Origin of the sequence: Arthrobacter sp. Soil761, assembly GCF_001428325.1 — a bacterium.
Classification (GTDB): Bacteria; Actinomycetota; Actinomycetes; order Actinomycetales; family Micrococcaceae; genus Arthrobacter.
Map to the genome: position 1 here is coordinate 223,834 of NZ_LMSF01000001.1, position 114,736 is coordinate 338,569.

Genomic DNA, 114,736 nt, shown 5'->3' on the forward strand with positions numbered 1-114,736 from the left:
GCCGTCGGGACCCAGGCCGATGTGGCAGTGGGCGTCGACGAACCCCGGCAGCACCCAGCCGTCGAGTTCCCGCGCCGGAGGGGCAGCGGGCCGGCTGAACGTGAGCTTGCCGTCCACCGACCAGAGTCCATGGTGTACCCGGTCCGGTGCGGCCAGGACGGGTCCGCGAAAGTAGATGATGTCTGCCATCGGGCTTCCTTTCGATGCCCGGTCAGGCTAGCACCCGCAAATGTGACACCGCCCTTCCGGGGGCCTGTGGTAGCTTCTTCTCTGACCACACGGGAGCCCTTGCAGGGGCTGAGATCGGGCTGACGCAGCCTGCGACCGTTGAACCTGTCCGGGTAATGCCGGCGAAGGAAGTGAGTATTCCCTTGAGTACGCAAAACACCCAGTTGAACCCTGCCCACATGCCGTCCACCGGGGGTTCCGGAGCCGGCTCCACGCCCCAGGTGAACCAGTCCGAAGTGACCCGGTCCCTGGCGTCGCATTCGCTGGCCTATATCGACGACGCCGGGTCCGGCATCCGGGTACCCGTCACGGAAATTGCCCTGGAGCCATCGCCCAACGGCCAGCCGAACGCACCGTTCCGGACCTACCGGACGGCGGGGCCGGGAAGCGACCCCGTCCGCGGCCTGGAGCCCTTCCGCGCGGAGTGGATCGTGGCGCGCGGAGACACCGAGGCCTACAGCGGCAGGGAACGCAACCTGCTCGACGATGGCCGCTCGGCCGTCCGCCGCGGCGCCGCCTCCGCGGAGTGGAAGGGCGCGCAGCCGGTGCCCCGCCGCGCCGTCGACGGCCGGACGGTGACCCAGATGCACTATGCCCGGCAGGGCGTCATCACGCAGGAGATGCGCTTCGTGGCGCTGCGCGAGAACTGCGATGTGGAACTGGTCCGGAGCGAACTGGCCGCCGGCCGCGCCATCATTCCGAACAACATCAACCATCCGGAGTCCGAGCCGATGATCATCGGCAAGGCCTTCCTGGTGAAGATCAACGCCAACATCGGAAACTCGGCCGTGACGAGTTCCATCGCGGAGGAGGTGGACAAGCTCCAGTGGGCCACGCAATGGGGCGCCGACACCGTTATGGACCTGTCCACCGGCGACGACATCCACACCACGCGGGAATGGATCATCCGCAACTCCCCCGTCCCGATCGGCACCGTGCCGATCTACCAGGCCCTGGAGAAAGTCAACGGCGAGGCCAACGCGCTGACCTGGGAAATCTTCCGGGACACCGTCATTGAACAATGCGAGCAGGGCGTGGACTACATGACCATCCACGCCGGCGTGCTGCTTCGCTATGTCCCGCTGACCGCCAACCGGGTGACGGGCATTGTGTCCCGCGGCGGCTCCATCATGGCCGGCTGGTGCCTGGCCCACCACCAGGAGAACTTCCTCTACACGCACTTCGATGAGCTGTGCGGGATCTTCGCGAAGTACGACGTTGCCTTCTCCCTGGGCGACGGTTTGCGCCCCGGTTCGACGGCGGACGCCAACGACGCCGCCCAGTTCGCGGAACTGGACACGCTCGCCGAGCTCACCCAGCGCGCGTGGGAGTACGACGTGCAGGTCATGGTGGAGGGGCCCGGCCACGTTCCCTTCCACCTGGTCCGGGAAAACGTCGAGCGGCAGCAGGAACTCTGCAAGGGGGCCCCGTTTTACACCCTGGGCCCGCTGGTGACAGATGTTGCTCCGGGCTATGACCACATCACCTCAGCGATTGGTGCCACCGAGATTGCCCGTTACGGCACCGCGATGCTGTGCTACGTCACCCCGAAGGAACACCTGGGCCTGCCCAACAAGGACGACGTGAAGACCGGCGTGATCACCTACAAGATCGCCGCGCACGCGGCGGACCTGGCCAAGGGGCACCCGGGGGCGCATGAGCGGGACGACGCCTTGTCCAAGGCGCGGTTCGAATTCCGCTGGCGGGACCAGTTCGCACTGTCCCTGGACCCGGTGACGGCTGAGGCGTTCCACGACGAGACGCTGCCGGCTGAGCCTGCCAAGACGGCGCACTTCTGTTCGATGTGCGGGCCCAAGTTTTGCTCCATGCGGATCAGCCAGGACATCCGCGACGAATTTGGTTCCGCGGAGGCGCAGGCGGCACTGGCCGATGCTGCGGCCGGGATGCGCGGGAAGAGCGAGGAATTCCTGGCGGCCGGCGGCAAGGTCTACCTGCCGGAACTGCGGGTGCCTGCTGACAGCTAGGACGCGCGGGCCGGCTGGCTCCGGCTGACCTGGCTGATGAACTGCCGGATGGCCCGGTCCCCGTCCGGGGAGTCATGGGGCCGGTGTCCTCCCGCGGCAACGCGGTGCAGGGCCCCGGTCTCCCGGAGGTACCCGGCGATTTCCTCGTAGAGCGGTTCCCACCCACCGGTCAGCACCAGCGTGGGCACCCCGGGAACAATGTGCAGCGGCGCCTCCCATGACGGGGCCTGGAGCCGCAGCCTGCGGGCGGACCTTTTTTCTTCCGTGGTGGCGGGCTGCTGGAGGTCGGTGGCGAAGACCCGCCGGACGAATTCGCGCTGGAAGTCTTCGTCGCTGAGCTGGTGGCGCACGTCGAAGAGGGGCTGCATGAGGCTGATGTGGGCGGCAGTGGCCGGGAGTTCCGCTGTCAGGGAGAGGCAGGCCGGTTCCACCAGCGTCAATGAGAAGACCAGGTCCGGACGTTCGACGGCGGCCATCATGGCCGCGATCGCCCCCTGGGAGTGCGCCACCACATGCCCGCCGGCGGCGCCGCGGCCGTCATCGGCAAGGGAGCGCAGGATGATGGCGGTGTCCTCCGCGAAGGACGACTCCAGTGGCTCCGCGAGGACGTCAAAGCCATGGCGGCGGAGGAACAGGGCGTCATAGGACAGTGCCATGCCGTGCTGGCGCGGCCACGCGGCGGCACCGAAGGTTCCGGCGCCGTGCACGAACACTACCCTCTGCTTGAACATGTCCCAACCCTATTCCACGGCACTGACATCCCAAGCAAGCAGCGCCAGGTGTCGTTCTGAGAGGTCAAAACGACACCTGGCGCTGCGTTGCCGGGGAACTGCTACTTGCCCAGGAACTTGTCGAAGCCCTTGGGGAGGTTCAGCTGGGACGGGTCGAAGTCCCCGCCCTGCTGGCCGAAGGCGGCGCCCGTAGGCAGCGCCTTGGCGGCGTTGGCACGGCGGGCTTCCGCTTCTTTGCGCTCCTGGGCAGCCTTGGCCGGGTTGCCGGACTTTGCCTTCTTCTTGGGCGCGTTCTTGGCGTTCTTCCGGGCACCGCCGCCGGCGCCGGGCAGGCCAGGCATCCCCGGCATTCCCGGCATGCCGCCCTGGGCCATCTTCTTCATCATCTTCTGGGCCTGGGCGAAGCGCTCAAGCAGGCCGTTGACCTCGGAGACGTGGACGCCGGAACCACGGGCGATGCGTGCCCGCCGTGAACCGTTGATGATCTTCGGCGCCAGCCGCTCGTGCGGTGTCATGGAGCGGACGATTGCCTCGACGCGGTCGATCTCGCGTTCGTCGAACTGCTCCAGCTGCTGCCGGATGTTCTGTGCACCCGGCATCATCATGAGCATCTTCTTCATGGAGCCCATGTTGCGGATCTGCTGCATCTGGGCCAGGAAGTCCTCAAGGGTGAAGTCTTCCTGGTCGGCGAACTTCTTCGCCATCCGGGCGGCCTCATCCTTGTCCCAGGCCTTTTCGGCCTGTTCGATGAGGGTGAGGATGTCGCCCATATCCAGGATGCGCGAGGCCATCCGGTCCGGGTGGAAGAGTTCGAAATCGTCCAGGCCTTCGCCGGTGGAGGCGAACATGACCGGCTTGCCGGTGACCGACGCGACTGAAAGAGCGGCACCGCCTCGGGCGTCGCCGTCGAGCTTGGACAGCACGATGCCCGTGAAGTTCACGCCTTCGTCGAAGGCGAGGGCCGTGTTCACGGCGTCCTGGCCGATCATGGAGTCGATCACGAACAGGACTTCGTTGGGCACGATGGCACGGCGGATCTGGCGCGCCTGTTCCATCATGTCGGCGTCCACGCCCAAGCGGCCGGCCGTGTCAACGATGACGACGTCGTGCAGCTTCTGGCGTGCTTCCTCGACGCCGGCGCGGGCGACGGCGACGGGGTCGCCGGCGGGCTGGTCCAGCTCGGTGGAGGTGGCACCCGGGTGCGGGGCGAAGACGGGGACCTTTGCCCGCTGGCCCACCACCTGGAGCTGGGTGACGGCGTTAGGGCGCTGCAGGTCGCAGGCCACCAGCATGGGGCTGTGCCCCTGGGCCTTCAGCCACTTGGACAGCTTGCCCGCAAGGGTGGTCTTGCCGGCACCCTGGAGGCCGGCGAGCATGATGACGGTGGGGCCGTTCTTGGCCAGCCGGATCCGCCGGGTTTCGCCGCCCAGGATCTCGACGAGTTCCTCATTGACGATCTTGACGATCTGCTGGCCGGGGTTCAGTGCCGCAGAGACCTCGGCACCCAGGGCGCGTTCACGGACCCGGCCAGTGAACTCACGCACAACGGGAACGGCAACATCGGCGTCCAGAAGCGCGCGGCGGATCTCCCGGACGGTGGCATCGACGTCGGCCTCGGTGAGCCTGCCTTTACCGCGGAGATTCTTGAAGGTTGCTGTCAACCGGTCAGAGAGTGAATTGAACACGCGACGTGCACTTCTTTCAGTGGATGATCGGGACTCGACTATCTAGGGTATCAAGTCAGGCCCGGTAGGTGGCATGCTGGCAAAATGACGAGCCAAACGACTGTGAAGACCCTGCTCATCCTCGGCGCCTCGGGCGACCTCACCGGCCGGCTCCTCCTGCCCGGCCTGGCGCGGCTCGTTGCCGCAGGCCGCGCGGAGGGCCTCACCCTGGTGGGGGCAGGCTCGGATCCGTGGACGCCGGAACAATGGCGGGAGCGGGTCCAGGCATCGTTCGCTGCTGCAGCCGGCGCGGCAGACAGTTCCGGAAAGGACGCCCTCGAGCTGCTGCAGAAGGAGACGGCGTACCACCAGGTGGACGTCACGGCCAAGGGTGCCCTGGCCGCCCTGCTCGCGGGGCTGGAAGGCCCGGTGGCCGTTTACTTTGCGTTGCCGCCCCGGATCAGCCAGCAGGCATGCGAGACGCTCCAGCCGGAAGAGGTTCCGGAAGGCACCCGCCTGGTAATGGAGAAGCCCTTCGGCTTCAGCGAGGAATCGGCCCGGTCGCTGAACCGGACCCTGGCACGGCTGGTCCCCGAAGACCATATCCACCGGGTTGACCATTTCCTGGGCAAGGCCACCGTCCTGAACATCCTGGGCCTTCGGTTCGCCAACAACTTCCTTGAGCCGGTATGGAACAGGCAGCACGTGGAAAAGGTGGAGATCTTTTTCGATGAGGACCTGGCCCTGGAAGGCCGAGCGCGCTACTACGACGGCGCCGGCGCCCTCCGGGATATGATCCAGAGCCACCTCCTGCAGGTCATGGCGATCATGGCCATCGAACCTCCGGCCACCATCGGCGAGCGCGACCTCCGCGACGCCGTCTCCACCGTCCTGCGGGCCAGCAGCGTCAGTGCCCCCTTCACTGGCTCAACGCGCAGGGCCCGCTACACCGCCGGTTCCGTGGCAGGCAAGGACGTCCCGGACTACGCCAAGGAGGAAGGCGTGGATCCCGGAAAGGGAACCGAAACCCTTGCCGAAATCCAGGTGGGCATCGACAACTGGCGCTGGCGGGGGGTTCCCTTCATCCTGCGTTCCGGCAAGGCCCTGGGCGACAAGCGCAAGGAAGCGGTGGTCACCTTCCTTCCGGTGCCACACCTGCCCCAGGGCTTTACCGGGGTGGACTCCCCCAACCAGCTCCGGATCGGTTTCGGCCCGGACACACTGGAGTTCGACGTCGACGTCAACGGTCCGGGAAACATCTTCAGCCTGGGCCGGGTCACCCTGGAAGCCGAACTGAGCGCCTCCGATCTCCTGCCCTACGGCGAAGTGCTGGAAGGCGTGCTGACCGGCGATCCGTTGCTGTCCGTCCGGGGAGACACTGCAGAGGACTGCTGGCGGATTGTTGAGCCGGTCCTCAAGGCGTGGGAGCGCGGGGACGTCCCGCTTGAAGAGTACGACGCCGGTTCGGCCGGCCCGGCATCCTGGCCCACCAACCGCTCAAAGGACTGAGCAGTCCGCGGCAGCACCGGCAGCGTTAACAAGAGGCAGGGCGGGAACCTTTCGGTTCCCGCCCTGCCTGTCTTTATGGTTCCGTGCCGGTGCCTAGATGGCGGCCACTCCGCGTTCCCCGGTCCGGACCCTAACTGCTTCATGGACATCGATGGTCCAGACCTTGCCGTCCCCGGCCCTGCCGGTATTGGAACTGGCAATGATCACATCCAGGATGTCGTCTGCCTGCTCGTCCGTGGCCAGGACTTCCACCCGGATCTTGGGCAGGAGGTCCACGTTGTATTCGGCTCCGCGGTAGACCTCGGTGTAGCCGCGCTGCCGGCCGTATCCGCTGGCTGCGCTGACGGTCAGGCCCTGAACACCATAGGATTCCAGTCCCTCCCTGATGGCTTCGAGCTTTTCCGGCCGGACGATTGCAGTAATCAGTTTCATGCCCCCACGCTTTCCTTACCTGTTGCTGACTGTGACTTCTGCGTGCCCGGCGTCCCCTGGACTGGCGCGTGGGACTCGCCCTGGCCCTTGCCGGTGATCATGTCGTGCAGCGGCTGGAAGCTTCCGCCGTGTCCGCTCAGTCCGAACTCGTAGGCAGTCTCGGCGTGCAGGCTGAGGTCCACACCCACCGTTTCCTGTTCCTGCGAGACCCGGAAGCCCATGGTCTTGTGGATGGCCAGCGCAATGATGGCCGTCAGGACTGCGGAGTAGGCGATGGCGACGCCGGCTGCCGCGAGCTGCGCCCAGAGCTGGGTCAGTCCGCCGCCGTAGAAGAGGCCGCCGCCAACACCGTCGGTGGGCAGTGCGATGAAGCCGAGCGCCACGGTGCCGATGATGCCGGACACCAGGTGCACGCCGACGACGTCCAGCGAGTCATCGAAGCCCCAGCGGAACTTCAGGCCGACTGCCAGGGCGGAGGCTACGCCGGCCACGACGCCCAGGCCGAGTGCACCGACGGGGCTGACGTTGGCGCAGGCCGGGGTGATGGCGACGAGGCCGGCCACCACGCCGGATGCGGCGCCGAGGGAAGTGGGGTGTCCGTCGCGGATCCGTTCGGTGACCAGCCAGCCGAGCATGGCTGCTGCCGGGGCTGCGAGGGTGTTGATCCAGATCAGACCCCCCTGTTCGGCAGTGGTGGCTGCACCGCCGTTGAAACCGAACCAGCCGAACCACAGGATGGCTGCGCCGAGCATGACGAACGGGATGTTGTGCGGGCGGTGGTTGGGGTCCTTGCCGAAGCCCTTGCGGTTGCCGATGATGAGGACGAGGATGAGCGCCGCCACACCTGCGTTGATGTGGACCACGGTGCCGCCGGCGAAGTCGATGGCGGGGCCGAGGGCCTTGCCGATGGCGCCTTCGGGGCCGAAGAGTCCGCCGCCCCACACCATGTACGCCAGCGGGCAGTAGACGAGCGTGACCCACACGGGAACGAAGACGGACCAGGCGCCGAACTTGGCGCGGTCGGCGATGGCGCCGCTGATCAGTGCCACGGTGATGATGGCGAAGGTGGCGGCGTAGCCAACCTTGATCAGACCGTCAGGGGTGGTGATGCCCTCAAGGCCGAATGTGGCGAACGGGTTGCCCACGATCTCCAGGAAGCCTTCACCGGAGCTCATGGACGCGCCCCACAGCACCCAGACAACACCCACCATGCCGATGGAGATGAAGCTCATCATCATCATGTTCAGTGCTGCCTTGGCGCGGGTCATGCCGCCGTAGAAAAATGCCAGACCGGGTGTCATGAACAGCACAAGGGCTGCCGCCACCATGACCCAAACGTGACCTGCGGTAAGTTCCATGGTGCACGTCCTCTCTCATCGAATCTTGCGGAGTACTCCGCCTGCCAACGCCTTTTTGCGTCCTGTAATGAGTTTGTGGGCGGCGTGTTTCGCCCGCGGAGGATTTAGATTGCGGGCCTGTTACAACAACCTCTAGGAAGTAAATGGTGCATATCCGCCTTGTTACGGTTATGTTTCCGCACCCGCGCAGCCACCCGGCTCCCTTTCCTGCAAGGACTCCTTCACAATGACGGCAACACCCCGCGAAAGCGGCGCCACTTCGAGGTTTTTGGCCCGGCTAAGGCCTCGGCGGGAGAAACTTCCCCGCGACATTAAGGTGATGCTGGCCGCGGCGTTCCTGATTGCGCTTGGATTCGGGCTCGTTGCGCCTGTATTGCCGCAGTTCGCAACAACCTTCGGCGTAGGGAACACCGAGGCAGCCGTCATCGTGGCGATCTTTGCCTTCATGCGCCTTGCCTTTGCACCCGCCGGCGGAGCACTGATCGGCAAGCGCGGTGAACGGCCCGTCTATGTCGCTGGGCTGTTGATCGTGGCCTTGTCCACGGCGGCCTGCGCCTTTGCGCAGGACTATTGGCAGTTGCTGCTGTTCCGCGGCCTTGGCGGAGCCGGGTCCGTGATGTTCACGGTGGCATCGATGGCCCTGGTGGTCCGCCTGGCCCCACCCCAGAGCAGGGGCAGGGTCTCAGGTGCCTATGCGTCCGCTTTCCTGATCGGGAATGTGTGCGGGCCGATTGTGGGCGGTCTGCTGGCGGGGCTGGGCCTGCGGGTCCCGTTCCTTGCCTACGCCGGGGCCCTGCTCGTTGCCGCGTTTGTGGTGCAGACCCAGCTCAGCCACCAGCGCCGGGGCGGCGGTGAAACCCAGCACCGTCCGCCGGACATGCGCTTTGGCGAAGCCGTGGCTGCCGGAACCTACCGGTCGGCCCTGCTGTCCAGCTTTGCCAACGGGTGGGCCACGTTTGGCGTCCGCATGGCAACGGTGCCGCTGTTCGCCGCGGCAGCCTTCGGGGCAGGACCGCAGGCGGCCGGACTGGCGCTGGCAGTCTTCGCTGCCGGGAACGCCGCCGCGCTGACCTTCTCGGGGCGGCTGGCGGACTCCCTGGGGCGCAAGCCGATGATGATCTCCGGCCTGCTGGTGGCAGCCTTCGCGACTGCGGCGATCGGCTTGACCTCCGACCTGCCCTGGTTCCTTGCCGCATCGACGCTTGCCGGCGTCGGGTCCGGCCTTTTCGGCCCGGCGCAGCAGGCCGCCGTCGCCGATGTCATTGGGAACGCACGCTCCGGCGGCAAGGTCCTGGCCGTCTACCAAATGACGTCCGACGTCGGAGCGATCGTCGGACCGGTGGCGGCCGGGCTGCTCGCGGACCGGCTGGGTTTCGGCTGGGCTTTCGGCGTGACCGGCGGCGTCATGCTCCTGGCCGCCGTCGGTTGGCTGCCCACCCGCGAAACACTCCGGGTTAAACCCAACTAGCCCGCAGTTGTTGTCGTTTTGAGGGCTCAAAACGACAACTAATGCGAGCTGGTTGGGCTGGCTTAGCTAGTTCAGCAGGGCGTCGACAAAGCCTTCGGTGTCGAACGGGGCCAGGTCGTCGGCGCCTTCGCCGAGTCCGATGAGTTTGACGGGCACGCCGAGCGTCTTCTGGATGGCGACGACGATGCCGCCCTTCGCGGTTCCGTCCAGTTTGGTCAGGACGATGCCCGTGATGTTGACAACCTCCGAAAAGACCCGCGCCTGGTTCAGGCCGTTCTGGCCGGTGGTGGCATCCAGAACCAGCAGGACCTCGTCCACCTCGGCCAGCTTCTCCACCACGCGCTTGACCTTGCCCAGTTCGTCCATCAGGCCCACCTTGTTCTGGAGGCGGCCGGCGGTGTCGATCATGACAACGTCCACTTCCTGCTCAATGCCTGCCTTCACGGCCTCGTAGGCAACGGAGGCGGGATCGGCGCCGTCGATGTCCGACTTCACGGTGGGGACGCCGACGCGCTGCCCCCACGTGGCCAGCTGTTCCGCCGCGGCGGCGCGGAACGTGTCCGCGGCACCCAGCAGGACGTCCTTGTCCTCTGCCACCAGCACGCGCGCCAGCTTGCCGACGGTGGTGGTCTTGCCGACGCCGTTCACGCCCACCACCATCATCACGGCAGGCCTGTCCGCATGGCGCTGGACGTTCAGGCTGCGGTCCATGGAGGGGTCGACAAGCTTGATGAGCTCTTCACGGAGCATGGCCTTGACGTGTTCGGGGGTCCGGGTGCCCAGCACCTTGACCCGTTCGCGCAGGGCATCCACCAGCTGCATGGTGGGTTCGGTTCCCAGGTCCGCGAGGAGGAGTGTCTCCTCCACCTCGTCCCAGACGCTCTCATCGATCCGGTCGCTGGACAGCAGCGCCAGCAGGCCCTTGCCCATGATGTTGTTGGAGCGGACCAGCCGCTCACGGAGGCGGGTGAGGCGGCCCGCGACAGGCAGCGGTGTTTCGACGGGAATGGTTTCCAGCCCGGCAGCGTCGTCCGGAACCGTAGTGGTGTCAAGCCCTTCGAGGTCCACGCCCGCGGGCGCCGTGCGTTCGATTGGTCCGGCGCTGTCCGCTACGGCGGTGCTGCCGCCGGAGCGGACCTCAGGATCGTTGGCATCCCGCGTGCCGGGGTACCGGGTGATGTTCCTCCGCGTCTTGAGCAGGACCGGAATCAGGCCGCCGATGACCACCAGCGCAACAAGAATGGACAGGACAATGGGAAGGATGTCATTCACTCCCCTAGCTTCTCACAAACGGCCTGCCCGGTTCGGGCGCGCAGCCCGCCCCTGACCTGCCCCAATGCGGCGCCCCCGCGGCCGCCGGACGCCGGCGGTGCTGCTACACCTCGGAAACGAGCCGCTGGCTGATCACCGTGGAAACGCCGTCGCCCCTCATGGTGACGCCGTACAGTGCGTCCGCCACCTCCATGGTCCGCTTCTGGTGGGTGATGACGATGAGCTGGCTGGACTCCCGCAGTTCCTCGAAGATGGTGATCAACCGGCCGAGGTTGGTGTCGTCCAGCGCCGCCTCCACCTCGTCCATGACGTAGAACGGCGAGGGCCGCGCCTTGAAGATGGCCACCAGCAGCGCCACCGCGGTAAGGGACCGCTCGCCTCCGGAGAGCAGGGACAGCCGTTTAATTTTCTTGCCCGCAGGACGGGCCTCCACTTCGATGCCTGTGGTGAGCATGTCCCCCGGGTCCGTGAGGACCAGGCGGCCCTCGCCGCCGGGAAAGAGCCGCTCAAAAACCCGGACAAACTGGACCTGGGTGTCCTCGAACGCCTCGGCGAAGACGCGCTGGACCCGGTCGTCCACTTCCTTGATGATGTCCAGCAGGTCCCGGCGGCTGGCCTTAAGGTCCTCAAGCTGGGTGCTGAGGAACTGGTGCCGCTCCTCCAGTGCCGCGAATTCCTCCAGGGCCAGGGGGTTGACCTTGCCCAGGCTGGCGAGGTCGCGTTCAGCTTTGCGCAGCCGTTTCTCCTGCTCCTGCCGGACGTAGGGCTTCCCTTCCCGGATTTCTTCCCCGCCGGCGTCAACGGGAGCCCGCAGCGCGGCCCACTTGTCGCCGGTCTCCTCCGCAGGCACGGGAACCGGGACGTGCGGCCCGAACTCTGCCACCAGCGCTTCGGGGGTGATGCCCAACTCGTCCACGGACCGGGATTCCACTGCCTCGATCCTGGCCCGCTGCTGCGCACGGGCCAGCTCGTCCCGGTGCACGTTGTCGGTGAGGTCGGCCAGTTCGCGGGCCAGGGCGTCGTTGGCTTCCCGGATGTCCCGAAGCCCACGGTCACGCTGTTCGCGGTTTTCCTCGGCCAGGTCCCGTTCGTGCCGGGCGAGGTCCACCGATACGTCCACGTAACGCAGTGCCAGTTCCGCCGCGGCGGAAACGGCGGCCGCACGCCTGGCCTGGATGCGGCGGCGCCGGGCACGCTGGGCTGCTTCCTCCCGGGCACGGCGTTCGGTGGCGGCGGCGCGCTCCAGGGACGCCACCCTGTTGCGGGTTGCCGCCAGCTGCTCTTCGGCGCTGCGCAGGGATAACCGCGCCTCCACTTCCGCTGCACGGGCGGCGGATGCGGCACGGGCCAACGCGTCCCGCTGTTCGGTGGAGGGCTCCTCTTCAATCGGAGCCTCCTGGGCGGCGGCCAGCCGGGCCGTGATGGCAGCGAGCGCCTCCTCCTCCGCGGCAACGTTCTCCGCAGCGCGTGCCAGGGAGGCAGCCAGGCGGTCGCTCTCACCGACGGCGCTGCGCAGGACTGAATTCAGGTGGCCCAGGCGTTCGGCCACGGCGGCCAGGCGGGCATCGGATTCGTGCAGTTTGTCCAGGGCAGCGTCCGCCTCCTCCTGCACTCCGGCGCGGCGCGCCTCGGCGGCGGCCAGGGCGAACCTGTTCCGCTCCAGGTCTGCCGTGACCGCCGAAAGGCGGGGGTCGGCGTCGTCCACCGCCGCCTGCACCTCAAGGAGGGAGGGCGCCTTGGCAGAACCGCCGGCAACGGATACGGCGGTGAACACGTCCCCCTCGCGGGTGACCGCCGTGAGTCCGGGCAGCCCGGCCACCAGCGCAGCCGCGGCGTCGATGCTTGCGACGACGGCGGTTCCGGACAGCAGGTGCCGGACCAGCGGGATGTGCTCCGCAGGTCCGTCCACCAGGTCGGCGGCCCATTGCGCACCATCGGGCAGCGGCACTGCTTTGGGGGCGGCCGCTCCTCCCGGCGTGGACTCCGTGGCGGGGTCACCCAGGTGGCCTGCCACCGCTGATGCGAGGAGCAGCGACGCCCGCCCGGCGTCGTCGTCCTTGAGCACCTTCAGGACGGCGGCCGCCGTGTCCTGATCCTGGACGAGGACTGCCTCGGAGGCCTCTCCCAGCGCGGCAGCGACCGCCGCCTCGTAACCACCCTGCACGCTGATCCCGGCCGCCAGGCTGCCCAGCACCCCGGACAGCCCTGACTCCAGTACGTGCCTGGCACCGTCCTTGCGGTCCAGGCCGAGCTTAAGAGCGTCGAGCCGGGCGGCAAGGGCGTCCCGCTTGCGGACGCCTTCGTTGACGGCGGCCTTGAGCTGGGCAATCTCCTGAAGGACCGCATCAAGTGCTTTACTGGCGGCCTCGTAATCGGCGTCGAGGGATTCCTCCCCTTCCTCCACGCCGGCCACCTGGTTTTCCAAGGCCGTGAACTCGGCCTGGGCGCGCGCCCGCCGTTCCGTGCCGGCGGCAAGGGACTCCCGCAGCCGGCCCAGTTCTGCCTGCGCGGATTCCACCCGGGACCGGGCCGCCGCCACTTGTCCGGCCAGGCGGGCCAGGCCTTCCCGCCGGTCCGCCGCGGCCCGGAGCTGGGCCGTGAGCCGCCGGTCCTCGGCCACGGCTGCCTGCTCTGCCTCGGCCTTCGCGGCGCTGGCCGTGTCCAGGGTGGTGCGCCTGGCGTCGATGTCCCGTTCGAGCTCGGCCAGCTCCTGCCGCACCCTGGCGGCTTGGCGTTCGAGCTGTTCGGGGTCCCGCGCGGATGCCGGTGCGGCATCGTCGGAGCCGAGCAGGCGGCTGCGCTCGGTGGCCAGCGAACCGAGCGACCGGAGGCGCTCCCGTGCAGTGGACAGCTGGTACCAGGTGTCCCGCGCGGCGTTGAGCCGGGGTGTGGCTTCGGCAGCCAGCTGCTCCAGCGCCGCCTGCTGCCGGCGCCCGGCTTCGAGTTCATGTTCGACGGCGGTCCGGCGGGCTTTGAGCGCTGCCTCGTCCGCCACGTCCTGCTGCAGCGCCTGCTGCAGCTGGACGAGGTCATCGGCGAGCAGCCGGGCACGGGCGTCCCGGACGTCGAACTGGACGCGCTGGGCGCGGCGGGCCACTTCGGCCTGTTTGCCAAGGGGCGTCAGCTGGCGGCGGATCTCCCCGGTGAGGTCTGTGAGGCGCTGCAGGTTGGCCTGCATCGCCTCCAGCTTCCGGACGGTCCGTTCCTTGCGCCGGCGGTGTTTGAGGATCCCCGCCGCCTCCTCGATGAAGCCGCGGCGGTCCTCGGGGGTGGCGTGCAGGACGCGGTCCAGCTGCCCCTGGCCCACGATGACGTGCATCTCCCGGCCCAGCCCGGAGTCGGAGAGCAGCTCCTGGATGTCCAGCAAACGGCAGGCGGCACCGTTAATGGCGTATTCGGAGCCGCCTGTCCGGAAAAGCGTCCGTGAGATGGTGACTTCGCTGTATTCGATGGGGAGCGCGCCGTCGGCGTTGTCGATGGTCAGCGAAACGTGGGCGCGTCCCAGGGGCGGCCGCCCGGACGTCCCGGCAAAAATGACATCCTCCATCTTGCCGCCGCGGAGAGTCTTGGCCCCCTGCTCCCCCATGACCCAGGCCAGGGCGTCCACCACGTTGGACTTGCCGGATCCGTTGGGACCCACGACGGCGGTGACGCCGGGTTCGAAGTCGAAGGTGGTGGCAGAGGCAAAGGACTTGAACCCCCGGACGGTGAGGCTTTTGAGGTGCAAGGCTTTTCAGGTCTCCTGGAGCGGATAGGACAGTTTTGCTGGAACCGGCTCACTACAATCTACTGCGCAGGACCGACAATTCCCGGCAGCAGCACCCGGAAGCCGGGGCCGGCGCCACGGCCGGATATGCCGGTTCCGGCCCGGCAAAGGCATAGTTAAGCTCTTGAGCCTGCGTTTATGTGGGTACAGTCACCGCATGAATGCGCGACGGAAACGAAGAGGGGCTTGAATTGGCAGGTAATGCAACCTTCCGCCACAGCAACACCGCGCTGCTCTCGGTGAGCAGCGTCGAGGCTCCAAGGATCGTAAGCTCCACGGACTTCGACCGCCACCTGGCGCACACCCTGAAGCGGCTGAAGTTTCCACCCCGGCTGCTTGAGCGCGTTGCGGGCATTACGCACCGCCGCTGGTGGGCCCCCGGAACATCGTTCGACGACGCCGCGGTGGAAGCCGGAGCCAAGGCCCTGGCCGAGGCAGGCATCGAAGCCTCCGACGTCGGACTGCTGATCAACACCTCGGTCACGCGCCGCAACCTCGAACCGTCCGTGGCGGTGAAGATCCACCACGGCCTGAGCCTGCCGTCGTCGGCCATGAACTTCGACCTCGCCAACGCATGCCTCGGGTTCGTGAACGCCCTGACCCTGGCAGCGAACATGATCGATTCGGGGCAGATCAGGTACGCCGTCATCGTCAATGGCGAGGACGCCCAGCTGACGCAGGAGGCCACCCTCGCCCGGCTCCAGCGGCCGGAAACCACCCGCGACGACTTCAACCGCGAGTTCGCCACGCTGACGTTGGGATCCGGGGCCGCAGCGGCTGTCCTGGGACCGGCCGATGAGCACCCCGGGGCCCACCGCGTGGTGGGCGGCGTGATGCGTGCCGGCACCGAGCACCATGAATTGTGCGTGGGCGGCATCGACGGCATGAGCACGGACACGAAAGGACTGCTCGACGGCGGCCTCCAGCTGGTCGTGGACGCGTGGCATGAAGCGCAGCCCGAGTGGGACTGGGCGGCCATGGACCGCTACGTCACGCACCAGGTCAGCAACGCCTATACACAGGCCATCATTGACGCCATTGACCTCGACCCCGACAAGGTGCCCATCACGTTCCCGCACTGGGGCAATGTTGGGCCCGCCTCGCTGCCCATGACGCTTGCGGCCGAGTCGCAGTCCCTGGATACCGGGGACCGCGTCCTGTGCATGGGCGTGGGTTCCGGCCTGAACACCGCAATGCTGGAAATCGTTTGGTGATCGCGGACTGGCCGGGCGTGGCCGCCGGGTGGTCGCGCCAGATTGATGTCCCTTCCACAGCCGGCGTCGACGCGCCGGGCACGGTGCGCCGCTGGCACCTGCTGGACAACGGCGCAGAACTCGCCGGCCGTGGCCTGGTTCCCGCCGGGACCCTGCTGTGCGTGCACGGCAACCCCACCTGGTCCTACCTGTGGCGGAGCCTGCTGGCCGCCGGATGCGACCCCGCGCATCCGTGGCGGGTGGTGGCGGTTGACCAGCTGGACATGGGATTCTCCGAACGCACGGGCACCTTCCGCCGGCTGGCAGACAGGATCCAGGACCTGAACGACCTGACGGACGCGGTGGCCTTGGAGGGACCGGTCGTCTCGGTGGGGCATGACTGGGGCGGAGTGGTCAGCCTGGGCTGGGCGCTGGCCCACCAGCACCAGTTGGCCGGCGTGGTACTGACCAACACGGCCGTTCACCAGCCTGCAGGCTCGTCCATTCCCCCGGCCTTGCGCCTTGCCCTGCACCCTGCCGTGCACACATGGGGAACCACCACATCCGACTCCTTCCTGCGGGTGACGCATTCGCTGGCGCACCCGCCGCTGCCCGCGGATGTCCGGAAGGCGTATATGGCCCCCTACCGCGGAGCCGAGCGGCGGGCCGGGGTGGGAAACTTTGTTGCCGACATTCCCGTGGACGCCTGGCATCCCAGCTTTTCTGCGCTCAGCGGCGTGGCGGAAGGCCTCCGGAACCTGAAGGTCCCTGCCCTGATGCTGTGGGGTCCGCGCGACCCGATCTTTTCCGACCGCTACCTCAAGGACCTCATCACCCGCCTCCCGCATGCTGACGTGCACCGCTACGAGGGCGCAGGACACCTGCTCGTGGAGGACCGCGACATCGCCCCGGCGGTTTTCGACTGGCTGGCCGGGCGCGTCAGCGGCGGCGGCAACGGTTCGCCCGCGGTGGGGAACGCCGCTTCCCAGCCACCGGCCCGCGCAGGTTTCCAGCCACTGTGGACGCTCCTCGCCGAACAGGCGGCAGGACCCGCCGGAGGTAAGCCGGCCGTCGTCGAAATGGCTGCGGACGGCACCGTGGCCCGTTCCCTCACGTGGCAGCAGCTGGACTCTGACGTCCACCGCCTGGCCACCGGCCTGCACCTGGCAGGCGTAAGGCCGGGCAGCCGGGTGAGCCTCATGGTCCCGCCCGGGGTGGACCTGACCGTGGCCCTGTATGCCTGCCTGCGGCTGGGAGCCGTAGTGGTGGTGGCCGATGCCGGACTCGGAACGAAGGGACTGAACCGGGCGGTCAAGGGGGCTACTCCCGACTTCCTGATCGGCATCGACAGGGCGCTGGCAGCTGCCCGCGCCCTGGGATGGGCGGCCAGGCGCATCAGCGTACGCGACCTCCCGGCCGCCCGCCGCCGGATTCTCGGAGTGGAAACCTCCCTGGCCGCACTAACAACGGCGGGTAGGGTGCGCTCCGCCGGGCCTGGCGACGGCAACGGCAACGGCAACGGCACATACTGGCCGGACCCGGACTCCCCCGCCGCCGTGCTCTTCACCTCCGGCTCCACCGGTCCGGCCAAGGGCGTGCTGTACACGCACCGGCAACTCGCCGCGATGCGGGACACCGTGGCCGAAACCTTCGGGATCCATCCGGGCCAGCGGCTGGTGGCGGGTTTCGCGCCCTTCGCCCTGCTCGGACCGGCACTGGGAACCGTGTCCGTGACGCCGGCGATGGATGTCACCGCGCCACGAACCCTGACCGCGCGGGCCCTCGCGGACGCCGCAGCGGCCATCGACGCCACCGTGGTCTTCGCCTCGCCGGCTGCCCTGCGCAACGTCGTCGCCACCAGCGGCAGACTCAGTGCGGAGGGCACCGCAGCGCTGAAACGGGTTGAACTGCTGCTCTCCGCAGGCGCCCCCGTTCCCGAACCGCTCCTTGCGGAGATGCAGCGGCTCCTGCCGGGTGCCTCCCTGCACACGCCCTACGGAATGACGGAAGCGCTCCCCGTCACCGACATCAGCCTCGAACAAATCAGGGCCGCGGCTTTCGACGCCGGATCCGGAACAAAGCCCGGCGCCGGCAACGGTGTCTGCGTGGGCCGGCCCGTCCACGGCGCCCGGGTGGCCGTCATCCCCCTGGCGGCAGACGGCACAGCCCCCGGTTCAACTCCTGTCACGGACGCGGGAATCACAGGAGAAATCCTGGTCAGTGCGCCGCACGTCAAGGATATGTACGACCGGCTCTGGCTGACCCAGGAAGCCAGCACCGGCGTGGCCGGATGGCACCGCACCGGCGACGTCGGCCACTTCGACTCCGACGGCCGGTTGTGGGTGGAAGGCCGGCTTGCGCACGTCGTCACCGCGCCCGGTTCGGTGGTGACACCGGTCGGCGCCGAACAGGCCATCGAACGCGTGGCCGGCATCCGGATGGCCGCGATTGTTGGCGTGGGGCCGGCGGGGACGCAGGCCGTCACCGCCGTGGTCGAGACGGTCCCGCCCGTCCGGAAAGCCGGGCCTGCCGGTCCGGAACTGGCTGGAAAGGTCCGGGAAGCCGCGCGCACGGCGGGCATTTCCGTGGCCGCCGTGCTGGTGGTCCCCGCGCAGCCTACCGATATCCGCCACAACGCAAAGATCGACCGGACGCGCCTGTCCCGGTGGGCTGCCTCCGTCCTGGCCGGCGGACGCGCGGGGACGCCATGAAAGTCCTCGTTACCGGTGCAAGCGGACTCCTGGGCCGCGGAGTCGCCGGACAACTGGTGCACCGGGGCCATGACGTCACCACCTTCCAGCGGCGTCCCTCAGGGGTCGACGGCGCCACGGACCACCGCGGATCCCTCACCGATGACGCCGCGGTCAGCGATGCCGTCCGGGGTGCCGAGGCAGTCATCCACCTGGCGGCCAAGGTCTCCTTCACCGGCCGTGCCGCACAGTTCGACGAAGTAAACGTCCACGGCACCCGGCGGCTGCTCCTCGCCGCCCGCGCGGCCGGCGTGCGGAACCTAATCTTCGTGTCCTCGCCGTCAGTGGCCAATTCCGGCGCCGCCATTGCGGGCCTGGGGGCAGAGCCCGCGGACCCGGAGCATGCCCACGGGGACTACTCCCGCACCAAGGCCCAGGCGGAACTGCTGGCCCTTGCCGCGGACGCCCCGGACTTCCGCGTTGCTGCCGTTCGGCCGCACGTGGTCTGGGGACCCGGGGACACGCAGCTGGTGGAACGGGTGCTGGCGCGGGCTGCCCGGCACCGGCTGCCGCTGCTGGATGCGGGCGCCGCCCTGATCGATACCACGTACGTGGACAACGCCGCGTCGGCGATTGTTGCCGCGCTGGAGCGCATCAGCCACATCCATGGCAGGGCGCTGGTTGTCAGCAACGGGGAGCCACGGCCGGTGGGCGAACTGATTGCCGGCATCTGCGCCGCCGGTGGCGTGCCTGCCCCGTCGTGGTCCGTCCCGGGGCGGTTTGCCAGGGCGGCGGGGTCCGTAGTGGAAAAACTGTGGCTGAGGCTTGGAATGCAGGACGAACCGCCCATGACGAAATTCCTCGCTGAGCAGCTGTCCACCGCCCACTGGTTCGACCAGCGCGAAACCCGGGAACTCCTCGACTGGACTCCGGCCGTCCCGATCGACGAAGGCCTGGCGCGGCTGGCAGCACACTATGGCACCCGCTGAGCCCATCGCCTGGGCGGCCCGGTGCTACCAGCGGCCGTTGCGTGGCCGCGGCTGGCACACGGGGCAGGTGTGGGACGAACGGTTCATGAACTGCTCGCGGCGGATGACCGCCTGGATTCCTGCGGCCGCGCACCTTTTGCACGGCTCACCCTGGCGGCCGTACGCGTTGAGGGACCGGTCGAAGTAGCCTGAGGCGCCGTTGACGTTGACGTACAGGGAATCGAAGCTGGTTCCTCCTGCGGCCAGGGCATCGAGCATGACCTCGCGGGCGCTGTCGAGGACACGCCGGGCGTCCCCCCGGCGCAGGGTATCGGTGGGCCGGGCGTAATGCAGCCGGGCCCGCCACAGCGCTTCGTCGGCATAGATGTTCCCGATACCGGAGATCAGGCCCTGGTCCAGCAGTGCCCGCTTCAGGCCGGTCCGGCGCTTCCGAAGCCGCTGGTAGAAGAGGTCGAAGGAGAACGAAGGGTCCAGTGGATCGCGCGCAATGTGCGCGGCTTCGGCGGCGATCAGGGGAAGGGGGGATTCCGCGAGGCCGCCCGGGCCGCCGTCGTCCGTGGGTACCAGTGCGGTGACAAAAAGGCCTCCGAAGATCCGCTGGTCCACGAACCGCAGCTGGTCCGGCATGCCGTCGCGGGGACTGAGCCGGAAACGGACCTTGAGGTGCCTTTCATCGGGAACGCCGGGGCCCTGCATCAGCAGCTGCCCGCTCATGCCCAGATGCGCCATGAGTGCCACCGCGGGAACGCGGGTGTCCTCCCCGGCGTTCGGCAGCGCAGCGGTGCCGTCCAGCAGCGGCATCCAGAGGAACTTGCCGCGCCGCACGACGTCGGCCACCGTGGCGCCTTCGAGGTTGCCGATGAAGTCCCCTGCCCCGAGGGCGTGGCGCCGGATGGAGCGGGGATCGATGACGTCCACGGCGCGGATGGTCCTGCCGCGGACCCAGTTCACCAGGCCGCGGCGCACCACTTCGACCTCTGGCAATTCAGGCACGGAGCGCTACTTGGCGGCTATGGAGCCTGCGGAGGTGCTGGGGTCAGCCTGGGCCCCGGCTCCGGAGAGCACCCGCCAGGCGTCTTCCGCTGCCTCCTGTTCGGCTTCCTTCTTGGAATGGCCGGAGCCCTTGCCGTAGGCCTTGCCGCCAATGTTCAGCACCGCCGTGAAGGTGCGGGCGTGGTCCGGGCCGGAGCCGTCCACTGCATAGTGGATGCTGCCCAGCTGCCGGCTGGCGGCGAGTTCCTGGATGCTGGTCTTCCAGTCGGTGCCGGCGCCCAGGACTGCGGCGTCCTTCAGCAGCGGACCGACCAGCCGCATGACCAGCTGGCGCGCGGTCTCGATGTCGTTGGAAACGTACGTTGCCCCGATCAGGGCCTCCATGGTGTCCGCGAGGATGGAGGCCTTGTTCTTGCCGTGGGTGAGCTTTTCGCCCTGCCCGAGGTAGATATACTCACCGATGCCAAGGCTGCGGCCGATCCCGGCGAGGGCCCGGGTACTGACGACGGCGGACCGGCGCTTGGCGAGTTCGCCTTCGGGCAGGTCCGGGTTGTCCCGGTAGAGGGCATCGGTGACGGAGAATCCCAAAATGGAGTCGCCCAGGAACTCGAGCCGCTCGTTGGTGGGTATGCCGCCGTTCTCGTATGCGTACGAACGGTGGGTAAGCGCAAGACGAAGCGTCCCGGCGTCAATAGTGACACCGAGACGCTTCAGAAGCTCTTCAGTTGAAGACATCAGTCAGCCTGTTGGGCCGATTAGACGTCAGCGACCTTGCGGCCCTTGTACTCAAGGAACAGCGCGGTGCCGGCAGAGTCGGTAACGACCTTTGCCTGGTGCGGCAGGCTGTAGGTGACCTGGCCGTTCTCAACGGTCTTCACCAGGTGGGGGGCGGTCGCCTTCCACTGCGAGCGGCGGGCGCGGGTATTCGAGCGAGACATTTTCCGCTTGGGAACAGCCACGGCTAACTCATTTCTCTCTAGACAAACACGTACAAATCAATTTTGCCGGTCAGGCTTAGCCATATCAGCTAGGGCAGCCCAGCGAGGATCCAGGACCTCGTGGTGGTGCCCCGGCTCGTCTTCCAGGCGAGCTCCGCATTCGGAGCAAAGGCCCTGGCAGTCTTCCCGGCACACCGGCTGGAACGGCAGATTGGTGACAACCGCGTCCCGCAACACCGGTTCAAGATCGATTACATCGTGCTCGACTCGACGTTGCTCTTCATCATCTTCTCCATCCGAAAGCTGAATGCCCTCGTAGAAGAAAAGTTCTTGCACATTGACCTCAAGGTCATACGCAAGGGGATCCAGGCATCGGCCGCACTCGCCAGTAACTTCGGCAACCACGGTTCCTGATACCAGAATTCCTTCGTGTACGGCCTCCAGCCTCAGATCCAGCTCGACATCCGAGCCTTCCTGAACACCAATGAGCGCCACACCAAGATCACCCGGTGCGGGTACATGTTCCTTCAGTGTCCGCATGCTTCCCGGGCTGCGCCCGAGGTCCTTGACGTCGAACGCCAAGGGCGAACCAGCATCTCTGTTAATGAGAACTCCTGTTGAACATATGACCGACGTACCATCTTAGCCTGAAGAGCCGCAGCGACTCAAACCGGCACGAGGAAGCGCCGAAGTACCGATCCAGCCTACCGCTTTGGCTGCTGATCCGCCGAAGGCTCGCCGGAAACCATGCGGCGGTGCACCGAGCGGGGCACGTAGTCGGACACGCTGCCGCCCAGGGACGACACCTCTTTGATCAGGGTGGAGGACAAATGGACGTAGCTGGCCTCTGCCGGGAGGAACACTGTCTCCACCCCGCTCAGCTGCCGGTTCATGGTGGCCATGGGCAGCTCGTAGTCAAAGTCCGACGAGGACCGGAGCCCCTTGACGATGGCCGACACGCCCCGCTGGCGGCAGTACTCCGCCAGGAGCCCCTCGCCCACCGGTTCCACCACGATGCCCCTGAGCAGTGCCAGCGTTTCGCGCGCCATTTCCAGCCGCTCTTCCAGGCTGAACATGTACTTCTTGGCGTAGTTGGTGGAAATGGCCACGATGACCTCGTCGAAAAGACCGGCAGCCCGTGCGATGACTTCGAGATGGCCGTTGTGGATGGGGTCGAAGGATCCGGGGCACACAGCGCGTCTCATGCTCCGAACCTACCCCATGGAAAGGCCGGGATACCATGACTGGATGCATCCACCACGGGAACTTTCCACCCCCTTGGCACCTGCGCCCTGGCAGCGTACGGCGCTCGGTGCCAACCTCCTGGCGCCCGACGGCGGGCTGGGTGTCACCATCTTTGAAGAGATGACCACCCTGGCCGTCCAGACCGGGGCCATCAACCTGGGCCAGGGCTTCCCCGATGAGGACGGGCCTGCCGAAATCCGGGAGGCAGCCCGGGCAGCCATCGCAGCGGGGGCCAACCAGTACGCGCCCGGCAAGGGCCTGCCCGAACTCCGCCAGGCGGTGGCCGCACACCAGGAACGGTTCTACGGGCTTGCGCCGGACCCGGCAACCGAAGTCATCATCACCACCGGAGCCACCGAAGGCATCGCCGCGGCCCTCCTGGCCTTTGCCGGACCCGGCGACGAGGTCCTGACGTTCGAGCCTTTCTATGACTCCTACGGCGCGGTCATTGGGCTTTCCGGCGCCTCCCACGTCACGGTGCCGCTCGCTGCCCCGGACTTCATGCCGGACATGGCGGCCCTGGAGGCAGCGTTCAACGGGCGGACCCGCGTGGTACTGCTGAACAACCCGCACAATCCCACCGGCGCCGTTTTTCCGCCGGCCGTCCTGCAGCGCGTGGTGGAGCTCGCGGAGAAGCACGGCAGCATTGTCATCACGGATGAGGTGTATGAGCACCTCACCTTCGGCGTGGCCCATACCCCCGTTGCCACCCTTCCAGGGGCCGCCGCCCGCACCATCACCATTTCCTCTGCCGGAAAGACCTTTTCCCTGACCGGCTGGAAGATCGGCTGGCTGAGCGGGCCCGAAGAGTTGGTCTCCGCCGTCCGCACGGTCAAGCAATTCCTTACCTACAGCTCAGGCACTCCCTTCCAGGCCGCGATCGCCAAGGGGCTGGCCCTGCCGGACAGTTTCTACACGGGCATCGCCGCCGCCCTTGAGACGAAACGTGACATCCTCAGCGCCGGACTTCGGGCGGCGGGCTTTGACGTTTTCACACCACAGGGAACCTACTTCGTCAATGTGGATACGGCTCCGCTGGGCATCACCGATGCCCTGGACCTCGCCCGCCGCCTGCCGGCACTGGTGGGCGTCGCAGCCATTCCCGTTCCGGTCTTCTGCCATGCGGAAGGCGCGAAGCGGATGCGAAGCCTGCTCCGGTTCGCGTTCTGCAAAAAGACAGAAGTCCTGGAGGAGGCTGCGGCGCGGCTGTCCACCCTGCGCGGAAGGCTCTGATGTCCGGCGGCAGCGGCGTGCACGCCAGCCGCTTCCTGCGGACCACCGGCCGGCATGCCACCATCGAACCCGATGCGTTCACTGACGGGGGCTATGTACTGAGCATCGGCGGCTCCGAACAATCCCACGTCAACCTCGACCGGCCGGAGGACATCTTCTACGAATACCTCCGCAGGATCGGGCACCTGGTGGATCTGGCCGCCCCTCCCGGCGAGCCGATCAGCGCCCTCCACCTGGGGGCAGGGGCGCTGACGCTTGCGCGCTACATCCAGGCCACCCGCGCCGGTTCGCTCCAGTACGCGGTCGAGCTGGAACGTGAGCTGCTCGACTTTGTCCTTCGGCACCTTCCCATGCCCGACGGGACAGACCTGACCACCGTCATCGGCGACGCCCGCGAGGCGCTCGGTGCCCTCGATCCGGGACTCACGTTCGACGTCGTAATCCTGGACATCTTTTCCGGCCCGGAAGCGCCGGCCCACATCGCCACCAGCGGTTTCTACCGCGAAGCCAGGGAGCGTCTGCGCCCGGACGGCCTGCTGATCGTCAACGTGGGCGACGAGGCGGCCCTCACACTGGTCCGGAGCCAGGTGGCGGCGATGCGCGCGGCAATGGCGGATGTGGGTGCCTTTGCGGAAGCGGGCATGTTCGAGGGCAGGTACCCGGGCAACATCATCCTGGCAGGCACACAGGGCCCCTGGCCGGAATCGTGGACAGCTGAGCTGACCGCCCGGGGGCCCCACCCTGCCCGTGTCCTGGCGGGAGTGGATCTGGACCCCTTCTCGGGCTGAGCGCCTTGGCGGGCTAGGTGCCCTGGGTGTCAGGTCCGGCAACATCGGCCAGGTCATCCGGAGCGATGGCGTCGGGCACGAACGGCTCGGCGAACCACAGCCGGGTTTCCCCGTACTTCTTTTCGGCGAACCTCGTCATCCCGTCCGGCCACTGCGGTTCCGGGGAGCGGGACGAGCGTTCCACCACCACAACGGCACCCGGGACCAGGTGCGCGGCGAGCTTCTGCAGCACCGCCGACAGTGCGGCTTCCTCCAACGGATACGGCGGATCCAGGAACACCAGGTCCCAGGCCGCAGATTCCGCGGCCCGGTCCAGGAAAGGTTCCACCCTGGAGCGGTGCACCGTGACGGCCTTTCGGCCCAGGACTCCGTTAATGAGGTCCGCGTTGCGCTGGCACACACCGCTGGCCTTGGCGTCGGATTCCACCAGGTCCACTGTCGCGGCTCCCCTGCTGGCGCTTTCCACCCCCAGGGAACCCGAACCCGCGTATAGATCAAGCACCCGCGCCCCGGAAATCACCTCGAAGGCGTCCAGGCGGGAGAACAGAGCTTCCTTCACCCGGTCTGTCGTAGGCCTGGTCAAGGACCCGGGAACCGCCGCCAACGGCGTTCCGCCACCAACGCCGGAGATAATCCTGGTCACCGTGCCCACCGCGATCCGCCGGCGCCCGCTCCGCTTTCTTTGCTAACCGCGTTCAAGGAACGCCTCCTTCTCAGGGTTGAGGTATTTCTCGATGGCGTCCGCGAGTTCCGGGTAGCCGGACAGCAACGGGTCGCCGCCTACGATCGCCTGGGCGTCCTCCCTGGCCCGGGCGATGACGTCTTCGTGTTCGAGCACCCGCAGCAGTTTCAATGTGGACCGTCCGCCGGACTGGGAAGCGCCCAGGATGTCGCCCTCGCGCCGCAGTTTGAGGTCTTCCTGGGAGAGCACAAACCCGTCGGTGGTGGCCGCCACGGCATCCAGCCGCCGCCGGCTTGGGTGGCCCGGTTCCAGGGCGGTGACCAGCAGGCAGGTTCCCGGCAGTCCGCCGCGGCCCACACGGCCGCGAAGCTGGTGCAACTGGGAGATGCCGAACCTGTCGGCGTCCAGGATGACCATCAGGGTGGCGTTGTGGACGTCCACCCCCACTTCGATCACGGTGGTGGAGACGAGCAGCTTGATGCGGTTGGCGGTGAACCCGGCCATGGTCTCCGTCTTCAGGTCGGGGTCCTGGCGTCCGTGTAGGGGAGCCAGCGGCACCCCTGCCAGCGAGGGCTCGCCCTGAAGATGGTCCACGACGGCGGTGACCGACGCGAGCTCCCGCGTCTCCTCTGTGTCCATGCCGGGAGGTGCCGCCTCCCCCGGGCTGAAGTCGCCGTCGTCGTCTGTTCCGATCTTGGGACAGACCACGTACACCTGGTGGCCGGCGTCGATCTCTTCCCGGGCACGTGCCCAGATCCGTGCCACCCAGCCGGGATTTTCCGCAAGGCCCACGAGGTAGGTGGTGATCGGGGCCCGGCCCTTTGGCAGTTCGTCGAGGGTGGAGGTCTCAAGGTCGCCAAACACGGTCATCGCTACGGTGCGGGGAATGGGCGTGGCGGTCATGACGAGCAGGTGCGGCGGTTTCCGGGCCTTCGCCCGCAGGGCATCGCGCTGTTCCACACCGAAGCGGTGCTGCTCGTCCACCACGATCAGGCCGAGGTCGTAGAAGGACACGTTGTCACTGAGGAGGGCGTGGGTGCCGATGATGATTCCTGCGGTCCCCGAGGCGGCGTCCAGCATGGCTTGTTTCCGTGCCGCAGTGGGCATGGACCCGGTCAGAAGCGTGACCTGCACGGACGGCCCGTTGCCCCCGGACGGCCCGCCGAGGAGTCCGTCGCTGGAGAGCACGCCCAGGGTGCGGCGGATGGAGTCGTAATGCTGGGCGGCGAGCACTTCGGTGGGCGCCAGGAGTGCGGCCTGGCCGCCGGCGTCGATCACCTGCAACATGGCCCGCAGCGCCACCACGGTTTTCCCTGAGCCCACTTCACCCTGCAGCAGCCGGTTCATGGGGGCTGCCTGCGCCAGTTCCGCGGCGAGGGTCTTGCCGACGGCGGCCTGGCCGGCTGTGAGCGTGAAGGGCAGGTCCTGGTCGAAGGCAGCCAGGAGACCGTCTGTGACAGGGCGCCGTGCGGTGGCTTCCTCGGCGGCGAGCTGGGCCCGGCGCCTGGCAAGCGCTGATTGCAGCACCAGGGCTTCCTGGTACCGGAACCGGTCCCGGGCGCGTTTCCAGTCGGCGGCGATTTCCGGCGCGTGGATGAGCCGGTACGCCTCCGCCACGGGCAGGAAGCCTTCCCTCGCGGCGACCGTAGGTGGAAGCGGATCCGGCAGCGCACCCAGGTCCACGGTTTCGAGCAGGGTGCCGATCACCTTCTGGATCCTCCAGCTGGGAAGCTTGGCTGTGGCGGGATACACGGGGATGGGCATCGCGGCGAGTTTCGCGGGGTCACCGGTGCCCTGCACGAAGGGGTCATCGTCCAGGAGCTGGAAGTCCGGGTTGGTGAGGCCCAGCTGGCCTTTGAAGCTGGTGACTTTTCCCGAGAACAGCGCCCGCCGTCCCTGCAGGAGCTCGGCTTTTGCCTTGTAGCCGTTGAAGAAGCTGATCTTGAGGGTCCCGGGCACTTTGCCGTGGTAGTCCCTGCCGCCCACCAGCCGGAGGCCCTGCTGCCCGTCGTCGTCGGAAACGATGACGTCCGTGATGGTCCCCCGCCGTGCCTGCATTGCCCGCGTGCTGCTGGACAGCACCCGGGCGATGAGGGTGACGTCCTCATTGAGCGGGAGCTCGCTGATGGGAGTCAGCTCACCGCGCATGAGGTAGCGGCGGGGAAAGTAATTGAGGAGGCCTTCGACAGTGGTGATGCCAAGGTGTTTTTCAATGACGGCCGCGGAGCGCTTTCCGATTCGGCGTTCCAGGGCGAGGTCCAGCTCAGCGTTCATGCCCGCCGGTGTTCACCTTTTCCGCATCCGGGTCCCGGGGAAGCGCCAACTCGCTGATGCTGACCTGGGACGGCTCCCCCAGCGACCTGATGATGTCCACGGCCGCGTCAGGTTCCGGAACGTGGACGTGGACCCGCCACCGGTAGTTGCCCTCGGGATCCGAGCCGTTGCCCACCTGGCTCATGATGACGGACTCGCCGATCTCGTCCAGCCGCTGCCGGAGGGTGGCGGCATTCAGGGGCGAAAGGTTGATGGTGCACATGACTTCCACGCCGTCGTCGTCCGGCATGGAAGTGTGGATGTGGGGGTCGGAGACGTCGTAGCCGTGCAGGCCATCGAGGAGTTCGCTCTGCAGTTCCTCGCCCAGGACGGCGGAGCGGAGGCAGTCGAGGATCAGCAGCATGCCCACGCCGCCCGCGTCCACCACATGGGCGGACTGCAGGGCATCGAGCTGCTCCTCGGTGTGGATCACGGCGGCCAGCGCACCCTCCACCGCCGCGTCCAGGGCCAGGCCCAGCGCATGGTTGCTGTCATCGCCGTCCTGGGCGGCGTCGACGGCGGCTGCCGCACGGGCTGCCGCTTCCATGACCGACAACATGGTTCCCGGAACTGGATCACTCAGTGCGGACCATGCGCGGATCTGGGCACGGTTCAGCGCTGCCGACAGGAGCGTGGAGGTCAACCGGGTATGGCCGGCAAGGGGTTCCGCGGCGGCGCAAAGAAACACGGAAAAAAGAGTTCCCGAGTTTCCCCTGGCTTCCTCCATGGCGGCCTGCCCGGCCGTGGCAAGGACTTCCCCGACGTCGACCGGGGCCGGCTGATCCTCGGCGAGCACCAGGGAGCGGGCGGCAGCGCGCACGGTGAGATAGAGGTTGGTGCCCGTGTCGCCGTCGGCCACCGGGAAGATGTTGATGGCGTTGAGCCGGTCGCTGTGGTTTCCCAGGGCAGTTTCAGCCTTGCCCAGCCACCTCTTCATCGCCAGCGCGTTGGCGGCAACCTTAGTGTGCAAAGTGATCCCATCCCCCGGTGTCCGCGGCCCGGCCCGCAATCAGGACGCCCGGGCCTTCGTCGGTACCGAGTGCATGTATCGAGCCTATCGCAGTGAATCCGGGTGGCAGCTGAACGCCCGCCGGGAATGTGGCCAGGAGCCCGTGGTCCTCTCCGCCGCCCAGCACCCATGCCGTGCCGTCCCCGCCCAGGCGGGCGGAGGCGGGGGCCAGGAGGCCCGCCAGTTGCGCCAGGCCGGCCGGATCGAGCGCGACGGCGACGTTGCTGGCGGCGGCCAGCCGCTTGCCGTCCCGCAGGAGTCCGTCCGAGATGTCCAGCATTGCCGTGGCACCCGCCGCCCGGGCTGCAGGCCCGGCATGCAGCGGCGGACGCGGCCGGCACTGCAGGTCCACGAAGGCGCGCTCGGCCGGGGTGAGGGTGTCCACGGCGATGTCCGATTCAAGCAGCGCCAGGCCTGCGGCGGCATGGCCTGCTGTTCCTGCCAGCGCCAGGATGTCCCCCGCCCGGGCGCCGGACCGCAGGACCGGCTGTCCGCCGTCGAGCGTCCCCAGCACCGCCACGGTTACCGAGATTTCGCGGCCCCGGCCCAGGTCCCCGCCGGCCACGGAGCAACGCGCGGCGCCAAGTTCACGGATTCCGGCTGTCAACCCGTCCGCCAGGTCCTCCACCCACCTCACGGGCGTGTCCACGGGGAGGGTGAGGCTGACCACCATGGATATTGCCTGTGCGCCCATGGCGTTGATGTCGCTGAGGTTTTGTGCCGCAGCCTTCCATCCGACGTCGAACCCGGTGGTGCGGTAGCCGTTGGGCCACAGGAGGCGGAAGTCCTGGTCCTGGACCTGGGTGTCGATGCTGATGACGGTTCTGCCGTCCGGGGCTGCGACGACGGCGGCGTCATCGCCGGGACCCAGCAACGTGCTGGCGGTGTGGCCCCCGGCCATCCGGAGGCGCGGAAAAATCCGGTCCAGCAGCTCGGCTTCGGAAAGGCCGGCGACGGTGGGCTGGCAGGCGACGCGGTTACGGAGGTCTTCAGGCACGCCACTACGCTACCGCGCCCGGCCGACATCGTGTCCGGGCGGGGACGACGGCGGCGATAGGCTGGGATCATGCACCATCCCCAGCTGCCCCTGTCCGCCCGTGCCGCCAGGATGGCGATGGTTGGGGGAATTGCCGCCCTTTCCTTGACCGCCTGCTCCCCCGCGGTGGACGTCACGCCCGCCAGGGACGCCGCCAATCCGCTGTGCGCACCGATGATGGTGGCCCTGCCGGACGCCATCGGCGATTCAAAGCTGCGGAAGACCAACAGCCAGGCCACCGCAGCCTGGGGCGACCCGTCGCTTGTCATCCTCCGCTGCGGCGTCAATGTGCCGGGCCCTACGACGGACCGCTGCGTGACCGTCAACGGCGTCGACTGGGTCATCAAGGAGGGCGACCCCGTGTGGACGCTGACCACCTACGGGCGGGAACCGGCCACGGAAATCCTGATGGACCCGGACAAAATCAGCTCCGCAACCGTACTCGCGGACCTGGCAGCAGCTGCCGAAAAGGTGCCGTCAGCACGGAACTGCGTGGGCCAGGAAGACCTGCAGAACCTGCCGAAGAGCCGGTAGGTCCAGGCGGGTGGGCCCACGCCGGGAGGGTTCCGGCGTGGATCAGCGAAGGCCGGTTTTGCGGTTCAGGGCCAGGTGGATGAGTTCGTCGATCAGGTCCGCGTAGCCCAGTCCGGACGCTGCCCACATCTGCGGGTACATGCTCTTGGGCGTGAAGCCGGGCATGGTGTTGATCTCGTTGATGATCAGTTCGCCCTCGGGGGTGTAGAAGAAATCCACGCGGCTCAGGCCCTCGGCGCCGACGGCGTCGAATGCGGCGGCCGCCAGCTCCCGGACCCGGGAGATCGCTTCCGCGGGGATGTCTGCGGGACAGCTCAGGGCTGCGGCATCATCCTCCACATACTTGGCGTTGAAGTCGTAGAACTCGTGCGTCCCCCCGGACACCGAGATTTCGCCCGGCATCGAGGTCCGGGGCGCATCGGTGCCCCTGCCTTCCAGGACAGCGCATTCGATTTCGCGGCCGACAATTCCGGCTTCAATGACCAGCTTGAGGTCGTGGCGGCGGGCCTCTTCGATCGCGGCGTCCAGGTCCTCAAGGGAATCAACCTTGGAGATGCCCATCGACGAGCCGGCACGGGCCGGCTTGACGAAGACGGGGAAACCGAGGCGGTCCACCTGCTTCCTGACGGATTCGGGATCCCGCTGCCACTGCCGGTCGGTCACAGCCACGTAGGGTCCCACGCGGAGTCCGGCGGCCTCGAAGACCACCTTCATGTAGTGCTTGTCCATGCCGACGGCCGATGCCAGGACTCCGGCGCCGACGTAGCGGGTGTCGGAAAGTTCAAGGAGCCCCTGGATGGTCCCGTCCTCGCCGAAGGGGCCGTGCAACAGCGGAAAGACCACGTCGACGGCGCCCAGTTCCTGCGGAACCTCGTTGGGGGACGCCACGATCAGCTGGTGTTCCCCGCCGATCTCAGCAAGCGTGACGGTCTGCGGGGAAGGTACTACCTCGGGGAGTGATGATGCGGCAAGCGACCACTGGGTGGTTTCGGCCGGGGCAAGAACCCACTGGCCGGTTTTGGCAATCCCGATGGGGATGACGTCGTACTTGTCCTTGTTGATCGCGCCCAGCACGCCTGCTGCGGTGACGCAGCTCACGGCGTGCTCGCTGGAGCGGCCGCCGAAAAGCACGGCGACCCGCGGCTTGCGGCTGGTGGCAGTTTCCCCTGTGTTGGGTGTGTCTTGGGACATGGTCAGTAATCGCCTTCAGGTTTCAATTCCCGGGACAGCAGAACCGGCCCCAGTTGGTCAACGGACAGCTTGCCCGCCAGCACCGCGACGACGGCGGCAGTGATGGGCATGTCGACGCCGAGCTTGCCGGCGAGTTCATGGACGGCCTGGCCGGATTTGATGCCTTCGGCGGTCTGGGTCATCTTTCGGCCCACCTCCTCCAGGGTCAGGCCCTGGCCCAGCAGCCTCCCGGCCGTGTGGTTCCGGGACAGCGCGGACGAACAGGTTGCCACAAGGTCGCCCAGCCCGGCGAGCCCGGCCATGGTCTTGGCCTCGCCGCCCAGCGCCAAGGCGAGGCGGGACGTTTCCGCGAGTCCCCGGGTAATCACCGAGGCCTTGGTGTTGTCCCCCATCTGCTTGCCCTCACAGATGCCTACTGCCAGCGCAATCACGTTCTTGACGATGCCGCCGATTTCGACGCCGACCACATCGGCCGTGGTGTAGGGCCGGAAGTAGGGGGCGGTGCAGGTCCGGGCGAGCCAGCCTGCAGTGGCGGAGTCAGCGCATGCCACGACTGATGCCGTAGGCTCTTCCCGCGCAATTTCCATGGCGAGGTTGGGTCCCGAGACAACTGCGATGCGTTCCAGCGGCAGGCCCAGTTCCTGTGCGATGACCTCGCTCATCCGCGCGTCCGTGCCCAGCTCCAGCCCCTTCATCAGGGAGACCACAACAGCTCCGGGAGCGATCATGTCCTTCCATTCGCGCAGCTGCGGGCGCAGCGACTGGGCCGGAACCGCCAGCACCACCAGGTCGGCTCCCGCCAGGACTCCGCGGACGTCTGTGGACGCCGTGATGCTCTCCGGCAGGACGATGTCCTTGAGGTACTCACTGTTGCGGTGGCAGTTGTTGATCTCTTCGACCACCCCGGCGCGCCTGCCCCAAAGCCTGATGACGCGCGGCGTTCCGGCGGCAATCGCAGCGTCCGCGAGGATCTTCGCGAAGGTTGTCCCCCACGATCCCGCACCCAGGACGGCTACCGTGCCCGCCGCCCCCGGCTTCCCGTCAGCGGTCACGGAGCTTCCGTTCCTGATTCGGGCTCGCCGCGGTCAACGAACCGTCCGTGCTTGGCCTGCGGCCGCTTGGCCGGGTCCCAGCGTTCGGCGGGAGGCTGCTCGCCGCGCAGGCCTGCCAGCAAAGCCGTGATCGCGTCCATGATCACTTCCGTCGCCTCCGTCAGGGTGGCCTTGTCCAGCGGGCGGCCGCGGAACGCACTCAGGTCCACCGGTTCGCCCACGACGACGCGTGAGTGCTTCCGGGGGAACACGTGGAACCGCTTGCCGTACCTGGGGAACACCTCGTGCGCGCCCCAGTGGGCAATGGGCACCACCGGAATATCGCCTTCGAGGGCCAGCCTTGCCGCGCCGGTATGCCCCTTCATCGGCCAAAGCCCGGGATCGCGTGTCAGCGTTCCCTCCGGGTAAATGATGATCGCCCCGCCCTCAGCCACAATCTCCTGGGCCACTTGCAGCGATCGGTTCGCTCCCGCCGTCGAGCGCTCCACCGGCACCTGCTTGGTGGCGCGCAGGAGCGCACCCAGGCCGGGAACCTTGAACAGCGCGGCCTTGGCCAGGAAGTGCGGGGCACGCTTCTGGTTGTAGAGCATGTGCCCCACAACAAGGGGGTCGATCTCCGTGCAGTGGTTGGGGGCTGCGATGAAGCCGCCGGCGGGAAGCTTTTCGGTGCCTTCCCACGTCTTGGACATCATCAGGTTCAGCAGCGGCCGGGCGATGCTGGCAATGAAAACAAATGTGGCCTTGCTTTTGGCCGATTCCTTCACGGTGCCGCGCTACTTCGTGGTGGTGATGTCGAAGTCGGCCCCAAGGCCGGCGAGCTTTTCCGTGAACCGCTCGTAGCCCCGGTTGATGATGTCGATGCCGGTGACCCGGGACGTTCCGGTGGCGGCCAGGGCGGCAATCAGGTGGCTGAACCCGCCGCGCAGGTCGGGGACATCAATGTCGGTTCCCTTGAGCTGGGTGGGTCCGGAAATCACCGCGGAGTGCAGGAAGTTGCGCTGGCCGAACCGGCACGGGACACTGCCCAGGCATTCCCGGTGCACCTGGATGCTGGCGCCCATGCGGATCAGGGCGTCGGTGAAGCCAAAACGGTTCTCATACACCGTCTCGTGCACGATCGATACGCCCTCGGCCTGGGTCAGCGCAACCACCAGGGGCTGCTGCCAGTCCGTCATGAAGCCGGGGTGGACATCCGTTTCAAGGACCAGCGGGTTCAGCTTTCCGCCCTTGTGGTAGAACCGGATGCCGTCCTCGCCGATGTCCATTCCGCCGCCCACCTTGCGGTAGGTGTTCAGGAACGTCATCATGTCGCGCTGGGATGCGCCTTCAACGAAGATGTCGCCGCGGGTCACCAGTGCGGCCGAAGCCCAGGACGCCGATTCGTTGCGGTCCGAGAGGGCACGGTGGTTGTAGCCGCCGAGGTCACGGACACCCTCGATGCGGATGGTCCGGTCCGTCTGCACGCTGATGATGGCGCCCATCTTCTGCAGCACGGCGATAAGGTCGATGATTTCCGGCTCGGTGGCGGCGCCGGACAGCTCCGTGATGCCTTCCGCGCGGGTGGCGCTCAGCAGGACCTGCTCGGTGGCGCCCACGGACGGGTACGGCAGCGAGATCTTGGCGCCGTGCAGGCCCTTGGGTGCAGAGATGTGGATGCCACCGGGGCGCTTCTCCACGACGGCACCGAACTGGCGCAGGACATCCAGGTGGTAGTCGATGGGACGGTCGCCGATCTTGCAGCCGCCCAGGTCGGGAATGAAGGCTTCGCCAATGGCATGGATCAGCGGTCCGCACAGCAGGATGGGGATGCGGGAGTCACCGGCATGGGCATCGATCGCGGTGCTCGGCGCCGTCTTTGCGGCCTTGGGATCGAGGGTGAGGTCACCGTTGACCGGGTCCTTCTCCACGGTCACCCCATGCAGCTGCAGCAGGGAGGTGACCACCTCCACGTCCTTGATCTCCGGCACGTTCCGCAACACCGAGGGTTCGTTGCCCAGCAACGCCGCCACCATTGCCTTGGGGACAAGATTCTTTGCCCCACGGACGCTGACGCGGCCTGTAAGCGGGACACCGCCGCGGATTGTCAGAACACTACTCATATACCGGTTTCCTCACGATCACTAGCCCCCAAAACCTTGCAAAGGCTCCAACCAAGCATAGGAGGTCGCGTTACCGAACCGAAATAAGGGGGTACCGGCGGCGGGGCGTGGCGCGGCCTTCGCCCGCTGCGCCACGCCGCCGGGATGGTGGCCCCGGGGCTAGGAAAGCTTCGCCGGCAGGGTCTTGGGCTTGAACGCCTGGCGGGTCGCCTCGTAGGCGGTGATGTCGGCTTCGTGCTGGAGGGTCAGCCCGATGTCGTCGAGGCCTTCCAGGAGCCGCCAGCGGGTGTAGTCGTCGATGTCGAACGGCGCCACGATGTTGCCGCAGACGACGGTCTTGGACTCGAGGTCCACGGTGACCTGGGTTCCCGGGGCGTTTTCGAGTTCCTTCCAGATGAGCTCGATGTCGTCCTGCGCAACCTGCGCGGCCAGAAGTCCCTGCTTGCCCGAGTTGCCGCGGAAGATGTCGGCGAACCGGGAGGACAGGACGGCTTTGAAACCGTAGTCCTTCAGCGCCCAGACCGCGTGTTCACGGGAGGAACCGGTGCCGAAATCGGGGCCTGCCACCAGGACCGATCCCGCGTTGTAGGGCTCCTGGTTCAGGATGAAGGAGGGGTCCTTGCGCCAGGCGGAGAAGAGCGCGTCCTCGAAGCCGGTCCGGGTGATCCGCTTGAGGTAGACCGCGGGGATGATCTGGTCGGTGTCGACGTTGCTCTGGCGCAGCGGGACGCCGATACCGGTGTGCTTGGTGAACTTTTCCATTTGTGCTGTCCTAGGCTGCGTCGATGCGGATGGCGGCGGGTTCGGGAGCCGGGTCAAGGTCCGATGGAGAGCTGAGCGTGCCCCGTACTGCCGTGGCTGCGGCCACCACCGGGGAGACCAGGTGGGTGCGGCCACCCTTGCCCTGCCGGCCTTCGAAGTTTCGGTTGGAGGTTGAGGCGCAACGCTCCCCCACCTCCAGCTGGTCCGGGTTCATGCCCAGGCACATGGAGCAGCCGGCAAAGCGCCACTCGGCACCGAAGTCCTTGAAGACCTTGTCCAGGCCCTCGGCCTCGGCTTCCAGCCGGACGCGGGCAGAGCCGGGGACCACCAGCATCCGGATGTTCGGATCCTTTTGCCGGCCGCGGATGATGTCGGCAGCGGCACGCAGGTCCTCCATCCGGGAGTTGGTGCAGGAGCCCAGGAAGACGGTGTCCACGCGGATGTCCTTCATGGGCGTGCCGGCTTCGAGTCCCATGTACTGCAGGGCGCGCTCGGCAGCGGCCTTGGCGTTTTCGTCACCGAAGTCCCCGGGTGACGGAACGGACTCGGACAGGGACACGCCCTGGCCGGGGTTGGTGCCCCAGGTGACGAACGGCTCCAGGGTGTTGGCGTCCAGGTCAACCTGCACGTCGAAGGTGGCGTCGTCGTCGGTACGCAGCGTATTCCAGTACTCCACGGCGGCGTCCCAGTCCTCGCCTTCCGGCGCGTGGGGGCGGCCCTTCATGTACTCGTAGGTGGTTTCGTCCGGGGCCACCATGCCGGCGCGGGCGCCGGCTTCGATGGACATGTTGCAGATGGTCATGCGCGCTTCCATGGACAGGGCGCGGATCGCCGACCCGCGGTATTCCAGGACGTAGCCCTGGCCGCCGCCGGTGCCGATCTTGGCGATCACGGCGAGGATGATGTCCTTGGCGGTGACGCCGGGACGCAGTGTGCCCTCGACGTTGATGGCCATGGTCTTGAACGGCTTCAGGGACAGGGTCTGGGTGGCCATGACGTGCTCCACCTCGGAGGTGCCGATGCCCATGGCCAGCGCACCGAAAGCGCCGTGGGTGGATGTATGCGAGTCGCCGCAGACCACCGTCATGCCGGGCTGGGTGAGGCCCAGCTGCGGGCCCACCACGTGCACGATGCCCTGCTCGGCATCGCCCAGGCTGTGCAGCCGGACGCCGAACTCCGCGCAGTTGTTGCGCAGGGTCTGGATCTGGGTGCGGCTGGTCAGGTCGGCAATCGGTTTGTCGATGTCCAGCGTGGGGGTGTTGTGGTCCTCGGTGGCAATGGTCAGGTCCGGCCGGCGCAGCTTGCGGCCGGCCAGCCGCAGGCCTTCGAACGCCTGCGGGGACGTGACTTCGTGGACCAGGTGAAGGTCGATGTACAGAAGGTCCGGCTGGGCGTTGGCACCATCGCCGTCACCTTTGCGCACCACATGTGCGTCCCAGACTTTCTCGGCCAATGTCTTTGCCATGGCCATCTCCCTTCACTGCTGTTTGGCTGATTGATCCAACTGAATCAGGACGGCTCCGCGCTGCGCCAGCCGAAAGATTTGCATCTCAGATATTGAGACGGCAATATCATTACATGGACAATTCTAGTGGAGTCGGTGTCATTGATAAAGCGGCCCAGGTGCTCGATGCCCTTGAGGCCGGCCCCACCACGCTGGCGCAGCTGGTAGCCGCCACCGGCCTGGCCCGGCCCACTGTCCACCGCCTCGCTTTGGCGCTGGTGCACCACCGGCTGGTCAGCCGAGACATCCAGGGCCGGTTCGTGCTCGGCAGCAGGCTTGTGGAGCTTGCCTCCGCCGCCGGGGAAGACCGCCTGATCGCCTCGGCCGGGCCCGTACTCATGCAACTGCGCGATGCCACCGGCGAAAGCGCCCAGATCTTCCGCAGGCAGGGTGACTGGCGCGTATGCGTCGCCTCCGCGGAGCGCCCCATCGGCCTGCGCGACACCATTCCCGTGGGCACGCAGTTGTCCATGAAGGCCGGCTCTGCCGCGCAGGTCCTGCTCGCCTGGGAGGATCACGACAGGCTCCTCGAGGGCCTGCAGTCGGCCCGTTTCACGCCGACCGTCCTGGCAGGAGTACGACGCCGGGGCTGGGGACAGAGCCTTGGCGAGCGTGAGCCGGGGGTCGCCTCCGTTTCGGCACCGGTGAGGGGTCCGTCCGGCAGGGTGATTGCCGCCGTCTCCATTTCCGGTCCAATTGAGCGGCTGACCCGCCAGCCCGGCCGCCTGCACGCCGAAGTTGTCTGCAATGCCGGGCGCATCCTCACCGAGGCCCTCCGCAAGAACAACGACTAGGCTCCTGCCGGCCCCACCGGGGCTCCGGCCGCTAGGCTGTGCCCATGGGCAGCTATGCGGTGTTCCTCCGCGGCATCAACGTGGGCGGGATCAATATCAAGATGGCGGACCTGCGGGACGCGCTGAAATCCTGCGGCTTCACGGACGCAAAGACCCTGCTGGCCAGCGGAAACGTGGTGCTCAGCAGCACCCTGGACGCGGCAGCGGTCAAACAGGAATGCGAAAAGTGCCTCCGGGCCGCCTTTGGCTATGAAGCGTGGGTTGTGGTCCTGGACGCCGGGCGGGTGGCCCAACTGGTGGATGGCTGCCCCTACCCGGACGACGACAGGTCCACCCACACCTATATCACCCTGTCCTCGGACACCGCCGTCCTTGACGAACTGGAGGCGGCCGGGTCAGCCCTTGAAAGCCAGGACCAGCAGCGGCTGGGGCCCGAAGCGCTTGCCTGGCTGGCCCCGGCGGGAGGGACACTGGACAGCCCCTTCAGCAAGATCAGCGCGAAAACGAAGTTCAAGGCCGCAACCACCACCCGCAACCTGCGCACCCTCATCAAGGTCCGGGACGCCGCGGCCGCCCTGGCGGGCGGCTAGGTCATTATGGGCCGGTAGCAGCCCTACGGCCCCATGGCCTTCTTCAGCGCCTTGTTGAAGGCTGCCAGCCTGGCAATCTCCTCCTCCACGGGCGCCACCACCAGCTCCTGCGCCGCCGCTGCCACGGCGCTGTTCAGCCGCCGTCGTGCCCTTGCAGCCCGCGCCCGGGCAGCACCGGACGCAATGAAACGGCCGGTGACCGCCAAAAATATCCCCAGCACCAGGCCGAAGGCGATCATCAGGGTGGGTACCGGCCAGCCTTCCGCGCGTGGAACTTCGGGCACCGGCAGCTGCAGGTAGGCCAGTCCGGCCAGGACGCCAAGCCAGCCCAGGCCGCCCAGCACCGTCAGCAGCGCCAGCCACTGAACCACGTTGAAGGCACCCCACCACCACGCCTTGCGGTTGGCCCCGATGTCGGTCCCGGCGATGGCCTGGTCCAGGGCGTCGGGCAGCCGGTCCCGGCCGGCCCTGGCCCTCCCCCTAATCGCTGCCCGCCAGGGTCCCGGAGCCCCCTCGCTGGCCGCGTCCGCAAATTCCCTGACGGCAGCGTCCGTCCGGGCCCGCTCCGGCGCGCCGGCGGCCGGCAGGGAGGTCCGGTTCAGCCCGGCAGGTGAATCCCTGCGGAGATTGAGGCGGCGCAGCGGGTCCGGGCGGAACCTGGAGAGCCAGCGGGTGACGGGCCAGCCGGTGCGCCGGACGGACTCCAGCCGGTAGGACTGGCCGACGGCCCGCACCACGGCAGGCACGTTCGCTGCCACAGCCAGTTCGCCCGCGAGCCGGGACCTGGCGGCCGGCCGGACCCCTGCGGCGTCGCCGTCCCCGGAAGCCTGCCGCAGGTCCTGCCCGGCCTTAGTGATATCCGCCTCCAGCCGCCGGGACTGGGCCTGGCGCTGGACGGCCACCTTCCGGATCGCCGCCCGCACTTCCCCGATCCCCGCCCCCGTCACCGCCGATGAAGGGAGGACCCGCACCTGTCCCAGCCCTTCACCTGCAAGGATTGCGTGCAGCGAGTCGAGCACGGGCTGCACATCGTGTTCCGGGAGCCGGTCCACCTGGTTCAGGACCACAAGCGTGACGGCCCCGTGCGAAGCGTGCGGCGCCAGGAACCCATGGTGGACGGCAGCGTCGGCATACTTCTGCGGGTCCAGCACCCACACCAGGACGTCCACCATCCCCACCATCCGCTGCACGATCTCGCGGTTGGCTGCATGGGTGGAGTCGAAGTCAGGCAGATCGAGCAGGATCAGCCCCGTCTGTTCGTCGGCGAAGCCGTCCACCGGCGCGGCGTGATGCCGGTTTCCCACTTCCAGCCAGTCGAGGAGGGCTTCGCTGCCTGCCGCTCCCCAAACACCTGTCAGTGGTTCCGATGTCGTCGGACGGCGGGCCGCCGCCGTCGCGATCTCCGCGCCGCTGACCGCGTTGAAGAGGGAGGACTTGCCGCTTCCGGTGGCCCCGAAAAATCCCACCACGGTGTGGTCGCCGGACAAGGAACGGCGGGAACTTGCGCGCTCCAGGACGTCGAACACGTCCTGCAGCGCCTGGTCCGGCAGGACCCCCTCCCCCAGCTCCCGGGCGTCCTGGAGCGCCTGGAGCCGGGCGTCCAGTTTGGAGGACGCGTGTGCCCCGCTGTGGCGGCTCACGCGCTCTCCGCCAGCCGGGCCAGTTCCCCGGCCTGCGCAGCAAGGCGTTGTGCGAGGGCGGGATTGCCTTCCGGCAGCCGCTGCAGGAACTTCTCCTGCTCGTCTGCCAGCAGGCGCCGGCACCGCGTGGCCAGATCTTCACGGGCTTTATCAGCCATGCGGCGCACGGCGTCCTCGCCGAACACCGCTTCCAGCAGGCGCTGGCCCACGACGGCGGTTCCGCCCGCCACGCCGATCTCCAGTCCGGTCAGGCCCGCAGTCATCGAAAACACCACGATCATCAGCGCGGCGCCGAGGCCGTTGATGCCAAAGGACAGCCACCGGGCCTGCGTCCGCCGTCCCTGGCCTTCCGTCCGGATCAGCTCCATCAGGGCTTCCTGCCACGCCCGGATTTCCGCTGCTGCCCGTTCGGCGAACCCGGGCGCCGTCCCCGACAGGTCGTCCGGACCCAGCAGCTGCCGCCCCGCGGGGTCTGAGCGCCACCGCTGGTCGGTGTCCTCCGCTGCGTTGGCTGCCTCGTCCACAATGACGGCCTGAAGCCCGGTTTCGATGGCCGCCTCAACCCCGACGGCCGGTGCCGGTTCACCGCGGAAGAAGGCCCCCAGCCTGTCCCGGAACCGCCCCACATTCTGCTCAAGGGCGCGGAAGAATTCACCGGTGCCCACAAAATCCTGCCACCGGGCCAGCACTTCGCCCCGGAGGAGTGCACCGTCGCGGGTGGCATCAAGGATCCGCTTGGCGGCATCCGCGTAAGCCGCCACGGCGTCGGCCTCAAGTCGCGAGGCGGCCAGCTCCTGCTCACGGACGGCGCCGGCGATATCCGGAATCCGATGGGCCAGGGCGCGGACGGTTCCATTCAGGGTCCGCCGTGCGACGGCGGCCCGGCCGGCAGCATCGGCGGCCAGGGCACCAAGCCAGTCCCGCAGCTCATTGACAGCGCCGGGAGGCAGCATGCCGTGCGGATCAAGGACCGTCTCGGCGATGATGAACAGCCGGCTCCCACCGAGCCCCTCCCGGTCGAGCAGGCCGCGGAGGTCCTCGCTTACCTCCGCCTGCGCGCCCGGCGGCACCCGGTCCAGCACCACTGCCACAGTAATGTCCCGCGCCGCCGCGTCCAGGAGGAGCTTCCAGGGAACGGCGTCCGCGTACCGGTTGGCTGTGGTGACAAACACCCACAAGTCCGCGGCGGCCAGCAGTTGCCCGGCCAGCAGGCGGTTTTGGTCGGAAATGGAGTCAACGTCCGGGGCGTCAAGGAGTGCGATGCCGGCCGGAACCGCCGGATCGGCCAGCAGCACCAGCGAAGCGGCGTCGCGCGGCTCCGGCATGGCGCCCGCGGCGGCCGGACTGCCGGCGAGGGTACCGCGGATCCGGCTTAGCCCGGGCAGGACCCGCTGCCCTTCAAACCATGTTCCCTCCGCGGGGTTGTGCAGCAGGATGGGCTGGCGGGTAGTGGGGCGGATGGCCCCGGCCCGCGTGACGGGATGCCCCACGAGCCCGTTCACCAGGGTGGATTTGCCGGCACCGGTGGAACCGCCGACGACGGCAAGCAAGGGGGCGTCCAGGCTCCGGTACCGCGGAAGGATGTAGTCGTCCAGCTGCGCCCTTGCGGCCGACGTTTCGCGGCGTGCCTGGTCCGCGCCCGGCAGCGCGAGCGGCAGCAGCACATCGTCCAGGCCGCTGCGGATCTCCTCCAGCAGGGTCACTGCCGCCATGGCGTGCGGCACCGGCGGGATGGGGCGGCCGTGCTCGTCATGGGAGGTCACAGCTACATCATGCCAGTTGAGTAGGGGGCGCGAAGTTCCACCGCGTGTCGTCCCCAGCAGGGAATTCCCCCGCAGCAGGACGATTTTCTTCGAAACGACAGGCGGTCTCGTCCGGCTGGAGGGGAACCGGCCTGATGCTCATAAAAAATGGCCCCGGGCTAATGCCCGGGACCATTTCGATGGTGACCCCAGCGGGATTCGAACCCGCGTTACCGCCGTGAGAGGGCGGCGTACTAGGCCGCTATACGATGGGGCCAGAGTACTTCCGGCAGCGTTTCCGCCGCTCAAGCTCAGTGAGTATTTCACACACTTTGCCGTGGTTTCAAATCGGCGAACCGAGTGGAAACCTACTGAATTCCAGCTGAAGCCAGCTTTCAAATCAGAGCTGGGATACCAGGACTCGAACCTAGAATGACGGTACCAGAAACCGTAGTGTTGCCAATTACACCATATCCCAATGGCACTTTCGGGCCGGTTTTCAGGGCTTTTTCCCTGCTCCGTGCGCCTCAGCACGAGAAATTACTTTACCCGAGACTTTCGGCTCGCACAAATCGGGATCGACGAAGTCGCCGGCAGCCGCATGGACTTCTCCATGCGGGCCCTTGCCCACGCTCCCGCCGTATGGTTACCCTCGAGTAAGTTACCCATCAGTAACAACTTCCCGTCCCGCTATCCGGGCACCCCCACGAGGAAACAGGATGGCCCTCCCACCAACGGTTTCGACCACCGGGCAGCGTCGCCCGGTGGCCCAGTTAGGAAGTGTCAGCGTTGACAACCCGCACAGAATCCATCGCAACAGCCAAGCCCAAAACCCGGTCCCAATCCATCGCCATCACCGCACTGTCCCTGCTGCTGGCTCTTTTCCTTGCGGTTTATACCTTCCTCACGGGCCAGATCGCCAACGGTGCCGCGCAGCTGATGGACGGAGCAGAGCAGGCTGCCGCGGGGGCCAACCAACTCAAAGACGGTTCGGGCCAGCTGGCAGCAGGAGCAGGGGCCGCGAACAAAGGCGCGGCGCAGGTGAAGGACGGCTCGGACAAGGTCAGGGACGGCAGCAGCGAATTGAATGCCGGCGCCGCGGCCCTGCAGTCGGGGGCCGGCCGGATCTTCTCCGGAGTCCGCGACCAGCTGGCACCAGGGGTGGACAAGCTGCACGCCGGTACCACCAAGCTGCAGAATGATGTGCTGAACAAGCTGGTACCGGGTGTCTACCAGGTGGACGACGGCGCACGGAAGCTTCAGTCCGGCGCCGTCGCTCTTTCCGCTGCGCTGACCCCAACGGCGTCCGGAAACGCACCCAACAACCTTGCTGACGGCGCGGGCCGGATCGCTGCAGGCACGGGCCAGCTCGCCGCAGGTGCCGGCGATCTTGATGCCGGCGCCACCAAGCTGCGCAGCGGGACCGCAGCGCTGAAGGACGGCACCGGCCAGCTGGCAGCCGGAGCAAACCGGCTCAAGGGTTACCCGGGTGCCGGCAACGACCCCGCACAGGGCGACGGGCTCGCCGCACTCAGCCAGGGACTGGACCAGCTCGAAGCGGCAGCGAACGGACCGCAGGGCCTGGTACCCCTTGCAGTGATCAAGGACCAGATAGCCAAGCTGGCCGACGGCGGCCGGAGGGCCTATGCCGGGGCGGTACAGCTTGACGCCGGCGCAGCAAAGGTCAACGGCGGGGCCGGGGCCCTGGACGACGGCGCCGGGCAGCTGAAGACCGGAACGGGCAGGCTGGCCACGGGAGCCGGCGAGTTGAACGACGGCGCCGGACGGTTGAAGGCGGGCTTTGCCACCCTGGCGGAAAAGCTCAATGCGACGGATCCGCAGAACCCGGGCGTGGTGCTGGGCACGTCGATGCTGGCCGAGGGGACGGCGAAGATCCGGGTGGGGATGGACGGTGTGCCGGGCGACCCCGACCGTCCCGGCCTGATCTACGCCGCCAACAACCTCCAGGACGGCACCACCCGGCTCAGCGCGGGCATCAACGGCGGCGGCGACCCGGCGAACCCGGGCCTGCTGGCGGGAACGGAAGCCCTCTCCGACGGAACCGTCAAGCTCAGCAGTGGGACGGGCCAACTGGAATCGGGGTCCGCACGGCTCGCCGAAGGATCCGGTCAGCTGGCCGATGGCAACGGCCGGCTGGACGACGGTTCCGGCAAACTGGCGGAAGGCGCCGGCAAGCTGGCGGACGGCAACGCGAAAATCGCTGCCGGCACGCAGGAGCTGCACACGAAAGTGGCGGCAGTGTCGCCGTCGTCCTGGCTGGACAACCCGGGCATCGCCCTGCTGCTGATCGCGCTGCTCGTGGCCGCCGCCGTCGCGGCCTACCTGCTCCTGCGCCGCCGTGCCGCGGGCCTGCGGGCCCCCTGACAGCTGACGCAGACAGGCCGGGACCGCGGCCCTGCAAAAAAGGGGGCCGCGGTCCCGGCCTGCAACGCCTATGTGGCCGGCTGGTCCGGTTAGGCCAGCAGTTCCTCCAGGGAAGCAACCATGCTGCCCTCGAAGCCCTCCACAACCTCACCCACGCGGTTCAGCCAGACGCCCAGCAGCCCTGCCGCCGTCGAACCCTCCGCATCCAGCAGCCGGTTATCGCCCACGTACAGCGTTTCGCCCGGGGCAGTGCCCAGCAGCCGGACGCCCTCAAGGTACATGGCCGGATCGGGCTTGGCCACGCCAAGCGTGTCCGTGCCCACCAGGTGCGTGATCCGCTCCAGCCCGGCCCCGTCCAACTTGGCGCGCTGGTAGTCATGGACGTTGTTGCTCACGGCGCCGTAGGGCACTCCCGCATTGTCCAGGACGTCCAGGAGGGGCAGCACATCGGGGAACGGCTTCACGTACGCGGGCTGCTTCTCCATGTAGGCCGCCAGCCACCGGTGCGACTCCTCGCCCTCGCCCAGGTCAACGCCGAAGTGTCCCAGTGCCGCACGCCCGCGGAGCAGGCGTTGTTCGTTGAACGTCAGCTCGCCGGCCAGGTAGCGGTCGTAGAAGTGGGTGGTCTCGTGGGTGAAGATGCGGCCGAACCGCTCCCACCCGGCCTGGTCCAGTCCGGGCAGGAGGTGTTCGCTGACCTCGCGCAGCGCGGTGGTCATCGAATACTCGAGGTCCACCAGGGTGTCGTCAATGTCGAACAGGACGCCCCGGACACGGCCGAAAGGTGTCTCCAGTATGCCGGCTCGGGCCGCTTGGCTGGGAGCGGTCATCAGCCGCGGAAGGCGCGGAGCCGGCGCAGGGAGGACTCCTTGCCCAGGATCACCATGGACTCAAACAGCGGCGGCGACACGCGGCGGCCGGAAACGGCCGTGCGCACCGGGCCGAAGGCAAGCCTCGGCTTGATGCCCATGTCCTCCACCAGGGCCTGCTTGAGTGCGGCCTGGATGTTGTCCGGCGTCCATTCCGCCACCGGTTCCAGCGCGGCGATGGCGGCATCAAGGACCTCGGGAAGGTTGGCGGGAAGGCCTTTGCGTGCGTCGTCGGCGATGTCGATGGCGTCATCGGCCTTGAACAGGAACGCCAGCATGTCCGGGGCTTCGCCCAGGAGCGTGATGCGTTCCTGGATCAGCGGCGCCGCCTCGGTGACGATTTCCTCTTCGCGGTCTGTCAGGATCTCCCCCACCAGGCCTGCCTCGCGCAGGTAGTGCGCAACGCGGTCACGGAACACCTTGGGCTCGAGCATCCGGACGTGGGTGCCGTTGATGGCCTCGGCCTTCTTCAGGTCGAAGCGGGCCGGGTTGGCCAGGACGTCGTGGACGTCAAAGTGCTCCACAAGCTGCTCCACCGTAAAGATGTCCTCGTCCGCGCTGAGGGACCAGCCCAGCAGGGACAGGTAGTTCAGCAGCCCTTCCGGGATGAAGCCCCGCTCCCGATGCAGGAACAGGCTGGACTCGGGGTCGCGCTTGGACAGCTTCTTGTTGCCCTGGCCCATGACGTAGGGAAGGTGGCCGAACTCCGGCATGTACTCGGCGACGCCGATGGCGTACAGCGCCCGGTACAGGGCGATCTGGCGGGGCGTGGAGCTGAGCAGGTCCTCGCCGCGCAGCACATGGGTGATGCCCATCAGAGCGTCGTCCACCGGGTTGACCAGCGTGTAGAGCGGAGCACCGTTGGCCCGCACCACGGCGAAGTCAGGGACGGAACCGGCCTTGAACGTGATGTCGCCGCGGACCAGGTCGGTGAACGTGATGTCCTCGTCCGGCATGCGCAGGCGGAGGACAGCCTGCCGGCCCTCCGCCCGGTACTGCGCCAGCTGCTCCTCCGTCAGGTGCCGGTCAAAGCCGTCGTAGCCAAGCTTCGGGTCCCGTCCGGCCGCGCGGTGGCGCGCCTCGATCTCCTCCGGGGTGGAGAAGGACTCGTAGATGAACCCGCCGTCATGCAGCCGCTTGATGACGTCCTGGTAGATGTCGCCGCGCTGGGACTGCCGGTACGGCTCGTGCGGGCCGCCGACCTCAACGCCCTCGTCCCAGTCGATGCCCAGCCACTTCAATGCGTCGAGCAGCTGGTGGTAGCTTTCCTCGCTGTCCCGCGCCGCGTCCGTGTCCTCGATGCGGAAAACCAGCGTGCCCTTGGTGTGGCGCGCGTAGGCCCAGTTGAACAGGGCCGTCCGGATCAGTCCAACGTGCGGGGTACCCGTGGGCGACGGGCAGAAACGGACCCGGACGGGCGTCTCGGCGGTAACGGGCGGAATGGCTGCGGCGGGTGACGAAGAAGCGATAGTCATAGTGGCTTCAACTTTACCCGCCTGGCCGGGTCCGGCCTTCCGCCGGCCGGACAGGCCTAGCGGCGGACGATGGGGTTGGAAAGCCGTCCGATGCCCTCGATTTCCACCTCGAAGCGGTCGCCCTCCTTGACCAGGCCCACGCCGGCGGGCGTGCCGGTCATGATCACGTCGCCCGGCAGCAGGGTAAACGCCTGCGATACCACCGACACCAGTTCGCGCACGCCGCGGATCATCTGGCTGGTGCTGCCGTCCTGGCGCACTTCACCGTTGAGCCTGCCCTGGATCCGCAGGTCCTCCGTGTCCAGGTCGGTCTCGATCCAGGGCCCCAGCGGCGCGGAGGTGTCGAAGCCCTTGGCGCGGGTCCACTGCAGGTCCGTTTTCTGGACGTCGCGGGCCGTGAGGTCGTTGCCGCACGTGTAGCCGAAGATGACATCGTCCACGCGGTCTTCCGGCACGTCCTTGCAGATCCGGCCGATCACCACGCAGAGTTCAGCTTCGAAGGAGACCTCTTCGGAGAACTCCGGCAGCACTACGGGGTCGTTGGGGCCCACGACTGCGGTGTTGGGCTTCAGGAAGAGCAGCGGCTGGGCGGGGACCTCGTTGCCGAGTTCATGGGCGTGATCCACGAAGTTCCGGCCAACGCCGATCACCTTGCTCCGCGGGATGATCGGCGCCAGCAGCCGGACGTCCTCCAGCTTGTGGCGCACGGATGTGCGCTCCACGCCATGGAAGAAGGGGTCGCCGTGGATGACAGTGATTTCCTCACTGCCCGGTTCACCTTCCACAACGCCGTACAGGGGATCGGAATCGACTACAAACCTGGCAATACGCATGGCTCCTACCCTACCGTCCCGCCGGTGCCGCCTGGCCCGCGCTGCCGCCACCGCGCAGGTAGGACAGCTGCGCGGCCACGGACAGCTCGGCGGCACGCCGGACGGAAGGCTCGACGTCGGAATAGACGGCGTCGGCCACCTCCTCCGCGGCTGCGTCCTGGCCCAGCCGGTCCAGCGCGGCGCGGATCTGCGCCAGCCGTTCTTCCCGGTGTGTCCGGTAGTCCCGTGCGATGGCTTCAAGGGAGGGCAGCACCGGGCCGTGGGCCGGGAGGACGGTTGCGGGCCCCAGCGCTTCGAGCCGGTCCAGGGATGCCAGGTAGTCGCCCAGCGTGCCGTCCGGATAATCCAGGACGGTGGTGCCGCGGCCAAGGACGGTGTCGCCCGTCAGCACCGATCCATGGTCCCCGTCCGCAGGCAGGTGGAAACAGACGGAGTCTGAGGTGTGGCCGGGCGTGGCCAGGACGACGATCTCCAGCCCTGCGGCCTGGATCACCTCTCCATGGACCAGCGGCACTCCCCCGCCGTGGCAGTGGCCGGGCTCCGCCGCCCGGACCGGCGCGCCCGTCAATTCATGCAGGCGGGCGGAACCCGCCGTATGGTCCGCGTGCCGGTGGGTCACCAAAATCAGTTCGACGGCGGCGGTCCCGGCCAGTGCGTTCAGGTGCGTTTCGTCCCGGGGACCGGGATCCACGACCACCACGGAGGAATGGCCGGGGGCACGCACGAGGTAGGAGTTGGTGCCGTCCAGGCTCATGGGGCCGGGGTTGGGTGCCAGGATGAACTGTGTGAGCCCGGAGCTGCGCTGCAGCCGGGGGCCGGAAACTGAAGTCACCGGTCCATCCTTGCATCCGGCGCTGCCCCACCCCAGCCCCGCAGCGCGTCGGTGTGCCGGCATCCACCCCGCAACAGTCAGCAGCTTGTTCGCACAACCACGCCTTCAAGGTCAGGATCTGCGAACCAGCCCAGGAATGCCTGTTGGCCGGAACGCAGGACGGCGCCTGCCGGACCCAAGTCCGGCAGGCGCCGTCGTACATTGAAAACTGCCAGGCTATGCCAGGCGGGTCAGCCAGCCGTGGGTGTCCGGCTCCGTGCCCGTCTGGATGCCCAAGAGCTTTTCGCGGATGGCCATGGTGGTCTCCCCCGCCTTGGCGTCCTCGGAACCGATGAACTCGGTGGCGTCCTTGAGGACTCCGATGGGAGTGATGACGGCTGCCGTGCCGCAGGCGAACACTTCGGTGATGTCACCGGAGGCCACGCCGTCACGCCACTCGTCAAGGGTGATCTTCCGCTCGGAAACCTCGCGGCCCATGTCCTTGGCCACCTGGATGACGGACATCCGGGTGACGCCTTCCAGGATGGTCCCGGTGAGCGCGGGCGTTACCAGCGAGCCGTCCTTCATGACGAAGAACACGTTCATGCCGCCCAGTTCTTCCACGGCGTTGTCGTTGGCCTGGTCAAGGAACAGGACCTGCTTGCACCCGTTGGCCTCGGCCTCCTGCTGCGCGATCAGCGAAGCCGCGTAGTTGCCGCCGCACTTGGCGTCGCCGGTGCCGCCACGGCCGGCGCGGGCATACTGCCGGGAGATCCAGATGGACACGGGCTTGAGCTCGCCGCCGAAGTAGTTGCCGGCAGGCGAGGCGATCACCCGGAAGGACACCTCGCGGGCGGCGCGGACGCCCAGGAAGGCCTCGGTGGCGATCATGAACGGCCGCAGGTACAGGGCCTCGCCGTCGCCGGAGGGGACCCACTCCTTGTCCACTGCCACCAGTTCGCGGATGGCGCCGAGGAAGTACTCGGCCGGCAGTTCCGGAAGGGCCAGACGGCGGGCGGATTTGTTCAGCCGCGCCGCGTTCGCCTCCGGGCGGAAGGTCCAGATGGACCCGTCCGCGTGGCGGTAGGCCTTCAACCCTTCGAAGATCTCCTGGCCGTAGTGGAAGACGGCGGCGGAAGGATCCAGGACGATCGGACCGTAGGGTTCGATCCGGGCATCGTGCCAGCCGCCGTTGCCGTCCGCGTCCACGCTGTAGTCCACGATGGCGGTGTGGTCGGTGAAGTAGTTGCCGAATCCCGGGTTTGCCAGGATGGCTGCACGCTCTTCGGCGGACTTCGGGTTGGCCGAAGGCTGCCGGGTGAATTCGACGCCATGGGCGGTCTGGGTCATGGTTCCTCCACGATCGGCCGCCACCTCGTTCAGCGCTGAACGGCGGGGCGGCATTTGGTGATTCGAGACAAGCTTACGCCCGATGCCGGATGCCCCGGCGCGGGCTAAAGGCCGGCGGTGATGGCGTCGCCCACGGCCGTGGTGCTGCGTGCGGTGCCGTCACGCTTTTCGACGTCGGCAACCACGGCAGCTTCAATCCTGCGGGCGGCGTCCGTGTAGCCCAGGTGGTCCAGCAGGAGGGCCGCGGAGAGGATCGCCGCGGTGGGATCTGCCTTGCCCTGGCCGGCGATGTCCGGCGCGGAACCGTGGACCGGTTCGAACATGGAAGGCGCGGTGCGGTCCATGTTGATGTTGCCGGAGGCGGCCAGGCCGATGCCGCCGGTGATGGCAGCGGCGAGGTCGGTGATGATGTCGCCGAACAGATTGTCCGTGACGATGACATCGAAGCGGGACGGGTCCGTGACCATGAAGATCGTGGCGGCGTCCACGTGCAGGTAGTCGTGAGTGACGTCCGGGAATTCCTGGGCGACGGCTTCGACGGTGCGCTTCCAGAGGTGGCCGGCGAAGACCAGGACGTTGTGTTTGTGCACCAGGGTGACGTGCTTGCGTTCCCGCGCGCTGGCGCGTCGGAAGGCGTCACGGACCACGCGCTCCACGCCGTGGGCGGTGTTCAGGGAAACTTCGGTGGCTACCTCGTGCGGGGTGCCCGCACGCAGGGTGCCGCCGTTCCCGACGTAGGGCCCTTCGGTGCCTTCGCGGACCACGATGAAGTCGATGGTGCCGGGGTTGGCCAGGGGGCTGCCGACGGTACCGTAAAGCCGGGAAGGCCGCAGGTTGACGTAGTGGTCCAGGCTGAACCGGAGCTTGAGGAGCAGCTCACGCTCGATGATGCCGGACGGGATCCGGGTGTCGCCGGAGGCGGCGCCCACCGCGCCGAAGAGGATGGCGTCGCGGGTCTTCAGGTCGGCCAGGACGTCGTCCGGCAGGGTCTCGCCGGTGCGAAGCCAGTGCTCGGCGCCGAGCTCGTAATGCGTGGGCTTGAGCTCCACGCCCTCCGCCGCAACAGCCTTTTCCAGGACTTTAAGGGCCTCGGCAATGACCTCGGGGCCGATGCCGTCGCCGGGAATAACTGCAAGATCGATGGAGGATGCGCTCATGTCTTCAGGGTAGCCAGACCATCCATATGCTGGTCAAGCCGTCCCATATTCCGGACACCGGGTCCGTCGGCGGCGTTGGAGTCCCGGACGTGTACAGCGATCAGCCCCAGGCATGAGGCACCCGCCACCGCATCAGCATAGAGTTTCGGGGTGGAATTACGGCACAAGGCTTATCACTGGCTCCGGGTCAACACCTTCCGGGTGGACCTGGTCCTCATGCTGGCGCTCCTGCTTTTCTGCGGCCCGGTGTACCTCATCGCGGACCGACCCTGGCACTTCGTGCTGTCGAGCGCACTGGTGGTGCCGCTGGCATGGCGACGCACCCGGCCGGTGCCCGCGGCGGGCGCCATTGTGGTGGCATCTCTGGCGTTATGGGCATCCGGGCTGGAGCCCCTGGCGGGATTGATGGCTGTTCCGCTGATCATCTATGCCGTTGCCGCCTACGGTCCTGCCCGGGCCAGCCGGTCGGTCCTGGGCCTGGGCCTGCTGGGCGGCGTGCTGCTGACCACCCGAAACCTCAGCAGCACGGCCCAAACGGGCGTGCTGGGCCTCACCATTAGTGCCGTGTACACCGTACTGATCTGGATGCTGGTGTTGTTCAGTTGGACCCTCGGGGACCTGACACGCGTCCGCCGTCAGCAACTGCAGACCCTCGCGGACCGTGCCCGTCGGCTCGAAACCGAACAACAGCAGGAACGCTCCCTGGCCGCCGCCGATGAACGCGCCCACATTGCCCGTGAGATGCACGACATCGTGGCGCATTCCCTGTCCGTGATCATCACCCAGTCCGACGGTGCACGATACGCAGCGGCAGCCAACCCTGCCGTGGCCACGGAAACGCTGGCCACCGTCGCCGCCACGGCACGGGAATCGTTGGCGGAAATGCGCCGGCTGCTGGGTGTGCTGCGGCACGGCGATGAGTCCACCACCCGCCCGTTGCCCGGACTTGTGGACCTCGATGAGCTGTTCCTGGGGTTCCGTGCGGCCGGCCTGCCGCTGGACGTCGAACGGCTGGGATCGCCGCGGCGCACCCTGCCTCCGGGCGCCGAACTCACGGCATACCGGGTCCTCCAGGAATCCCTGACGAACGTCCTCAAGCATGCAGGTCCGCGGGCCCGGGCCCGGGTTTTGGTGCGGTGGCAGCCACGCGGGCTGCAGCTCGAAGTGCACGACGACGGCCGGGGCGCTGCTGCCCATCCGGCGGTGGGTGCCGGGGAAGACGGCGGTAACGGGCTGCGGGGCATGCGGGAACGGATCAGCCTTTACGATGGTTCGTTGGCGGCCCGCCCGGCCGCGGGCGGGGGCTTCCAGGTTTCGGCCTTCCTTCCCTACACCGAGGCTTGAGCATGACATTGCCACTAGACCGCGACACAACCGCTCCGATCCGAGTGGCGCTGGTCGATGACCAGCAACTGGTGCGCTCGGGATTCAGCATGCTGATCAACTCCCAGCCGGACCTTGACGTCGTGGTCGAGGCCGGAAACGGGTTCGAGGCACTCCAGGCCCTCGGAGCAGCAGCCGCCGACGTCGTCCTGATGGACGTGCGCATGCCGGGAATGGACGGCATCGAGGCCACCCGCAGGCTTATCGAACGCGCCGCTTCCGCCCCCGCCGGGTCAGCCAGGGCTGAACTTCGCGTCGTGGTGCTCACGACCTTCGATCTGGACGAGTACGCACTGGCGGCCATCCAAGCCGGCGCCAGCGGTTTCCTCCTGAAGGACGCCCCGCCGGAGGAACTGCTGGAAGCCATCCGCACGGTCCACCGCGGGGACGCCGTCATCGCCCCCTCCACCACCCGCCGGCTCCTGGACCACGTAGCTCCGCTGCTGCGCGCGCACGGCAACGAACGGCCCGAGGACCACGAGGCCGTCGAACGGCTCACAGCCCGCGAGCGCGAAGTGTTCACCCTCATGGCACAAGGGCGATCCAACCCTGAGATCGCGGCAGACCTGTTTGTCTCCGAAGCAACCGTCAAAACGCATGTAGGGCACATCCTGGCCAAGCTTGGGGCACGGGACCGGGTCCAGGCAGTCGTGCTCGCCTACGAGACCGGGGTTGTCACTCCCGGGGGCTGACGCCTGGCGCGGTGGTCTCAGACCTGGGTATGAGGCCGGCCCCGGCAGGACCAGACCACCGGCCGATCCCCGGGCGCCGGGTGCGGCCATAGCGTGGAAACATGACAACTTCCGCGCATGCCCATACTGCTTTTAACAGGCAAAACATCACCTCCGCTCCCGCCGTGCAGGCCCTCTCCCTGGCCAAGACGTACGGCCGCGGCGCCACCCGCGTCAGCGCCCTGCGTGAGGTCAGCGTCACATTCGATGCTGGCCGCTTCACCGCAATAATGGGCCCTTCCGGCTCCGGAAAGTCCACCCTGATGCACTGCCTCGCCGGCCTGGACACCGCGGACTCCGGACGGATCCTGGTGGGCGGGACGGACATCACGGCCCTGAACGACAAGCAGCTCACCACTCTTCGCCGCGACAGGATCGGATTTGTCTTCCAGGCCTTTAACCTCGTGCCGACGCTGACAGCCGAACAGAACATCACGCTGCCGCTGGCATTGGCAAACAAGGCCACCGACACCGCCTGGTTCGACACAGTGGTGGCCACGCTTGGCCTTAAGGACAGGCTCCGGCACCGGCCGCACGAGCTCTCCGGCGGTCAACAGCAGCGGGTGGCCGTGGCCCGGGCCCTGCTGACCCGGCCCGACGTGGTGTTCGGGGACGAACCTACCGGCAACCTTGATTCGACCGCCGGCGGCGAGGTCCTGGCACTGCTGCGCCGCAGCAGCCGGGAAATGGGCCAGACGATCATCATGGTCACCCACGATCCGGTGGCGGCCAGCTACGCCGACCGCGTGGTCCTGATGAGTGACGGCGGTCTGGTGGGCGAGATCGCCGAGCCCACCGCCGGGTCCGTCCTCGCTGCCCTCGGCAAGCTGGGAGGCTGATCGTGCTGCGCGTTGCCTTCTCGCAATTCCAGTCCCACAGCCGCCGGTTCATTGCCGTCGGCCTGGCGGTGATGCTGTCAGTGGCGTTCCTGTCCACCACCCTGATGATGGGGGCGAGTACCCGTGCTTCGCTGGGTGCCAGCCTCGGAGAGGCTTACAGCAAGGCCGGCCTCATCGCCACCCCGGACACGGGAACCTTCAATGATGCCGCCCTGGCAGCAGTCCGTGCGGTACCTGGCGTGACCGAGGCCTATGGCCGGATGGAGGCGTACGCCGAGTTCACCGCCGGCGGCCAGGAGGTGTTTGCGCAGGCCCGGAACCTGGCGCCGATGGCCTTGGAAACCGCGGCCGTGACCGACGGCGCCCTCCCGGAGAGTGCTGACGGCGTTGCGGTGGACAGGGCTGCCGCCGCCCGCTATGGGCTGCGCGTCGGCGACTCCCTGACCCTCAGGGCCCCCGACGGCGCCACAACCGTGGCCATGACCGTCACCGGGATCCTTCGCGGCAGCAACGACCCCTTCACCTCTGCCCTCCCGCAGATCGTCGCCGGGACACCGGCCGTCAGTGCCCTGGCAGCCGGTGCCCGGGACCCGCAAGGTGGTACCGGCGCCGGCGCCGGCTACGGGACCATCCAGTTGGCCCTGGCTTCAGGCACCGACGCCGCCACAACCAGCAAGAACGTGCTGGCGGCGCTCACCGGCGTCGGCGCAGGCGCGCAGGTCAAAACAGCAGACGAACAGGTCACCGCCCAGGTGGCGATGATGACCGGAGGCCAGGATGAACTGACAATCATCCTGCTGGCGTTCGCCGGGGTCGCCCTGATTGTCTCCGGCCTGGTGGTGACCAACACCTTCGCGGTGCTGGTGGCCCAACGCACCAGGGAACTGGCGCTGCTCAGGTGCCTGGGGGCGTGCCGGAGCCAGGTACGCAACTCGGTCCTGGCCGAAGCCCTGGTGGTGGGCCTGGTGTCCTCTGCGGCTGGTGTGCTCGCCGCCGTCGCCCTGATGGCTGCCCTGATCGGCTGGGCCGGGACGCAGCCGGACATGGCGTTTGCCACCATGGCCGTCCCGTCGTCGTCCGTCATTGCGGGGCTGGCAGTAGGCACATTCCTGACCCTGGGCGCCGCCCTGGTTCCCGCGAAAGCTGCCACGGCCGTGGCTCCGCTTGCTGCCCTGCGGCCGGCTGACGATGCCGGAATCGGGAACCGGCGCGGCCGAGTGCGACTGGTGCTGGGCCTTGCCGCCCTTGCCCTTGGTATTCCGTTGCTGGCCCTCGGCGCCGCGGGCGTGATGCTGGTGGTGGCCTTCGCCGGCGGCGTGCTCTCCTTCGTCGGAGTCCTGCTCTGCGCCACCCTGTTCGTCCCGCAGCTGGTGGGCCTGGCGGGACGGTTGGCCTCCCCTGCCGGCGTCCCCGGGAAGCTGGCCGCACTCAATGCCGTCCGCAACCCGGCCCGGACTTCCGTCACCGCTGCCGCCCTCCTGATCGGCGTCACGCTGGTGTCCCTCATGATGACCGGGGCTGCCACTGCCCGCCAGGCGTTTGATGACGCCCTCGCCGGTACCTACCCCGTGGATATGGCCATCACCGGGGGTGCACTGTCAGCCCTCGAGCGTGACGCAGTAGCACGGATCGACGGCGTCGCTACTGCGGCCTTGCTGCCGGTAGCAGGCACCATGGCCGGCGAAGGCATGGACAGCCCCGTCTATGCCCTCGACGCGGCGGAGGCCGGCCGGCTGCTCCGCGACACCACTATTACCCTTGAACCGGGCAGGATCTACCTGCCCGAAGGCTCCCCGGCCGGATCCGTTGAGGTCAACGGCGCCGCCGGACGGGCCACCTTGGAAGCCGTGGTGCTGCGGACCCGCAACATCCCGGCCCTGGTGTCCACCGACACCGCCCGCCAGTCGGGCCTGACGGGCAGTGGCGTTGCCCCAACAGACAGTGCGCGGACCGATGGCACCGGCCCCGCGGCCAGTGCCGTCTGGCTGCGCCTGGCGGACGCTCCCGGCGGCGCACCGCTGTCCGCAGACCGGATCAAGGACATCCAGTCCGCTGTTGCCCAGGCAGCAGGCGTGTCCGCGGGTGCGGTCAGCGGCGCCGCCATAGAGCGGGTCACCTTCAATGAGGTCATCGACGTACTGCTCCTAGTGGTCACGGGCCTATTGGGGGTGGCGGTGCTGATCGCGCTGATCGGCGTGGCCAATACACTGTCGCTGTCCGTGCTCGAACGGACCAGGGAGAACTCCCTGCTCCGGGCGCTGGGCCTTACCAAAGGCCAGCTGCGGGGCATGCTGGCCCTTGAGGCAGCCCTGGTGGCCGGCGTCGCCGCAGTGATTGGTGCTGTCCTGGGCAGCGTCTATGGCTGGCTGGGGGCGCGGTCCGCCCTCGGCAGCCTGGCCGAGGTCACACCCTCCGTCCCTTGGCTGCAGTTGTTGGGGGTACTGGCCGTGGCCGTGGTCGCCGGCCTGCTGGCGTCGGTCATTCCTGCCCGGCGTGCGGCACGGCTGTCGCCTGTCCAGGGGCTTGCCGCCGCATAGCCCGCCGACGGCCGGGCCAGGGCGCCGGAACGGGAAAGGGCAGGTGGCGCGGAAGTCCGCCTCACCTGCCCTTTCGTGCGCCGGAACCTCAGGCTTCGGCCGGTTCCTCGAACTTGGGGAACACAGGAGTGGGAGCCGGCAGTGCCGTTCCCGGGACGATCGGGCTGGCGATGGCGGCGAACTGGCGGGCTTCACCTTCTGCCTGGCCCAGGGCGTCCAGGAGCTTGGCCGTGGCGTTGGGCATGACCGGCTGGGCCAGGATGGCCACGATCCGCAGGACCTCCAGGGTCACGTACAGGACGGTGTTCATGCGTTCGACGTCGGTCTTCCGCAGGACCCAGGGCGCCTGATCGGCGAAGTAGGCGTTGGTGTGGTGCAGCACGCCCCAGACAGCTTCCAGGGCGCGGCTGAATTCCTGCTTGTCGAAGGCGGCGCGGGCGGCGTCCAGCAGGCCGTTGGCCTGGTCAAGGATGGCCTGGTCCGCAGCCGTGAACTCTCCGGGGGTGGGAACCGAGGCGCCGCAGTTCTTCGCCACCATGGACAGCGACCGCTGTGCGAGGTTGCCGAAGTTGTTCGCCAGGTCCGCGTTCATGCGCCCCACGATGGCCTCGTGGTTGTAGCTGCCATCGGCCCCGAACGGGACTTCGCGGAGGAAGAAGAACCGCACCTGGTCCAGCCCATAGCGGGCAACGAAATCGGCAGGAGCCACCACGTTGCCCAGGGACTTGGACATCTTGACCCCGTTGTTGTGCAGGAACCCGTGGATCATGACCCGCTTGGGCAGATCCAGCCCTGCGCTCATCAGGAAGGCGGGCCAGTAGATGGCGTGGAACCGGGAGATGTCCTTGCCGATGATGTGGACGTCGGCGGGCCAGTACTTCCGGAACTTGTCCGAGTCCACATCCGGGTAACCGACGCCCGTGAGGTAGTTGGTCAGCGCGTCCACCCAGACATACATGACGTGCTTGTCGTTGCCGGGCACGGGAACGCCCCAGTCGAACGTGGTCCGGCTGATGGACAGATCCTCCAGCCCGCGCTTGACGAAGCTGATGACCTCGTTGAACCGGTACTGCGGCGCGCCGAATTCCGGGTGGGATTCATACAGTGCCAGCAGTTTGTCCTGGTAGGCGGACAGCCGGAAGAAGTAGCTCTCCTCCGCCGTCCACGTCACCTCAGTGTCCGTCTCTTTCGAGTAGCGCACGCCGTCGTCCTTGACCACGGTGTCATCCTCGCCATAGAAGGCTTCGTCCCGGACGGAGTACCAGCCCTCGTACTTGGAGAGGTAGATGTCCCCGTTCGCTTCCATCTTCTTCCAGATGGCCTGCGAGGCAGCGTAGTGGTCCTCGTCCGTGGTGCGGATGAAGCGGTCGTAGCTGATGCCCAGCGCGGCGTGCGCGGCCATGTAGACCTCCGCGTTCCGGTCCACCAGCTCCTTGGGCGTGACGCCCTCCTTCTCCGCGGTCTGGGCAATCTTCATGCCGTGCTCGTCCGTGCCGGTCAGGAACATCACGTCATAACCGTCCAGCCGCTTGAAGCGCGCCATGGCGTCGGTGGCTATGTACTCGTAGGCATGGCCGATGTGCGGCACACCGTTGGGGTAGGTGATGGCCGTGGTGATGTAGAACGGCGTTTTTTCTGGAGCAGTCACGTTCGGACGGTTACCTTCAGTGCGGAGTGGGCGGGGCTAGATCAGTTCTGTCAGGGTATCGCTCAGCCGGACCAGTTCGTGGTCGTGGGAGGCCACCAGGACGGCGATCCCGTCAGAGGTGGTGTCCTTCAGGATACTGATAATGCGGTTGGCAGAGGCACGGTCCAGGCTGGCGGTGGGCTCGTCCACCACCAGGACCCTGGTGCCCAGGATCAGGGCGCGGGCGATCGCCACGCGCTGCCGTTCACCGCCGGACAGCTGGGCGGGACGGTGCCGCATCCGCCGGCCAAGGCCCACCAGGTCCAGGAGGTCCTTGGCCATGTCGCGCCGCTGGTCCACTTCGCCGTCCGGAACGGCAGGCAGGAGCACGTTCTCCAGTGCGCTCATGCCGTCGATCAGGGCACCGCCCTGGTCCACATAACCGATCAGTGCACGACGGCGGTCGGCGATTTCGTCGTCGCCCATGCTTTCGAGCGAATCGCCTTCCCAGAAAACGCGGCCCGACGTCGGCAGGGTGAGTCCCGCGCCGACGGTCAGGATGCTGGTCTTGCCGGAGCCGCTTCGGCCGGCCACACAGTGCATTTCGCCGGCGTGCAGGGTCAGGTCGAAGCCTTCCACCACGCTCACGGCCTCGGCGCCGCCCTTTCCACCGCCATAGCGGATGGTGATGTCGCGCATCTCCAGCGGGGTGGCGTGGTCGGCCGACTTGACGATGGTGTTGGCCCGGGTCTGCAGGGGGACCTCGTTGGAGCCGCTCCTGCGGCTGCGCTGGAGGTTCGTCGGGTTTGTCATTGGACCACTTTCGTTGCAATAGGTATCCAGCAAATTACAGCCACCAGGCCGGCTGCGGCGGCCCAGATGGCCGCGTAGGGTGCCAGCAGCAGGCCGATGCCCAGGGCGCCCAGCACGCCCAGCGGCAGGGCCACGGTTCCCACCAGTGCGTTCTCGAACAAACGGACCTGGCGGAGCATGTCAGGGTTCCAGCCCATCGCCTGGAGGATTCCAAGGTATTGCCGCTTGGCGTTGAGCTCGAAGCGGCCGGTCACCAGGGTGAGCACCAGTCCCACGGCCACCCCCGCAAGCGCCAGCAGGATGCTCGGCAGGGTGACGCTGGCCGCCGCCAGGCCGCTCAGCGCGCTGGCACCCGCTGCCCGCGGGATGTCGATCAGCAGGGCGATCAGCCCGCCGACGGCGGCACCGAAGACGCCGACCGCAACCGCCAGGGACAACGTGTTGAACTTGTTGGTGCTCAGCTGCCGGTTGGCGAAGGTCAGCGGCGAATCCACCGGGATGAGCCGTTCGTCGTGCTGCGGCTCCTGGTCGATCACGTCGCGGTGGCGGAGCTGCTGCGCGGCGAAGAGGGCCGCGCCGCAGTACAGGACCAAGACGGCGGCGCACACCAGTGCGGTGGCAAGGCTCCAGCTCACCAGGCTCAGCACGATGCCGGCGGCGGCGAGCAGTACGGCCCCGACGCCGAATTCCTCAAGTACCCAGCTGCGGATCCGCCGCTGGGTCCAGCCCATGGCCCGCAGGGTTCCTGCCTCGCTGCGCCGCTTCCGGATGTAGCTCACGGTGGAGGCCCCCGTCAGCAGGGCGGCGCCGCACAGGGTGAGGAACAGCAGCGTGATGTTCGTTCCGGACAGTGCTCCGGCCACGGCTTCGGCAGCGTTCTGCCGGACCCAGGACTGCTGGACGGTGCCCAGGGCGGACTCCTTGCCGGCTCCGTCCTTGGAGTAGCCGGGAACGAAGATGCTGGTGTCCTCACGCGCCGAACCGGCCACCACGGTGGCGTCCAGGCCCATGTCCCTGATCTCGGCGGCGAGCTTCTCCACCTCGGGCTGGGCGTCCTTCCAGCTGCCCGGCGCCTTGGCGCGGACGCGCACGGCGTCGATGACGGCGGCGTTCTGCTTGTAGCCGCGCGCTGCTGCGAGTCCGTAGTAGTCGGTGATGGCACCGGCGGACTGGCTGGCCAGCCCGGTGGCGCTCAACGAGGGCTTCAGGTCTGCTGCGGGAACATCCTTGCCGGCAGCATCCTTGACCAGCGTGAATGGCGTGGGGTCGTAGCCGCCCAGCGGGAGCTTGTTGACGTCCCCGGAGGCCGCCTCGACAGCGGCGGGGTCGAACGTGCCGTACACCATGGGCAACGGCGTTGCCGCCTGCTGCTGGCCGGTGGACAGGTTGTCCCGGTAGGACCGCTCGTCCACCGGGTTCCGCTGGGTCTGGTCAACGGGCGCGCCGTTGGCGGCCTTGTCAGGAAGGCGGTTGACGGTGACCCATTCGCCGGGAACAGCGGTCTTGTCCACGGCACCGTTGGCCGCTGTGTCACTGTCGTTGTATTTGGGGGCGCCGGCGAAGTTGGTGCTCCACTTTGCCGGGGTGTACAGGCCCGCGTTGAAGTTGCCGTTGTTGCCCAGCAGCGACGAGTGGTCCGTGGAGCCCGGCCATGACAAAACGAACGGGTCCTTCGAGACGAACGGCAGGTAATCCTTGCCCAGGGACTTCGACACGGTGCCGACGTCTTTGACTACCTTGCCGGCGTCGTCAATCTCCTCGATCTTGACGTTGTACTTCAGGTCCAGGGATGTTCCGGAACGCACGATCAGCGGGACGGCCTGCGAGCCGCTGGTCAGCTGGCCGGTGCGCTTGGCCTGCTGGTACTGGGTCATCAGCGGAGCCCAGTACTTGAGCTTGACGCCCAGGAAGTCCGGACCTTCCTTGAGCTGGTCCATGCTGATGCCGTTGGTGAAGAGGCCTTCCAGGTAGCGGCCCACGGCGCCCGCGTCGCGTGCGTCGGCGGGCGGGGCCTTCTCCAGCGGGGCCAGGAAGTCGCCCGCGGAGCCCAGCAGGGCCCGTTCAGCGGCCGGGTCCACTGCCACCACGGATTCGGTGACCTCGGGAGCCAGCGGGAGGGCGACGGAAAGGTTGAAGAGATTGTGCTCGGAGCCGCCGGCGGGGGCGGGGAATTTGATGCCGGTCTCCCCCGCCGCCGGGGCGATGCGGATGCTGCTGCCGCCCTGGGCCTTTTCCTCCACGAGCCGGGCCTTGCCCAGCGTGCCCTCGGCGGTGGTCTTGAAGAGGGTCTGCTCCGAGTTGCCGTCAGAGCTCACTGCGCTGGCGGTCAGCCGGTACTTCTTGGCGGCATCGGTCAGGACCGACTCAGCGGCCGGCCACTTGTCCGGTGAGGTGGCACCCGCCGCCTGGTCCGCGGTGGCGGTGCCGGCCAGCCCGGCGTTGTAGCCGAGGTAGTCCATGGCGTCGAGCCGGGGCGTCTCAAGGTTCTGGGTGACCCGCGAGACCAGGCTGATGGGGGCCGCCACGGACGTGCCGGACAGCTTCCGGATGGAATCCAGCTGGTCGAAGCCGATGCCGCCGGCGCCGTTGGCGATCTCGGGCTGCAGGAGGGCCCCGGAGGGTGCCTTGGCCTGGACCAGGATGTCGTAGAGCCCCCTCGAGTTTTCATCAACCGTGCGGTTGAGCGCAGCCTGTGACTGGCTTTGAACGAGGACCGACAAGCACATGGCTGCGATCAAGATGGCCGCGGTCAACAGCAGCACCCTGCTTCTGATGAACCTCTGGACGGCGTTCATGGAACTCCCTGAAACCTGGATTGCGTGCGCACACTTCCATCCGCCCGGGCAGACGTGGACAATGACGGACGGATGTGCAAAAGGTATTGGCCGGTCTGCCGGCTACGGTCCTGAATCAGGACCAAGCCATTGTAAGCAGACCGGCCAATCATACGTGGCTCCGCAGTGGACGAGGCCTTGCGGAGGGGCGGCAGCGGCGTTTCGGCCGGTGTGTCGCGTTAGTCTTCCAGGTCCACTTCCCGGACCATCTCAGCGCCGATGCCTGCCTTGATGGCGTCCAGCACCTGCTGCGGCACAGAGCTGTCGATGGTCAGCAGGGCAAGGACCTGGCCGCCCTCGTTGGAACGCGCCACCTGCATGCCGGCGATGTTGATGTTGTTCATGCCCAGGATGTGGCCGATGGTTCCGATCACGCCGGGGCGGTCGGTGTAGGCAACCACCACGAGGTGCTCGCTGATGGGGATCTCGACCTCGAAGCCGTTGATGCCCACCAGCTTCTCGATCTGCTTGGGACCGGTCAGGGTGCCGGCCACGGAGATCTGGCTGCCGTCGCTGAGGGCGCCGCGCAGGGTCAGGACGTTGCGGTAGGACTCGGTCTCCGGCGTGGTGATCAGGCGGACGTTGATGCCGCGCTGCTCGGCGATCACCGGGGCGTTGACATAGGACACCTGCTCGGTCACGACGTCGGCGAAGATGCCCTTCAGCGCGGCCAGTTCCAGGACCTTGACGTCGAGTGAGGAGATTTCGCCGGCCACCTCGACGTCGAACTGGGTCAGGGAGGCGTGGGTCAGCGCGGTGAAGATGCGGCCCAGCTTCTCGATCAGCGGGATGCCGGGGCGGACGTCGGGGGCAATGACGCCGCCGGCAACGTTGACGGCATCCGGCACCAACTCGCCGGCGAGGGCGAGGCGGACGGACTTGGCCACGGAGACGCCGGCCTTCTCCTGGGCTTCGTCGGTGGAGGCGCCCAGGTGCGGGGTCACCACCACGTTGTCGAGCTTGAAGAACGGCAGGTCGGTGCTGGGCTCCTTGGCGAAGACGTCCACGCCGGCGCCGGCGATCTCGCCGTCCTGGAGGGCGGTGAAGAGCGCTTCCTCGTCCACCAGGCCACCGCGGGCCACGTTGACCACGTAGGCGGTGCTCTTCATCTTCTTGAACGCGTCAGCGCCCAGCATGCCCACCGTCTCGGGCGTCTTGGGCATGTGGATGGTGATGAAGTCCGACTGGGCCAGGAGTTCGTCCAGGGTCACCAGCTGCACGCCCAGCTGCGCGGCGCGGGCGGAGGTGATGTAGGGGTCGTAGGCAAGGATCTTGGTGTCGAAGCCCTTCAGGCGGGCTGCCACCAGGGCACCGATCCGGCCCAGGCCGATGATGCCGATCTTCTTTTCGAACAGCTCGATGCCGGTGTACTTGGAGCGCTTCCATTCGCCGTCCTTGAGGGCGGCGCTGGCCTGCGGGATGTGGCGGGCCAGGCTGAGAATGTGGCCCACGGTGAGTTCAGCGGCGGACACGATGTTGGACGTGGGCGCGTTGACCACCATGACGCCGGCCTGGGTGGCGGCCTTGATGTCCACGTTGTCCAGCCCCACGCCGGCACGGGCAATGACCTTCAGGTTCTTGGCCGCAGCGATGGCTTCGGCGTCAACCTGGGTGGCGGAGCGGACCAGGATGGCGTCTACGTCACTGATCGCAGAAAGCAGCTGGGAACGGTCGGCACCGTCGGTCTGGCGGATTTCAAAGTCCGGGCCAAGGGCCTCGACGGTGGCGGGGGAAAGTTCTTCGGCGAGCAGTACTACGGGTTTTGACACGGCTGATCCTCTGCGTTGCAGTCCTGGGGATGGAAACAAGTCTAGGCCGACGGAAAGGCCGGGCTCACATTGTTAAGTGTGAACCCGGCCTCACCGTTGCGGTCTATGTGGTTGGGCTGGCAGCCTTAGCGGGCTGCGGAGCCTTCCACGTAGTCGACGTCCTGCTGCTGCCAGGAGAACAGGGAGCGCAGTTCGCGGCCGACTGCCTCGATGGGGTGCTGCTCGGCCTTGGCACGCAGTTCCTTGAACTCCACGCCGCCGTTGTCCTGGTCCTCGATGAAGCGCTTGGCGAAGGCACCGGACTGGATGTCGGCCAGGACGGCCTTCATGTTTTCCTTCACCTGGGGGGTGATGACGCGCGGGCCGGAGACGTAGTCGCCGTATTCTGCGGTGTCCGAGACGCTCCAGCGCTGCTTGGCGATGCCGCCCTCCCACATGAGGTCGACGATGAGCTTGAGCTCGTGCAGCACCTCGAAGTAGGCGATCTGCGGCTGGTAGCCGGCCTCGGTGAGGGTCTCGAAGCCGTACTGGATCAGCTGGGAAACGCCGCCGCAGAGGACAGCCTGTTCGCCGAAGAGGTCCGTTTCGGTCTCTTCGGTGAAGGTGGTCTTGATGACGCCCGCGCGGGTGCCGCCGATGGCCTTGGCGTAGGACTTGGCCAGCTCCCAGGCGTTGCCGGACGCGTCCTGCTCGACGGCGATGATGTCCGGGATGCCGCGGCCGGCCTCGAACTCGCGGCGCACGGTGTGGCCCGGAGCCTTCGGGGCCACCAGGATGACGTCAACGCCTTCCGGTGCCTGGATGTAGCCGAAGCGGATGTTGAAGCCGTGGGCGAAGGCCAGTGCCTTGCCGGGGGTCAGCTTGTCCTTGATGGAGTCGTTGTAGATCGCGCGCTGGTGCTGGTCCGGCGCCAGGATCATGATGACGTCAGCCCATTCGGCGGCGTCGGCAACGTTCTTGACCGTGAAGCCTGCATCCTGCGCCTTGGCGGTCGACTTGGAGCCGTCCTTCAGGGCGATGACGACCTCGACGCCGGAATCGCGCAGGTTGAGCGCGTGGGCGTGGCCCTGGGAACCGTAGCCAACGATGGCAACCTTGCGGCCCTGGATGATCGACAGATCGGCGTCGTCGTCGTAGAACATTTCAGTCACTTGCGTAACTCCTCTTGAGTGGTTGTAGATAGTGGTCTTGCGGTGCTGCGGTTACGGGCGCGGGGCCCGCCTTGGGCAGGTGCCTAGGCGGAGCGGAGCGCCCGGTCACTCATGGAGCGGGATCCCCGTCCAACGGCCAGGGTGCCGGACTGCACAATTTCGCGGATGCCGAAGGGCTCCAGCACTGAAAGCAGTGCCGTGAGCTTTTCGGGGTGGCCGGTGGCCTCAATGACGACGGAGTCGGTGGAGACGTCGACCACTGAGGCACGGAACAGGTCTGCGGCCTGGGTTACCTGCAGACGTGTTGCGGCATCCGCACGTACTTTGACCAGGATGTGGTCGCGCTGTACGGAAGATTCTGGGGTCAGCTCAACGATCTTGATGACGTTGATCAGTTTGTTGAGCTGCTTGGTGACCTGCTCGATGAGGTCGCCGTCGGCGTCGACCACCACCGTCATGCGGGATACGCCCGGCACTTCGGTGGGGCCAACGGCCAGGGAGTTGATGTTGAAGGCGCGGCGGGCGAACAGGCTGGCCACGCGGGTCAGGACGCCGGGCTTGTCCTCAACCAGGACGGAGAGTGTGTGGCGGCTCATGCTCAGTCTTCCTCTTCCCATTCCGGGGTCATGTTGCGGGCAACCTGGATCTGGTCGTTGCTCACGCCGGCGGGCACCATCGGCCACACCATGGAGTTGGGGCTCACCACGAAGTCGATAACCACGGGGCGGTCGTTGATTTCGAGGGCTTTTTGGATGGTGGCGTCAATGTCCTCGTCGCGTTCGCAACGGAACGAGGCACAGCCGTAGGCCTCCCCCAGCTTGACGAAGTCCGGGATGCGGACGGTGTCGTGGCCGGTGTTGAGGTCGGTGTTGGAGTAGCGGCCCTCGTAGAAGAGGGTCTGCCACTGGCGCACCATGCCCAGCGAGGAGTTGTTAATGACAGCAACCTTGATGGGGATCTTGTTGATGGCGCAGGTGGCCAGTTCCTGGTTGGTCATCTGGAAGCAGCCGTCGCCGTCGATGGCCCAGACCACCCGGTCCGGCTCGCCCACCTTGGCGCCCATGGCCGCCGGTACGGCGTAGCCCATGGTTCCCGCGCCGCCGGAGTTCAGCCATGCGTGGGGGCGCTCGTACTTGATGAACTGGGCAGCCCACATCTGGTGCTGGCCCACACCGGCCACGTAAACGCCTTCAGGCCCGGTCAGGGCGCCGATCCGCTGGATGACCTTCTGCGGTGCGATGAGGCCGTCGTCAGGCTCCGTCCAGCCCAGCGGATAGGTTTCCTTGAGGTTGTTAAGGAAGGCCCACCAGGTGGTCAGGTCAGGGGCGCCGGAGGCCTCGAACTGGCCGCGTACGGCCTCGGTCAGTTCCGGGATGATCTCCTTGACGGACCCCACAATGGGCACATCGGCGGTGCGGTTCTTGGAGATCTCGGCCGGGTCGATGTCCGCATGGATGACTTTGGCGTTGGGTGCGAAGGTCTTCAGCACGCCGGTGACGCGGTCATCGAAGCGGGCTCCGAGGGTGATCAGCAGGTCGGACTGCTGCAGGGCCGTGACGGCGGAAACGGTGCCATGCATGCCGGGCATGCCCACGTGCTGCGGGTGCGAATCCGGGAATGCACCCTTGGCCATCAGGGTGGTGACGACAGGTGCCCCGGTTGCTTCGGCGAGTGCAAGCAGTTCAGCTGACGCGTGTGCCTTGACCACGCCGCCGCCCACGTACAGTACCGGCTTGGTGGACGCCGCAATGAGCTTGGCCGCCTCGCGGACCTGCTTGTTGTGGCCGCGGGTGACCGGCCGGTAGCCGGGCAGGTCGATCTTCGGCGGCCAGGAGAACGTCATCTGGCCCACCTGGGCGTCCTTGGCGACGTCGACAAGCACGGGGCCCGGACGGCCGGTGGAAGCCAGGTGGAAGGCTTCGGCCATGACGTGCGGGATGTCGTTGGGGTCGGTCACCAGGAAGGAGTGCTTGGTGATGGGCATGGTGATGCCCACGATGTCGGCTTCCTGGAAGGCGTCGGTGCCGATGACGCCGCTGGACACCTGGCCCGTGATGGCCACCAGCGGCACGGAGTCCATGTGGGCATCCATGATGGCGGTAACGAGGTTGGTGGCCCCGGGACCCGAGGTGGCGATGCAGACGCCAACCCGCCCGGTGACCATGGCGTAGCCTTGCGCGGCGTGGCCGGCTCCCTGTTCGTGACGGACCAGCACGTGATTCATGGTGGAGGCCATCAAGGGGTCGTAGGTGGGCAGGATCGCGCCACCCGGCAAACCGAAAATGTCGTCGACGCCGAGTTCTTCGAGCGAGCGGACGATTGCTTGCGAGCCGGTCATCACCGTCGGGGGTACGACGTTGTTCGGCCCAAGGACAGGAGAGACGGCAGCAAGGTCGGCGACGACGGCGGCGTGGTCAGCCGTCCGGTCGGCGCGTTCCGGAGCCTTGGCGGCTCCAGCGGACTTGGTGGCCATCAGCGAGGGGCTGATGGGCGATCCTTTGCTCATCGGACTCTTCCTTGTGGATCTTCTGTGGTTTCTGGCTGAGGGAAATAAAAAAACCCCTCAGCCGGGTGGCTCTGTGAGGGGTTTCGCGCGTGACGGTTCGTTACCAGTGGAGGCTAATGTGCCACGCGCTTGGTAAGGACGACGACGGTGCCGGCGGTAACGAAAGTCATGCGTTCAGTCTTCCCTCTCGGTGAGACAGGTGTCAACGAGCGACAATCCTATCTCACCATGTGGACCCCTTTGTCCACTCTTTGATCCTATCTCGGAAGGACCGACCGAAACCCAACCGCACAGGCGGCAGGGCTTAATAAGGGGGATCCCGAGGGCCCCAAGTGATGCGGCGGCCGCGCCGCATCACTTGGGAAGGGATCACCCGTCAACCGGTGTAGGCGCCCTGGCTGGCGCTGTGCACCAGCTTGGCGTACTTGGCAAGCACACCCTTGGTGTAGCGGGCAGGGAGCGGCTCCCAGCCCACCTTCCGGGCTTCCAGTTCTGCGTCGTCCACCAGCAGGTCGAAGCTGCGGGCGGCGATGTCCACCCGGATCCTGTCACCGTCCTTCACGAAGGCGATGGGGCCGCCGTCGACCGCTTCCGGGGCAACGTGGCCGATGCACAGGCCGGTGGTGCCGCCGGAGAACCGGCCGTCGGTGAGCAGCAGCACGTCCTTGCCCAGGCCTGCCCCCTTGATGGCGCCGGTAATTGCGAGCATTTCGCGCATGCCGGGGCCGCCCTTGGGTCCTTCGTAGCGGATCACGACGACGTCGCCCGCCTGGATCTTGCCGTTGTCCAGCGCGTCCAGGGCGCCCTGTTCGCGCTCGAACACGCGGGCGGTTCCCTCGAAGACATCGGCGTCGAATCCGGCACTCTTGACGACGGCGCCTTCGGGCGCCATGGAGCCGTGAAGGATGGTGATGCCGCCGGTCTTGTGGATGGGATTGTCCAGAGCGCGGAGGATCTTTCCGTCCACGTCCGGCGGGTTGATCGCTTCCAGGTTTTCCGCAACGGTCTTGCCCGTGACGGTGAGGCAGTCGCCGTGGAGCAGGCCGGCGTCGAGCAGGGCTTTCATGATCACCGGCACGCCGCCGATCCTGTCGACGTCGGTCATCACGTAGCGGCCGAAAGGCTTCAGGTCGCCCAGGTGCGGGATCCTGTCGCCAATGCGGTTGAAGTCGTCAAGGGTGAGCTCAACCTCGGCTTCGCGGGCAATGGCCAGCAGGTGCAGGACGGCGTTGGTGGAGCCGCCGAAGGCCATGGTGACGGCAATGGCGTTCTCGAAGGCCTCCCTGGTCATGATGTCGCGGGCCGTGATGCCCTTGCGCAGGAGGTTGACCACGGCTTCGCCGGACTTGCGGGCGAACTCATCACGACGGCGGTCTGCCGAGGGCGGTGCGGCCGAGCCGGGCAGGGACATGCCCAGGGCCTCGCCGATGCAGGCCATGGTGTTGGCCGTGTACATCCCGCCGCAGGCGCCTTCGCCGGGGCAGATGGCCTTTTCGATGCGGGTGAGGTCCTCCATGCTCATCTTGCCGGCCGCGCATGCGCCGACGGCTTCGAAGGCGTCAATGAGGGTGACTTCCTTCTCGGAGCCGTCCTCGAGCTTGACCCAGCCGGGCATGATGGAGCCGGCGTAGAGGAACACGCTGGCAAGGTCCAGTCGGGCCGCCGCCATCAGCATGCCGGGCAGGGACTTGTCGCAGCCGGCCAGGAGGACCGAACCGTCGATCCGTTCCGCCTGCATGACGGTCTCAACGGAGTCGGCGATGACCTCGCGGGAAACCAGGGAGAAGTGCATGCCCTCGTGGCCCATCGAGATGCCGTCGGAGACGGAGATGGTGCCGAACTGCATGGGGAACCCGCCACCTGCGTGGACGCCTTCCTTGGCGCCCTGCGCAAGCCGGTTCAGTGAGAGGTTGCAGGGGGTGATCTCATTCCATGAACTCGCCACGCCCACCTGCGGCTTGGCGAAGTCGTCATCGCCCATCCCGACCGCCCGGAACATGCCGCGCGCGGGGGCCGCATGGATCCCGTCGGTCACGACGCGGCTGCGGGGTTTGATGTCAGGCGTGGTCTCGGAGGCGGTCTGGGCGTCACTCATAGGGGAAAGTCTAGGGCTCGGACCGTCGCGGAAACGACAGTCTGCGCAGACGTTGGGCCAAAAGGCACGGAAATGGTTGTCAAATAGTGGACATTCGTCTCATACTTCGAGACTCAGCGCAGCGCATGCCGGGTCCCGGCCGGCCGCAGGAGCTTCACGGCCATGACTCCCCCGGCGTGGCGCGGGATCTCTGGACAGCAGTGGTGACCCGACGTAGCGTCGGGGACAGGACACCGAGCCACTTGGACCGAAAGGCCTGCCATGGACATTGTTTTCTGGATCATTCTCGTCGTTATCGTCATCATCATCATCGGCTGGCTGGTGAACCGCAGCAGGTCCGCCAATCAGCGCGGCGGATCATCGGCGGGGGCAGGGACGGACAGGGTCCGGACCGATGGAGCGCTCGAAGGCGGCAGTGCCGCAGCCTCCGCCCAGGCTGCGGGCACCACCGGCATCCCCACGGCGGCGGGGTTCGGAAAGCCCGCCGAACCGGCCGTCCTTCCCACCGCTGAGGAACCGGCTGATTCCTCCGCTGCATCCAGCACCGGCACTCCGGCAGGCGGCACGTCGCCCCGCAGCACGTCACCCGGCAGCACAGAGGACGGGGACGGTCGCAGCCAGGACCAGGCACAGAACCAGGCGGCAGACCAGGCCGAGTGGGAAACCCAGTGGTCCGAGGCCGGCTCCGGGTCAGGCTCCTCCGCCGCAGGTGCAGCCGGAACTCCCGCGGAACAGCCGGCACAGGCCGGAGCTCCCGCCGGGGCGCCGTCCGGGCAGGCTTCACCCCCGGCGACCCGCCCGGTCCACCATGACGAGTACACGGCACCGCACGCCCCCACGCTTCCCGGCGCTGAAACGGCTGCACTGGAAGGCACGGACGACGGCGGCGCGGCGCCAGCGCAGCTGGCCGGCGGGCACGCGCCACGGCACCACGCCGACACGTCCGCATCACCGGCCCACCAGGAGCCGGCCGTGCCGCCAGCCGCCGATGGCACCGAGGGACAGGCCGCAGCGGCCGAAACACTGGACCGCTCCCAGTCCTCCGCCCTGGTGGAGAACGGGGCGGATCACCACCAGCCCTCCGGCCAGGACCAGAGTGTGCCCGCGGCCGGGCAGGACGTGGCAGCGGCCGGGCAGGGCGCGCCGCCACAAGGCGGGCACGCCCAGGGCGCCCAGGCACAGGGTATGGCTGCCGTCGAGCCGGCCGGACACCTCGCAGCAGATGAGCCCTATGGCGCAGGTTCGGCCGCGCCGGGCCCCGATGGGAGCGGACCGGCGGACTACACCGTGAAGGGCGATGCCGCCGCGATGGTCTACTACGAAGAAGGACATCCCGACTATGAGCAGATCCGGGCGGAAGTCTGGTTTGAATCTGCCGCACACGCGGAGGCCGCCGGCTTCCGCGCGCCCCGGCGCAAACGGCTCTAAGAAGAGGAAGGCCCGCCGCGTTGCGGCGGGCCTTCCTTGCCTGGACTCATCCAAGGTGCTGGCATCGTGCCTGGCGCTGGCCCTGTCCCTGGCGCTTGCCGCCTGCACGGGGACCCCCGGGCCGCCTGCAGCGGCCACAGGCACGGCGAGCCGCGGCACCCCGCCGGAAACCGCCGTCGTTGTTCCCCCACTCTCTACCGCCCCTGCCCCTTCCGCTTCTTCTGCCCCCGTACCGGCGGTGCAGGAACGGCTGGACCTGCAGCTGAGCATCCCTTGGGCGGCGGTCTTCCTTCCGGACGGCACCGCCATCATCTCCGAGCGGGACACAGCGCTCCTGAAGGCCGTCCGGGAAGGAAAAGCCACAACGCTTGGCAAAATCCCGGGCGTGGTCCCCGCCGGGGAAGGGGGCCTGCTTGGCCTGGCACTGTCCCCGCACTTCGCCACGGACCACCTGCTGTACACCTACCTGACCGCACAGGAGGACAACCGCATCATCCGGTTTACCGTCAAGGCCAATGGCGATGGTTCCCTGGCGCTCGGCCAGCCCCAGGTTGTGTTTACAGGAATCCCAAAGGCCACCACCCACAACGGCGGCAGGATCCGCTTTGGCCCGGACGGCCTCCTGTACGTGGGCACCGGCGACGCCCAGCGCCGCGGGCAGCCGCAGGACCCCAACGCCCTGGGCGGAAAAATTCTTCGGCTTACGCCCGACGGCAGCCCCGCCCCGGGCAACCCGTTCGGCAACGCCACCTACAGCCTGGGCCACCGGAACGTCCAGGGCCTGGCCTGGGATGACGCCGGCAGGCTGTGGGCCAGCGAGTTTGGACCCGAGGTGGACGACGAACTGAACCTGATTATGCCGGGCGCCAACTACGGCTGGCCGCTGGTCACCGGCGCACCGCACCGGGCGGAGTTCCAGGATGCGAAAGTGGTGTGGCCGTCGACGAGCGATTCTTCACCCAGCGGACTGGAGATAGCCGGGGGCGTTGCCTATCTGGGTGCCCTCCGGGGGCAGCGCCTGTGGACGGTGCCGCTCAACGGGACAGAGGCGGGCACCCCTGTGGCCTATTTCACAGGCGGATACGGCCGGATCCGCGACGTGATTCGGACCCCGCAGGGAGGTTTGTGGCTGCTGACGAACAACGAAAACCCTGATTTCGTGCTGGTTTTGCGCCCATTCCAGTGATTCACGCACCGCCACCCGGGCCGATTTCACTTGCACCAAAAGTTCGTGTAGAGTTTCATGTCGTTGCGGAGATCAACGGGAAAGAAAAAGCCCGGGGATGGAAGCAAAAAAGATGCACCTCTAGCTCAATTGGCAGAGCAATTGACTCTTAATCAATGGGTTCCGGGTTCAAGTCCCGGGGGGTGCACCACTGGGAAAACAGCCTCCGGTTTGTGGAAACACAAACCGGAGGCTGTTTTGTTTTAGGGCTTCACGGCGTCCGGAACGGGCACCCTGCAGTCGGGCACCAAAAAAGCGCGGTCCCGGCTTTTCCATGCCGGGACCGCGCTTTTCCTTAAACGGCCTGCGGGGCCAACTGCTACTTGGCGGCGTTGTCCACCAGGTCGCCCGCGTTGCTGGGCGTGGTGGAGAACTGGCTGGCCAGTTCGCGCACTACGGCCTTGAGTTCCTGGCGCAGCAGTTCGGGGTCGATCGACGCCGATGCAAGCACGGAGCGCTCCATCTCCACCGCCTGGGCAACGGCTTCCTTGCCCTGCTCGGTGAGCGACACGACGTGGCTCCTGCGGTCCGAGGTGCTGCGGACCCGGACGATGTGGCCGTGGGACTCAAGCCGGCTGAGTGTCTTCCCCATGGTCTGGGCCTGGACACGGACATACTGGGCAAGCTGCGCCTGGGTCATGGGTCCTTGCGCGGCAAGGACCTCGATGGCGATAACACCGGCGTGGGTGAGTCCGATGGCGCCAAGTTTTTCGTTCCAGGAGTGTTCAACGAGGCGCGCAGCAGTGGACAGGAGGCGCCCTGTGGGCCAGTGATCCATATCAGGCATAGCAGCAAGTATAGCCAAATGCCGATTAGCACTCGCCCCACGTGCTTACTAGGCTGTTGTGTCCCGCCCGCGACAAGGAGAAAAACAATGGCTGAAAGACTCGTTACCGGCGACAAAGCACCCGCTTTCACTCTTCAGGATTCGACCGGCAAGGACGTCAGCCTGGCTCCCCGGCCCGGCCGCTCCACCATTGTGTATTTCTACCCGGCTGCCTCCACGCCCGGCTGTACCAAGGAAGCCTGCGACTTCCGGGACAGCCTTGCGTCGCTGCAGGCCTCCGGCTACGACGTCCTTGGCATCTCCCCCGACCCGGTTGAAAAACTGGCCAAGTTCGCTGCCAACGAGTCGCTGACGTTCCCCCTGCTCTCCGACGCGGACCACGCGGTGGCCGAGGCTTACGGCGCCTGGGGCGAAAAGAAGAACTACGGCAAGACGTACCAGGGCCTTATCCGCTCCACAATCGTCGTGGACCCCTCTGGCAACGTTTCCCTTGCCCAATACAACGTCCGCGCCACGGGACACGTCGCCAAACTGCGGCGGGACCTCAATCTGGACAACTGACCCCGCAGGCAACCGCCCCTGTCAGTTGTCCAGGCACCCTCCCAGCCACGTACCCGGGCAACGCTACAATGGACACTGGCATCCGCCGTCGAACCTTCAGGGTTCCCGGCAGGAAACCGCGCGCGAGTGGTGAAATTGGCAGACACGCAGGATTTAGGTTCCTGTGCCTTCGGGCGTGGGGGTTCAAGTCCCCCCTTGCGCACCTGGGATCCCCCGGCTTCGGCCGGGGGATTTTGCGTTAAAGGCATGACGGTGCTTGGGCCGGATTAGTGCCTCAAATCGAAAAACTCCAAAGATCACCCATCCACCACTGCCCAACGGCCGAATAGCCATTGAGACACCAGCCAAGGGCAGGTGCTTACCCCAAGGCAGACTGCAGGCCGCGGACATCCCATCCGGGGCGGCAGGCAAAACGATCCAAGGAGAACTGAAATGCAGACCTTCAAGCGCACAACTTTCACCGTCGCAGGCGTTGCAGCGGCCGCTCTGCTCAGCCTCACCGCATGTGGCGGTTCCGGCAGCACCTCCGGTTCGTCGGCGTCGTCGGCGCCGATGTCATCCTCCCCCAGCTCCAGCATGGCGTCCCCGTCCGCCAGTGCGTCGGCCAGCTCCTCGGCCGGCATGATGGACCCGGCCGCAAACCTGGTTGGCCCAGGCTGCGCCGCCTACGCCAAGCAGGTTCCCACCGGTGCGGGCTCGGTGGAGGGCATGGCCCTGGACCCGGTGGCCGTCGCCGCCTCCAACAACCCGATCCTGACCACGCTCACCGCTGCAGTCTCCGGCAAGCTGAACCCCAAGGTGGACCTGGTTGACACGCTCAACGGCGGCGAATTCACCGTCTTCGCGCCGGTGGACGACGCCTTCAAGAAGATCGACGCCGCCACGATCGAGACCCTGAAGACGGACGATGCGCTGCTCAGCAAGATCCTGACCTACCACGTGGTTCCCGGCCAGATCACCCCGGACAAGATTGCCGGCACGCACGCCACGGTCCAGGGCGGCTCCGTCACCGTCACCGGCAGCGGCGACAACCTCAAGGTGGACAACGCCAACGTGGTCTGCGGCGGCGTCAAGACCAAGAATGCGACGGTCTACCTGGTCGACTCCGTCCTCATGCCCAAGTAAGCCCTCTCTTCCCCACATGACCAAGGCCGGGTCCGCTGCAACGAGCGGGCCCGGCCCTGGCGCGTCCCGGACGTGCCTGGGATTGGCCCCATGCCTTGTCCTCTAGACTGGTCCCGGCCCGCAAGGGGCGGAGCCGGCAGCATCCAGAGGTGATAAACGAGTGCCCAGCAGTACATCGCGGCGAACAGTCATCAAGGCCGGCGCCGTCCTCATGGCGCTGGGCATGACGTCATGCACCGGGACGCCGTCCCCTTCCCCCACATCCGGAACGCCCAGTTCCGCGCGGGCGGAGCCTGATGCCACCTTCAGTTTCGGCACGGCCGCCCAGCCCCTGGGACTGGATCCCGCCCTGTCCAGCGACGTGGAGTCGCAGCGCATCACCCGCCAGATCCTTGAAGGCCTTGTGGGCGTGGACCAGACCACCGGCAAGCCGACCCCGCTGCTGGCCACGGAATGGAACGAGTCCAACGAGGGCCGGACCTACACCTTCAAGCTCCGCTCCGGGGTTACGTTCCAGGACGGCACGCCATTCAACGCCGATGCCGTCTGCGCCAACTTCAACCGCTGGTTCGCGTTTCCCGCCGAGTTGCGGAGGCAGGCGCCAGGCAGCTCGTTCAAGAGCGTGTTCAAGGCGCACTCGGACGAGCCCGGATTGTCCATCTTCAAGAGCTGCACGGCGGTCTCGGCCGACACCGTCCAGATCGACCTGACGCAGCGCTTCACGGCGTTCCTCCAGGCCCTGACCCTGCCGGCTTTCGCCATTGCGTCCCCTGGGGCCCTTGCCGCCGGCACGGCAGACGTCCTGGACCAGAACCGGGGCGGCCAGGCCATGTCCAGGTTCGCCACGAACCCCGTCGGCACCGGGCCCTTCACCCTGGCGGCGTGGGGCAGCGACAGTGTCACCCTCTCCAGCAACAAGACCTACTGGGGTGACCGCGGCCAGATCGCCACCATCAATTTCCAGGCCTACAACCATCCCCAGATTCGCCTCCAGGCCCTGCTGGACGGAAAGATCGACGGCTATGACGCCGTGACCGTGGGGAATTTCGACCAACTGGTCAAGCGCGGCAAACAGATTGTGCAGCGCGACCCGTTCTCGGTGATATACGTCGGCATGAACCAGGACATCCCGGTACTGCAGAACCAGAAGATCCGGCAGGCGGTGGAGCTTGCGATCGACAAGGAAACCCTGATCCGGAAGTTCTTTATCGACAACACGGCCAAAGCCACGCAGTTTGTCCCGCCCAAGATCAGCGGCTTCAACAATGACGCCCCGGCACTCGGGCACGATCCGTTGAAGGCCAAGGATTACCTCAAGGAGGGCGGCTACGCGGGCGAGGAACTGAAGTTCTACTACCCCATGAACGTCACCCGGCCCTACCTGCCCACGCCGGAAAAGGTTTACGCCGAGCTCAGCCGCCAGCTCACCGCCGTCGGCTTCAATATCCGTCCTGTCCCCGTGGACTGGTCGGACGGCTACCTCCAGAAGGTCCAGTCCGCCGGCGACCACGCGCTGCACATCCTCGGCTGGAACGGCTCGTACTCGGACGCGGACAACTTCGTCGGCCCTCTCTTCGGAGAGAAGAACGGCGAGTTCGGCTACCAGGATCCCCAGGTGTTCTCGAAGATCAACCGGGCACGGGGACTGCCTGACGGCAAGGAACGGGATGAGCTTTATCACACCATCAATGCCCAGATCGCCGCGACCGTGCCGGCAGTCCCCATCGCCTTCCCCATCTCCGCGCTTGCCCTGTCAGACCGGGTGCTGAGCTACCCTGCATCGCCGGTCTTAAACGAAGTTTTCACGAAGGTCCAGCTAAAGCCTTGACGGGCCCGGCCAATTTCAGTATGCGGGCCGCGCGGGGATATTCTGTGACAGCCAGAGCCGCTGCAATCGGAGACTGATCGTGACCTTCATTTCCAAGACCCCACACGCCGACGTTGTCCTGATAGGCGGCGGCATCATGAGCGCCACCCTGGGGGCATTCCTCAAGCAGCTGGAGCCGGACTGGACCATCTCCCTGTTCGAACGGCTGGACCAGCCGGGCCTCGAAAGCTCGGACCCCTGGAACAACGCGGGCACGGGCCACGCCGCCCTCTGCGAACTCAACTACTCCCCCGCAGCCAAAGACGGCTCGGTCAACCCCGGCAAGGCACTGCTCATCAACGAACAGTTCCAGCTCTCCCGCCAGTTCTGGTCCCACTTGGTGGACAACAACCTGATCGGTTCGCCCAAGGGCTTCATCAACACTGTCCCGCACATGAGCTTCGTGATCGGCGAGGACCACACCCGGTTCCTGAAGACCCGCTACGAGGCGCTGAAGCCGCACCCCCTGTTCCGCAGCATGGAGTACTCCGAGGACCACGCGCAGATCGCCAAGTGGGCGCCACTGATCGTCAAGGGACGCGACCCCCAGCAGCGCATCGCCGCCACCCGCGCGGCCGAGGGCACCGACGTCGACTTCGGGGCACTCACGCGCGAGCTGGTGACCTACCTTGGGCACAACGGCGTCGAAATCAACTACAACCACGACGTCACCGGGATCTCCCGCGCCTCCGACGGCGGCTGGGACCTGACGCTGAAGTACCCCAAGTCCGGGGAACACGGCAAGATCCACGCCAAGTTCGTCTTCGTCGGAGCCGGCGGCGGGGCCCTGCACCTGCTGCAGGCCTCCGGCATCCCCGAAAGCAAGGGCTATGGCGGCTTCCCCGTCTCCGGCCAGTTCTTCCGCTGCACGGACGAGGCCATCGCGGCCCAGCACAGTGCCAAGGTCTACGGCCAGGCCTCCGTGGGCGCTCCCCCCATGTCTGTTCCGCACCTGGACACCCGCTACGTCAACGGGAAGCGTTCGCTCCTGTTCGGTCCGTACGCCGGCTTCTCCACCAACTTCCTGAAGAACGGCTCCTACCTGGACCTGCCGCTGTCCATCCGGCCCGGGAACATCATCCCGATGCTGGCCGTGGCCAAGGACAACATGGACCTCACCGCGTACCTCGTCAAGGAAGTGGTCAAGCGGCACGACCAGAAGGTTGAGGCACTGCGCGAGTACTACCCCGAGGCAAAGGGCGGGGACTGGGAACTCATCACCGCCGGCCAGCGTGTACAGATCATCAAGAAAGACCCGCAAAAGGGCGGCATCCTTCAGTTCGGTACCGAGGTGATTGCCGGCCGCGACGGCTCCATCGGTGCGCTCCTGGGCGCGTCGCCCGGAGCCTCAACCGCTGTCCCCATCATGATCGAACTGCTGCAGAAGACGTTCCCCAAGAACTTCAAGGGCTGGCAGGGCAAGCTCAAGGACATGATGCCCGGCTACGGGGTGAAGCTGGATGAGAATCCGAACCTTGCCGCGGAGCTGGAACGGGCAACGGCCGCGTCCCTCCAGCTGGAGAGCGTTTCCGCCAGCCACTGACCCTGCGGGGCCAGCGGCTGGCACCCCCAGGGCATGTACCAGTCACTTAGACCCCCAGGAGACCACCCATGTTCCGGCTGGCGCACCTTTCCCTGGCAAACCGGGCCCTGATCGCACTGATCACCGTGTTCGCCTCGGTCTTCGGCGTGATCACCATGTCATCGCTGAAGCAGGAACTCATCCCTTCCATTGAGTTCCCGCAGATCACGGTGCTCAGCTCCATGCCGGGCGCGTCGCCGGAAGTGGTGGACAAGCAGGTCAGCGGCCCGCTTGAGAAGGCGCTGAACGGCGTGGAGGGGCTGGAATCCACCTCCTCCACGTCACGCACCGGCGTCTCCCAGATCACCATGGTGTTCACGTACGGGTCGAACCTGGACCGGGCCAGGAACCAGATCGACCGGGCCATCTCCAATGCCAAGCGGTCCCTGCCCAGCGATGTCCAGCCGCAGGCCATTGCCGGAAGCATCAGCGACTTCCCCATCGTCTTCCTCGCCGTCTCCTCGGACAAGACGCTCAGCGAGCTGAATGCCGACCTGCAGCGCCTGAGCGTTCCCCGGCTGCAGAAGATCGACGGCGTCCGCAGCGCCGATGTCACCGGCGGCGCATCCCAGCACATCGAGATCCTTCCCAGGGCCGACGCCATGGCAGCGGCGGGTACAGGTGTCACCTCCATCCGGGACGCGCTGTCCAATAACGGCGCGCTGGTCCCCGCCGGGACGCTCCAGGAGCAGGGCAAGACGCTGTCGCTTCAGATTGGCAGCCCGGTGGACTCCCTGGACGCCATCAAGGCACTCCCGCTGGCAGGTGCCAGGAATGGGGCAACAATCGGCTCCGTTGCCGATGTTTCCCTCAAGGATGACGAACGCACCTCCATCACCCGCACCAACGGCGCCGAAACCCTTGCCATCTCCGTGACCAAGAAACCCGAGGGCGACACGGTGGGCATCTCCCATGCGGTGCGGGACTCGCTGAAGGGCCTGGAGGCGGAACTGGGCTCCAACGCCAGGTTCACGCCGGTCTTCGACCAGGCACCCTTCATCGAAAAGTCCATCAAGGACCTCACCACGGAAGGCCTGCTGGGACTGGGCTTCGCCGTCGCCATCATCCTGCTCTTCCTGATGTCCGCCCGCTCCACGCTGGTCACAGCGGTGTCCATTCCGCTGTCCCTGCTGATCACGTTCATCGGCCTGTCGGCCACCGGCTACTCGCTGAACATCCTGACGCTCGGCGCGCTCACCATCGCGATCGGGCGCGTGGTGGACGACTCCATCGTTGTCATCGAAAACATCAAGCGGCACCTCAGCTACGGTGAGGAAAAGTCGACGGCGATCCTCACCGCCATCAGAGAGGTGGCCGGCGCCATCACCGCCTCCACCCTGACCACGGTGGCGGTGTTCCTGCCCATCGCCTTCGTCGGCGAACTGGCCGGCGAACTCTTCCGGCCATTCGCTTTGACCGTGACCATGGCACTGCTGGCGTCGCTGCTGGTGTCGCTGACCATCGTCCCCGTGCTCGCCTACTGGTTCCTAAAAAACCCCAAGGGCGCGGCGGGCAGGGCGCCCGCCGGCTCCCCCGAGGCCCGGCGGATCGCCGAGGAGGCGAAAGCGAAGGCCCACGAAGCCGAACAGCGAAGCCGCCTGCAGCGCGGCTACCTGCCCATCCTCCGGTCCACGCAGAAGCACCCCGTCATCACCCTGGTTGCCGCGGTCCTGGTGCTCGGTGCCACCGGTGCCATGACACCACTGCTTGCCACGAACCTCCTGGGAAACTCGGGACAGAACAGCCTGACCGTACGGCAGGTGCTGCCGGCCGGGACCAGCCTGGCCGACACCAGCGCCGCCGCCATCCGCCTCGAAGAGGTGCTGCGGGGCATTGACGGCATCAAGGACGTCCAGGTGACCTCCGGCAACGCCCAGGCCGGCTTCGCCGCGCTCACCTCCACCGGATCCTCCAACTCCACCTTCACAGTGGTGACAGACGAAAAGGCCAACCAGGAGCGCCTCCAGGAGACAGTTCGCTCAGAGCTTGCGAAGGTGCCCGACTCGGGCAAGGTATCGGTGGGCACCCAGCAGGGCGGCTTCGGCACGTCATCCACCGTGGACATCACGCTGAAGGCTGCCAGCAGCGCCGACCTGCAGGCCGCCAGCGACACCATGGTCGCGGCCATGACGGGCGTGCCCGGCACCAGCGAAGTTGCCAGCAACCTGGCCGCCAGCAACCCTGTGGTGCAGGTCAAGGTGGACAGGGCCAAAGCCGTCGCCGCCGGCCTGAACGAGCAACAGGTGGCCGGGGTCCTGGCATCGACCATCAGCCCCATCCCTGCGGGCACGGTCCGGATCGATACCAACGATTTTCCCGTCCGCATCGGCCAGGGCACCAAGTTCACCAGCATCGACGCCGTCCGGAACATCCCGCTGCCCGCAGGCGGCCGGCCTGTAACGCTGGGAAGCATCGCGTCCGTGGAGCAGGTGGACGTCCCCGTCTCCATCACCGCCAGCAATGGCGAGCGGACCGCCAAGGTGTCCATCACGCCGTCGGGCTCCAACCTGGGCGCGGTGAACACGGAAGTCCAGAAGCGCCTGGCGGACGTCCAGCTGCCCGCCGGCGTCACCGCGGCGATCGGCGGCGCCACCACCCAGCAGGCAGAATCGTTCCGGCAGCTGGGCCTGGCCCTGCTGGCAGCCATCGCCATTGTCTACGTGATCATGGTGGCCACCTTCAAGTCGCTCGTCCAGCCGCTGATCCTGCTGGTCTCGGTTCCGTTCGCTGCGACCGGCGCGGTGGCCCTGCTGCTGCTCACCGGAGTGCCCCTGGGCCTGCCGTCGCTCATCGGCATGCTGATGCTGGTGGGCATCGTGGTTACCAACGCCATCGTGCTGATCGACCTGATCAACCAGTACCGGCAGCCGCGCGACGGCAGGCCCGGCATGAACGTGGCGGACGCCATCATCAACGGCGCACGCCAGCGCCTCCGCCCCATCCTGATGACGGCCCTTGCCACGGTCTTCGCCCTGACGCCGATGGCCCTGGGCATCACGGGCGGTGGCGGGTTCATCTCGCAGCCGCTGGCCGTGGTGGTGATCGGCGGGCTGGTGTCCTCCACCGCACTGACCCTGATCCTGGTCCCGGTGCTGTACCGGCTGGTGGAGGGACGGCGCGAGAAAAAGGCACTCCTGCGCGACCTGCAGGCCCGCCCCGAAATGGGACCGGGTGCCGACCTCGACGCCGAATTCATGGACTGGACCACCGGCCAGGTCCCTAAGGTCAGCGGCCGGCGCGCCGCTCCCGGCGCAGACTAAACGGCGGAATATTTCCGGCGTGGCTGCGTTGTATCCGGCGATAGATGCAAATGCATCTAAATTGGTTTACACTGGAGCCAAGCCCAGCAAGTCCAGGAACGGAAAGGCACGCCATGCAGATCGGTGTTTTCAGCGTCAGCGACATCACCACGGACCCCACCACGGGCCGCACCCCCACCGAGCACGAACGCATCAAGGCCTCGGTGGCCATCGCCAAAAAGGTCGAGGAAATCGGCATGGATGTCTACGCCCTGGGCGAGCACCACAACCGGCCCTTCTTCTCCTCCTCACCCACCACCACCCTCGCGTACATTGCAGCCCAGACCGAACGGATCATCCTCTCCACGGCCACCACGCTGATCACCACCAATGACCCGGTGAAGATCGCCGAGGACTTCGCCATGCTCCAGCACCTGTCCGACGGGCGCGTGGACCTGGTCCTGGGCCGCGGCAACACCGTCCCGGTGTACCCGTGGTTCGGCAAGAACATCCAGGACGGCGTGGAGCTGGCCATTGAGAACTACAGCCTCCTGCGCAAGCTGTGGGACGAGGACACCGTCAACTGGTCCGGCAAGTTCCGCACCCCGCTGCAGAACTTCACCTCCACGCCCCGGCCGCTCGACGGCGTGGCCCCCTTCGTGTGGCACGGCTCCATCCGTACCCCGCAGATCGCGGAGGTGGCCGCGTACTTCGGCGACGGCTTCTTCGCCAACAACATCTTCTGGCCCAAGGAGCACTACCAGCAGCTGATCGGCCTCTACCGCGAGCGGTACGAGCACTACGGACACGGCAAGGCGGACCAGGCGATCGTCGGGCTCGGCGGCCAGTTCTTCATGCGGAAGAACTCCCAGGAGGCGGTAAACGAATTCCGCCCATACTTCGACAACGCCCCCGTGTACGGCCACGGACCGTCCCTGGAGGACTTCACCTCCCAGACCCCGCTGACCGTGGGCAGCCCGCAGGAAGTCATCGAGAAGACCCTGACCTTCCGCGAGCACTTCGGCGACTACCAGCGCCAGCTGTTCCTGATCGACCATGCCGGCCTGCCGCTTAAGACCGTCCTGGAGCAGCTGGACCTGTTCGGCGAGGAAGTCCTGCCCGTGCTCCGCAAGGAGTACGCGGCCCTCAAGCCAGCGCACGTTCCCGAGCCGCCCACCCACGCCGGCCGTGTCGCCGCCCTGCTGGCATCGCAGGACGCCGACAAAGCCACCGCGGAGGCGTGATGGCTGCGGGAGGAACGGAATCTCCGGTGCGGCTGGCAGCCGAAACCTGGGAGTCCCTGTTCCGCGCCCAGGTAGCGGTGATGCGCAAGCTGCAGTCCGGGCGGGCTTTCCGGAAGCTGGCGGTCAACGAATACGACGTCCTGTTCACGCTCTCCCGGTGCCCGTCCGGCTGGCTGCGGCTCAACGAGCTCAACGACAACGTGCTGTTGAGCCAGTCCAGCCTGAGCAGGCTGGTGGAGCGGCTCGAAAAGCGGGGGCTTGTGGCCAGAATGCCGGCCCCCGAGGACGGCCGCGGCATCCTGCTGAAGCTGACCGACGAGGGGCGGGAGCTGCAGAAGGAAATCGGCCGCGAGCACGTCCGGGACATTTCCGCGCTGGTGGGTCCCGCCCTGACGGCCGCGGAGCAGAAGGAACTGAAGCGGCTCACGGACAAGCTGCGAAGTTCGCTGGGTCCCCTTCCGCGGTAGCAGGCGGCTTCCCGGCGGCCGCACGGGCCGGCCGAACAGGACGGCCCGTGCCGGGTGGACAGCCAGGGTGGACAGTCAGCCGAGCGCCACCAGCCGGGAGGGATCCTCGCCGGGCAGGTCCCCGTCAACCACGGCGGTGACGCGCAGCTGGTTCAACACCAGGCTTCCACCCACCGTGGAAAGGAACGCCGTGTCTGATGAGTCGCGGCCGGCGGTAATGCGCAGCATCGACTCCCGCGGCGCGAGCCCCGTGGGGTCGATGACGTGCCAGGCCCCCTCCACGTAGGCTTCCGCCACGGCGTGGAAATCCATCGGGCTCAGGCCCGGTGCGTAGACGGCCGCCAGCCGGGCCGGGATGTCCTTGGAGCGGAGCAGCGCGATGGCCAGGTGCGCAAAGTCCCGGCACACGCCGCGCCTGCTGAGGAGGGTCTCCACGGCACCGTCCGTGCCGCGGGAGGAGCCGCTGATGTACCGCAGTTCACCGTTGACCCAGTCGCGGACGGCGCGCACCAGGTCCGCTCCCTGGACCCCGTCGAACTCGGCATAGGCCGTGGGCAGCAGCCGGTCCGACTCGGCATACCGGCTGGGGCGGACGTAGCGGATCCGCTCGGCCAGGGTGGCGTCTTCCGGAACGGCGCGGCCCGTCACCGTGGCGGAATAGTCCACGCTGACGTCGGTGGGTTGGGCAAACTCCATGTAGTGGAACCGGCCGCCGTGGTGGTCGGAAACTTCCGTGAGTGGAACCTCGGCCCCGCCGGCAGTGACGGAGAGGGACTCCGTGAAGGATGAGTAGCCGCTGTTCCGTGCTACGGCGATGGCCATGGCCACCTTGGTGTTGGCGATGGTCCTGAAGGCCAGGCGTGCGGAAACAGAGCGTTCCATGTCTCTCCGGGGGTGTTGGGGGGAAGGTAAGTCGCACACCCCGCACTTGTGAGTGCCGGCAGCGGGACTAGTTTTTGACCTTCAGCGACATTAGCATCCGCTGCACGTTGGCGAAGTCAGCGCTTTCGTTGACGTACTGGGCGGCCTGGCCAAGGGTGTCGAAGGCCTTCGCCGGTGCCACTTTCTCATCCGGCGCAAAGGCTTTGAGGGTCACCAGGTCGCCGAACGAGTAGTCCCCCTTGCCGGCCGGACCACGAACCACGTTGCGCAGCCCGCACGCCTGCCCGTCTGTTCCGCCCACCAGGTTGGTGATGCCGTAGGAACCGAAGTAGCGGTACCCCTGGATCACCCGGTAGACCATCCGCGGCGGGATGGTTCCCTCCCCGCCCGGGACGGAGAGCTCAAAAGGCACGCTGCTGATCACGGTGTACGGGTGCCGTGCGTTGTCGGGACAGTCGACGTTCGACGGCGGCAGTCCGGTCCGGAGCGCGGCGACGAAGGTTCCGTCGGGCTTCTTCACCTCAATCTTCAGCCCACCGGGAAGCACGCCTTCCTCGGGCGCCACCGACTGCGCGATCCAGTCCGCCGGCAGGTCGAAGCTCACCGTCCTGACAGGATCCGAGTATGTCTTCCAGGAAGCGGCGGTGGCCGCCCCCTGCGGCTCGCCGGCAGTTGCGGAGGCAGGGGCCGGGACGGTGCCGCCGGCGTCCGTTGACGCCGACGCCGTTCCGGATGTTGGCCCGGGCGCTGCAGATCCGGAGATTGCGGCCCCGGAGGTTGCCGGCTGTGCCGTCCATCCCGGGCCGGCCGGTGATCCGGAGCAACCCGTCAGCAGGACCACGGCGGCCACCAGTGACATCCGGGGAAGAGCGCTCAATACTTCCTTGCCTGTCATGGAAGCCAGCCTAATAGCGGCACGGCTCCTCTCCGGGCCGGCACGGCGGTGTTTCCTGCGCTTGCGAACGGTGTTCCGTGGCCCCCTCTGCCGGGCGCCGGCCATCCGTTCCCCCGGGCACATACCCGGCGTGTCGCCGTCGGACGGCTGCCACGCTGCCCGGGGACTAGGCTGGGGGTTATGGCGGAAGAGCAGCACGGCGCAGCCGAAGACAACCCGGCGGACATCTCCGCCCTGGATATCGCCGACTGGCGGCTGAGGACCTTTGCGCTCTACGACACCGTCCGCCGGCTCTCGGTTGAAAGCCCGTCCGAGGCACACTCGTACTGGCGCCACCAGCGTGACATGATGTTCGCCACCCACCCGGCTTCTGCGCTGACCGCCGCGGGCAAGGCGCGCTTCTCCGGGCTGAAGACCGCCGACTACGATCCCATCTACCGGTTCCACGTGCCCTTGACCAAAGAGGGTGCCGGCCGCGAGATGAGCGTCGACACCGGGACCGACGGCGTGGTGCACTTTGTCCGGCTGGGCACCTTCGATTTGCCCGAAATGGGCCAGCTCGCGGTGTGGAAGCTCCACGGGTACGGCGGCGGGATCTTCGTTCCATTCCGCGATGCCACGGCAGGCCAGCCCGGCGGCACCTACGGGGCGGGTCGCTACCTGATCGACACCATCAAGGGCGCCTTCCACGGCGTAGCCGGCACCGGCCCGGGCGCCATGTTCGTCCTGGATTTCAATTTCGCCTACAACCCCTCCTGCGCCTACAACGAGGCCTGGGCCTGCCCGCTGCCCGGGCCCTCCAACCGGCTGGCAGTGGAAATTCCCGTGGGCGAGCTGTACTGACGGATGGCGGTTCGTCCTGGGCGCCCTGTGCGCATCTCCTGCTTGCCCCCTGCCCGCGGCGCTGACCGTCCTGCCGGTGCCGCCGGATGAGGGAGGGACTGTCCGCACCAGCAGTACCGGAGACCAGCACCCGGCGCCTGCCTGCCACCAGGCATTACCGGGGAGTCCTGCGCTATCCGGTCATCCGGCAGTTGCTCCGCTTCTCCGGTGTCGGCGTCATCTGCACCGCTGCATCACTGTGCCTCTACGCGCTGCTGCGGCCATGGCTTGGCGCCCAGCTGGCCAACGCGGTGGCGCTGGTCCTCACGTCGCTCTTGAACACTGCCTTGAACCGCCGGATGACGTTCAAGATCGCAGGCCAGCAGCGCCGCACCCGTGACCACCTCAACGGCCTGGTGGTGATCGCCGTGGCCCTGGTGATCACCGGCAGCAGCCTGGGTGTGCTGCACTGGTTCAATCCGGAGGCCACCGTGGCGGACGAACTGCTGGCCACCACGTTGTCCGGCTTCCTGGCCACGGCGGTGCGCTTCAGCATGCTGCGGCACTGGATTTTCCGCCGCGCGCGGCACCGCTGACCAGGCAGCGACGGTCAGCGGCCTTTGCCCGCGCCCAGGTTCTTGACACTGGCGACGGCGGCCCGCACCGCGTCCGCAGCCACGTCCAGTTCCTCCCGGGTTACCGATGCGTCGAAACTGAACCGGACCGCTGTCTGCGCCACTTCGGCGGAAATTCCCAGCGCGGTAAGCACGGGCGACGGCGCATCCGAGCCGACAGCGCAGGCTGAACCGCTGGAGCAGACCACGCCGCTCCGTTCCAGCTCCAGCAGCACAGACTCGCCGCTGGTTCCGGGGAAGCAGAATGATGCTACGGAGGGCAGCCGTTCGGAGGGGTGGCCGGTCAGGACAGCGTCCGGCACCGCGGCCAGCACGGCAGCGATGAAACGGTCCCGCAGGGCGGCCACCCTTGGCTGCTGGCCGGCCTGCCGGCCGTGGGCCAGCGTGAGGGCCGTGGCCAGCCCCACCGCCCCGGCCACGTTTTCCGTCCCCGAGCGGCGGCCCCTTTCCTGGCCGCCACCGTGAATGACCGGTTCCAGCCGCGTACGGCTCCGGACGAAGAGCAGGCCGCAGCCTTTGGGCGCCCCCAGCTTGTGCCCGGAGATGCTCATGGCGTCCACGCCCAGGGCCTTGGTGTCCAGCGTCAGCCATCCGGCGGCCTGGACGGCATCCGTATGGAAGGGGATTCCGTGGTGGTGGGCGAGTTCTGCGAGCGCGGCGATGGGCTGGACGGTGCCCACCTCATTGTTGGCGTACATGATGCTGACCAGCGCGGTCTCCGGGCACAGCACCCCGGCCAGCGCATCAGGGGTGACCTGGCCGGTTGCGTCGACCGGCACCACGTCCACCACGAAGCCGTGGAAACGCTCCAGGTAGCGCGCGGATTCCTCCACGGCCGGATGTTCGACGGCGCTGATCACCACCCGGTTCCAATGCGGGTTTGCCGCCTGCCGGGCCAGGGCAATGCCCTTGACGGCCAGGTTGTCCGCTTCCGTTCCCCCGGAAGTGAACACGACCTCGCCCTGCCGGCAGCCAAGGACGCCGGCCACCGCTGCCCGCGCCCCCGCGAGCGCCGCAGCTGCCGCCTCACCAAGGGTGTGGTGGCTGGAGGGGTTCCCGAAGGAGCCGGTGAGGTAAGGCCACATGGCGTCCAGTACTTCGCGGCGGACGGGGGTGGTGGCGGCGGCGTCGAGGAAGATCATGGCGTGCTCACCGGGCGGTCAGTTCGACGTCGAGGCCCAGGTCCAGTGCGGCCACGGTGTGCGTCAGTGCCCCCACGGAGATGACGTCCACCCCTGTGGCGGCAATCGCCGCGACGGTGCCGGGGTTGACGTTGCCGCTTGCTTCCACGCGGGCGCGACCGGCCACGAGGGCCACGCCGGCCTTCAGCTCCTCAACCGTGAAGTTGTCCAGCATGATGGTGTCCACGCCGGCGGCCAGCACGGGCTCGATCTGCTCCATGCTGTCCACTTCCACTTCAAAGTGGGTGGTGTGCCCCAGCTGGGCTTTGGCGGCCAGCAGGAGCCCGGTGAGCTTTGCCGGGTCTCCCCCGGTCATCACGGCCAGGTGGTTGTCCTTGGCCAGCACCGCGTCGGACAGGCTGTACCGGTGGTTTGCGCCGCCGCCGCACCGTACGGCGAACCGTTCCAGCACGCGCAGGCCCGGCGTGGTCTTGCGCGTGTCGGTGATGCGCGCCCGGGTCCCCTCGGCGAGCCGGACGAACGCGGCGGTCTTGGTGGCGATGGCGGACATCCGCTGGACCAGGTTGAGCGCCACGCGTTCTGCCATCAGCACCGAACGGGCGCTGCCGGTGACCCTCGCAAGGTGCGTGCCGGCGTCGAACGCTTCCCCGTCCGCCACGAGCAGCTCCACCTGGGTGGCGGGATCCACCAGCTGCATCGCGTCGCGGAACACTGTTGCGCCGCTGAGGACCCCGGCCACCCGGGCATTGAGGACGGCCGTGGCGCGGGCCGAGGCGGGAATGAGCAGTTGCGAGGTGATGTCGCCGGAGGGTGCATCCTCGGCGAAGGCCCGTTCCAGGATCTCCCTGACCGGTGCCGCGGGAAGGGTGAGGTCCAGTGCGGGGCGCAGGGTGGCCGCCTGGTCGATCACGGCGGGTTCAGTCATGGAGCAGGCTCGCTTTCGGGCGCGGAGGGTAAGTGGTTTCAGGGTCTGCGGGATCATCACTGCGGTAGTGCGCCCCGAGGGATTCGCGGCGGCCAAGGGCGCCGTCGACGAGCAGCTGGGCGGCCAGCAGCAGGTTCCGGTCCTCAAGCACGGCAGGGCCGGCAGAGGGCGAGTCAGCATGGGGACGGACGACGGCGGCCCACCGGTCAAGAGTGGAAGCAGCCTCAGCCAACAATTCCCCGGACCGCAAAACCCCGGCATGCGAGGTCATGAGGCGGCGAAGGGCGCCCCGCGAAAACGCCTCCCCGGCCTCCCCGCCCCCGCCGAAGTTGGACGGCAGGCTCCCGAGCGGACCATCTGGCCGGTCCGCCGCGCCTTCTGCGGCAGCACCCAAGGGGACCCGACAAACGTCGACTGAGGGTGCTCCGGAAGCGAGCGTCAAGGGGAGGCCGGCAGCGGCCGAGACAGCGAGCGGAGGAGCGCCGTCAGGCGACACCCAAGGAAGCGCGTCACCACAGAGGAAGTCTTCGACAGCGCGGCGGCCAAAGACGAGTCCTTCGAGGAGGGAGTTGCTGGCCAGCCGGTTTGCCCCTTGGACGCCGGTGCACGCAACTTCACCGGCTGCGTAGAGCCCGGGGACGGTGGTGCGGGCGTGGAGGTCGGTGGTTACGCCGCCCATCCAGTAGTGGGCGGCAGGTGCGACGGGGACCAGTTCGCGGGTCCAGTCGATACCGGCGTCCAGGGTCTTGCGGGTGAGGGTGGGGAACCGCTGTTGGAGGAACCCGTTGCCCCTGGCCTGTTCGATGGCGCGGGCGTCGAGGTAGACGTGGCCGTTGGGGTCACCGAGTTTAGCGAGGTGGAGGGCGATGCTGCGTGAGACGACATCGCGGGGTGCCAGTTCGGCGTCTGGGTGGTAGGCCTTCATGAAGCGCCGGCCGTTGGAGTCGAGCAGGACGGCGCCTTCGCCGCGGACGGCTTCGGAGATCAGCAGGGGTCCGTCCAGGCGTCCGGGGTGGGCGGTGGCGGAGCTGACCAGGCAGGTGGGGTGGAACTGGAAGAATTCGAGGTCTGCCGTGGCTGCGCCGGCGCGGACGGCGAGCGCCAGGCCGTCGGCGGTGGCCACGGCGGGGTTGGTGGTTTGGGCGAACAACTGGCCGGCTCCTCCGGTGGCGAGCAGGACGGCGTCCACGTCCAGGCTGAGGTTGCGGCCGTCCTGGTGGTATTCGACCCCGCTCACATTCCCGTCGCGGGTGGTGAGGGCTGTGACGTGGGCTTCCGTGAGGAGCGTCAGCTTACCCGCGTCCCGCAGGGACAGGACCGCCTGGATCAGTGCACCGGCGACGCGCGCGCCCGTGGCGTCCCCTCCTGCGTGCAGGATGCGCGGGGCACTGTGTGCTGCCTCGAGCCCAAGGGCCGGGCCGCCGTCGTGCCTTGCGTCACCGTGGCCCGCTCCAGCTGGCCCCGCGTCAAACGCCACCCCGTAGCGCTGGAGGCCGGCGATGTCCTGCCGTGCCTGCGTGCACATCAGCCGGACGGCGTCCTCGTTGCAGTGCCCCGCCCCTGCCCGGAGCGTGTCCGCGATGTGCGCGGCAACGGTGTCCCCCGGCGCAGGTTCGGCGAGCACGGCGGAGATGCCGCCCTGCGCGTACCAGGTGTTGCTGTGCTCCAGTGCGCCTTTGGTCACCAGCACCACGTCGGCGCCGGCATCTGCGGCAAGCAGGGCGGCGTAAAGTCCCGCGATGCCGCTTCCGACGACGGCGAGCCGGCGGGCGGGCGCGTCGGGCCCGCGGCGCATCAGGGCCTCGCAGCGAGCATGCGCTCGAGCGCCGTCCTGGCGTTGGCCTGTACATCGTCAGCCACCGTGATGCGGTTGACGATGCGGCCGGCCACCAGTTCCTCCAGCACCCAGGCAAGGTAACCGGGGTGGATGCGGTACATCGTGGAGCAGGGGCAGATCACCGGGTCCAGGCAGAAGATGGTGTGCTGCGGGTATTCGGCGGCGAGCCGGTTCACCATGTTGATTTCGGTGCCGATGGCGAACGTGGTGGGCTCGGTGGCTGCGGCGATGGCTTTCTTGATGAAGTCGGTGGAGCCGGCGGAATCGGCGGCGTCCACCACTTCCATGGGGCATTCGGGGTGCACGATCACCTGCACGCCGGGGAAATCGGCGCGGGCCTTCTCGATCTGGGCTACGTTGAAGCGCTTGTGCACGGAGCAGAACCCGTGCCAGAGGATCACCCGGGAGTCGAGCAGCGCCTGTTCGTCGTTGCCGCCGAGGTCCTTGCGCGGGTTCCACATGGGCATCTGCCCAAGCGGTACGCCCAGGGCCTTGGCGGTGTTGCGGCCGAGGTGCTGGTCGGGGAAGAACAGCACCCGCTGTCCGCGCTGGAACGCCCACTCCAGGACGGTCCTGGCGTTGGAGGAGGTGCAGACGATGCCGCCGTGCTCGCCGCAGAAAGCCTTCAGGGCTGCGGAGGAATTCATGTAGGTGACGGGGATGACCGGAACCCGGCCGTCGGCGTCGGGCTCGGTGCCGAAGATCTCCGCCAGCTGCTCCCAGCATTCCTCCACGGAGTCCGCGTCCGCCATGTCGGCCATGGAGCAGCCGGCGGCGAGGTTGGGCAGGATGACCGCCTGCTCCGGGGTGGAGAGAATGTCCGCGGTTTCGGCCATGAAATGGACCCCGCAGAAGACGATCGCCTCGGCCTCCGGCCTGGTGAGTGCCGCGTTGGCGAGCTGGAAGGAGTCACCCACGAAGTCGGCGTACTGGATCACCTCGTCGCGCTGGTAGAAGTGGCCCAGGATGACGGCGCGTTCGCCCAGTTCGGCTTTGGCGGCTTTGATCCGTTCGCCGAGTTCGGCGTCGCTGGCCCGCTTGTATTCCTCGGGGAGCTGGCCCTGGCGCGGGGTGGTGGCGGGGGCGGGGTCGGCGCTGGATGCACCCGGGCCGTAGGCGGGGACACCCGCCAGCGCCTCGGCCAGGTCGTAGTCCCAGGGTCCGCTCGCCAGTGCCGGGCTGCAGGTGCTGCGTTCGGCTGCGCCTTTTTCGGCCTGTTCGCGCGTGATCAGCTGGATTGCCGTGTTGACGCTGCTCATGGTGTGCTCCTGTTGTCTGGGTCAAGGCCTGGCCGGCCGGTGTAGCGGTAGAGGCGTGGCGGACGGTGTTTCCCGCCTTGGAGGTATTCCCCGGTTTCTTCGATTTCCGGGGTGGATTTGAGTTGCCGGCGGAAGTTGGCGGGATCCAGTTCGCGGTCCAGGACAGCTTCGTAGACTTCGCGGACCTGGGCCAGGGTGAAGTACTCGCCCAGCAGGTGGTACGCCACTGAGCCGTAGGCCAGCTTGTTGCGCAGTCGCCCGAGGGCGTAGTCAACGATCGCGTTGTGGTCGAAGGCCAGCCCGCCCAGGCGGTCCGCGCGGAACCACCGCACGTTCTCGGATTCGTCGGCGAGCGCAGCCTCCGTGGGCTGGACCAGGGCCCAGTACACGATGGAGACCACGCGCTGCGTGGGTGAGCGGTGCAGGCCGCCGAAGGCGTACAGCTGCTCAAGGTAGCGGGGCGCCAGGCCTGTGGTTTCCCGCAGGTTCCTGGCCGCGGCGTCCTGGAGCGACTCCTCATGGCTGAGGGGGCCGCCCGGCAGTGCCCACAGCCCCTTGAAGGGCTCACGGATGCGCCGCACCAGGGGCAGCCACAGCGTGGGACGGCCCGACGTTTCACTGGGCCGCAGGGCGAAGATCACCGTGGAAATGGCCAGCGAGGGCGGCGCGGCCTGCCGCTCAGACACGTTTGCCGAGCTGTAGTACACGTTCCACCGCCTCTCGTCGTGCCCATCGCCGGATGCGGCGGTTCTTCAGAGTTATGGTCAACTTGACCAAAACTAATTCTACGACCAGCGGCGCAGGAATGGGAAATGTTTCTGCTGCCGCCTGGGGACGCCGGAACGGTCCAGGGTCCAGGGCGCGCCCGCCCTTCTCCCCTGGCGGTTCTTCCTGCCGTTTTTGGGCGGCTCCCCGAAGCCGGTAAATTCAAAAGGTCCCACAAGGACCCCCGGACCATCCGGACCGGACTGTCGAACCAGCCCCAGAAGGTGCACCATCCCAATGACGATGAAGTCTGGCCGGACCATGTCCGCCGCAGCCCCGCCCAAGACGCCGGCAAGCCACAGCATGAAGCCGCGCCAGCTCACCATGATGGGGCTGGGCAGTGCCATCGGCGCAGGCTTGTTCCTGGGATCGGGTGCCGGTGTCCAGGCCGCCGGACCGGCAGTCCTCATCTCCTACCTAGTGGCCGGCACGCTGATCATCCTGGTGATGTGGGCCTTGGGCGAAATGGCGGCCGCCAACCCGAACAGCGGCGCCTTTTCCGTTTACGCCGGGCGGGCCATCGGGCGTACGGCCGGGGCCACCATCGGATGGCTGTGGTGGCTGCAGCTGGTGGTGGTGATCGCAGCCGAGGCACTGGGCGCCGCCGGGCTGCTGTTCTCCGTCTGGCCCATGATCCCGGTCTGGGCGCTGGCGCTGCTGTTCATGGTGGTGTTTACCGGCATCAACCTGGCCGGTGTCCGGAACTTCGGTGAGTTCGAGTTCTGGTTCGCCATCCTCAAGGTGGCCGTCATCGTGCTGTTCCTTGCAGTGGGGGCCGCTTTGCTCCTGGGGCTGCTGCCCGGCGTCGACTCCCCGGGAGCCGGAAACCTTACCGGCAACTTTGCTCCCCAGGGTCTGGGCGGCGTTGCGGCGGCCCTGTTCGTGGTGATCTTCGCATTCGGCGGAACGGAAATCGTCTCGGTGGCCGCGGCCGAAACCGAGGACCCGGAACGCAGCGTGGGCAAGGCAATCCGGACCGTGGTGTGGCGCATCCTGGTGTTCTACATCGGCTCCGTCTTCGTCATCGCCGCCGTCCTCCCCGCCACATCCAGCAGCCTGGCCTCGCCCTTCGCCGGGGTGCTGGATGCGGCCCGGATCCCCGGTGCGTCCACCGCAATCACCTTGGTGGCCGTCGTGGCACTTCTCTCGGCACTGAACGCCAACCTCTATGGGGCGTCCCGCATGGTGTACTCCCTGGCGCAGCGCGGTGAAGCGCCGCGCATCCTGACCCGCCTCAACGGCGCCGCCGTGCCCCTGGCCGCAGTGGCGGTGTCGGTGGCCTTCGGCTTCATCGCCACCGTCCTGGAGCTGTTGTTCCCGGACCGGATCCTGCCCGCCCTGTTCCAGCTGGTGGGATCGACATGCCTGGTGGTCTGGGGCAGCGCCCTGGTCTCCCAGTTGATCCTGCGCCGCCGGGCAGACCGGGACGGAATCCCGCTTCCGCTGCGGATGAAGGGCTTTCCCGGCCTGACCATCCTGGGCCTGGTCCTCCTTGGGGTGATTTTCGCCGTCGGCCTCAGCGCGGAGAGCAGCCGGGTGCAGCTTTTCAGCACCTTCGCCCTGGTTGCCGGCATCGCGCTGGCGTGTGCTGCCGGGGCCCGCCTCACCGGCAGGGACCAGCCTGCCAACAGGTAGAGTGGTGCGTACCTTTCCAAGGAAGACGCACCGACGCGCCGGGCCCGCCCAGGCGCCGTACCTGATTGGGGAACTGACACCATGAGCGGCAGGCACACCGGACAGCAGCACGCGCACACCGTTGAAGGCACCGACCCCCAGCTGTATGTGGCGGTCCATGAGCCCGCAAACGATGCCGGCCTGCGGCCGGTCCTGCTGCTGCACGGCTTCTCCTCCTCCTCCAAGCTCAATTGGGAGGACACCGGCTGGGTGTCGGCGCTGCTCGAGGCCGGCCGCCGGGTCATCACCGTGGACCTTCCCGGCCACGGCCGCAGCGGCGCGCCGGAGGACCGTGACTCCTACTCCCCCAGCAGGATCAGGGCGGACCTGCTCCAGGCGGCGTTCGACGCCGGCGTCCACCCCCTGCAGGACGGCGACCCTTCCAGCGGGCTGGACGTCGTGGGCTACTCCCTGGGATCCAGGCTCGCCTGGGAGTTCGCCGCAACCCAGCCCGAGCTGGTGCACCGGCTGGTGCTCGGCGGCCCCAACGACTCCGACCCCCTTGCTGCATTCGACCTCATCGCCGCCCAGAACTACCTTGCGGACGGGACACCGATCCAGGACGAATCAACCGCCCAGCTCCTGAAGATGGCATTGCTGCTGCCGAACAACAACATCTTCGCGCTGCTGTCCCTGGTGGAGGCCATCAAGGCCGAGCCCTACGACCCTGCCGAGGCAGTCCCCCATGTTCCCATGCTGCTGGTGGCGGGCGACAAGGACGAACGCGCCGCGATCCTGCCCAGGCTCGCCGCGCTGGCCCGCGGCGCCGGTTCCATGGTCGAACAGCTGGTCCTCCCGGGCCGGAACCACACCAACGCCATCACCAGCAGGGCCTTCAAGCAGGCCGCGATCTCGTTCCTGTCCGTCTAGGCAGGGCCCGGGTCTTGCTGGAAAGCCTGGCCCCGGGCTGAAACCGCCAGGGCATCCAGCAGTACGCTGGGGGCAGGCAGGCCGCAGTTGCCGGGAGGGACAGATGGGTACGCGTTTCGAAGACCGCACTGACGCCGGCCACCGCCTGGCCGCTGCGCTTGGACAGTTCCGGGAACAGCCGGGCACCGTGGTCCTGGGCCTGGCGCGCGGCGGTATTCCTGTCGCCGCGGCTGCAGCGGCTGCCCTCGGCCTGCCCCTGGGCGCCGTCCTGGTGCGCAAGCTGGGTATTCCGGGTCACGAGGAAACCGCCTTTGGGGCGCTGGCCTGGGCGCAAGGGCGCACGGTCCGGTTGATCAACAAGCCGTTGCTGGAACGCGTCCTTGACCACGGCGTGCAGCAGGAATGGCTGGATGACGTTGAGAGGCGCGAACGGGACGAACTGCTCCGCCGGGTGGAGCTGTATCCGGGAACCGGCATCGACGTGGCGGACAGGACCGTCCTCCTGGTGGATGACGGCCTGGCCACGGGCGCTACGATGCGTGCCGCCGTCGAAGCCATGCGGGAGGGCGGCGCGGCTGCCGTGGTGGCGGCAGCTCCCGTGGGATCGATCGACGCCGAAGCCTCGCTTGAGCGGGTGTGCGAAGCCGTGGTGTGCCTGCACCTGCCGGGAAGATTCCGGGCTGTTGGAAGCTATTACCGGCACTTTGGGCAGTTGAGCGACGACGACGCGGTCAGGCTGCTGGCGCACTAGGCCGCCCGGAAGCACAGCAGGCCCGGACCTTGCGGTCCGGGCCTGCTGTCCTGCCCACGTCGTCCGGGGGCGATGGGGATCAGTGGTGGTTGCTGACGCCCAGCGGGCGGCCCTTGGTTTCCTTGGCCAGCACCACGCCGACGGCCGAAATGACGCAGAGGACCATGATGTAGATGCCGATCGAACCGGTCCACTTGGTGGCCTGCAGCAGTGACTCGGCAATGGTGGCCGCGAAGGCGCCGCCCAGGATGGCGCCGAAGGCGTAGCCGATGGAGATGCCGGAGTACCTGACGTTGGCGGGGAACATCTCTGCATACATGGCCGACATGGGACCGTAGGACAGGCCCAGGCCGATGGTCAGGACGAACAGGGCGACGCCGTAGAGCAGGATGTTCTTGGTGTCGATGAGGGCGAACATGGGGATCATCCAGGCAAAGACGATGGCGTAGCCGGTGAGGAAGGTCTTCACGCGGCCGATCCGGTCCGACAGCCAGCCGCCCACCAGGGTGAAGATCAGCCAGCCAAAGGACGCAAGGGTGGTGGCCAGGAGGATCTGCGGGGTGGGCATCTTCAGGGTCTTGGTCGCGTAGGAGATGAAGAACGCGATCAGCAGGTACCCGGCGGCGTTGTTGCCGATGAAGATCAGGGTGGAATACAGGACGGGCAGTTTGTGGTTCCGGATCAGCTCGCCCAGCGGCGCCTTGCTTTCCTTCTTCCGCAGGGCCATCTCCTGGAAGACGGGGCTCTCGGCGACTGCGCGGCGGATCAGGTAGCCCACCACGATCAGGACGATGGAGAGCAGGAACGGCACGCGCCAGCCCCATGCCGCGAAGTCTTCCTTGGACATGCCGGTGTTGAGGAAGTAGAGCAGGCCGGTGGCCAGGATCATGCCTACGGGTACGCCGATCTGCGGGTAGGCTCCGAACAGGCCGCGGCGGCTGATGGGTGCATGCTCAACAGCCATCAGGGCGGCGCCGCCCCATTCCCCGCCGGCCGAGAAGCCCTGGATGACGCGCAGCAGGATCAGCAGGATGGGAGCCCAGGCACCGATCTGCGCATACGTGGGGAGCATGCCGATCAGGGCCGTCGCGGCGCCCATCATGACCAGGGTGAAGACCAGCATCGCCTTACGCCCCAGTCGGTCGCCCAGGTGTCCGGCGACAACAGCGCCGAGCGGGCGGAACAGGAAGCTGATGCCGATGAGGGCAAACGAGAGGATCTGCGCCAGGCCCGGGTTGGACTCGTTCAGCGGTGCCAGGAACAGCGGCGACAGCAGCGTTGCGGTCAGCTGGGCAAAGATGAAGAAGTCGTACCACTCGATGGTGGTGCCGACGAGGGTGCCGGCGAGGACCTTGCGTTCCTCCCGCCGGCTGCTGGGACCGGCGGGGGTATCCACCTTGGAAGGTGTGGTCATTGAAACTCCATTGTTTATTGGGCAGCAGTGCCACCCGGACGCCTTCAGAATTACCGACAGAACGGTCAGTTAGTTAGTAGGGTACTACGGAATTGTGATGCGGGACACGGGGTGCGGATTTTTTTCAAGGGGATGTGCCCGACATTGAGTTCTATATTCGAACTGCGAGTTCGTATAGAGGACAATACCCGGTGCGCCCGGATGAGACAAGAGTCACGGCAGGCCGCGCGTTCGCCCCTAGGATGGATTTCATGACACCTCCAGCAGCCGCAGCCCGGACGGCGGAGCCGCAGGCTTCGCCGTCCCAGACCCTTTCGCGCGGCATCCGCGCCCTTGAGATCCTGGCAGCTGCCCCGGGCCCGCTGACCATCGCCGAACTGGCCGACGCCATGGGTGTCCACCGTTCGGTGGCCTACCGGATCCTGCGTACCCTGGAAGACCATTCCCTCCTGGTGCGTGACGATGCCGGACGGGTCCAGCCCGGCCCCGGCCTGGCAGTCCTGGCCCGGGGAGTATCGCGCAACCTGCAGAGCGCCGCCCTTCCCGAGCTCACCCAATTGGCGAACTCGCTGGATATGACGGCGTTCGTTGCGGTGTGGGACCACCATGACTGCATCACGCTCGTCACGGTTGAGCCGCGGCATTCGGGCGCCACCGTGGCCCAGCACCCTGGTACGCGCCACCCCATCAACGCAGGCGCGCCGGGTATCGCCATCCAGTCGGCCCTGTCCGAAGCCGAGTGGGACCGCTTGGATACGGGTATCCCCTACCGTCCGGAGGCGTCGGAAGCGCGGAGGAGGGGTTACTCAGCCAGCCATGACGAGGTCATTGCCGGGGTTTCCTCGCTGGCAGCCCCTGTCCGGGTGCCCGGCGGGCGCCCGGCCGCCCTCGCCGTCGTCTACATCCGTTCCGCCCATGATCCGGAAACGGTGGGGGCGGCCATCGCCGCAAGCGCCGCCAGGATCGAGAGCCAACTGGCGTAGCGGCGGGAGGGCGGCAGGCTGGCATCGAGGCCCTGTCAGGTCCTCCGGCGGAGCACGACGGCGGCCCCGGCCCCAAGCAGCGCCAGCGCTGCCGCCGCGCAGACCGGGACAAGGAACGCCGCCGCCGGGCCGTGGAGTTGGGCCAGCTGTCCCCCAATCGAGGACCCGATGGCCGTTCCGGCGACAATACCGCTGGCCAGGGCGGTCATGACCGTGCCAAGCCGGCCGGCGGGAGCCACCTGTCCGCCCACGGCGAAGACCGTGACCATGACCGGACCCACCGGGAGTCCAAGGACCAGCAGGACCGCCGCCATCATGGGCAGCGATGCCGGCACCAGCAGCAGGACCGCCAGCCCCGCCATCAGGGCTGCGCACAGCACCCAGCGCAGTGCCAGGCCGGCGCGCCGCGGCCAGTAGGCAACCGAGAATGCCGCCACTGCAGAGCTTAGGCCCATCACGGCGTACAGCAGGCCCGCAATTTCCGTGCCTGCGAGCCCCGCAGAGAAGGCGCTGAGGGCGGCCTGGGTGGAACCGAAAAAGGTCCCCATGCAGACCATGGCCAGAACCGGCAAGGCAACGACCCATGGCAGCTTCACGGGTTGTGCCCTGCCCGTGACCTTCCTGCGGACGGGACGACCGGTGGCAGGTACGGCGCCATGGGTAGGGTGCACCGCGAAGGCAGGGACAAGGGTGATGGTCATGGCCGCTGCCAGCGCCAAGGGAAGCCAGGGCGCCACGAGGCTGGCCAGGATTCCCACCAGGGCCGGCCCCAGGACAAACGTCAGTTCATCGGCCGTGCTCTCGTAGGAGAGCGCGGTGTCCAGCTCACGGGCAGCGCCACCGGACGGCGCCGACGGACCTGCGGCATTGGCTGTCAGCGCCATCCACCTGACCCGGGCCAGGGGTCCCACCTGGGGGCAGGTGGCGCCGGCGGCGAAGGCGGCCACCAGGACGGCGGGCGGGAAATCCCCCGCCTCGGATGTGGTGTTGGCGATGAAGACCAAGGCCAGCACCGCCACGGTGTTGAGCAGAGCGGACAGGAGCAGGACGGGCCGTTGTCCCCGCCTGTCCGCCAGGGCTCCGAGCACCGGAGCTCCGAGCGCGGAGCCGAGGCCCACCGCGCCGGCCGCGGCCCCGCCGGCGGCGAAGGAACCCGTGACCGAGGTGACCAGGGTCAGCGTGCCCATGGCCAGCATGGCCAGGGGAAGCCGCGCAAAAAGTCCCAAGGGAATGAAGCTTCTGCCGGCGAGCTGCGGCAGCCGGGAAAAACGCCCCCTCGCTGCCCGTTCCATGGAGTCCGGGCTGGAGGTTTCCTGCTCTGCGGCGGTGCGGGCAGGAGTGTCGGGGGTGGTTGAAGGAGTAGTTTGTGGTGTCAATTCCGGGCTCGTTCAATAGGTGCGCATCGTCCCTCCTCCCGATGCGCGCAACCCGGTAACGCGCTCCATTATATCGGCCTGGTCAGGCGAGGGCGTCCGCAGTCTCGGAGATCCGCAGCGTGGAGCCGTTCCGGCTCTTAATCACTTGCAGCTGGGTCCCGATGCGCTGTTTCATCTCGGCAACATGGCTGACCAGTCCCACCACCCTGCCGCCGTCGCGGAGCCCCTCAATGGCATCCATGACCTGTTCCAAGGACTGTTCGTCCAGGCTTCCGAAGCCCTCATCCACGAACAGGGTCTCGATTTCCACCCCTCCGGCTTCCTGCTGGACGACGTCCGCCAGCCCGAGTGCCAGCGAGAGCGACGCCATGAAGGACTCGCCCCCGGACAGGGTGGAGGTGTCCCGCCGGAAGCCCGTCCACTGGTCCACCACTTCAAGTCCCAGCCCTGATTTTGCGCCACGCGCTGCCTTGGCGTCGGTGTGCTGGAGCAGGTAGCGGCCATCACTCATGGCCACCAGGCGTTCGGACGCGGCGAGGGCCACCTGCTCCAGCCTCGCCGCCAGGACGTAGCTGTTCAGGCTCATCCGGTACGTGTTCTCACCCCGGCCGGCTGCGGCGTCAGCCAGCCCGGCAAGCATCTGTGCCCGCTCCGCCGGTTCCCGGGATGCGCGGACCAGCTCCTGGTAGTCGGCGGCGATCGTTTTCAGGGATTCCAGGCAACGCGAGGCGAGACCGGCGGCAAGATCGGCTTCCCGCCCGTCATTCTGGGCAGTGGCCGCCTCCAGGCGAAGCGCTGCCAGCCGCTCCTCGTCTGCCCGGAAGCCGTCCGCGGCTTCTGCCAGGGCCAGCACAATGTCCTCGGATTCGAACAATCCGGCAACGCGCGCGGCTTCGTCCTGGGCTGCACGGCCGGCGGCTTCCAGGGCTGCCGCTTCGGCGGCGCCAAGGAGCTGGCTGCGGACGTCGTCTGCCGTGGCGAAACCCGCACCCGGCAGGGCCAGTTCCAACTGCTCCTGCGCTTCGGCGGACTGCAGCCGCGCCGCGTCCAGCCGCGTCTGCGCCTCGACGGCCTTGTCCAGGACTGCTGCGGCGTCCTCGAGTGCCCGCAGCCGACGGGTCAAGCTGGGGTGGGGGCCGCGCAGGGCGGCGAGCGCCTTGTCCAGTGCTGCAGCCTGTTCGGCCGCCTCGGCAAGGGACACGGCAGTCCGGGACAGCTCTGCCTCTGTTTCGGACAGCGCGGCACGCGCCTGCCCCAGGCCGGCATCCAGCGCTTCCAGCCGTTGCCGCCTGTCCTGCAGCTCCTCTGCGGCCTTCTCTGCGTCCGCGGCGGCAGCGAGGGCGGCCTCGGCACCGGCGCGTGCCTCTTCAACAGGGGTGGTCCCGCCCTGGCCGGCGAGGACTGCCACGGCCTGCTCCGCTTCTGCAAGGTCAGCGGCAACCAGGGCATGGGCTGCCTCTGCGGCCTCGTATAAGCGGTGGGCTTCCTCTTCATCCTGGGCCAGACCCGGGCCGGTAGTGCCGCCATCCGCGGGGCGGGGATGCTGCCCGCTTCCGCAGACGGGACAGGGCTCGCCGGCAACCAGCTTGGCTGCCAGCTCGGATGCGGCGTTGGCGAGCCTGACCTCCCGCAGGTCCAGCCAATGACGTTTTGCCTCCAGGAGGTCCTCCCGCGAATCGTCATGGCGGATCCTGGCCAGGTCCCTCCGCTGGGCAGCCCGCCCGTGCCGCCGGACGATGTCCAGCAGTTCCGCGGCCGCAGCGGCTTCCTTGCGGCGGAGTGCCGCCTCGATGGAGCGCGCTTCCAGCTGGTCCATACCGTCGGCCAGTACCGCCCGATCGTCCTGCAAATGGGCTGCGCGATTCCCCAGCGTCTCCACGGTGAGCCGGAGCTCTTCCTGCCGGCCAGCCAGGCTCCGGTGCCGCTTCCGCAGGTCCTGGAGCCTGTCCTCGTCCGGCAGCCGGGCCTCGACGACGGCCAGCAGCGAACGCAGCCGGCCCAGTTCGTCCGCTGCCCCGGGGACGGTGCCTCCGGCGGCGGGTGGTTCCGAACCCAATGTTTTGGAGCCCAGTGTTTCGGAGCCCGGTGATTTGGAGCCCAGTGTTTTGGAGCCAAAGGTTTCCAGGCCCAGCCGGGCCAGTTCGCCGTCGTCCGTGGCAGCCATCCGCAGCAACGTCAGGGCAGATTCTGCAGCGGCTTCCGCGTTGTGGACCTTGGCTGCCGCAGCGTCCACGGCCTGCAGCTGCCCCTGGAGGACCTCGGCCTGGCGGTGCCGGGCCAGACGGGAGGAGAGCTCATCGCGATGCGCGGCCCCGTCCTCCACGGACTTCCGCCGGGCGGTGGCCGCCTGGAGTTTCCGGTGCCGCTCATGCCGCGCGGCTTCGCTGTCCACCTCACTTCGGCGGTCCTGGCTGAGCGCCGCCGCGGCTGCGGCGTGCTCCGTGAGTTCCGCCAGCCGGCCGGCAACGGAAGCCTGCAGCCAGTCAAGGCGGCCGGGGACGTCGTCCGTCGGCGGAGCTCCGGCATCAGGAAGCTGGAGCGGAGCGGCCTCGGTTTCGGCACGCGAGGCAAGGAGGCCGAGTTGGCCGGACAGGGCGGCGACGTCCTCCCGGGCGGCGGCAGCCTGACGCGAGAGTTCCTGTTCCAGGGCCTCGAAGCGCTGGGTGCCGAAGAGCTTTTGCAGCAGGTCCAGGCGGTCGGCGGCCTTGGAGCGGAGGAAGGCAGCGAAATCACCCTGCGGCAGCATGACCACCCGGGTGAACTGCTCACGGTCCATGCCCAGCAGCGCCATGATCTCCGCGCCTGCTTCGTCGTTGCGGGCGGACTTTTCCACCCACGCACCATCGATCCGTTCGCGGAGCAGCGTCTTTGCCTGCTGGACCGTGAAGCCATTCTTGCCCCGCGCGCTGGGCTTGTCCCACGCCGGCGAGCGGGTCACTTCGAAGCGGCGGCCCTGCGAGGAGAACTCGCAGGTCACGGAAGGTTCCTGACCAGGTTCCGCGTGGTCGCTGCGCAGCCGCTTGCCGTCCTGCCGGGCACCGGGGACAGATCCGTACAGGGCAAAGCAGATGGCATCCAGCACGCTGGTCTTGCCGGCACCGGTGGGCCCGTTCAGCAGGAACAGGCCATGGGCGCTGAGGCGGTCAAAGTCGATGTCCTCGGTTCCGGCGAAAGGGCCGAACCCGGAGATGCGCAGATGGTGGATCCTCACCGTGACGCCTCCAGCAGCCTGACGTTTTCCAGCGCGGCGGCGAGCGCGTTCTTCTCCGCCGGGTCTGCAGCCCGTCCCCGCACATGCTCCAGGAAACCGCAGCACAGGGCGAGGTCATCCGGTGCGCCCGCGAGCCTGCTGCTGTAGCTGGCCTGGGGGGCGGCAGCCCCGCCCTGCGGATCGAAGGACAGGACCAGGGTGTCCGGGAACCTGGCGCGGAGCCGTTCCATGGCACGGGCGGGACGCTGGGCATCCGTCAGGGTGATCTGGCAGTAGGCGGTCTCAGCCCAGGCGTGGCCCGGGTCCGCCAGGAGATCTTCCAGGGTTCCGCGCAGTACGGCGAGGGACCGCGGGGCCTCCCACAGGACCTCTGCCACGGATGTGACTCCCGCCGGACCGATGTCCACCAGCCAGGCACCCTTCCGGTGGGCGGCCTCGGAGAAGGAATAGGCCAGCGGCGACCCGGAATACCTGACGGAGCCGGACAGCTGTTGACGCCCGTGCAGGTGGCCCAGGGCGGTGTAGCTAAAGCCGTCGAAGAGGTCCAGCGGCACCGCGCCCACTCCGCCGATGCTGAGGTCCCGTTCGCTGTCCGAACTGATGCCGCCGCTGGCGAATGTGTGGGCCAGGATTACGGAGTGGACGGTGGCGGTAGCCGCACGCCGGGCGATGTCCTCCCGGATCAGGCCGGTGGCCGCCCGGGTTACCTCGAAATGGCTTGGCGTTTCAGCCCCCAGCTGTTCGGCGACAAGCCTGGGCTCAAGCCATGGGATGCCGTACAGCGCGAGGACGGCGTCCTTTCCGGCAGCATCCGCGCCCAGCGGCAGCAGGAGCGGGTGGGCGAGGTCCTCCACCCTGGTGCGCAGGTGCACTCCCCCGCGTTCCAGCAGGCGGGAGGCAAAACCCAGGCGGATTGCGGAGTCGTGGTTCCCGCTGGTAAGCACCACTTTTGCACCCGTGGCAGTCAGGCGGACCAATGCGTCATCAAGCAGGTGGACCACGTCCACGCCCGGCAGCGCCCGGTCATAGACGTCGCCGGCGATCAGGACAACGTCCACGCTGTCCCGCTGGACCGCTGCCACCAGCTGGTCAACGAAGGCGCGCTGGGCGTCCAGCATGCCGACGCCGTGGAAGGAACGGCCAAGATGCCAGTCCGAGGTGTGAAGTAACCGCATATCCCTAAGCTATCGGCAACCACTGACACTCAAGGAAAACGCCGCGGCCAGCGGCGGTCAGGACCGTTTTCCTTCGAAAAACTCCTGCGCCTCGTTGACGCCGCCTGCGTCCTGCCGGGCGGCCGCTGCGGGCACAGCCCTGTCCGTGCCGGCACTTTCCATGGCGTCGTCGTCGGCCTCCCCGGCGTCGTCGTCGGCCTCGGCGGCGCCCTCGTCGTCATGGAGGTCCGCGCCGTCCTCAACGGATGCAGCGGACTCAGCCACTCCGGTAATGCGGAACGCCAGCCCCGCGATGGCAGCGCCGGCCAGCGGCGCGACCAGGAAGACCCACAGCTGCTCCACGGCCCAGCCGGAACTGAAGACGGCGGAGGCGACGGCGCGGGCGGGGTTGTACGGCAGGTTCCCCACCGACTGGCCCACCTGCAGCAGGGCCGCAAAGGACAGGCCGACGGCAACCGGCGCCGCGCTGCGGCTGCCGCCGGAGCGGCCGGCGGCAAGGAAGACAGCCACGATGATCGCGGCCCCCAGCAGTTCCAGGAGCACGACGGCGGCGAGCGGGGCCTGAATCATGGAATGCTCGCCGAAGCCCGCGGTCACGGTGTCGAAGGCAGTACGGCTGTCAGGGATGCTGGGAAGGGTGCGGAGGATGCCGAACAGGGCAAGGGCGCCCACCAGGGCTCCCACCACCTGGGCGGCGGCGTATGCGGCGGCGGCGCCGGCACGGATCCGTCCCGCCAGGAGGTGACCCAGGGTAACGGCGGGATTGAAATGGCCGCCGGAGATGTGTCCGAAGGCGAGCATTGCCGCCGTGATGGCCAGGCCGGCGGCAAGGGCCGACGGCACCGGGCTGGACTGCGGAATGCTGAACAGCGGCACGCCCAGCCCGGCCACGGCCAGGAAGAGGCTGCCGAAGGCCTCGGCCACCAGGCGGGGCATCAGAGCGCTGGGCGCGGTGGCCGGGCCGGGCTGCAGTGCGTCGCGGGCGGGGACAGGGGTGCTCATGATGGGACCTTCGCTTCTTTGGGCCTGGGCTTTGCGTTGCAAGCGGCAGCTGCTGCCGGTTCCGGGGCTTCCACCAGCTTGCAGGGCGGCGCCGGGCAACCCGTGCAGTATTCCAGCCCAGGCTGTGCGTTTGCTGGACACCAGCCGTGCGCAATGGCCGGCGGGACGGATGGGACCAGGCGGCGGGACCGGTTTTCGGACGGTAAATTTACTTCATGAGCATCGACCGCGGAACCCCTGTGCCCACCCTCAAGTCCCGGATCCATGGTGCGCTGCTGGGCGGGGCGCTGGGGGATGCACTGGGGTATGCGGTGGAGGCTGATTCCATCGGCGCCATCCGCCGGCGCTTCGGAGCCCGGGGCCTGACCGGGTTTGACGCTCTGTCCGGTTCCTGGCCTTTTTCCGACGACACGCAGCTGACCCTGTATACCGTGGACGGGCTGGTGGAGGCGTTGGAGTGGGCCAACGACGGGGTGGGTGCGGATGTGAACGCCTGCCTCTGGCTGGCGTACCTGCGCTGGCTGGCCAACCAGGGCGAAGACGCCGGGGCTTCAGCGCCCGCACCCCAGCCCCGCTGGATCGACGGCAACGAGGTGCTGCGGCAGCGCCGGCATCCGGAGCAGGACTGCATCACCGGGCTGGCCTCCGGCGAGATGGGCACGTCGGTCCGCCCCGTCAACCCCGAGGCCAAAGGCGCCGGCACGGTGATGCGTTCGGCGCCGTTCGGGCTTATTCCACATATTGCGCCCGACGCCGTCTACAAGCTCAGTTCCGATGCCGCCTCCCTCACGCACGGGCACCCTTCCGCCCGCCAGAGCGCCGGAATCTTCAGTCTCCTGATCCATAAGCTCGTGTCCGGCGAGGCGCTGCGGGACGCCGCTGCCGCGGTGGCGGCGCACGCGGCCACCCTCCCGGACGTGGCGCCGGAGCTCCCGGAGAGGCTTGAGGCCGCCCTTCGTCTCGCCGACAAGGCAATCGTTGCCCCGGAGGAACTGGTCCACGTGCTTGGCGGGGGCCGGATGGCGGAGGAGGCACTCGCCGTCGCACTGTATGCAGTCCTGGCCACGTTGCCCGCTGACGACGCGGACGCCGGGCCGGGCCGGCATTTCCGGGACGCTGTTGTTCTGGCCGTGAACCATGACGGCCCCAGCAGTACCACGGGCTCGCTGGCAGGGAACATCCTGGGCGCCTTCTATGGGGAAGACTGCCTGCCGGCGCAGTGGCTCGGGGCCCTGGAAGCGCCCGGGGTGGTCCGCGGCATGGCCAATCAGTTGGTGAAGGTCACAACCGGCGAAGGCTGATGTTGTTGCAGGCCTCGCAGACGTCTTCGGGGACCAGCCCGCGGCGCTGCAGGAACCCGAAGATGGCGCACCCCAGGCAGAACCCGGCGAAGGCCTCCAGGGAGGCTGCCACCACCAGGATCCCCAGGAGGGTCCAGGCTGCGGCTGCTGCACCTGCGGCGAACAGGAGCAGCGCCGCGGTGGATACGGCAGCACCTATCCCCTGGGCAAAGCGCTTGGGTGGCCCCGGCACAAGTCTTACCTTTCCCAGCCGCGGAGTGATGACCTTGACTGAGAGCAGCGCCAGGGGTGAAATCCGCGGGCCGAAGAGCAGACGCAGCCAGAACCCGATGGAGATGGCCAGCAGCCCCCACCCGGAGCCCGCCAAGGCGGTGACGACGGCGAGCAGCACCACGAGCGCTGCCGTGACACGGGCGGCGTACTCGTTGACGGGATTGGGAAAAGCGAACAGGGACGCCATATGGCAAGGCTAGGAGCCTGTGGCAGGGCTGCCAAGCTGTGTTGCGCCGCATGAAGCGGGCGCGCCTTTGAGTGCCGGCCGCGTCAGGCGCTGACGGCAGTCGCGCGGGCGCCGTCCCAGGTTTCCCCGGGGTCGGCGTGCAGGGCGTCCCCGTTGCCCACCATCTGGAGGAACTCACCCTCGGACAGCACTTCGATGGCTTGTCCCCTCTCATGGAGCTCCAGGACGCGGCGCGCCTTGCCGGTGAGCCTGCCGGAGCGCAGGTCTGAGGCAACGAAGCCATCCCCCACCACCAGCACGGTGGTACGGCCGGTGACCCGGCTTTCCGTCCGGGCACCGCACCTGGCCGAGCGCAGCTTCGCTTCCGGACGGGCAATGGAGAGCTGCCCGGTGAATACCACCGTCTGCGCGTACAACGGATGGCCTGGCTCGGCGTCCAGGTTGGGTTCCGGGTTCAGCCCTTCCTCGGGCCAGCCGGACTGGAACCGGCGCACCAGTGCGGCACCGTTGCCGGACGCAGCAGCCATGGCCGCCACGCTTGGCTTCGACAGGTCGCCCGAGGCGGGATCGAAGGCCTGCTGGTGCGGCATGGCCAGCCCCAGGGAGAGGAAGAGTTCGGCGATGCTGTTGGCACCGTTGCGCGCGGCGATGTCGACGAGGATCCCGGCGCAGGCGCGGGCGTCCTCGGCGGCGTCGTGGTGGTTGACCAGCGGTACGCCCGCTTCCTCGGCGGCGAAGGGAAGCGAGTTGGAGACGAGCGAGTAGCAGCGCCGGGACAGCATGACGGTGCAGACGTAGTCGTAGGCGGGACCGGGCAGGCCCGATACCTCCAGCGCCGAGCGGATCACGCCCAGGTCAAAGGCGGCATTGTGGGCTGCAAGCACGTCGTCGCCGATGAACGCGCCAATCTCCGGGAACAACTCCCCAAAACGGGGCCTTCCGGCAACATCCGCAGCCGTGATGCCGTGGATCCGGACGTTGTGATGGTCAAAGTGGTCATAACCGGCCGGGGGGCGCATCAGCCAGGAGGCCTCTGCGACGATTTCCCCGCCCCTTACCTTCGTCAGTCCCACAGAGCACGGGGAGCCGCGGAAGCCGTTGGCCGTTTCGAAGTCGATCGCCGTAAAGTCCAAACCCACGGCCCCTACCTTACCGCCGCAGGCCTCCCAGACCGGTCAAGTACCCTTGAGAGGTGAACTTTCCTGTGATGAATGACCTCGCTGTGTCCATGCTGGTGGGTGCGGGACCGGTCCAGCCAAGAATGGCTTCCTTCCTGCCCGATTGGCTGAACCCCCAGGTCTTCCTGGCCGATCCCGCGCTCGCCCCCTGGGTGGTCCTGCTGGTGTGCGGCATCGTCTTCGCCGAAACCGGGCTGCTGGTGGGGTTCTTCCTCCCCGGAGACTCCATGCTGTTCACCGCCGGCCTGCTGGTGGCCACGGACACCATCAAGTTCAACATCTGGCTTTTGGCCCTCCTGATCGTGGTCTCGGCCATCATCGGCAACCAGACCGGCTACCTCATCGGTTCAAAGGCCGGTCCCGCCATCTTCAACAAGCCAAACTCCAAGCTCTTCAAGCGCGAGAATGTCGAAAATGCGCACGCCTTCTTTGAAAAGCACGGCGGCAAAGCACTGATCCTGGCCCGCTTCGTCCCCATCATCCGGACCTTTGTTCCTGTGATCGTCGGCGTGGCGCAAATGAGCAGGAGGAAATTCTTCCTCTACAACGTCATCGGAGCGGCACTGTGGGGCGGCGGTGTGACGCTGCTCGGTTACCTGCTGGGCGACAAAGTTCCGTGGGTCCGGGACAACCTGGACATCATCTTCATCGCCATTGTGCTGGTCTCGGTGATTCCCATCGGCATCGAGGTCCTGCGCGGCCTGTCCGCCAAGCGCCAGGCACAGGCCTACGGCACGGACGCGGTGGACGAGTTCATCGAGGAACACGAACCGGACGAGGAGCGGAAGACTCCCCGCAACAGCCACCGCGGCCGGCCGGAGTAGCAGCCTTCCCCGGCCAGACTGTAAAAGCCGGCCAGGCTGCAAAAGAAGGTGCGCATCCCGCCGGGATGCGCACCTTCTTTTGTTGGCTGGCCGTTTTGAAGTTGGCTGGCCTGTGGGCAGGAAGGTTCCCTAGCGGGCCGCCTCCAGGGCCGCCACAATGGACGGCAGGAGGGCCCGGAAGGCCTTGCCGCGGTGGCTGATGGCGTTCTTTTCCTCGGCGGACAGTTCGGCACAGCTGCGGTCCTCGCCCGCCGGCTGCAGGACGGGGTCGTAGCCGAACCCGCCGCTACCCCGGGGTTCGCGCAGCAGGATCCCCTCAAGCTGCCCGTACTCCACCACTTCGCGCCCGGGTCCGCCTCCGTCAGCGGGCACGGCCAGCGCGGCGGCGCACACGAATGCGGCGCCACGGTGTTCGTCCGGGACGTCGGAGAGCTGGTTCAGCAGCAGTTCCAGGTTGGCGGCGTCGTCGCCGTGGCGTCCTGCCCAGCGGGCGGAGAAGATGCCCGGAGCCCCGCCCATGACGTCCACGGCCAGCCCGGAGTCGTCGGCGATGGCCACCAGGCCGGTGGCGCCGGCGACGGCGCGGGCCTTCAGCAGCGAGTTTTCGGCGAACGTCACGCCGGTTTCGGCAACGTCCGGCGCACCCGCCGCCGCCGCGTCCACCACCTGGGTGTCGACGTCGAGCCCTGGCACCTGCCCGCGCAGCAGCTCACGGAGTTCGCGGAGCTTGCCCTTGTTGTGCGTGGCGAGCACCAGCCGGGGAGCCGGGCTGCTCACAGGGATTCCGCCAGGGTCTCGCGCTGGATGGCAGCGAGTTGGGCGGTTCCCAGCAGGGCCAGGTCAAGGAGCTGGTCCAGTTCCGCCCGGTCGAAGGGAGCGCCCTCGGCCGTGCCCTGCACCTCCACGAACTTGCCGGAGCCGGTCACCACCACGTTCATGTCGGTTTCAGCGCGGACATCCTCGACATAGGGCAGGTCCAGCATGGGAACCCCGTCGATGATGCCCACGGACACCGCCGCGATGGTGTCGATGATGGGCTGGGCGTTCCTGCCGATGAGCTGATTGTCGCGGGCGAACCGGATGGAGTCCGCCAGTGCCACGTAGGCACCGGTGATGGCCGCCGTGCGGGTGCCGCCGTCGGCCTGCAGGACGTCGCAGTCCAGCACGATCGTGTTCTCGCCCAGGGCCTTGGTGTCGATGATGGAGCGCAGCGAGCGCCCGATCAGGCGCGAGATCTCGTGGGTGCGGCCGCCGATCTTTCCTTTGACGGATTCGCGGTCGGACCTGGTGTTGGTGGCGCGCGGGAGCATGGCGTATTCCGCCGTGACCCAGCCGCGGCCCTCGCCCTTAAGCCAGCGCGGGACGCCTGGGGTCAGCGACGCCGTGCACAGGACCCTGGTGTTGCCGAACTCGATCAGTGCCGATCCCTCAGCCTGGTTGGACCATCCGCGGGTGATGCTGATGGGCCGGAGCTGGTCCGGGGCACGGCCGTCGGCGCGCACAATGGGCACTGCAGTTGCTTCAGATGTCATGCCCCTAGCTTATCGAGTGCCGGTGCATGGCTTGTCGGGGCGCCGGCGCGGCTAGATGGTGTAGTGCACGCCCGCTACGGCAACGGCCACGTCCCCGGGGAACACCGGGCGCGCTTCGGCCATGACAGTGGTCTGGGACGTCCATACCGGGATGTGGGTCAGCAGGAGCCGCCGGGCACCGGCCGCCGCTGCAGCCTCCCCCGCCCGCTTGCCGGTCAAGTGGACATCCTTGATGCCGGCGTCACGGCCCTCTTCGAAGGCTGCCTCGCACAGGAACAGGTCCGCGTCCTTGGCGGCTTCCTCAAGCCCCGCGCAGGAGTCCGTGTCGCCGGAATAGGTCAGGACCCGGGACACCGACGTGCCGTCCTTGCCGGGCTCCACCACCTCCACCCGGAGGGCGTAGGCCTCCTCAATGGGGTGGTTGACCGCGAAGGGCGTCACGGTGAAGGGGCCCACGGTGACGGATTCGCGTTCGGTCCAGTTGGTGAAGTCGAACTCCTCATGCATGCCGGGGTCCAGGTCAAGCCCATAGGCCGTGGCCATCCTGTCCGCCGTGGCGGCGGGGCCCCACACGGGAATGCGGCCGCGCCCCCACCCGCCGGGCTTCCAGCGGATGGCAACGTGCAGCCCGCACAGGTCCATGCAGTGGTCCGGGTGCAGGTGGGTGAGGAAGATCGCGTCGATGTCCTCCAGGTCCGTGTAGCGCTGGATGGCCCCCAGCGCGCCGCTGCCAAGGTCCATCACCACCTTCCACGACCGCTCACCGTCGGTGGCGGTCAGGAGGTAGCACGACGCCGGCGAGCCGGGCCCGGGGAACGAGCCCGTGCATCCCACGATGGTCAGCTTCACAGGGCGGGTCCTCCGGAGCGGCGAGCGTCGGCCAGTCCGCCGCCCACGAAGTTGGAGATCCTGGGGCGTTCGCGCGCGCCCTGCGCGGCGGCGATCATCTCAGGGGTGATCCGCGCCAGGCTGCCCGTAGGATACTGGGCGGCCACATGGTCCACGTGGCGGACGGACAGCACCTCGGGGCCCAGGAACCGCCGGGCCAGCGCCTCGAACTGCCCGGCGTCGCCGGTGGCCACAAAGTGGTGCTCGGGCGGGGTGGGGGACGTGCGCTGCAGGTTGTGCGTGGCAAGGGCGCGGTACACGTCCTTGGCGGTTTCCTCGGCGCTGGAGACCAGGGTGACATCCGCGCCCATGACGTAGGAAATCACGCCCGTCAGCAGCGGGTAGTGGGTGCAGCCCAGGACCACGGTGTCCACCCCGGCCGCCTTCAACGGGGCAAGGTACTCTTCCGCGACGGCGAGCAGGGCCGGGCCGGTGGTGATCCCGGCCTCCACGTAGCTGACGAACTCCGGGCAGGCGACAGAGGTGATGTCCAGGTCGGGCGCCGCGGCGAAGGTGTCCTCATACGCGCGCGAGCCCACGGTGGCCGACGTGCCGATCACGCCCACCCTTCCGCTGCGGGTGGCGGCAACGGCGCGCCGCACCGCGGGCTGGATGACTTCGATGACCGGGATGCCGTACTTGGCGGTGTACCGCTCCCGGGCGTCCCGGAGGACAGCGGCCGACGCCGAGTTGCAGGCGATGGTCAGCAGCTTGACGCCGGAGTCCACGAGTTCGTCCATCACGCCCAGGGCGTTGGCCCGCACCTCCGCGATGGGGAGCGGCCCGTACGGCCCGTGCGCGGTGTCCCCCACGTAGAGGATCGACTCGTTGGGAAGCTGGTCAATGATGGAGCGGGCCACGGTGAGGCCGCCGACACCGGAATCGAAGACGCCGATGGGACGGGTTTCCGGGGCGACGGCGGGGAACCCGCTGTCGGCGTCCGTGGGCTGTGTTTCCGCCGGTGGTTCCATGCTCGGGGCTGTAGTCATGATTATTCGAGGATAGGTGTTCCCGGAAGCGTCAGCCATCATCTTGTGTCCCGCGACTCATGTCTGCTGCGTCACAGCGGACGGCCTCCCCCTGGCCGCCGTGGCTCACCGGCGGGATTCCATGGACTGCAGCAGGGCCTGGACCAGGGACTCCTGGAGCCAGGTGGTGAAGTTGTAGACCAGGGCCAGATAGCTTTCCACGTCCTCGGCCTGGGACCAGTCCTGCATGCGGTGCACATGCTCGGCGTCGGCCTCGTCCCGGATGTCCAGCCGTTCGGCCAGGACCAGGCGCACATCGTTCAGCGCCATGGACCAGTGCTGCGCCCCCTCGGGGGTCAGCACGATCTCGTCCTTGTCCAGGTCCAAAGCCGCGGCGCGCAGGGCCCCGATCTTTGTCTCCCGCAGTGAACGCTCGGTGAGCTGGCGGAACTCAAGGGACGCGTCGCCGTCGTCCTTGACAACGTTGGGCAACAGCCGCTTGACGGCCCGGTCCGTGGGTTCTGCCACCTCCATGTCCAGGCCGATCAGTGCCGCCAGCGGGTCCTGCCCGGTGCGGTCCTCGGGCTGGAGCATGGAAATGACGTCGTCGATCAGGCTGCGCAGCAGGTCCCGTTCAGCCGGTTCCAGGTAGCCGGTGATGCCCTTGAGCCCGTATTTGAATGCCTTAGCCACGTTTTCCCTTACCCTGGCCCGGACCGCCGGACTTGCCTGATTTGCCGCCCGGACCGCCGCTGGCCTTTTCCACCGTGGCCCAGAGTCCGAAGCCGTGCATGGCCACGGCGTGGCGCTCCACCTGTTCCTTGCTGCCAGAGGCGACGATGGACCGGCCCTTCCGGTGGACTTCCATCATGAGCTTGTTGGCTTTGGTTTCCGAGTAGCCAAAGTAGCTTTGGAACACGTAGCTGACGTAGCTCATGAGATTGACGGGATCGTTCCAGATCACCAGGTTCCAGGGAATGTCCGGCGCGGTCAGGGAGTCGGTGGACTCTGCTGTGCCGGTCCGGATGCCCTCCTGTGTATCAGGGCCGGGCGCAACGCTTATGGTCATCTGTCCATTCTATGGGGAGGGTGGGCCCACRCCGGCGAGGGCCCCGCGGCGAAGCGAAGCGAGACGCGGGAGCCGGTGGGTGGGCCCACACCGGCGAGGGCCCCGCGGCGAAGCGAAGCGAGACGCGGGAGCCGGTGGGGACTAGAGTGACTTTCGTGAGCACCTCAGCCGGCTGGGACCATCCCCGCACGTCCTTTTACACCGACCATTATGAGCTGACCATGCTGCAGGCGTCGCTGCATTCAGGGGCTGCGCACCGCAGGTCGGTGTTCGAGGCGTTCGCGCGGCGGCTGCCCGACGGCCGGCGCTACGGCATTGTCGCCGGGACCGGACGCCTGCTGGAGGGCATTGCGCAGTTCCGTTTCGGCGACGCTGAACTGGAGTTCCTGGAGCGTACCCGCGTGGTGAACCGGGAGACGCTGGAGTACCTGGCCAACTATAAATTTTCGGGCGACATCTGGGGCTACGCCGAGGGCGACGCATACTTCCCCAACTCCCCCATCCTGATCGTCGAGGCCTCCTTCGCCGAAGCCTGCATTCTGGAGACCTACCTGCTGTCCGTCCTGAACCACGACACCGCCATCGCTTCAGCGGCTTCCCGGATGGTCAGCGCCGCCGGTGGCAGGCCCTGCATCGAGATGGGATCGCGGCGCACCCACGAGGAGGCCGCCACAGCGTCAGCCCGGGCGGCCATCATTGCCGGCTTTGACAGTACTTCCAACCTTGAGGCCGGCATCCGCTACGGCGTGAAGACCGTGGGCACCGCCGCGCACTCGTTCACGCTGTTGCACGACACTGAACGGGAGGCCTTCGAGGCCCAGATTGCCTCGCTGGGCGAGGGGACGTCCCTGCTGGTGGATACGTACGACGTCGAAAAGGCCGTCCGCACGGCCGTTGACCTGGCAGGGCCCCGCCTGGGCGCCGTCCGCCTGGACTCCGGCGACCTGGTGGCCCAGGCGCAGTGGGTCCGGCGGCTGCTGGACGACCTCGGCAACGACCACACCAAGATCGTGGTGACGTCCGACCTGGACGAGTACGCCATCGCTGCCCTGCAGTCGGCGCCCGTGGACTCCTACGGCGTGGGAACGTCGCTGGTGACCGGCTCCGGCGCGCCCACCGCCAGCATGGTCTACAAACTGGTCAGCCGCACCGACGACGACGGCAACTTCGTGTCCGTGGCCAAGGCGGCCAAGAACAAGGCAAGCGTGGGCGGGCGCAAGTACGCGCTGCGCAAGCTGGACGAACGTGGCACCGCCACCGCAGAGGTGGTGGGCGTGGGCCACCGGCCGGAGGACGACGGCAACGACCGTCCGCTGCTGCAGCAGTTCATGAAGAACGGCGAGGTAATCCCGGGCTGGACCGGACACGAGGGCGTGCTGCGGGCCCGGCAGCGCCACGCCGACTCCATGGCCGAGCTGCCGTCCGTGGTCAACCGCCTGCAGCGCGGCGAGGCCGCCATCCCCACTCTCTACGAGGAAAACTAAGGAGCACCAATGTCCCGCGCTTTGATCATCGTGGACGTGCAGAACGATTTCTGCGAGGGCGGATCGCTCCCCGTTCCCGGCGGCGCGGCCGTGGCAGGCGCCATCAGCGAGTACCTGGACGCCCACAACAGCGAATACGACTATGTGGTTGCCACCCAGGACTGGCACGTGGACCCCGGCAGCCACTTCTCGGACACACCCGACTTCAAGGAGAGCTGGCCGCCGCACTGCGTGGCGGGCACCCGCGGAGCGGACCTTCATCCGGACCTGGACACCGAGTACATCGATGCCTACTTCCGGAAGGGGCAGTTCGCCGCCGCCTACTCAGGTTTCGAGGGGCTGCTGGCCCCGGAGGATGCCGTTCCCACCGGGGAACGGAACGCCGGCGGCCTGCCCGCCGCCAGGGAGGCCCTCGAGCCCGATGAAGACGCCATCGGCCTCGATGACTGGCTGCAGAGCCACGACGTGGAGGACGTGGTGGTGGTTGGCATTGCCACCGACTACTGCGTGAAGGCCACCGCGCTTGACGCCGTCCAGGCCGGCTACGGTGTCACGGTGCTGCGGTCGCTGACCGCCGGCATCGCCGAGGACCTGGAAGACGCCGTTGCGGAAATGGAACTCGGCGGGGCGGACATCGCCTGATTCCTGGGAGTGCCGCTACTTGCGGCCCACGAACCAGTCCTGGAGCTTGCGCAGCCGCGACTTCAGCTGCTCCTCGTTGGCCTGCGCCACGGGAGGGCCGCCGCAAACCGTGCGGAGTTTAGTGTGCACCACGCCGTGGGGCGTCCCGGTCCGGGCAGCCCAGGCGGCCACGTTCTTGGCCAGTTCGTTGCGCAGGTCCATCAGCATCCGGTGGTCGGGAACGGCCGGGGCCTGGCTTTCGGCGGCGGCCGGTGCCTTCCGGTTCTTCCGGTTCAGCTGCTCGTGCTGGCGCTGGCGCAGCAGCGTACCCACCTGCTCGGCGTCCAGCAGGCCGGGGATCCCCAGGAAGTCCAGTTCGTCGTCGGACCCTACCTCGCCGCCGGTGCCGAACTCGCCGCCGTCGAACAGGACCCGGTCAAAGGAGGCCTGGGAGTCCAGTGCCTCGAACTTGCCCTTGGTGAGGCTGTCGGAGGCCTTTTCTTCCCGGTTGGCCTCCTCCATCAGTGAGTCTTCGGGGTTGAAAAGCCCGTCGCCGTCCTCTTTTTCGGGGCGGTCCAGGGCGTGGTCGCGCTCCATCTCCATGGAATTGGCCAGAGCCATCAGCTGGGGAACGGACGGCAGGAAGACCGACGCCGTTTCGCCCCTCTTGCGG

95 protein-coding genes, 4 tRNA genes and 1 riboswitch (2 of these 100 running past the window's edge) are annotated in these 114,736 nt (G+C 67.6%); of the genes, 37 read left to right on the plus strand and 62 right to left on the minus strand.

The genetic code is table 11. The annotated features are described in order from the left end of the window. Window positions 1-189, minus strand: the 5' portion of a protein-coding gene (locus ASG79_RS01090; RefSeq protein ID WP_056387868.1) for an amidohydrolase family protein. Its footprint begins 894 nt before the window's first position; the window shows 189 of its 1,083 coding nt (coding positions 1-189); it begins with the start codon at window positions 187-189; its stop codon lies beyond the left edge, outside the window. A 79-nt stretch (window positions 190-268) separates the two neighbouring features. Next, a riboswitch (TPP riboswitch) is annotated at window positions 269-376 on the plus strand. Between the two features lie 31 nt (window positions 377-407). Here ASG79_RS01090 and thiC point away from each other — a divergent pair. Next, window positions 408-2,213 (plus strand): phosphomethylpyrimidine synthase ThiC, encoded by a 1,806-nt coding sequence (thiC, locus tag ASG79_RS01095; RefSeq protein WP_056388166.1) that lies wholly within the window; start codon window positions 408-410, stop codon window positions 2,211-2,213. On the opposite strand, the gene ASG79_RS01100 is transcribed toward thiC, so the two are convergent. Both ASG79_RS01100 and ffh read right to left on the minus strand, forming a co-directional pair. After that, window positions 2,210-2,944, minus strand: a complete 735-nt coding sequence (locus ASG79_RS01100) for an alpha/beta fold hydrolase (protein ID WP_018768291.1) — start codon at window positions 2,942-2,944, stop codon at window positions 2,210-2,212. The genes thiC and ASG79_RS01100 overlap by 4 nt on opposite strands. Before the next feature lie 101 nt (window positions 2,945-3,045). After that, complete coding sequence (gene ffh, locus ASG79_RS01105) at window positions 3,046-4,629, minus strand: signal recognition particle protein (RefSeq protein WP_018768292.1); 1,584 nt, start codon at window positions 4,627-4,629, stop codon at window positions 3,046-3,048. 84 nt (window positions 4,630-4,713) lie between these two features. On the opposite strand from ffh, the gene ASG79_RS01110 reads away from it, so the two are divergent. Further along, a complete protein-coding gene (locus ASG79_RS01110) occupies window positions 4,714-6,117 on the plus strand; it encodes a glucose-6-phosphate dehydrogenase (RefSeq protein ID WP_026265613.1) in 1,404 nt (467 codons plus the stop codon). A 93-nt stretch (window positions 6,118-6,210) separates the two neighbouring features. Here ASG79_RS01110 and ASG79_RS01115 read toward each other — a convergent pair whose 3' ends face one another. Continuing rightward, on the minus strand, window positions 6,211-6,549 hold the full coding sequence (locus ASG79_RS01115; RefSeq protein WP_018768294.1) for a P-II family nitrogen regulator: 339 nt from the start codon (window positions 6,547-6,549) through the stop codon (window positions 6,211-6,213). Next, window positions 6,546-7,907 carry an ammonium transporter gene (locus ASG79_RS01120; RefSeq protein WP_018768295.1) on the minus strand — a complete coding sequence of 454 codons (1,362 nt, stop codon included), beginning with the start codon at window positions 7,905-7,907 and terminating at the stop codon, window positions 6,546-6,548. Before ASG79_RS01120 ends, ASG79_RS01115 begins: the two co-directional genes overlap by 4 nt. 226 nt (window positions 7,908-8,133) lie before the next feature. Between ASG79_RS01120 and ASG79_RS01125 the strand changes: the two genes are divergently transcribed. Beyond that, the gene (locus tag ASG79_RS01125; RefSeq protein ID WP_026265614.1) at window positions 8,134-9,375 is read left to right on the plus strand and encodes an MFS transporter; all 1,242 of its coding nucleotides are present in this window, start codon (window positions 8,134-8,136) and stop codon (window positions 9,373-9,375) included. Window positions 9,376-9,441: 66 nt separating this feature from the next. Here the strand turns inward: ASG79_RS01125 and ftsY are convergent, their stop codons facing one another. After that, entirely contained in the window at window positions 9,442-10,647 is a 1,206-nt protein-coding gene (ftsY, locus tag ASG79_RS01130; protein ID WP_018768297.1) for a signal recognition particle-docking protein FtsY, read from the minus strand. A gap of 103 nt (window positions 10,648-10,750) precedes the next feature. Next, on the minus strand, window positions 10,751-14,374 hold the full coding sequence (smc, locus tag ASG79_RS01135; protein WP_056387872.1) for a chromosome segregation protein SMC: 3,624 nt from the start codon (window positions 14,372-14,374) through the stop codon (window positions 10,751-10,753). Between the two features lie 200 nt (window positions 14,375-14,574). Between smc and ASG79_RS01140 the strand changes: the two genes are divergently transcribed. Genes ASG79_RS01140 through ASG79_RS01150 form a run of 3 tightly spaced genes read left to right on the plus strand, consistent with a single transcriptional unit; the run spans window position 14,575 to window position 19,285 of the window. After that, window positions 14,575-15,627 (plus strand): 3-oxoacyl-ACP synthase III, encoded by a 1,053-nt coding sequence (locus ASG79_RS01140; RefSeq protein WP_056387874.1) that lies wholly within the window; start codon window positions 14,575-14,577, stop codon window positions 15,625-15,627. Beyond that, a complete protein-coding gene (locus tag ASG79_RS01145) occupies window positions 15,621-18,317 on the plus strand; it encodes an alpha/beta fold hydrolase (protein WP_056387877.1) in 2,697 nt (898 codons plus the stop codon). The genes ASG79_RS01140 and ASG79_RS01145 overlap by 7 nt, the downstream gene beginning before the upstream one ends. Further along, window positions 18,314-19,285: an NAD-dependent epimerase/dehydratase family protein gene (locus tag ASG79_RS01150; RefSeq protein ID WP_056388168.1), complete on the plus strand. Its 972-nt coding sequence runs from the start codon at window positions 18,314-18,316 to the stop codon at window positions 19,283-19,285. Before ASG79_RS01145 ends, ASG79_RS01150 begins: the two co-directional genes overlap by 4 nt. A 24-nt stretch (window positions 19,286-19,309) precedes the next feature. Here ASG79_RS01150 and mutM read toward each other — a convergent pair whose 3' ends face one another. The 5 genes from mutM to coaD form a co-directional block, all read right to left on the minus strand. Beyond that, the gene (gene mutM, locus ASG79_RS01155) at window positions 19,310-20,278 is read right to left on the minus strand and encodes a bifunctional DNA-formamidopyrimidine glycosylase/DNA-(apurinic or apyrimidinic site) lyase (protein WP_056387879.1); all 969 of its coding nucleotides are present in this window, start codon (window positions 20,276-20,278) and stop codon (window positions 19,310-19,312) included. A gap of 6 nt (window positions 20,279-20,284) precedes the next feature. Further along, the gene (rnc, locus tag ASG79_RS01160) at window positions 20,285-21,013 is read right to left on the minus strand and encodes a ribonuclease III (RefSeq protein WP_056387882.1); all 729 of its coding nucleotides are present in this window, start codon (window positions 21,011-21,013) and stop codon (window positions 20,285-20,287) included. Between the two features lie 20 nt (window positions 21,014-21,033). Next, window positions 21,034-21,237, minus strand: coding sequence for a 50S ribosomal protein L32 (gene rpmF / locus ASG79_RS01165; RefSeq protein ID WP_009356569.1), 204 nt, complete (start codon window positions 21,235-21,237; stop codon window positions 21,034-21,036). 36 nt (window positions 21,238-21,273) lie between these two features. Further along, a complete protein-coding gene (locus ASG79_RS22945) occupies window positions 21,274-21,798 on the minus strand; it encodes a YceD family protein (protein ID WP_082581631.1) in 525 nt (174 codons plus the stop codon). A 122-nt stretch (window positions 21,799-21,920) separates the two neighbouring features. Then, complete coding sequence (gene coaD / locus ASG79_RS01180) at window positions 21,921-22,421, minus strand: pantetheine-phosphate adenylyltransferase (RefSeq protein WP_056387888.1); 501 nt, start codon at window positions 22,419-22,421, stop codon at window positions 21,921-21,923. 43 nt (window positions 22,422-22,464) lie between these two features. Here coaD and ASG79_RS01185 point away from each other — a divergent pair, with 43 nt between their 5' ends. Both ASG79_RS01185 and ASG79_RS01190 read left to right on the plus strand, forming a co-directional pair. Then, on the plus strand, window positions 22,465-23,694 hold the full coding sequence (locus tag ASG79_RS01185) for an aminotransferase class I/II-fold pyridoxal phosphate-dependent enzyme (protein ID WP_186447729.1): 1,230 nt from the start codon (window positions 22,465-22,467) through the stop codon (window positions 23,692-23,694). Next, window positions 23,694-24,482: a spermidine synthase gene (locus ASG79_RS01190; RefSeq protein ID WP_200953130.1), complete on the plus strand. Its 789-nt coding sequence runs from the start codon at window positions 23,694-23,696 to the stop codon at window positions 24,480-24,482. Before ASG79_RS01185 ends, ASG79_RS01190 begins: the two co-directional genes overlap by 1 nt. A gap of 13 nt (window positions 24,483-24,495) precedes the next feature. On the opposite strand, the gene rsmD is transcribed toward ASG79_RS01190, so the two are convergent. From rsmD to thiL, 4 genes are read right to left on the minus strand one after another with little or no spacing between them, the layout of a single operon-like run. Continuing rightward, window positions 24,496-25,125, minus strand: coding sequence for a 16S rRNA (guanine(966)-N(2))-methyltransferase RsmD (rsmD, locus tag ASG79_RS01195; RefSeq protein WP_056388174.1), 630 nt, complete (start codon window positions 25,123-25,125; stop codon window positions 24,496-24,498). A 42-nt stretch (window positions 25,126-25,167) separates the two neighbouring features. Continuing rightward, window positions 25,168-27,438 (minus strand): ATP-dependent DNA helicase RecG, encoded by a 2,271-nt coding sequence (locus tag ASG79_RS01200; RefSeq protein ID WP_018768310.1) that lies wholly within the window; start codon window positions 27,436-27,438, stop codon window positions 25,168-25,170. Further along, window positions 27,428-28,414, minus strand: coding sequence for a DAK2 domain-containing protein (locus tag ASG79_RS01205; protein ID WP_056388176.1), 987 nt, complete (start codon window positions 28,412-28,414; stop codon window positions 27,428-27,430). Before ASG79_RS01205 ends, ASG79_RS01200 begins: the two co-directional genes overlap by 11 nt. Before the next feature lie 22 nt (window positions 28,415-28,436). Then, complete coding sequence (gene thiL / locus ASG79_RS01210) at window positions 28,437-29,483, minus strand: thiamine-phosphate kinase (protein WP_056387892.1); 1,047 nt, start codon at window positions 29,481-29,483, stop codon at window positions 28,437-28,439. Window positions 29,484-29,552: 69 nt separating this feature from the next. Between thiL and ASG79_RS01215 the strand changes: the two genes are divergently transcribed. Further along, complete coding sequence (locus ASG79_RS01215; protein WP_018768313.1) at window positions 29,553-30,056, plus strand: DUF3515 domain-containing protein; 504 nt, start codon at window positions 29,553-29,555, stop codon at window positions 30,054-30,056. Between the two features lie 42 nt (window positions 30,057-30,098). Here ASG79_RS01215 and ASG79_RS01220 read toward each other — a convergent pair whose 3' ends face one another. From ASG79_RS01220 to leuC, 6 genes are all read right to left on the minus strand, one after another. Further along, window positions 30,099-31,247, minus strand: coding sequence for a D-alanine--D-alanine ligase family protein (locus tag ASG79_RS01220; RefSeq protein WP_056387895.1), 1,149 nt, complete (start codon window positions 31,245-31,247; stop codon window positions 30,099-30,101). 2 nt (window positions 31,248-31,249) lie between these two features. Then, the gene (locus tag ASG79_RS01225; RefSeq protein ID WP_056387897.1) at window positions 31,250-32,299 is read right to left on the minus strand and encodes an NAD(P)H-dependent glycerol-3-phosphate dehydrogenase; all 1,050 of its coding nucleotides are present in this window, start codon (window positions 32,297-32,299) and stop codon (window positions 31,250-31,252) included. After that, the gene (locus ASG79_RS01230) at window positions 32,296-33,063 is read right to left on the minus strand and encodes a lysophospholipid acyltransferase family protein (protein ID WP_056387899.1); all 768 of its coding nucleotides are present in this window, start codon (window positions 33,061-33,063) and stop codon (window positions 32,296-32,298) included. Before ASG79_RS01230 ends, ASG79_RS01225 begins: the two co-directional genes overlap by 4 nt. A 9-nt stretch (window positions 33,064-33,072) precedes the next feature. Then, a complete protein-coding gene (gene murA / locus ASG79_RS01235) occupies window positions 33,073-34,398 on the minus strand; it encodes a UDP-N-acetylglucosamine 1-carboxyvinyltransferase (protein WP_026265620.1) in 1,326 nt (441 codons plus the stop codon). A 159-nt stretch (window positions 34,399-34,557) separates the two neighbouring features. After that, window positions 34,558-35,160, minus strand: coding sequence for a 3-isopropylmalate dehydratase small subunit (gene leuD, locus ASG79_RS01240; protein WP_018768318.1), 603 nt, complete (start codon window positions 35,158-35,160; stop codon window positions 34,558-34,560). A gap of 10 nt (window positions 35,161-35,170) precedes the next feature. Beyond that, window positions 35,171-36,625 carry a 3-isopropylmalate dehydratase large subunit gene (gene leuC / locus ASG79_RS01245; protein ID WP_026265621.1) on the minus strand — a complete coding sequence of 485 codons (1,455 nt, stop codon included), beginning with the start codon at window positions 36,623-36,625 and terminating at the stop codon, window positions 35,171-35,173. Window positions 36,626-36,738: 113 nt separating this feature from the next. On the opposite strand from leuC, the gene ASG79_RS01250 reads away from it, so the two are divergent. Further along, the gene (locus ASG79_RS01250; protein ID WP_009356552.1) at window positions 36,739-37,458 is read left to right on the plus strand and encodes an IclR family transcriptional regulator; all 720 of its coding nucleotides are present in this window, start codon (window positions 36,739-36,741) and stop codon (window positions 37,456-37,458) included. A 44-nt stretch (window positions 37,459-37,502) separates the two neighbouring features. Further along, window positions 37,503-38,048 carry a DUF1697 domain-containing protein gene (locus ASG79_RS01255; protein ID WP_056387902.1) on the plus strand — a complete coding sequence of 182 codons (546 nt, stop codon included), beginning with the start codon at window positions 37,503-37,505 and terminating at the stop codon, window positions 38,046-38,048. A gap of 23 nt (window positions 38,049-38,071) precedes the next feature. Here the strand turns inward: ASG79_RS01255 and ASG79_RS01260 are convergent, their stop codons facing one another. The 4 genes from ASG79_RS01260 to ASG79_RS01275 form a co-directional block, all read right to left on the minus strand. Further along, on the minus strand, window positions 38,072-39,688 hold the full coding sequence (locus ASG79_RS01260; protein WP_056387904.1) for a GTPase: 1,617 nt from the start codon (window positions 39,686-39,688) through the stop codon (window positions 38,072-38,074). After that, window positions 39,685-41,451: a dynamin family protein gene (locus ASG79_RS01265; protein WP_018768322.1), complete on the minus strand. Its 1,767-nt coding sequence runs from the start codon at window positions 41,449-41,451 to the stop codon at window positions 39,685-39,687. The genes ASG79_RS01260 and ASG79_RS01265 overlap by 4 nt, the downstream gene beginning before the upstream one ends. A gap of 180 nt (window positions 41,452-41,631) precedes the next feature. After that, window positions 41,632-41,707, minus strand: a tRNA-Glu gene (locus tag ASG79_RS01270). A 129-nt stretch (window positions 41,708-41,836) separates the two neighbouring features. After that, window positions 41,837-41,908 (minus strand) — tRNA-Gln (locus tag ASG79_RS01275). Window positions 41,909-42,210: 302 nt separating this feature from the next. Here ASG79_RS01275 and ASG79_RS01280 point away from each other — a divergent pair. After that, window positions 42,211-43,815, plus strand: a complete 1,605-nt coding sequence (locus ASG79_RS01280) for a hypothetical protein (RefSeq protein ID WP_395858337.1) — start codon at window positions 42,211-42,213, stop codon at window positions 43,813-43,815. Between the two features lie 89 nt (window positions 43,816-43,904). Here the strand turns inward: ASG79_RS01280 and ASG79_RS01285 are convergent, their stop codons facing one another. The 6 genes from ASG79_RS01285 to ASG79_RS01310 all read right to left on the minus strand — a co-directional run bounded on the left by ASG79_RS01285 (window position 43,905) and on the right by ASG79_RS01310 (window position 50,310). Continuing rightward, a complete protein-coding gene (locus ASG79_RS01285) occupies window positions 43,905-44,645 on the minus strand; it encodes an HAD family hydrolase (protein ID WP_056387906.1) in 741 nt (246 codons plus the stop codon). Further along, window positions 44,645-46,159: a glutamate--tRNA ligase gene (gene gltX, locus ASG79_RS01290; RefSeq protein WP_018768325.1), complete on the minus strand. Its 1,515-nt coding sequence runs from the start codon at window positions 46,157-46,159 to the stop codon at window positions 44,645-44,647. Before gltX ends, ASG79_RS01285 begins: the two co-directional genes overlap by 1 nt. A gap of 56 nt (window positions 46,160-46,215) precedes the next feature. Continuing rightward, window positions 46,216-46,992 (minus strand): fumarylacetoacetate hydrolase family protein, encoded by a 777-nt coding sequence (locus tag ASG79_RS01295; RefSeq protein WP_018768326.1) that lies wholly within the window; start codon window positions 46,990-46,992, stop codon window positions 46,216-46,218. 10 nt (window positions 46,993-47,002) lie between these two features. Next, entirely contained in the window at window positions 47,003-47,824 is an 822-nt protein-coding gene (locus ASG79_RS01300; RefSeq protein ID WP_056387908.1) for an MBL fold metallo-hydrolase, read from the minus strand. 216 nt (window positions 47,825-48,040) lie between these two features. Then, window positions 48,041-49,153, minus strand: coding sequence for a branched-chain amino acid aminotransferase (locus tag ASG79_RS01305; RefSeq protein ID WP_018768328.1), 1,113 nt, complete (start codon window positions 49,151-49,153; stop codon window positions 48,041-48,043). 104 nt (window positions 49,154-49,257) lie between these two features. Then, window positions 49,258-50,310, minus strand: coding sequence for a 3-isopropylmalate dehydrogenase (locus tag ASG79_RS01310; protein ID WP_056387909.1), 1,053 nt, complete (start codon window positions 50,308-50,310; stop codon window positions 49,258-49,260). 150 nt (window positions 50,311-50,460) lie between these two features. Between ASG79_RS01310 and ASG79_RS01315 the strand changes: the two genes are divergently transcribed. The 4 genes from ASG79_RS01315 to ASG79_RS01330 all read left to right on the plus strand — a co-directional run bounded on the left by ASG79_RS01315 (window position 50,461) and on the right by ASG79_RS01330 (window position 55,800). After that, entirely contained in the window at window positions 50,461-51,654 is a 1,194-nt protein-coding gene (locus tag ASG79_RS01315) for a sensor histidine kinase (protein WP_056387910.1), read from the plus strand. 2 nt (window positions 51,655-51,656) lie between these two features. Beyond that, the gene (locus ASG79_RS01320) at window positions 51,657-52,385 is read left to right on the plus strand and encodes a response regulator (protein ID WP_186447731.1); all 729 of its coding nucleotides are present in this window, start codon (window positions 51,657-51,659) and stop codon (window positions 52,383-52,385) included. A gap of 101 nt (window positions 52,386-52,486) precedes the next feature. After that, entirely contained in the window at window positions 52,487-53,263 is a 777-nt protein-coding gene (locus tag ASG79_RS01325) for an ABC transporter ATP-binding protein (protein WP_056387913.1), read from the plus strand. Between the two features lie 2 nt (window positions 53,264-53,265). After that, window positions 53,266-55,800 (plus strand): FtsX-like permease family protein, encoded by a 2,535-nt coding sequence (locus tag ASG79_RS01330; RefSeq protein WP_056387915.1) that lies wholly within the window; start codon window positions 53,266-53,268, stop codon window positions 55,798-55,800. Between the two features lie 88 nt (window positions 55,801-55,888). On the opposite strand, the gene metG is transcribed toward ASG79_RS01330, so the two are convergent. The 8 genes from metG to ilvD all read right to left on the minus strand — a co-directional run bounded on the left by metG (window position 55,889) and on the right by ilvD (window position 68,595). Next, window positions 55,889-57,448, minus strand: coding sequence for a methionine--tRNA ligase (gene metG, locus ASG79_RS01335; RefSeq protein WP_018768335.1), 1,560 nt, complete (start codon window positions 57,446-57,448; stop codon window positions 55,889-55,891). A 36-nt stretch (window positions 57,449-57,484) separates the two neighbouring features. Then, entirely contained in the window at window positions 57,485-58,240 is a 756-nt protein-coding gene (locus ASG79_RS01340; RefSeq protein WP_018768336.1) for an ABC transporter ATP-binding protein, read from the minus strand. Further along, complete coding sequence (locus ASG79_RS01345; protein WP_056387918.1) at window positions 58,237-61,035, minus strand: ABC transporter permease; 2,799 nt, start codon at window positions 61,033-61,035, stop codon at window positions 58,237-58,239. The genes ASG79_RS01340 and ASG79_RS01345 overlap by 4 nt, the downstream gene beginning before the upstream one ends. A 218-nt stretch (window positions 61,036-61,253) precedes the next feature. After that, complete coding sequence (gene serA / locus ASG79_RS01350; protein ID WP_018768338.1) at window positions 61,254-62,843, minus strand: phosphoglycerate dehydrogenase; 1,590 nt, start codon at window positions 62,841-62,843, stop codon at window positions 61,254-61,256. A gap of 125 nt (window positions 62,844-62,968) precedes the next feature. Then, window positions 62,969-63,994: a ketol-acid reductoisomerase gene (ilvC, locus tag ASG79_RS01355; protein ID WP_026265624.1), complete on the minus strand. Its 1,026-nt coding sequence runs from the start codon at window positions 63,992-63,994 to the stop codon at window positions 62,969-62,971. Window positions 63,995-64,077: 83 nt separating this feature from the next. Continuing rightward, window positions 64,078-64,590: an acetolactate synthase small subunit gene (ilvN, locus tag ASG79_RS01360; RefSeq protein ID WP_018768340.1), complete on the minus strand. Its 513-nt coding sequence runs from the start codon at window positions 64,588-64,590 to the stop codon at window positions 64,078-64,080. A 2-nt stretch (window positions 64,591-64,592) separates the two neighbouring features. Continuing rightward, complete coding sequence (locus tag ASG79_RS01365; protein WP_056387920.1) at window positions 64,593-66,500, minus strand: acetolactate synthase large subunit; 1,908 nt, start codon at window positions 66,498-66,500, stop codon at window positions 64,593-64,595. A gap of 376 nt (window positions 66,501-66,876) precedes the next feature. Then, window positions 66,877-68,595 carry a dihydroxy-acid dehydratase gene (gene ilvD, locus ASG79_RS01370; RefSeq protein ID WP_056387922.1) on the minus strand — a complete coding sequence of 573 codons (1,719 nt, stop codon included), beginning with the start codon at window positions 68,593-68,595 and terminating at the stop codon, window positions 66,877-66,879. A gap of 261 nt (window positions 68,596-68,856) precedes the next feature. On the opposite strand from ilvD, the gene ASG79_RS01375 reads away from it, so the two are divergent. The 3 genes from ASG79_RS01375 to ASG79_RS01385 all read left to right on the plus strand — a co-directional run bounded on the left by ASG79_RS01375 (window position 68,857) and on the right by ASG79_RS01385 (window position 71,399). Beyond that, window positions 68,857-70,023: a hypothetical protein gene (locus ASG79_RS01375; protein ID WP_056387924.1), complete on the plus strand. Its 1,167-nt coding sequence runs from the start codon at window positions 68,857-68,859 to the stop codon at window positions 70,021-70,023. Window positions 70,024-70,078: 55 nt separating this feature from the next. Continuing rightward, entirely contained in the window at window positions 70,079-71,209 is a 1,131-nt protein-coding gene (locus ASG79_RS01380) for a PQQ-dependent sugar dehydrogenase (protein WP_082581632.1), read from the plus strand. A 114-nt stretch (window positions 71,210-71,323) separates the two neighbouring features. Continuing rightward, a tRNA-Lys gene (locus tag ASG79_RS01385) sits at window positions 71,324-71,399 on the plus strand. 168 nt (window positions 71,400-71,567) lie between these two features. Here the strand turns inward: ASG79_RS01385 and ASG79_RS01390 are convergent. Next, window positions 71,568-72,026 (minus strand): MarR family winged helix-turn-helix transcriptional regulator, encoded by a 459-nt coding sequence (locus tag ASG79_RS01390; protein WP_018768344.1) that lies wholly within the window; start codon window positions 72,024-72,026, stop codon window positions 71,568-71,570. Window positions 72,027-72,122: 96 nt separating this feature from the next. Between ASG79_RS01390 and bcp the strand changes: the two genes are divergently transcribed. The 8 genes from bcp to ASG79_RS01430 all read left to right on the plus strand — a co-directional run bounded on the left by bcp (window position 72,123) and on the right by ASG79_RS01430 (window position 82,120). Beyond that, window positions 72,123-72,596, plus strand: coding sequence for a thioredoxin-dependent thiol peroxidase (gene bcp, locus ASG79_RS01395; RefSeq protein ID WP_056387926.1), 474 nt, complete (start codon window positions 72,123-72,125; stop codon window positions 72,594-72,596). Window positions 72,597-72,716: 120 nt separating this feature from the next. Further along, window positions 72,717-72,798: transfer RNA gene (locus ASG79_RS01400), tRNA-Leu, on the plus strand. 230 nt (window positions 72,799-73,028) lie between these two features. After that, a complete protein-coding gene (locus ASG79_RS01405; protein WP_056387927.1) occupies window positions 73,029-73,721 on the plus strand; it encodes a fasciclin domain-containing protein in 693 nt (230 codons plus the stop codon). Between the two features lie 160 nt (window positions 73,722-73,881). Next, window positions 73,882-75,549: an ABC transporter substrate-binding protein gene (locus ASG79_RS01410; RefSeq protein ID WP_235509703.1), complete on the plus strand. Its 1,668-nt coding sequence runs from the start codon at window positions 73,882-73,884 to the stop codon at window positions 75,547-75,549. A 79-nt stretch (window positions 75,550-75,628) separates the two neighbouring features. Further along, window positions 75,629-77,131 carry a malate:quinone oxidoreductase gene (locus tag ASG79_RS01415; RefSeq protein WP_056387928.1) on the plus strand — a complete coding sequence of 501 codons (1,503 nt, stop codon included), beginning with the start codon at window positions 75,629-75,631 and terminating at the stop codon, window positions 77,129-77,131. A gap of 68 nt (window positions 77,132-77,199) precedes the next feature. After that, window positions 77,200-80,430, plus strand: a complete 3,231-nt coding sequence (locus tag ASG79_RS01420; protein ID WP_056387929.1) for an efflux RND transporter permease subunit — start codon at window positions 77,200-77,202, stop codon at window positions 80,428-80,430. 113 nt (window positions 80,431-80,543) lie between these two features. After that, window positions 80,544-81,653 (plus strand): LLM class flavin-dependent oxidoreductase, encoded by a 1,110-nt coding sequence (locus ASG79_RS01425; protein WP_056387931.1) that lies wholly within the window; start codon window positions 80,544-80,546, stop codon window positions 81,651-81,653. After that, window positions 81,653-82,120 (plus strand): MarR family winged helix-turn-helix transcriptional regulator, encoded by a 468-nt coding sequence (locus tag ASG79_RS01430; protein WP_018768351.1) that lies wholly within the window; start codon window positions 81,653-81,655, stop codon window positions 82,118-82,120. Before ASG79_RS01425 ends, ASG79_RS01430 begins: the two co-directional genes overlap by 1 nt. Before the next feature lie 75 nt (window positions 82,121-82,195). Here ASG79_RS01430 and ASG79_RS01435 read toward each other — a convergent pair whose 3' ends face one another. Together ASG79_RS01435 and ASG79_RS01440 are read right to left on the minus strand one after the other, a co-directional pair. After that, the gene (locus ASG79_RS01435; RefSeq protein ID WP_056387933.1) at window positions 82,196-83,002 is read right to left on the minus strand and encodes a transglutaminase-like domain-containing protein; all 807 of its coding nucleotides are present in this window, start codon (window positions 83,000-83,002) and stop codon (window positions 82,196-82,198) included. Window positions 83,003-83,069: 67 nt separating this feature from the next. Then, entirely contained in the window at window positions 83,070-83,897 is an 828-nt protein-coding gene (locus ASG79_RS01440) for a hypothetical protein (protein WP_056387934.1), read from the minus strand. Window positions 83,898-84,077: 180 nt separating this feature from the next. Here ASG79_RS01440 and ASG79_RS01445 point away from each other — a divergent pair, with 180 nt between their 5' ends. Then, window positions 84,078-84,740, plus strand: a complete 663-nt coding sequence (locus tag ASG79_RS01445; protein WP_018768354.1) for a DUF1684 domain-containing protein — start codon at window positions 84,078-84,080, stop codon at window positions 84,738-84,740. An 86-nt stretch (window positions 84,741-84,826) separates the two neighbouring features. Beyond that, window positions 84,827-85,315, plus strand: a complete 489-nt coding sequence (locus ASG79_RS01450) for a GtrA family protein (RefSeq protein ID WP_056387936.1) — start codon at window positions 84,827-84,829, stop codon at window positions 85,313-85,315. Window positions 85,316-85,329: 14 nt separating this feature from the next. Here ASG79_RS01450 and ASG79_RS01455 read toward each other — a convergent pair whose 3' ends face one another. From ASG79_RS01455 to ASG79_RS01475, 5 genes are read right to left on the minus strand one after another with little or no spacing between them, the layout of a single operon-like run. Continuing rightward, entirely contained in the window at window positions 85,330-86,496 is a 1,167-nt protein-coding gene (locus ASG79_RS01455; protein WP_056387939.1) for a cysteine desulfurase family protein, read from the minus strand. Window positions 86,497-86,503: 7 nt separating this feature from the next. Further along, complete coding sequence (gene nadC / locus ASG79_RS01460) at window positions 86,504-87,421, minus strand: carboxylating nicotinate-nucleotide diphosphorylase (RefSeq protein ID WP_056387941.1); 918 nt, start codon at window positions 87,419-87,421, stop codon at window positions 86,504-86,506. Beyond that, window positions 87,414-89,216: an L-aspartate oxidase gene (locus tag ASG79_RS01465; protein ID WP_056387942.1), complete on the minus strand. Its 1,803-nt coding sequence runs from the start codon at window positions 89,214-89,216 to the stop codon at window positions 87,414-87,416. The genes nadC and ASG79_RS01465 overlap by 8 nt, the downstream gene beginning before the upstream one ends. Continuing rightward, window positions 89,216-90,517, minus strand: a complete 1,302-nt coding sequence (gene nadA / locus ASG79_RS01470) for a quinolinate synthase NadA (protein ID WP_056387944.1) — start codon at window positions 90,515-90,517, stop codon at window positions 89,216-89,218. Before nadA ends, ASG79_RS01465 begins: the two co-directional genes overlap by 1 nt. Beyond that, window positions 90,514-91,224: an NUDIX hydrolase gene (locus tag ASG79_RS01475; protein ID WP_018768360.1), complete on the minus strand. Its 711-nt coding sequence runs from the start codon at window positions 91,222-91,224 to the stop codon at window positions 90,514-90,516. The genes nadA and ASG79_RS01475 overlap by 4 nt, the downstream gene beginning before the upstream one ends. Before the next feature lie 301 nt (window positions 91,225-91,525). On the opposite strand from ASG79_RS01475, the gene ASG79_RS01480 reads away from it, so the two are divergent. From ASG79_RS01480 to ASG79_RS01490, 3 genes are all read left to right on the plus strand, one after another. Further along, window positions 91,526-92,917, plus strand: coding sequence for an amino acid permease (locus tag ASG79_RS01480; RefSeq protein ID WP_377204823.1), 1,392 nt, complete (start codon window positions 91,526-91,528; stop codon window positions 92,915-92,917). Window positions 92,918-92,998: 81 nt separating this feature from the next. Then, window positions 92,999-93,826, plus strand: coding sequence for an alpha/beta fold hydrolase (locus tag ASG79_RS01485; RefSeq protein ID WP_056387948.1), 828 nt, complete (start codon window positions 92,999-93,001; stop codon window positions 93,824-93,826). A 103-nt stretch (window positions 93,827-93,929) separates the two neighbouring features. Next, window positions 93,930-94,577 carry a phosphoribosyltransferase gene (locus tag ASG79_RS01490; RefSeq protein ID WP_056387950.1) on the plus strand — a complete coding sequence of 216 codons (648 nt, stop codon included), beginning with the start codon at window positions 93,930-93,932 and terminating at the stop codon, window positions 94,575-94,577. A 79-nt stretch (window positions 94,578-94,656) separates the two neighbouring features. Here the strand turns inward: ASG79_RS01490 and ASG79_RS01495 are convergent, their stop codons facing one another. After that, the gene (locus ASG79_RS01495) at window positions 94,657-95,991 is read right to left on the minus strand and encodes an MFS transporter (RefSeq protein ID WP_018768365.1); all 1,335 of its coding nucleotides are present in this window, start codon (window positions 95,989-95,991) and stop codon (window positions 94,657-94,659) included. Between the two features lie 251 nt (window positions 95,992-96,242). Between ASG79_RS01495 and ASG79_RS01500 the strand changes: the two genes are divergently transcribed. Then, entirely contained in the window at window positions 96,243-96,974 is a 732-nt protein-coding gene (locus tag ASG79_RS01500) for an IclR family transcriptional regulator (protein ID WP_056387952.1), read from the plus strand. A gap of 35 nt (window positions 96,975-97,009) precedes the next feature. Here the strand turns inward: ASG79_RS01500 and ASG79_RS01505 are convergent, their stop codons facing one another. From ASG79_RS01505 to ASG79_RS01520, 4 genes are all read right to left on the minus strand, one after another. Continuing rightward, complete coding sequence (locus tag ASG79_RS01505; RefSeq protein WP_056387955.1) at window positions 97,010-98,266, minus strand: MFS transporter; 1,257 nt, start codon at window positions 98,264-98,266, stop codon at window positions 97,010-97,012. 166 nt (window positions 98,267-98,432) lie between these two features. Then, on the minus strand, window positions 98,433-101,561 hold the full coding sequence (locus tag ASG79_RS01510) for an AAA family ATPase (protein ID WP_056387957.1): 3,129 nt from the start codon (window positions 101,559-101,561) through the stop codon (window positions 98,433-98,435). Further along, window positions 101,558-102,736, minus strand: coding sequence for an exonuclease SbcCD subunit D (locus ASG79_RS01515; RefSeq protein WP_056387959.1), 1,179 nt, complete (start codon window positions 102,734-102,736; stop codon window positions 101,558-101,560). The genes ASG79_RS01510 and ASG79_RS01515 overlap by 4 nt, the downstream gene beginning before the upstream one ends. 57 nt (window positions 102,737-102,793) lie before the next feature. Further along, entirely contained in the window at window positions 102,794-103,738 is a 945-nt protein-coding gene (locus ASG79_RS01520; RefSeq protein ID WP_056387961.1) for an aquaporin, read from the minus strand. A 215-nt stretch (window positions 103,739-103,953) separates the two neighbouring features. Between ASG79_RS01520 and ASG79_RS01525 the strand changes: the two genes are divergently transcribed. Next, window positions 103,954-105,039 carry an ADP-ribosylglycohydrolase family protein gene (locus tag ASG79_RS01525; RefSeq protein WP_056387963.1) on the plus strand — a complete coding sequence of 362 codons (1,086 nt, stop codon included), beginning with the start codon at window positions 103,954-103,956 and terminating at the stop codon, window positions 105,037-105,039. On the opposite strand, the gene ASG79_RS01530 is transcribed toward ASG79_RS01525, so the two are convergent. Then, window positions 105,020-105,499: a DUF4395 domain-containing protein gene (locus tag ASG79_RS01530; protein WP_056387964.1), complete on the minus strand. Its 480-nt coding sequence runs from the start codon at window positions 105,497-105,499 to the stop codon at window positions 105,020-105,022. The genes ASG79_RS01525 and ASG79_RS01530 overlap by 20 nt on opposite strands. Before the next feature lie 83 nt (window positions 105,500-105,582). Beyond that, window positions 105,583-106,638 carry an exonuclease domain-containing protein gene (locus ASG79_RS01535; RefSeq protein ID WP_056387966.1) on the minus strand — a complete coding sequence of 352 codons (1,056 nt, stop codon included), beginning with the start codon at window positions 106,636-106,638 and terminating at the stop codon, window positions 105,583-105,585. Window positions 106,639-106,706: 68 nt separating this feature from the next. On the opposite strand from ASG79_RS01535, the gene ASG79_RS01540 reads away from it, so the two are divergent. Next, window positions 106,707-107,501, plus strand: a complete 795-nt coding sequence (locus ASG79_RS01540; protein ID WP_043424767.1) for a DedA family protein — start codon at window positions 106,707-106,709, stop codon at window positions 107,499-107,501. 129 nt (window positions 107,502-107,630) lie between these two features. On the opposite strand, the gene rdgB is transcribed toward ASG79_RS01540, so the two are convergent. The 6 genes from rdgB to clpS form a co-directional block, all read right to left on the minus strand. Further along, window positions 107,631-108,278, minus strand: a complete 648-nt coding sequence (gene rdgB, locus ASG79_RS01545; protein ID WP_018768375.1) for an RdgB/HAM1 family non-canonical purine NTP pyrophosphatase — start codon at window positions 108,276-108,278, stop codon at window positions 107,631-107,633. Next, the gene (gene rph / locus ASG79_RS01550) at window positions 108,275-109,033 is read right to left on the minus strand and encodes a ribonuclease PH (protein WP_026265632.1); all 759 of its coding nucleotides are present in this window, start codon (window positions 109,031-109,033) and stop codon (window positions 108,275-108,277) included. The genes rdgB and rph overlap by 4 nt, the downstream gene beginning before the upstream one ends. Before the next feature lie 51 nt (window positions 109,034-109,084). Further along, window positions 109,085-109,882 (minus strand): MBL fold metallo-hydrolase, encoded by a 798-nt coding sequence (locus ASG79_RS01555; protein WP_018768377.1) that lies wholly within the window; start codon window positions 109,880-109,882, stop codon window positions 109,085-109,087. Beyond that, window positions 109,879-110,892 carry a glutamate racemase gene (gene murI / locus ASG79_RS01560; RefSeq protein WP_018768378.1) on the minus strand — a complete coding sequence of 338 codons (1,014 nt, stop codon included), beginning with the start codon at window positions 110,890-110,892 and terminating at the stop codon, window positions 109,879-109,881. Before murI ends, ASG79_RS01555 begins: the two co-directional genes overlap by 4 nt. A 123-nt stretch (window positions 110,893-111,015) precedes the next feature. Continuing rightward, on the minus strand, window positions 111,016-111,582 hold the full coding sequence (locus tag ASG79_RS01565; RefSeq protein WP_056387968.1) for a DUF2017 domain-containing protein: 567 nt from the start codon (window positions 111,580-111,582) through the stop codon (window positions 111,016-111,018). Next, entirely contained in the window at window positions 111,575-111,958 is a 384-nt protein-coding gene (gene clpS, locus ASG79_RS01570) for an ATP-dependent Clp protease adapter ClpS (protein WP_018768380.1), read from the minus strand. The genes ASG79_RS01565 and clpS overlap by 8 nt, the downstream gene beginning before the upstream one ends. 155 nt (window positions 111,959-112,113) lie before the next feature. Between clpS and ASG79_RS01575 the strand changes: the two genes are divergently transcribed. Together ASG79_RS01575 and ASG79_RS01580 are read left to right on the plus strand one after the other, a co-directional pair. Continuing rightward, window positions 112,114-113,442: a nicotinate phosphoribosyltransferase gene (locus ASG79_RS01575; RefSeq protein WP_056387970.1), complete on the plus strand. Its 1,329-nt coding sequence runs from the start codon at window positions 112,114-112,116 to the stop codon at window positions 113,440-113,442. Window positions 113,443-113,451: 9 nt separating this feature from the next. Then, a complete protein-coding gene (locus tag ASG79_RS01580; RefSeq protein WP_018768382.1) occupies window positions 113,452-114,084 on the plus strand; it encodes an isochorismatase family protein in 633 nt (210 codons plus the stop codon). Window positions 114,085-114,099: 15 nt separating this feature from the next. Here the strand turns inward: ASG79_RS01580 and ASG79_RS01585 are convergent, their stop codons facing one another. Then, window positions 114,100-114,736: the 3' portion of a DEAD/DEAH box helicase gene (locus ASG79_RS01585; protein WP_018768383.1), read on the minus strand. 1,145 nt of this gene lie beyond the right edge of the window; 637 of the gene's 1,782 nt are visible here — the last part of the coding sequence; its start codon lies beyond the right edge, outside the window — the gene reads right to left on this strand; it ends in the stop codon at window positions 114,100-114,102.

What these genes read in the sequence shown, in the direction of transcription:
- thiC (WP_056388166.1), top strand. Translation starts at nt 408, where the DNA reads ATGCCGTCCACCGGGGGTTCCGGAGCCGGCTCCACGCCCCAGGTGAAC.
- ASG79_RS01100 (WP_018768291.1), bottom strand. Translation starts at nt 2,944, where the DNA reads ATGTTCAAGCAGAGGGTAGTGTTCGTGCACGGCGCCGGAACCTTCGGT.
- ASG79_RS01110 (WP_026265613.1), top strand. Translation starts at nt 4,714, where the DNA reads ATGACGAGCCAAACGACTGTGAAGACCCTGCTCATCCTCGGCGCCTCG.
- ASG79_RS01115 (WP_018768294.1), bottom strand. Translation starts at nt 6,549, where the DNA reads ATGAAACTGATTACTGCAATCGTCCGGCCGGAAAAGCTCGAAGCCATC.
- ASG79_RS01120 (WP_018768295.1), bottom strand. Translation starts at nt 7,907, where the DNA reads ATGGAACTTACCGCAGGTCACGTTTGGGTCATGGTGGCGGCAGCCCTT.
- ASG79_RS01125 (WP_026265614.1), top strand. Translation starts at nt 8,134, where the DNA reads ATGACGGCAACACCCCGCGAAAGCGGCGCCACTTCGAGGTTTTTGGCC.
- ASG79_RS01140 (WP_056387874.1), top strand. Translation starts at nt 14,575, where the DNA reads ATGCGCGACGGAAACGAAGAGGGGCTTGAATTGGCAGGTAATGCAACC.
- ASG79_RS01150 (WP_056388168.1), top strand. Translation starts at nt 18,314, where the DNA reads ATGAAAGTCCTCGTTACCGGTGCAAGCGGACTCCTGGGCCGCGGAGTC.
- rnc (WP_056387882.1), bottom strand. Translation starts at nt 21,013, where the DNA reads ATGTCTTCAACTGAAGAGCTTCTGAAGCGTCTCGGTGTCACTATTGAC.
- coaD (WP_056387888.1), bottom strand. Translation starts at nt 22,421, where the DNA reads ATGAGACGCGCTGTGTGCCCCGGATCCTTCGACCCCATCCACAACGGC.
- ASG79_RS01185 (WP_186447729.1), top strand. Translation starts at nt 22,465, where the DNA reads ATGCATCCACCACGGGAACTTTCCACCCCCTTGGCACCTGCGCCCTGG.
- ASG79_RS01190 (WP_200953130.1), top strand. Translation starts at nt 23,694, where the DNA reads ATGTCCGGCGGCAGCGGCGTGCACGCCAGCCGCTTCCTGCGGACCACC.
- ASG79_RS01200 (WP_018768310.1), bottom strand. Translation starts at nt 27,438, where the DNA reads ATGAACGCTGAGCTGGACCTCGCCCTGGAACGCCGAATCGGAAAGCGC.
- ASG79_RS01205 (WP_056388176.1), bottom strand. Translation starts at nt 28,414, where the DNA reads ATGAAGAGGTGGCTGGGCAAGGCTGAAACTGCCCTGGGAAACCACAGC.
- ASG79_RS01215 (WP_018768313.1), top strand. Translation starts at nt 29,553, where the DNA reads ATGCACCATCCCCAGCTGCCCCTGTCCGCCCGTGCCGCCAGGATGGCG.
- ASG79_RS01220 (WP_056387895.1), bottom strand. Translation starts at nt 31,247, where the DNA reads ATGTCCCAAGACACACCCAACACAGGGGAAACTGCCACCAGCCGCAAG.
- murA (WP_026265620.1), bottom strand. Translation starts at nt 34,398, where the DNA reads ATGAGTAGTGTTCTGACAATCCGCGGCGGTGTCCCGCTTACAGGCCGC.
- leuD (WP_018768318.1), bottom strand. Translation starts at nt 35,160, where the DNA reads ATGGAAAAGTTCACCAAGCACACCGGTATCGGCGTCCCGCTGCGCCAG.
- leuC (WP_026265621.1), bottom strand. Translation starts at nt 36,625, where the DNA reads ATGGCAAAGACATTGGCCGAGAAAGTCTGGGACGCACATGTGGTGCGC.
- ASG79_RS01250 (WP_009356552.1), top strand. Translation starts at nt 36,739, where the DNA reads ATGGACAATTCTAGTGGAGTCGGTGTCATTGATAAAGCGGCCCAGGTG.
- ASG79_RS01255 (WP_056387902.1), top strand. Translation starts at nt 37,503, where the DNA reads ATGGGCAGCTATGCGGTGTTCCTCCGCGGCATCAACGTGGGCGGGATC.
- ASG79_RS01285 (WP_056387906.1), bottom strand. Translation starts at nt 44,645, where the DNA reads ATGACCGCTCCCAGCCAAGCGGCCCGAGCCGGCATACTGGAGACACCT.
- gltX (WP_018768325.1), bottom strand. Translation starts at nt 46,159, where the DNA reads ATGACTATCGCTTCTTCGTCACCCGCCGCAGCCATTCCGCCCGTTACC.
- ASG79_RS01295 (WP_018768326.1), bottom strand. Translation starts at nt 46,992, where the DNA reads ATGCGTATTGCCAGGTTTGTAGTCGATTCCGATCCCCTGTACGGCGTT.
- ASG79_RS01305 (WP_018768328.1), bottom strand. Translation starts at nt 49,153, where the DNA reads ATGACCCAGACCGCCCATGGCGTCGAATTCACCCGGCAGCCTTCGGCC.
- ASG79_RS01310 (WP_056387909.1), bottom strand. Translation starts at nt 50,310, where the DNA reads ATGAGCGCATCCTCCATCGATCTTGCAGTTATTCCCGGCGACGGCATC.
- ASG79_RS01320 (WP_186447731.1), top strand. Translation starts at nt 51,657, where the DNA reads ATGACATTGCCACTAGACCGCGACACAACCGCTCCGATCCGAGTGGCG.
- ASG79_RS01325 (WP_056387913.1), top strand. Translation starts at nt 52,487, where the DNA reads ATGACAACTTCCGCGCATGCCCATACTGCTTTTAACAGGCAAAACATC.
- ASG79_RS01340 (WP_018768336.1), bottom strand. Translation starts at nt 58,240, where the DNA reads ATGACAAACCCGACGAACCTCCAGCGCAGCCGCAGGAGCGGCTCCAAC.
- ASG79_RS01345 (WP_056387918.1), bottom strand. Translation starts at nt 61,035, where the DNA reads ATGAACGCCGTCCAGAGGTTCATCAGAAGCAGGGTGCTGCTGTTGACC.
- ilvN (WP_018768340.1), bottom strand. Translation starts at nt 64,590, where the DNA reads ATGAGCCGCCACACACTCTCCGTCCTGGTTGAGGACAAGCCCGGCGTC.
- ASG79_RS01365 (WP_056387920.1), bottom strand. Translation starts at nt 66,500, where the DNA reads ATGAGCAAAGGATCGCCCATCAGCCCCTCGCTGATGGCCACCAAGTCC.
- ilvD (WP_056387922.1), bottom strand. Translation starts at nt 68,595, where the DNA reads ATGAGTGACGCCCAGACCGCCTCCGAGACCACGCCTGACATCAAACCC.
- ASG79_RS01375 (WP_056387924.1), top strand. Translation starts at nt 68,857, where the DNA reads ATGGACATTGTTTTCTGGATCATTCTCGTCGTTATCGTCATCATCATC.
- ASG79_RS01390 (WP_018768344.1), bottom strand. Translation starts at nt 72,026, where the DNA reads ATGGATCACTGGCCCACAGGGCGCCTCCTGTCCACTGCTGCGCGCCTC.
- bcp (WP_056387926.1), top strand. Translation starts at nt 72,123, where the DNA reads ATGGCTGAAAGACTCGTTACCGGCGACAAAGCACCCGCTTTCACTCTT.
- ASG79_RS01405 (WP_056387927.1), top strand. Translation starts at nt 73,029, where the DNA reads ATGCAGACCTTCAAGCGCACAACTTTCACCGTCGCAGGCGTTGCAGCG.
- ASG79_RS01420 (WP_056387929.1), top strand. Translation starts at nt 77,200, where the DNA reads ATGTTCCGGCTGGCGCACCTTTCCCTGGCAAACCGGGCCCTGATCGCA.
- ASG79_RS01425 (WP_056387931.1), top strand. Translation starts at nt 80,544, where the DNA reads ATGCAGATCGGTGTTTTCAGCGTCAGCGACATCACCACGGACCCCACC.
- ASG79_RS01430 (WP_018768351.1), top strand. Translation starts at nt 81,653, where the DNA reads ATGGCTGCGGGAGGAACGGAATCTCCGGTGCGGCTGGCAGCCGAAACC.
- ASG79_RS01435 (WP_056387933.1), bottom strand. Translation starts at nt 83,002, where the DNA reads ATGGAACGCTCTGTTTCCGCACGCCTGGCCTTCAGGACCATCGCCAAC.
- ASG79_RS01440 (WP_056387934.1), bottom strand. Translation starts at nt 83,897, where the DNA reads ATGACAGGCAAGGAAGTATTGAGCGCTCTTCCCCGGATGTCACTGGTG.
- ASG79_RS01445 (WP_018768354.1), top strand. Translation starts at nt 84,078, where the DNA reads ATGGCGGAAGAGCAGCACGGCGCAGCCGAAGACAACCCGGCGGACATC.
- ASG79_RS01450 (WP_056387936.1), top strand. Translation starts at nt 84,827, where the DNA reads ATGAGGGAGGGACTGTCCGCACCAGCAGTACCGGAGACCAGCACCCGG.
- ASG79_RS01455 (WP_056387939.1), bottom strand. Translation starts at nt 86,496, where the DNA reads ATGATCTTCCTCGACGCCGCCGCCACCACCCCCGTCCGCCGCGAAGTA.
- nadC (WP_056387941.1), bottom strand. Translation starts at nt 87,421, where the DNA reads ATGACTGAACCCGCCGTGATCGACCAGGCGGCCACCCTGCGCCCCGCA.
- ASG79_RS01465 (WP_056387942.1), bottom strand. Translation starts at nt 89,216, where the DNA reads ATGCGCCGCGGGCCCGACGCGCCCGCCCGCCGGCTCGCCGTCGTCGGA.
- nadA (WP_056387944.1), bottom strand. Translation starts at nt 90,517, where the DNA reads ATGAGCAGCGTCAACACGGCAATCCAGCTGATCACGCGCGAACAGGCC.
- ASG79_RS01480 (WP_377204823.1), top strand. Translation starts at nt 91,526, where the DNA reads ATGAAGTCTGGCCGGACCATGTCCGCCGCAGCCCCGCCCAAGACGCCG.
- ASG79_RS01485 (WP_056387948.1), top strand. Translation starts at nt 92,999, where the DNA reads ATGAGCGGCAGGCACACCGGACAGCAGCACGCGCACACCGTTGAAGGC.
- ASG79_RS01490 (WP_056387950.1), top strand. Translation starts at nt 93,930, where the DNA reads ATGGGTACGCGTTTCGAAGACCGCACTGACGCCGGCCACCGCCTGGCC.
- ASG79_RS01495 (WP_018768365.1), bottom strand. Translation starts at nt 95,991, where the DNA reads ATGACCACACCTTCCAAGGTGGATACCCCCGCCGGTCCCAGCAGCCGG.
- ASG79_RS01500 (WP_056387952.1), top strand. Translation starts at nt 96,243, where the DNA reads ATGACACCTCCAGCAGCCGCAGCCCGGACGGCGGAGCCGCAGGCTTCG.
- ASG79_RS01505 (WP_056387955.1), bottom strand. Translation starts at nt 98,266, where the DNA reads ATGGAACGGGCAGCGAGGGGGCGTTTTTCCCGGCTGCCGCAGCTCGCC.
- ASG79_RS01515 (WP_056387959.1), bottom strand. Translation starts at nt 102,736, where the DNA reads ATGCGGTTACTTCACACCTCGGACTGGCATCTTGGCCGTTCCTTCCAC.
- ASG79_RS01520 (WP_056387961.1), bottom strand. Translation starts at nt 103,738, where the DNA reads ATGAGCACCCCTGTCCCCGCCCGCGACGCACTGCAGCCCGGCCCGGCC.
- ASG79_RS01525 (WP_056387963.1), top strand. Translation starts at nt 103,954, where the DNA reads ATGAGCATCGACCGCGGAACCCCTGTGCCCACCCTCAAGTCCCGGATC.
- ASG79_RS01530 (WP_056387964.1), bottom strand. Translation starts at nt 105,499, where the DNA reads ATGGCGTCCCTGTTCGCTTTTCCCAATCCCGTCAACGAGTACGCCGCC.
- ASG79_RS01540 (WP_043424767.1), top strand. Translation starts at nt 106,707, where the DNA reads ATGAATGACCTCGCTGTGTCCATGCTGGTGGGTGCGGGACCGGTCCAG.
- rph (WP_026265632.1), bottom strand. Translation starts at nt 109,033, where the DNA reads ATGACATCTGAAGCAACTGCAGTGCCCATTGTGCGCGCCGACGGCCGT.
- murI (WP_018768378.1), bottom strand. Translation starts at nt 110,892, where the DNA reads ATGGAACCACCGGCGGAAACACAGCCCACGGACGCCGACAGCGGGTTC.
- clpS (WP_018768380.1), bottom strand. Translation starts at nt 111,958, where the DNA reads ATGACCATAAGCGTTGCGCCCGGCCCTGATACACAGGAGGGCATCCGG.
- ASG79_RS01580 (WP_018768382.1), top strand. Translation starts at nt 113,452, where the DNA reads ATGTCCCGCGCTTTGATCATCGTGGACGTGCAGAACGATTTCTGCGAG.